Source organism: Halorubrum yunnanense (genome assembly GCF_026586675.1).
Classification (GTDB): Archaea; Halobacteriota; Halobacteria; order Halobacteriales; family Haloferacaceae; genus Halorubrum; species Halorubrum yunnanense.
The window spans coordinates 1-101,299 of sequence record NZ_JAODIX010000001.1; the positions used below are offsets into that span (position 1 = coordinate 1).

Consider the following 101,299-nt stretch of genomic DNA (forward strand, 5'->3'; position numbering starts at 1 on the left):
TTGATGAACCGAATATCTGGAACTATCTTTGTCCGTAATTACAGGTAAAAACTAACGCACGACCGTATCAAAGGGGCAGCCGCGAGGACCGCGCAGGCGACGTAAGCACTGCAGGGAGTGAGCGAAGCGAACGACCGAAGCGCGCAGCGAGCGTGCGCGGTCCTCGCGGCTGGGGCGTTGGAGGTGTTCACAGACGATCTGTCGGCAACCGTTTATAAGCGAGCGGCTGGGGCGTTGGAGGTGTTCACAGACGATCTGTCGGCAACCGTTTATAAGCGAGCGGCTGGGGCGTTGGAGGTGTTCACCGCCAATTCGACCTCATCTGTTTATAAATAAACGATTGAGACCGCAGGATCGCTCAAGAAACCGCCGAGAACTATTTATAAAAGATCCACGTCCCGAATCGATTCTTAAATCGTCAGGATCGCGTTCACCAGCGTCCGCGTCGCGATCGCCGTCGCCGCGCCGAGCCACGTCAGGAGGACGAAGTGGATGTAGCCGTTCGCGGGGTTCCCGCCGTCGATCCGGCGGATCATCTGCGAGGAGAGGGCGGCGTTGAACAGCACGACCGTCAACAGCAGGTACTCGATCAGCGGAATGTCGTACGCGCCGGGGTAGACGATCTGGCCGATGTCCATCTCCTCGAGCCCGAAGTCGGCCGTGAGATCGGCGAGGATCGCGACGATCTCCAGCCCGATGAAGAAGGCGAACGTCGCCGCCGCCGTGATCCCGTACAGCAGCCCGATGAACGTCATCGCGGCCTGGCGTCGCTGCTCACGGAGCTGGTTCACGGTGTTCATATTTTTCGAGATCAGCTCGCCGAGCATTTTCGGGTCCCCGCCCATCCGCCGGCCGACGAGGTACATCTCGGAGAACTTCTGGATGAGGTACGAACGGGTGTCGTAGGTGAACTGCTCCCACGCGCCCTCGGTGCTGATCCGCATGTTGAGCCGACGGTAGAGCCGATCGATGTCGGGCGAGAGGTCGCCGAAGTTCTTGTCGCGCAGCGTGGTCAACACGTCGGTCGTCGTCGACTGCTTGGCGCTCTCGGTGGCGCCGAGCGCCCTGACGAACGAGGGGAACTCGCCGTCGCGGGCCGTGATCATCTGTTCCTCCTGCCTGAGGACGACGCCGGTGATGAAAAGCGGCGAGATGGGGACTGCGAGGTACAACGGGAGCCGGACGTCGTCGACGAAGAAGAGGAGGCCGGGGAGGCCGGGGCCGTAGCCGAACATTCCGGCCGCGGTGATCCCGATGATGAGGAAGGAGAGCCCGCCGCCGACCCCGAGCGAGGCCCACAGCCGCAGGTCGCCCGGCGCCCGCTCGTCCGGGTGGAACCAGATCGGGTCGTACGGCGACGTCGCTCGGATCATCGCGTAGAAGCCGAGCTGGACGAAGACGAACAGCACGATGACGGCCGCCACCGTCGCAGTCGGGTCGTTCCCGGTCAAGATCGGGAGTACGATGGCGAACACCAGCGCGAACGTCATCGAGAGGATCATCGACATGTACAGGTCCTTCATCACCTCCAGGTTCGCCAGCGAGGACTCGTACACCGTCTCGTACTTCGCGAGAATCACGTCCTGCTCCGAGACGAGGAACTCCTCCAGCGACTGCCCGGCCCCCATCGTGTAGCCGAGGCGGTCGAAGAAGTCGGCCATCGCGTCCGAGGGGACCTCCTCGGCTCGTCGGCGACACGCGTCGTCGAGGCTCTGGTTCCACGTGTCGACGAGGTGGACGACGCGGCCGATTTCCTCGGCCGCGACCCCGTACTCCTCCTCTTTCGCCAGCGTCCGGAACACCTCCATGCGGTCGATGTTCGTCGTCGACAGCACGGTCATGTGCGTCATCACGAGGTGGAGCTGGTTGTCGATCTGGTTCTCCAGGCCGGAGAGGTAGATCTTCGGGTAGATCACCGCCGCGACGAGAACGAGCCCGCCGAACATCGGGACGGGGACCCGCGCCGCGAACGGCAGGGGCAGAGCGAACAGGCCGACGACGCTCGCGGCGAACACGAGGATCGCGGGGATCAACACGAGCCCGACGTACTTCCGCTTCGAGATGTCGAGCTTCTCGTACGACTCCATGACGGCCGACGTCAGCTCGGCCGCGGTCGCGAGCCCGTTGCCGACGTCTTTCACCGCCATCTCACTGCTCGCCCCCGTTCGCCGCCGCCGTTTCGCCGGACTCGCCCGTCACGGCGATCACCTGACGTTCCGGTGCATGTCGAAGGGAAGCCCCTCGACGCCGTCGCGCTGGAAGGAGTTGATGGCCTCGTTCACCTCGTGGTAGCCCAGGATTCCCTCCTGGATCATCCGCTCGATGAGCTCCGCGCGGAACTCCAAGTCGTCGTAGATGTCACGGGTGTCGGCGTACCCCAGAAGCGTCGCGATCTGCTCTTCGAGCACGTAGGAGTTGTTCATCCCCTGGAAGACGATCTCGTCTTCGACGGGGTCCCAGCTGAACGCCTCGCGGGTGACGACCCCTTCCATCTCCTTGGAGTACCCCTCGATCTCTTGCACGCTCGTCACCCGCCGGAGCACGTCGTCGCCCTGCTTCACCCGGTTCTGGAACAGCGCCACGTCGGCGTTGTCCATGAACGTCTCCGGGACGTTGATCGGCTCGGAAGTGAACCGCTGGATCATCGAGACGATGTCGGACGCGTGGAAGGTCAGCATGACGGGGTGCCCGGTCTGGGCCGCCTGGAACGCCATGCGCCCCTCGGCGCCGCGCACCTCGCCCACGATGATGTAGTCGGGGCGCGACCGCAGCGCGGCGGCGACGAGGTCGAACATGTCGACGTCGGAGCTCCCCTCGCCGCCCCCCTCGCGGGTCAACAGCTGCTGCCAGGTGCTGTGCGGCGGGATGACCTCGGCGGTGTCCTCCGCGGTGTAGATCTTCGAGTCGTCGGGGATGTACGAGAGGATGGCGTTCAGCGTCGTCGTCTTCCCGGACGCCGTCTCCCCGACCACGAACACCGTCTGCTCGTTCTCCAAGCAGAGCCAGAGGTACGCCGCCAGCTGCGGCGAGAGCGTCCCCCAGTTGGTGATCTGATTGATCGACAGCGGCACCTCCTCGCCCTGCCGGATCGTGAGCGAGGAGCCCTTGAGCGAGACGTCGTCGGAGTAGATGATGTTGATACGCGACCCGTCCGGCAGCGTGGAGTCGACGATGGGGTCGGAGTCGGAGAGGGGGTCGCCGATCCGCTCGCCCATGTTCCGCAGCCAGTTGTCGAACTCCTGCGGCGTGCCGAAGTCGACGGTCGTCTCCAGCATGCCGTAGGTGCCGTGGTCGACGTGACACTCCTTCGGCCCGATGACGTGGATGTCCTCGTTGGCCGTGTCGCGCATCACCGGTTCGAGCGGACCGAGCCCGACGATGTCGCGGTTGAGCCGGTACCGGATGTTCTCGTAGGTCTCCTCGGTGACGGAGAGCTTCCCGAAGTTCCGAATCTTCGAGAGGCCTCGGCGCCAGCCGGTGGACTCGTCGTCGACGTGAGTCACCTCCTCTAACAGCTCCTCGATGAGGTCGTCGTACTCCGCCTCCGAGTCGGGGGCGTTGTGCTGACCGCTCGCGGTGAGCAACCGGTTTTTGACCTGATTGAGGATCTCGGCCTGCGGGCCGGACACCTCCGGCTCGATGGCGTAGTACTTCGTGTCCTGCCCGAGGTCGCCGTAGATGTGGCTGTAGATCGGCCCGCCCACGGGGTAGATGACGTTCGGACGGTTCGACTCGTACTCGTCTTTCGGCTCCTCGATGAACTGCGGGAACTCCCCGGTGATCTGCTTGAACTCCCGGAGGTGTTCCCGGAGATGCGGACGCTGCATGGCGGCCTTCCGGAGCTCTTCCGACGGTTTCGCGGTTCCGTGTTCGGTCATGGTCTACCCCGCCCCTCCTGACGGATCGGTCGCGTCCCGACCGCCGGGACGGCTGTGCGGCGACTCGCTCATGCGTTCAGGCGACGCTCCGGCTCTCAATGACGATTCCGGTCCCCGACCGGACCGAGAAGCCGATCGTGTCCCCGACCTGTTCGCCCATCCCCGCGAAGCGCTTCACGTTGATCTGCCGGCGGATGTCGTTGCCGACCTCGATCATCTCCAGCTGGAGGAAGACGTCGGCGATCGACCGGAACGGGCCGATCGCGTCGTCGTCGACCGCTGAGGGGTCGACAGTGAGTACGACCACCTTCCCCTGCGAGATGATCTCGCGGAAGAAGGAGATGATCTCCAGGGCGGCCTGTCGCTCCTCGTTTTTCCGGACCAACGCCTCGAACGTCGGGTCGTTCCGGAAGATGGCGTCGAACGTGTCGAGGAACACCACGTCGGAGTTCCACATCGCCTCCGCGTTCATCAGCCGCTTGAGCAGCTCCTTCCGCTCGCCGTCGCCGTCGGAGAACGCCCCCCCGGAGTCGAAGTCGGCGTGGAGGAAGAGCATCTCCTCGTTCAACAGCGGCTTCACCATCTCGTACTCCAGCGAGTGCATCTGGTCGATGAACCCGCGGACGGTGAGCTCCGTCGACATCATCGTCACGGACGCGCCCTCCTCGACGAGCCCGTAGGCGAACCGCTGGGAGATGGCGCTTTTGCCGGCCCCGTAGTCGCCCTCGATGAGGACGATGCTGCCCCGCGGGATCCCCCCGCCGAGCTCCTTGTTCAGCCGGTCACGCTCGCCGAGGCCGATCGAGAGTAGGTTGTCGTGTGGCATGTGATCACTCCACTCGGAACTGGAACAGCTCCTCGTCGCCGTTTACCGTGAGGTACACCCGGTGGTCGGTCCCCGACTCGAGCCCGTTCTCCGTCCCCTCCAACTGAGTGACGTCGATCGTGAGCCGCAGGACGTCCCCGCGATCCCACGCCGCGCCATCGCCGGCCGAGACGAGCTGCCCCTCGATTGCGCCCGGGGGGACGTACGCGCCGTCGAAGACGATGTCGAGGTCCGAGCCGTCGGGGTGGAGGCGTTGTGTCCCGGTGTTTTTTATCAGCAGCGTCACGTTGTGGTTGCTCGTGTTGTACACCCCGGCGCTCGCGTCGGAGATGACCGTCACGTCCGTCCGGAGCTGCTCGGTGGCGTCGATTCCGGCGTCCTCCACGGCCGCGCTCACGCGGTCGACCCCCGTCGTGATCGTCCCGACGACGCCCGCGGCGATCACGAGGCTCGCGATGAACAGGATGAGGTGAGAGACCGGAACGCTGGCCATCTACGCGCTCACCTCCGCCGCGTCGCGGACCCCCGACTCGACGACGAGGACGACGCGGGTGGGGTCGTCCCCGGTCGTGATCGCGGTGTCGACGGTCGTCGTGTTCACGGTCACCGACAGCGTCTCGCCGCCGAGCCAGAGCTCGGTGTCTGCGTCGCCGTCGACGGTCGTCGTCGCGTTCGGTCCGCCCACGTCGACGTACTCGTTGCCGACGACGAGGGTCGCGTCGCTCGCGACCAGCCCGACCGAGCCGTCGTTGGTCGCGTTGACGACGAGTTCGTTCGCGCCGTCATCGTACGTCGCGTTCGTCACCGCGAAGTCGGTGTTCTGCCGCTCCAGCGAGCGCTCCTGGATCCCTTGTTGCGCGTCCGTGACCCGGTCGAAGCCGTTGGCCGCGACGGGGTAGAAGGCGGTGAACGCGAAGAACAGCCCCGCGACGATGATGGCCGTCGACGCCGAGACGCTAACGCCCATCTCCCCACCCTCCGTCGGCCGGGTCGGCGCGGTCGGAACGCGGGTTCGGGTCGTTCATGGGTCGCGGAGAGCCGCCGTTCCGATCGCGTCCCTCGGGTCGGTCGCCGCCGCGGTCCGCTCGCTCGTCGCCCCCCTCCGCCCGTTCGTCGGGACGCCCCCCGTCGCCGTGACCGTTCCTCCGGCGCCCCTCGGCGTCGTCCCGCCGACGCCCGTCCCGATCGCGCTCGTCGCGCCGGCGGCCGCCGCGGTCCCCGCGCCGGTCCGGCCCTCGACCGCGGCCGACTGGCGGCGGGCCGCCGCCGACCAGTGAGCCGCCGGCGAGGTCGTCCCATCGGTCGAGCAGCAGGAGGTGGCCGCTCGTCCCGTTGAGCTGCGTCACGTATCGGAGACTCCGGGTGTGGTGCTCCCGGACCAGCCGGTCGGTTCCCGGCCGGTCGACGAGGTTGCGGTCGATCGTGCCGAACCCGGAGAGGAAGTCGCGGAGCCGCGCCGCGGCGTCCGGGCCCACCCACTCGATGCGCTCGTAGTAGTTGATCGCGCGCACCGCGTCCGTGACGTCGCTCTCGGAGACGAGGAACTCCAGCCACTCCATCACGAGGAGGTCGCCGACGTAGTCGCCGGGGAGCTCCGTGAGGTACGGCTTCCCGCGGTTCCCGGAGAGATCGCCCTCCTGAACGTACTCGAAGCCGCCGCCGTTCGCCTCGGCGGGGTCGCCGCCGGGCCGCGGGCCGCGCGTGCGGTCCGCCGCCGGTTCGGGCTCGGGCTCGGGCTCCGGTTCTGGCTCTGGCTCTGGCTCCGGTTCGGGCTCGTGGCCGTTCGTCGCGGGCTCGGCGTCGTCCGCCGGCCCCTCGTCGAAGTCGCTCATCCCCTCGTCGAACGACTCGACGCCGTCGTCGAGGCCGTCGTCGAACGAATCGCCCCCGTCGTCGAACGGGTCCGTCTCGTCGCCGAGGTCGTCGTCGAACGAGTCGTCCCCGTCGTCGAACGGGTCCTCGTCCGTGGGGGCGCCGGCGTCGCCGTCGCCCCCCTCCTCTTCGGCCCAGTCGGCCTCCCCGGCGTCGTACTCCTCTTTCAGTTCGCTGAAGCTCTTTCCGTCGTCGTTCATGTCGTCTCCGTCGTCCGCCGCCGCGGTCTCGGACGAGGCGTCGGCGGGGTCGCCGTCGTCCGTGTGGTCGTCGTCCGGTTCCCCGTCCAGCTCGTCGAACTCGTCGCTCCCGTCGTCGAGGCCGTCGTCGAGCATTTCGTCGTCGAAGAACCCGTCGGCGTCCGCGTTCGCGACGTCCTCGTCGAGGTCCTCCTCGCCCGCATCCTCCTCCTCGTCGTCGAAGAGGCCGAACGACCCCTCGCCGCCGCCGCTGACGCTGTCGAAGCCGCTCGAATCGTCGACGAAGGGGTTGATCCCGCGGGTGACCATCTCGTAGATGTCGAGCAGGTTCCTGACGTCCTCCTCGATGTCGTCGACCGCGGCCGAGATTTCCTCGTTCTCCGACCGCACCGTGGACACCGTCGAAGAGAGCGACGCGACCTCGTTCTCCAGGTCGTCGAGTCGCTTCTCGAGCTCGTCGGTGTCGGCGCCGGCGCCGCCGGCAGCGCCGCCGTCGTCGAAGTCGTCCATCTCGTCGAAGTCGTCCATCCCGTCGAAGTCGTCGAAGCCGTCGCCGCCACCGCCGCCACCGCCCCCGCCGCCACCGCCGCCACCGCCGCCAACCCCTCCGCCGCCGAAGGGGTCGTCGTCGCCCATGCTTCCGGAGTCGTCGTCGTCGGAGCCGCTGTCGTCGAGGAAGCGGTCGAGGACGCTCGCACCGACGAGCCCCAGCGTGGCGACTATCCAGGTGACCGTTGGAGCTCCCCACACCGGTAGTTCGAGGCCCATTACCGAGTACCATCCGCAGAACACACTTCAATTCACCCCTCAAAATATCAACAGTGAGAAGGAACCGTACTCCCGGACGGTGGGCGCGCGCACCGGTCGCGGCGCGGCAGGGGAGCGCACGCCGCGGAGCGCCTCGCTCAGAGGGTGCGCTCGAACCCGTCCGCGGCCCGGACGACGAGTCCCCCGTCCGGCCTGAACCGAACCGTCCGTCCGACGTCCTTGCCGACGTCGCTAGCCACAATCGAGACCCCGGCCGAGGCGAGACACCGCTCGGCCCGCTCGACGTTCCGCGGGCCGACGGCGTCGGTGAGGTCGAGCATCTCGGCGCCGCCGGCGACGCGCGCCTCCAGCCGACCGGCCGCCGCGCCGGCGTCGGTGAGATCGCTGACGAGCGCGTCGATGCCGGCGTCGACGTACTTCCCCCGGCGGGCGGCGGCCGTCCGCCCCTCGTCGCCCGTCGGCAGCATCGCGTGGAGGAGCCCGCGAACGCCCGCCCGCCGGTCGACGAGCGCGACCGCGACGCAGGAGCCGAGCCCGCTCGTCGTCAGCGTCTCTCCGTCGGTCGCGACGGCCAGCTCGCCCACGCCGACCTTGATCCGACGCTCGGGGGCGACGCCGGAGCCGTCGGAGCCGCCGCTTCGCTCCCCGCCGTCGCCGCTGCCGCTCGCCTCGCGGTCTCGCGACCCGCGGCCGCGGGACGACGATGGGTAGCTCACGTCTCGGAGAGACGGTCGAGGGCCCGCGTCAGTTCGCGCTCGTCGGGGAGCGCGTACACGTCGCACCGCGCCTGGACGCCTTCCGTCTGGATCGCGGCGTCGATCACGAACCCGTAATCCTGCCGGCGGCTCAGCTTGGCGACCAGCGGGCTGATCGTCGCCGAGCCGATGTCGTGGACGAACTCCGGCGGCGAGTGGGTGATCGACGTGCCGAGCACGTTCGCCCAGCCGTCGATGAACCCGCTCGTCATCACGTTCCCGAGCTCGCAGAGCGCGTTCTCCGCCATCCCGCCGAGCGGTTCGTCCGGCTCGCTCGGGAGCATCGACTCCGCGATCGTCGCCGCGGACTCCTCCTCGAAGAGGATCGCGAGGTAGCCGCTCGGCTCTCCCTGGAGCTCGAAGACGGTGCCCGCGTGCGGCTCGACGCCGACTTCCGCGGGCACGTCCGCGAGGGGGACGAACCGCAGCCGACTCACGTCGACGGTCGTGTCGAGCCCGGTCATCATCGAGATGTTGTCGGCGGCGTTCGTCGAGCCGCGCTTCGCCAGCGACGCGAACGTCGACAGCGACTCGTACGGGACCGCGGTGCCGCCGCCCTCGCCGGCGACCCCCGCCGCCTCGGCGCCCGCGGTCGCGGCCGGCGCCGTCTTCCCGACGATGAGGTCGCGGAACGGGCCGGAGTCGGGGAGCATATATATAGAGAAGTCGAGATCGGTCGTCGTCGCGTCCAGCCGGCTCTCGAAGAGGAACACGCCGTCGCCGGCGAGCGCCCCGTCCGGGAGGACGGCGGCGCCGTCGGCCTCGAAGTACCGGGGCGGCGTCATGTCGATCGCCTTCCCGAGGTAGTTCGCCCAGCCGTCAAGGAAGCCGCCGAGCGCGATGTTGCCGACCTCGGTCACCGCGCTGCGCTCCACCGACGCGCCGCCGGGTAAAAGCGAGAGGAGGGCGTCGACGTTGGCGGCGTCGAACGCGAGCACCGCCTCACCCTCTAGGCCGCCGCGGAGCCCGACGCTCACGCCGATGGACTCGCGGCCCGCGAACGCCTCGGCGAGGTCCTCGCCCCTGGCGACGCTCGCGCCCGTGACCTCGACCGCCAAGTCAGTCCCCGTGAGGTCTGCGAGCCCCGCTGCGGCCCGCTCGGCCCCGCGCTCCGCCAGGCGGTTACACTCGCCGAGCGCCCGGACGTCGACCCGCATTATACCGCCGATCCGATCGCGTCGAGCACGTTCGGCTTCTGGAACGGCTTCGTGATGTATCCCTCGGCGCCGGCCTTAATGGCGGCCTTCATCTTCTCCTCCTGGCCGACGCTGGTACACATGATCACCGTCGCCCCCGGGTTCTCCTCTAAGATCTCCGTCGTCGCCTCGATCCCGTCGCGGATCGGCATTACGATGTCCATCATCACGAGGTCCGGGCCGTGTTCCTCGTACATGTTGACCGCCTCCACGCCGTTTTCGGCCTCGCCGACGATCTCGAACTCCCCCTCCAGAATCTCTCGGAGGAGGTTCCGCATGAACTCCGAGTCGTCCGCGATGAGCACGCGCGTTGCCATGGTTGTCTCGAAAGCGGGTCAGCGGTCACTTAACGACTCCCCCGCGGTTCTCAGCGCTGAGAACCGACGGTGGCGGCGCTCGTCGAGGAGCCGGAAGTTACACCCAGTGACCGAGGAGGTGGACGGCGCCGACGAGGGCGGTGCCGATGAGCGTTTCTCGCGTGCCGATCCCGAACGGGAGGAACGTCGTCGGCTCGTCCTCGCTGTCCCGACCGCCGGAGTCACCGGTCGGGTCCGACGAGTTTCCGTTAGGATTCGACGTGTTTCCGTCGGAGTTCGTGGCATCCGCGGAGTCAGTCGCAGTCGAGTTTCCGCCGGCGTCCGTGGAGTTTGCGTCGGTGGCCGTGGAGTTTGCGTCGTCATCGCCGCTGCTCGAGGAGTTCTCGGCGTCGTTCGTGTCGGCGCCGCCGTCATCGTCGTCGATCGTCGTCCTCGCCGGATTCTCCGCGACGACCAGCGTCCCGTTTCTCTGATCCCCGTCAAGCGTGGTGGTGAACGGATATTCACCGGGGTCGAGACGGACGGTCGCGGACGGGAAGCTGACGGTGCGCGACTCGTTCGACGACAGCGTCAGTTCGCGAGCGGTCGTCAGGTTCCCGTCGGCGACATCGAGCGCGAGCGTTCCCTCTCCCTCCAGTCCGCCGGCGTTTCGGACGTCGATCCCGAGCGCGGAGAGGTTCCCTCCCTCCGCGACGGTGGCGTTCTGGGGCACGCCGTCGATCGCGAGCCGATCCGGGTCGTCGGTGTCGTCGACGACGATCACCGTGCGGCTGTCGCGGAGCGTCGTCCCGTCGTACAGCTCGTAGTTCAGCCGAGTCCCCGGATCGGCGCCCCCGAGGTCGGCGCTGATAGAGAAGTTCCCCTCGGAGAGTTCCACCTGCGACTCCGACCGGAACGGCTCGTCGCGCTTGTCGTCGACGAAGGTCGCGGACATTTCGATCGGGGGTAGTATCGTGGTGGTCCCGGTCACCGCCCCGCCTGACGCCTCGACGAGGAGTTCGCCGTCTTCAGTGACATGGTCGTATTCGAAGTACCGCTCCTGGATCGAAAACGACGCCTCCGCGCTCACGGTCCCGTCGGCGGTCTCCCAGTACGGGAACTGTTCAGGGGCGTCCGATCTTGGCTCGAACGCTGCCGGCGGTTCGTCGGTGTCGGCGAAGGCGTACCGCTGCCCCTCGGTTCCCTCCAACGCGAACTCGACAGAGAACTCGTCGCCCGGTTCGGGATCCTCGGTGAACGGACCTCCGTCACTCGTGTCCAGAACGAGGTAGAGTCGGCCGGGCGTCGAGTCGCCGGTCTCCAGTTCCTCCGCGCCGGCGATGAAGAGGGAGACGTCTTCGGGATCGGCCTCGGAGAGATCGAGTTTCGATCGGGGCTCGTTCATCTCCGGGTTCGTCTGTCGGACGCGGAGGGAGACGCCCTCTTGTTTGTCGTCGATCAGCTTCGTCAGGACGGTGTGGTCGACCGCTTGGCCGGCCTGAAGCGACTCCTTGTCCGCAAAGTACGAGAGCGCCCCCCAGATGCCGGTCGACTCGAAGCCGAGGACGACGCGATCGCCCTTCGTCACCGCGGTGCGGTCGAGGCCGTTCTGTTCGAGAGTACTGAGCGATTTGTTGTCGGCCCCGCCTTCGATATCGTTCGAATCCGCGGTCGTGAACACCTCAATCTCGTCGTGAAACGTCGGCTTCGTCAACAGGAGGTCCGACTGCGCGGCCGTCTCGACCGGCGTCACGACGCCCGGCTCCTCAACGACGAACGTGCCGTTGGTGATCGCAAGCCGGTACCGCTCCGGCACGAGCGGCCGCGCGAGCCCGCCGGCACCGGTCGCGCCGGAGAGGTCAGAGAGATCCTCCACGTTGTCGTGTGGGTTTCCGTCCTCATCACGGAAGTCGAGATCACAGCCGCCCTCGCGACAGCTCTCGGCCGTGCTGTTGTCGGTTCCGAGGAGTCGCGTGTTGATCGTGACGTTGTTGCTGTCGGACTGTAGTACCACGACGTCGGTGTATCCGACCGACCCCCCGGTATCGGTGAGCCGATTCCCGCCGATCAGGAGATACCGCTTTTCGTCAATATCATTGTATCTGATCTCGACGGTATCGCCCGCAATCCCGGTGTAAGTCGGACGGACGAACGAGCCGTTGATCGCTGGACGGTCGCTCGGACCATCACCGGCCGTCGGCTCCGCGGTGACCGCGTTGGGCCCGAAGGGTTCGGTCGGCGACTCAGGGTCAGGAGCCGAGAGGTCCGCGGCAGCGGGAGCCGTTGCCACGACTACGATCACCGCGACGAGGACGACGAGCGCCGTCGTGCCGCATAGGGTCGTCGAGAGCCGGCGGAGGCAAGCCGGGAGCGTCACGTCGGTGCCTTTAGGTCCGGCCGTGTCGCACGGTTTCGCGGCTCTCGACCGCTCGGACCGGTCCGTCTCGTCATCGGGTGTGGCTGTCATCGTGGTGTGGAGGGATCGTCGGCTCCGCGGGAGCACGGAGCGTGTCTGTCGTCCGTCGGTCCGAGGGTCACCGACTAAAGCGTACCCTCCCGATTATCACGCCTGTGAACCGGCTCGGAACGCGAGCGACGTGAACTCGTCAATATCGACCGACTGCGCCGGGGTGAACCGTTCAGTCGTTCCCCGAAGAATTAACCCCGACCGGCGTCGCCTTTGACTACGATGGCATCGTGTCCCCGCTGTGAGGCGTCGATAGACGACGAGGCCCGGTTCTGCGCGGAGTGCGGCGCCCCGCAGACGGAGGACGCGGCCGAGGAGCTCGACGAGTACGTCCAGCGACAGGCCGAAGAAGTGGCGGGGGCCGGGAGCACCGACGGCGGGAACGCCGAGAGCAACGCGTTTCCGTCGAAGGAGGAACTGACCGACCGGCAGCAACTCTGGCGGCGCGGCTGTTACGTCGCCGGGTACGGAACCGTGGTCGTCGCGCTCACCCTCGTCCCGGCAGTCGGCGCCTTCCCGCTGATCCTCGCCGGGATCGCGATCCTCCCGCCGATCCGGCGGCTCACCGCCGAACCGCTCGGGAGTCCGCTGAAACGCGAAGTGATGGCCGGGCTGTACGCGATATTCGCGGTGATCGGCGCAGCGCTGCTGTTCCTGCTGTAGGGCTTCTCGTTCCTCACCTCACTCGATCCTGAACCCGCCCTCCTCTTCAGCGGCGCGCACCAGATCACCGATGCTGTCGCTCGCCGAGAGCCCCTGACTCGCCGCGAACCGCTTTATCATCACCGGCGGAACGTCCACCGTCGTCTCGGAGGCCGCGAGCAGCAGCCCGATCGCCTCCGGCGTCGGCGAGCTCGGGCCGGCGTTCGACGCGAACCAGGAGATCAGCGTGTCGAACGTCGCGGTCACGTCGTTCGACACCATCCGCTGTCGGGTGGTGTCGCCCTCCGCGTGGAGCGTCGCGTCGATGCCGTAGTCGAACCCATCGCCGTCGAAGGAGCTCGCCAGCCACCGGCTCACCGCCTGCCGGTCGACCGCGTCAGCGCCGGTCGGTGCCCGCTCTCCTCCCGAACTCGGCCCGGCACGGCCCTGGCCGTCGGCGCGACCCTGTCCGTTCGCGCGTCCCCGTCCGCCGGCGCCGCCTTGCTGGTCGGCCTGCCGCTGGCCGCGGTTTTCGACGCCGGGACCGGCGGCGCTCGCGCGCGGGTCGTCCCCCGCAGGTCGGCGCTCGTCCGCATTCGCGGGCTCCGCGGCGGTGAACCCGCCCGAGTCGTCGGGGGGGGCCGCGTCGTCCGGCGGCGGCCGGCGATCACCTCGCGACCGACCGACGTTGGGCCGGCCGTTCGTCCCGACGACGTACCGTCCCTCCTCGATCTCGACGACGTTCTCGTCGTCGGTGAAGTCGAGTTCGTCGGGGTCGGCCGGCGGCGCGTCCGGATCGGCCGCCGGCGCGTCGTGGTCACTCATGAGTCGTGGTAGCGCGCGCCGTAAAATAGGTGTTGCGGCGGGTTCCCGCCGCGGAGCCGGTCTCCGCGGGGAAACAGTTGGTTGTCTGTGCGTCCGCGCTTAGAGGCGGACCGCTTCGCCTTCCTCGCTGAAGAGGTCGGGCGCGGTCAGTTCGACCTGCGTCGTCGCGCCGGCCGGCGAGACGATGTCGAGCGTCGCATCGTCGCCCTCGCCGAACGCCACAGAACCGTCAGCGAACGCACCGGAAGACGGGTTCAGTAGGATCGTGTACTGGTTCTGGTCGTCGAGGACGGGGTCGGCGAGGAAGCCTCCGTCGGAGCCGACCGCAAACTCACCGGGATTGAGGTTGGAAACCTGACTGAAACCAAGAGAAGCATCAGCCTCGGTACTCACTGCGGAACCAACTGTGGTTCCAGGCAGTGTACTACCCTCATTAAGCTCGACTTTTATCTGATCACCATCAGCAAAGTCGACTCCAGTGAGATCAATAGTTTCGATCACATTGTCTTCACCTGAGTTAACAGATACCGAATCAATCAGAGTGGTGGTTCCACCGTCCGTGGACCCTTCATCGACGTACACGAGTAGGTTGGTTGCCGTAGTCGAACTCGTAGTTCCGTAAGCGACTTCGATGCTAGTGGTATCTGTGCGAATGGTTGGCTGAATCGCGACTTCATCGCTCGTAACACCAGTTGCAGTCACACCATCTAGTTTGGTGTCAACAACCGTCGCTCCGGTAGAAGAGGTACCAGAACCATCGAGTTGTGCCTCGATATTGTTCCCTACCGTAAGGTCTTCAGTGGGAATAGCAACTTCATTAATTTCGTTTTCATCGAGGCTCTCGATGTCTACTGTCGTGATACTAGTACCAGCTACCGTGTCCTGAATAGTCAGCTGAGTAATATCCTCTGAGTTGATTTCACCAAGCCGAATCTGGACACTTTCAGCATCGTCAGGGATCTGCTGTTGGATGGTCACACCGTCGGTGCTCGGATTTTCGGGAACATTGAACGCCCGATCAGTGAACACAAGATTCTCCTGTCCGCCAGGCCCAACAGCCTGAATCGTCGTATCGGTCAGATCGATGTCATCAGCACCGGGCGCACCGGTGGTCGTCACGCGGATCTCGCTCAGCGTCGAAGTGTCACCGCTGACGATCCCGACGGAACTCGTCACCTCGATCCGCTCGGACACGAGGTCCGTACTCTCTTCGCCGGTCGATTCCGCCTGCGACTGGAGGAACCCAGCCGTGTTGATCAGGACGCCCGCGGCGATGGCGGCGACAAGCACCATCGCGATGAACACGATGAGCGTGCCGATACCGACCTGACCGCGGTCGTCGTTGGTAATGAACTCGAACATTGTTACAGCCTCACCGAGTCGCCGTCATCGCCGACCAGCGTGGTCGGGACGCGGATCTCAGTCGTCGTCGATGCGCCGGAAGCAGTCGTGAACGTCACCGTCAGGGAGTCGCCCTCAGTGAGCGCGTAGCCGCTGGCGTCTTCGAACGTATCACTCGCCTCGAGGTTGACGACGACCTCGGCGCGGTCACTGTTGTCCGTCAGAACGGGGCTGTCGCCAGTTTTGGTGAAGATGTCGTTGGTCGCCGGCGGGTCCTCGTCGAGCTGGAACGTCTCCTGCCCGGAGGTCCCGACCAGTTCGACAGTCACTTCGTCGAGGTCGATGTTGTCCGCGCCGGGCGCCGACGCGACGACGAACTCGAGCGAGCCGATGCCGCGCTCGCTGGTGCCGGCGACGTTGTCGGCGATGTCACCGGACTGGCTCACGACTTGGAGCCGCTCGCTCACCTGCGCTGTACTTTCCTCGCCCGTTGCTTCAGCCTGCGTCTGGAGGAACCCGGCCGTGTTGATCAGGACGCCGGCGGCGATCGCCGCCACCAGCACCATCGCGATGAACACGATGAGGGTCCCGATCCCCACTTGACCGCGCTCTTCCTCGTCCAGTATGGTTTCGAACATTGTGTGTTGCGTCGGCCCCCGGCCTGCCCGGCGGGCGTTATCGGTAGCGATGGGGATTTCCTACTTAAGATCACGCACCCGGCTATTCGAACTGATAAACTACTCAAGTCGGGCGATTTTAGTATTGTTTTCAGTAGTATAATTAAAGAATTCATCAACGATATCGGCGAGGCGGTATCAAAACTGGATCTGCGACGGAGCGGGAGGTGAGTCCGCGACGCGTCCGATACCGCGAAACCGGAAGGGAGGAAACGGTCGCGCGATCGATCGATCGATACGTCGACGCCCGACGGGAACCGCGTTCAGTGAACGGTCGAAACGAGCGTGTAGCGCCGGAATGTCCGCTTCAGCGTTCGCGTTCGCGCGCCACCGAGTCGACCGACTCGGAGCGCGACGGGGACTCAGCGCGGTCCCCCTCGGGGTCGGCCGCCAGCAGTCGGTCGAGGCGGCGCTCGAACTCCGCGTCGGAGAGCTCGCCCTCGACGTAGCGGTGTTTGAGGCGCTCGATCGGGGTCGTCCGCTCCTCGCGGTCGGCTCCCGCCTCCGACGCGTCGCGCTCCGCGGCGATCCGGTCGGCGAGGTACCCGCCGAGCGCGCCGCTCCCGACGACGTACGCCGCGCCGAACAGCGTGAGCGCGAGGACGCCGACGGTCGCCGCCGGCGACACCGCGGCGGCAACCCAAACCGCGAGGAACGTCAGCGGCAGCGACAGCAGCGCGACCAGCGCGCCCGTCGCGGCGCCGATCCGCGGGCCGCGGGGCGTCTCCGACTCGTCAGTCCAGCTCGCCACGCCGGCGCCGACCGCGGGCGCGATCAGGCCGACGACCGGGAGGACGCTTACGAGGACCGTGACCCCCGCCCCGACGCCGGCGCGCGCGGCGAAGTCCGAGAGGCGCGCGACCGTCGAGCGACCGCCGCGAGCGTCGACGGCCGTCATCGTCGGCGCTCCGAAGGCCGGGACGGCTCGGCGGGTCGGCGTCGGCACAGGGAGGCCTGTGCGCTCGAACTCGCCCCCTCGTCTCGACAGCGATCTGTCATCGAGATCTCTACGGAGTGCGAAATCAAAAGGGCGTCGGGGGGCTCGGTTCACCGTTCGTCGGGGGCCTCCGGATCGACCCGGTGGCGGGTCGGGGAGGGGGCGACAGGCTGACTCCGTTTCTCAGCGGTCGCGCAGGCGCGACAGCTCCGATTCGGGGATCACGAACTCCCGCGTGCCGGGCTCGTAAACGGCGAGGCTCCCGGCGACGAGCGCCATCGACGCCGCCAGCAGCCCGGTGTTGATCAACAGCAGCGCCTCCGCGTTCGCGAACGACGTCCGAAAGCCGGCGACGGGCGTCACGACGGCGGCGGCGACGACCAGTCCGAAGCCGACGGCCAGGAACGCCATCGCGGTGCGGCCCGACGACCGATACGCGGCGACCGCGAACGCCGCCAGCGTCGCGCTCGCACCCGCTAACACGGTGGTCGTCACAAGATACAACCCCTCGATGAGCTCCATGGTCTCTCTCCTCGAAGTCGATACATAAACCCACGGTGGCGGCTATCACCGGCGATAACACGTCGCCTTCGGCCGTGCGGCCGGAGCCGTCGAGAAGACCCCGCTACCACGCTCCTTCCGGAGTCCGAGGTTCCTGCAATGACCGGTACCCTTTTAAGATGTAAAAATCAACATCGATAACGTGAATGGTGGGGGATGACCTAATCACGGTGCTCGGGAACAAGTACAACACGAACATCCTGACGGCGACCGGCGACGCGATGTCCGCGCAGGACCTGAGCGACGAGCTCGACGTCCCGATCGCGACGTGTTACCGCCGCATAAACGAGCTCGAGGAGGCCGACCTGCTCGAGCTTCACGACCGCCCGCTCTCGGACGAGCATCGCCGCGTGAAGGTGTACCGCCGGAAGGTCGACGGCGTCGAGGTCGACTTCCGCGACGGGCTCACGGTGGAGGTCGAGGAGCGCTCCGCCGTGAAGAACCGGCTCGACGACGTGTGGCGCGACCTCTCCTCGAACTAGTCCCGCTCGGCGACGCCCCCTCCCGCGCCGTCCGTGCGTCTCGATACCCGCCTCGGGTGCCGGCTTCCCCTCCCGATCCGGTCCGCGTCAGAACGACGGCTCCTCGGACCGCCCCATCATGGAGAACCCGCCGGCCCCCTCGTGGACGGTGATCCCGCCCTCCCCGATCTCCATCGGGAAGATGTCGGTGTCGATGTCCTGTTTCCGCATCTTCGCCACCCAGACGTAGCGGTTGACGCCAGAGTCCGTGGGCGTCTGGATGAAGTAGATGTTCCCGTCCGTGAGGAAGTTCTCCAGCCCGACTTCGGTGTCCGGGAAGACGGCGCCCTGCTCGTTGATGAGCAGCGACGTCAGCCCGTTCGCCTTGAGGATGTCGGAGAACTTCAGGAGGTACGTTCGCTTCTCCTGTTCGGCGTCGAAGAAGAGCTGGAACATCGACAGCGAGTCGAGCACGAGTCGGTCGAACTCCCCGTCCTCGACCGTGTCGAGCAGGCGGTCGACCGCCGTCGAGAAGTCGGTCTCGCGCAGCATCTCTCGCTTGTCCAAGATCACGATGTCGCCGCTGTCGACGAGGTCGCCGAACTCCTCGAGACCGATCGACTCCGCGGCGCCGCGGATGTCCGCCTCGTCCTCTTCGAACGAGACGTACACGCCGCGCTCGTCGTGTTCCGTGACGCCGTGGTAGAGGTACTGGATCCCGAAGATGCTCTTGCCGGTCCCCGGGTTCCCGGAGACGAGCACCGTCGACCGCTCCGTGATGCCGCCGGTGAGGATCGAGTCGAGCCCCTCGACCCCGGTGGAGACGAGTTCTGACATTCGTCTCACCGTTGGCGACGGGAGTATATAAAAGACGATCCGACGCGACCGGGCATACCGACGGCGACAGCTTTATTCCTCGACACGCCGCCCCTTCGTGTATGTCCGGTGAAGCGTCCCCCGTCGACCCCGGCGGTGATCGGCGGTGAGCGACCCCTCGGTCCTCGTCGTCGAAGACGAGCCCGACATCGCCGCGCTGTACTCTGGCTTCCTCGAGGAACGGTACCGCGTCGACCTCGCGGAGAGCGCCGCGGAGGCGATCGACCGGGTCGACGCCGCCGTCGATGTGGTGCTTCTCGACCGCCGACTCCCGGACGGAAGTGGCGACGACGTACTCGAACACATCCGCGAGGCCGGCTACGACTGCCGGGTCGCGATGGTCACGGCGGTCGAGCCCGACTTCGACATCATCGACATGGGGTTCGACCTCTACCTCACCAAACCCGTCAGCCGCTCGAAGCTGCTGACGGCAATCGAGACCCTCCTCACCCGCACCGAGTACGACGACCTCGTACAAGAGGCGGCGGCCCTCGCGAGCAAGCGCGCGGTGCTCAGCTCGCAGAAGCCCGCGGCCCAGCGCGAGAGCAACGAGGCCTACGCCGAGCTCGTCGAGCGGCTGGAGGAGCTTGACGACGACATCGACGACCTCGGCGAGTCGCTCTCCTCCGACGACTACCGCGCGATGTTCCGCGACCTCGGCGAGGCCTGACGCGGCTTCGCTCGCGTCCCCGTTCCGTCCTCGGCCGCGCCCCCGTCGCCTTCTCGATCCGCCTAACGACACCCTCCCGTCGACGGAGATTCAGCCCGAACCCAACCGACTGCGCCCGGATCCCGAACGAAGTTTGAACGGATGTCGGCCCGACTCTGCACCGATGTTGTCCGGTAGTTGAAAAATCTATATGCCCGCCATCGCCCTCGTTGAGATCATGACGAGACACGACACGTGGCGATGGTTCCTGACGACGAGCGGCGGACTCGTGACGCCGGCGCTCGCCGGTTGCCTCGGCGGGGGCGGAGCCGACGGCGACGTCACCGACGCCGTGTCGCTGTTCGACGCCGGGACGGAGCCGAACGCGGAGCCACCCGGTACCGGTCCCGACCGGACGCTCGCGCAGGACGCGCCCGACCAGGGCGCCGACGAGGGCGGTACCGTGCGCCGGCTGGGCCGCGTTGACGACGGTCACGACTACCCCGCCGTCGAGGACGTGGTTCAAGTGACTGTGACCCCGACGTAGATTATGATGGACGTTACCGAACGACGAGACCGGGTGCTCGCGGCGGTGGCGGCCGGGATCGCCGGGGTCGCCGGCTCGTACCTCGTCACGGGGTGGTCGCCGTCGTTCGTCATCAGACCCGTCGACCAGGCTATCGTCAACCTGACGCCGGGGCCGGTCGTGACGTTCGCCATCGAGACGCTCGGCGACGCGGGCCACCTGATCCACATCGCGATGGCGTTCGCGTTCGCGATCGGGCTGTTCGGTGCGGTCGCGTTCGCCGGGATCCGCCTCGCCGAACCCGCCGACCGGTCGCTGGTCGGCGCGGCGGCGACCGGCGCGGCGTCGTGGCTGCTCGCCGCCGGCCTGACCGGCGACCCGGCCCAGGCGCTGGGCGTGGCGCTCCCCGCGGCGGTCGTCGTCGTGGTCGCCGGGTCCGGCGCGTCGTCGGCCGGGCTCCAGTCGTCCGAGTCGGCGTCCGAGAGCGACTCTCCTGCGGTGGGGGCGTCGACGGCCGCCGTCGACGGGGTGCGTCGCCGGACGCTCGGGACCGTGGCGGGGGCGCTCGGGTTCGCCGCCGCGGCCGCCGTCGGTCGGCGATCGCTCGCGTCGGACGACGAGACCCTCGCCGACGCCCCGCGCTCCGAGGGCGCGACCGCGCGGCTTCGGGAGCTCGATTCGGCCTCGCTGGCGGTCGAGAGCGACGACCTTCACGGGATGGTGAGCCGGATCGGCGAGTTCTACAACGTCGACATCGCGGAGTTCGATCCGGAGGTCACCGCGACCGAGTGGTCGCTGACGTTCACCGGCGAGACCGGCTCCGAGCGGACGGTGAGCTTCGACGAGCTGATCGACCGCCCGGTCGAACACCGCGCGGTGACGCTGCGGTGCGTCGGCGAGGACCTGAACGGCCGCAAGCTGGACAACGCCGTCTGGACGGGGACGCCGATCCGGCCGCTGCTCGAGTCCGTCGACCCGGAGGGCGACTGCAACTGCGCGATGTTGCGCGGCGAGGACGGCTACTACGTCCAGTTCCCGGTCGACGTGCTCGCCGAGGGGTTCCTCGCGTGGGGGATGAACGGCAGAGAGCTCCCGACCGGTCACGGCCACCCGGTCCGGGTGCTGATCCCGGGCCACTGGGGGGAGACGAACGTGAAGTGGCTCTCGGAGATCGAGCTGCTGAACGTCGAGGAGGACGGGTACTGGGAGGAACGCGGTTGGGAGGGCACCGGCGAGGTGAAGACGGTCGCCAAGCTCTGGGACGAGGGGATCACCGAGCTCGACGACGGTCGGATCGAGCTCGCCGGCCACGCCTACGCCGGAACGCGCGGGATCGAGCGGGTCGAGGTCTCGACCGACGGCGGCGACTCCTGGACCGACGCGGCGCTCTCCGATCCGCTCCCCGACGGGGACGTCTGGCGGCAGTGGCGGCACGTCTTCGACCCCGGCGGCACGCACGAGGTCGTCGTCCGCGCGGTCGACGGCACGGGGGCCCGACAGCTCCGGGAGCCGTCGGACCCGTCGCCGACCGGCGCGTCCGGCTGGATCCGGCGGACGGTCGGCTGACGTGTCGCCTGCCGTCCCGCGATCGCTCCCTGGACCGTCCCGTCCGGGCCGAAACGACTTTCATCACCTACCCAACACACCAGTACGCCAGATGGAAAAGGCCCTGTGGTACCTGTTCGTCGCGAGCCGCGGTGGCGCCAACAGGGTCCGGATCGTCCGGGAACTCCGCGCCCGCCCCCGGAACGCGAACGAGCTTGCGGAGGCACTGGACGTCGACTACAACACGATCACCCACCACCTCGATATGTTGCGAGATCACGACGTCGTCGAGCCGAGCGACCACGACTACGGGAAGCTCTACTTCCTGACCGAGCGCTTCGAGCACCACGCGGAGACGTTCGAGGAGATCACGTCGGAGGTGGACGCCGAATGAATCCCGCCACGCCCACCGCGGTCGGCATCCTGATCACGGGCGTCAACAGCGCGCTGCTGGCGGTGTTGGCGGCGGTCTGGCTCGACAACTACCGCGAGTTCGGATCGACGCTCCTCTTGGGACTGTTGGGGTTCAGCGCCGTCCTGCTGGTCGAGAACTTGGTCTCCATCGCCTTCTTTTTCAGCAGCATGCGGACGCTGTACGCGATGGACCCGCTCGTCGGCCGAGTCGTGCTCGGGATGCGCGTGCTCGAACTGCTCGCGGTGTCGCTGCTGACGTACGCGACGCTGAAGTGACCGGGACCGGAGCCCGTCGCGTTTCCGCGGTCGCGACGGCGTCCGCCGCCTCACGAGAGCTGTTCGCCGACGATCCGGTCGGCCGCCGCGAGGAAGGCGCCGCGCTCGTCGATCGGGATCGTCGCGCCCGCGGCGACGTCGTGGCCGCCGCCGTCGCCCCCGACGGACTGACTCGCCTCCCGCATCACCGCCGAGAGGTCGAGTCCGCGTCGCACCAGGGCGTGTGAGCCCCGCGAGGACACCTTCAGCTCCTCGGCGCTCTCCTCCGCGAACGCGATCACGGGCTTCGACCCGTCGACCGCCGGCGAGCCGATCGCCATCCCGGCGACGATGCCGACGATCGTCTCGCGGATCCGCGAGCCGGCGTCGAACCACTGGAGGTGTTCCTCGTCGGTGACGCCCTCCGCCTTCACCCACTGGAGCCCCTCCGAGAGGTTCCGCCGATGGTTCCGGAGGAGCCGCCGCGCCTCGGCGAGCGCGTCGCCGCGGTCGCCGAGACACACCGCGAGGCCGACGTCGGCCCGCTCGTACCGGGCGGTGGCGTTGAGCAGGGTCGAGAACTCGCTGACGTCCCGCAGCTCCGTGCCCGGCTCCTCGTCCACCAGTGTGTAGGCGGTCCCGACGAGCGCCTCGATCCGGTCCGAAGGAACGCCGGAGGCGACCGCGCGGCGCATCAGCCCGGACGCCAGGACCTGTCGCTCCCCGGCGTCGAGGTCGACCCAGCGGCGCCACTCCCCGTCGCGTTTCACGTCGATATCGAGGTCGCTCAGGAAGGCGATCGCCCCTGCCTCGTCGTTCGAGATGCCGGGGATCTTCACGTCGGAGGCGTACTCCAGCAGCTTCGGGAGCGGGCGGGTCTGTCTCCCGTACAGGTCCAGGTCGGTCCGCGTCTCGATCACCCCCGCGTCGACGCCGTCGGTGACGACGGCCTCGTTGGCGCCGACGAGCCCGCCGTCCGAGTCCTGCATGTCGCCGACCGCGCCGACGACCGCGAGCGCGGCGAGGTCGCGGTTGTCGCCGTCCGGGCCCTCCAGCGCCCGGGCGAGCACGTAGCTGGCGCCGGCGCCCGACAGCTCGCTCGCGCCGTTGATGCCCTCCAGCAGGGGATTGAGGTGGAACGCCGTCTCCCGGTCGGCCGGCTGGTGGTGGTCGGCGATCACGGGGACGAAGTCGCCGCGCTCCTCGTGGTCGGCGATGACGTCGAGCTGGCCGGAGCCGAAGTCGGTGAACAGCACCACGTCGAACTCGCGGGCGGCGATCCCCGCGATCGACTCGGCGTCCAGCTGCTTCTCGAAGACGACCTCGTGGTCGATCCCGGCGCGCGCGAGCGCCGTCGAGGCGATCGCGCCGCTCGTCAGCCCGTCGGCGTCGATGTGGGACGCGAGCAGTACCCGGTCGGCGGCGCGGAGGCGGTCGGCGCAGGCGCTCGCGCGCTCGGAGAGGTCCGGCACGGGTGAGTCGGCGACTGCCATTACCTCCGTTGGCTCGCGATCGGACATAAACTCACGCTTCGGCGGGAGACGGCCGCTTACCGAACGGGTCGGCCCGTCGGCCTCGACACAGGCCGAGGCATCACTTGCCGTAACTGACGGTTATAGATACTTGAAGATATATACACTACACACATGAAACGTGGGTTCAACACCCGGAGTCTCCACGCCGGCGCCGAGGTCGATCCGGCGACCGGGTCGCGGGCGACCCCGATCCACCAGACGACCTCGTTCGCCTTCGACGACGCGGACACGGCGGCGGAGATGTACGCGCTCCGGGCGGAGGGCCATATCTACTCTCGGCTCTCCAACCCGACCGTGAGCGTCCTCGAGGACCGCATCGCCGACCTGTCGGGTGGGTCGGACGCGGTCGCGACCGGCTCGGGGATGGCCGCATTCGACGCGATCATGACCGTGCTCGCGAGCGCGGGCGACAACGTCGTCGCCAGCTCCGAAATGTACGGCGGCACGGCCGCGTACCTCACCAGCATCGCGAACCGCCGCGGGGTCGAGCCCCGGCTCGTCGACACGCTCGACTACGAGGCGTACGCGGACGTGATCGACGAGGACACCGCGTTCGTCCACGTGGAGACGGTCGCGAACCCCTCGCTCGTCACGCCGGACTTCGAGCGGCTCGCCGAGATCGCCCACGACAACGCGGTCCCGCTCGTCGTCGACAACACGTTCGCGACCCCCTACCTCTCCCGGCCGTTCGAACACGGCGCCGACATCACATGGGAGTCGACGACGAAGTGGATCACGGGCAACGGGACGACCGTCGGCGGCGTCGTCGTCGACGGCGGGCAGTTCCCGTGGGACCACCCGGACGCTGACTACGACGAGCTTGACGGCCAGTCGCCCGCCTACCCGATCGACTTCGTGGAGCAGTTCGGCGACGCCGCCTTCGCGAACGTCGCCCGCCAGCGCGGGGTACGCCCGACCGGCGGCCAGCAGTCCCCCTTCGACGCGTGGCAGACGATCCAGGGGCTCAACACGCTCCCGCTCCGGATGGAACGTCACTGCGAGAACGCCCGGGCCGTCGCCGAGTTCCTCCGCGACGACGACCGGGTCGACTGGGTGGCGTACCCGGGCTTCGAAGACCACCAGAGCCACGACAACGCCGACGAGTACCTCGACGGCTTCGGGGGAATGGTCACCTTCGGCGTCGACGGCGGCTACGAGGCCGCGAAGACGTTCTGCGAGTCGGTCGACCTGACGAGCTTCCTCGCGAACATCGGGGACGCGAAGACGCTCGTCATCCACCCCGCCTCGACGACCCACGCGCAGATGGACGAGACCCAGCAGCGCCTCGCCGGCGTCCACCCGGAGATGCTCCGGCTCTCCGTCGGGATCGAGGACGCCGCCGACGTGATCGACGACCTCGACCGCGGCCTGGCGGCGGGCGAGCGCGCCGCCGGGGGTGAGCGATGAGCGCCACGCCCTCCGAGGAGGGCTCCGTCTCCCTCGGCGAGTTCACGTTCGAGTGCGGCCAGTCGGTCCCCGACCTCGAGATGGCCTACGAGACGCACGGGGAGTTCGACGGCGACAACGTCGTGCTGATCTGTCACGCGCTCACCGGGAGCCAGAACGTCGCGCGCTCGCCGTCGCCGGACCGGGACGCCGGCCAAGCCGGCCAGGCCCGCGCCTGGTGGGACGACATCGTCGGGCCGGGGAAGGCGATCGACACGACGGAGTACTTCGTCGTCTGCGCGAACGTCCCCGGCTCCTGTTACGGCACCACGGGGCCGACGAGCGAGCGACCCGCCGACCTCGACCTCCCCGACGAGCCCGACCACGACCGGTGGGGGACCGCGTTCCCGCCGGTGCAGGTCGAGGACTGGGCGCGCGCGCAGCGGCGCCTGCTCGACGAACTCGGCGTGGGGCGGCTCCGCGCCGTCGTCGGCGGGAGCGTCGGCGGGATGAACGTCCTGGAGTGGGCGAAGCGGTACCCGGACGACGTCGACCGGATCGTCGCCATCGCGACCGCCGGGCGGCTCGACGCGCAGTGCCTCGCGCTCGACGCGGTCGCCCGCCGCGCGATCCGCGCGGACCGGAACTGGAGCGGCGGCGACTACTACGACGCGGACCGCCCCTCGCCAGACGAGGGGCTCGCTTTGGCCCGCCAGACCGGGCACATCATGTACCTCTCGAAGGCGTCGATGGAGCGGAAGTTCGGCCGCCGCTCCGCCGGCCGCGACTCGCTGACTCGCGAGGAGGGCGACCTCGGGCTGCCGCCGGAGCCGACGGCGGCGTTCTTCCCGTACCGCGAGGTGGAGTCGTACCTCGACTATCAGGCCGAGGGGTTCAGCGAGCGCTTCGACGCCAACAGCTACCTCTACCTCACGCGCGCGATGGACGAGTACGACCTCTCGGCCGGGCACGGTACCGACGCCGACGCGCTGGCCGCCTTCGAGGGCGAGGCGCTCCTGCTGAGCTTCACCGCCGACTGGCACTTCACCGTCGAGCAGTCCGCGTCGCTGGCGACCGCCTTCCGCGACCGCGACGTCCCCGTCGCGCACCACGTGATCGACTCCGACCACGGCCACGACGCGTTCCTCGTCGAGCCCGAGCACGTCGGGCCGCCGCTCCGCGATTTCCTCGCGGAGGGCGTCGACGGCCGAGCGGTCTCAGACGACGGCGGCGAGGACGAGGAGTCCGCGCGCCCCGAGTCCGACCACGCGCCGGTGCACGCGAGCCTCTTCAGAGGATAGCGGGCTCTTTTAAATGGTACCGTGCGGTCGGCGCGCGCCTCCGAGCGCCCTGACAAGGGCGCGAGGAGCGCGTGCGAGGGAGGCGGTGGGCCGGCGCGGCTCCGCCCGCGCCGGGCCGTCCGCCGAGGTTGGGGAGGCGTGAGGTGCGGTGCCGTGTGGGGGGCTCAAAGGGGCAGCTGCGAGGGCCGCGGAGGCGACGTAAGCACCGCAGGAAGCGAACGAAGTGAGCGACTGAGGAGCGCAGCGAGCGTGCGCGGCCCTCGCAGCTGGGGCTTTGAAGCTGTTCAGTATCAGTCCATCAGCAACCATTTATAAGCGAGCGGCTGGGGCCTTGAAGCTGTTCACTCTCACCCCATCGGCAACCGTTTATAAGCGAGCGGCTGGGGATTTGGAGGTGTTCACGACCGATCCTCTGTCAACGATGATAAACGAGCGGGTGAGGATTTGGGGGTGTCTACCGCGCTTCTCACGACCATTTATAAGCGATCGAGCGAGCCCTCGGACCGGCCCACCGTTGATCCGTCCTCGACGACGCACGACCGTTCGACGCGGTCCCTTCGCCGTTTTATTCTCACGATCAATCATGGCAATGTTCATGATTCTCGACTTCGTGGTGTGTGAGGTATGCCCGGTGGACACTCACAGACGCTCCGACCGTTCCTGTGGTGCGCCGAACGACTGTATCCCGACACGGAAATCGTTTCCCGCACGCACGAGGGGCGGACGCGGCACACGTACGCCGAGTACGCCGATCGAACCGCTCAGTTGGCGAACGCCTTAGACGAGCACGGGATCGAGCGCGGCGACAGGGTAGCGACGTTCTGCTGGAACCACACGCGTCACTTCGAGACGTACTTCGGCGTCCCGAGCACCGGCGCCCAGCTCCACACGATCAACCCCCTCCTGCCGGACGAGCACATTCAGTACATCGTCGACGACGCCGACGACGAGATCGTCTTCGTCGACCCGTCGCTCGCGGGGAAGCTCGCCGGCGCGGCCGAGGGCGCCGAGGAGTTCGCCGACGTCGACTTCGTCGTGATGGGGTCGACCGAAATCGACGAGCTCGACGCCACCCCCTACGAGGAGTTCATCGCCGACCAGTCGACCGAGTACGACTGGCCCGAGCTCGACGGCGACCAGCCCGCCGGCCTCTGTTACACCTCCGGGACGACGGGGAAGCCGAAGGGCGTCGAATACACGCAGTCGATGCTGTGGAGCCACACGATGGCCTCTCAGACGCCGCAGGGGATCCCGATGGAGGACGCCGACGTGGTCATGCCGGTCGTCCCCATGTTCCACGTCAACGCGTGGGGGATGCCGTTCACCGCGACCGCGGCGGGCGCGAAACACGTCTACCCCGGGCCGTCGCCGGACCCGGCCGACCTCGCCGCCCTCATCGAGGAGGAGGGCGTGACGATCTCCGCGGGCGTGCCGACGGTGTGGCTCGGGCTCCGGGAGCACATCGCGGAGGGGAATGACGTCGATCTCTCGACGCTCGACACCGTGATCGTCGGCGGCGCGGCCGCCCCGCAGTCGCTGATCGAGTGGTACGACGACCGGGGCGTCGAGGTGCTCCACGCGTGGGGGATGACGGAGCTGTCGCCGATCGGCACCGTCTCGCACCTCACGAGCGACCTGCGCGACGCCGACTACGAGACGCAGGTCGACAAGCGGGCGAAGCAGGGGCTCGTCGTCCCCGGGCTGGAGTTCGAGGTGATAGACGAGAACGGCGAGGAGATCCCGTGGGACGGCGAGGCGTTCGGCGAGCTCCGGATCCGCGGGCCGTGGGTCACCAAGGAGTACTTCGCCCGGCCAGACGCCAGCGAGGATGAGTTCGTCGACGGCTGGCTGAAGACCGGCGACGTGGTCACCGTCGACGGGGACGGCTACATCCAGCTCGTCGACCGGACGAAAGACGTGATCAAGTCGGGCGGCGAGTGGATCTCCAGCGTCGAGCTGGAGAACGCGATCATGGCGTACGACGGCGTGAGCGAGGCGACCGTGGTCGGCGTGCCTCACGAGCGCTGGCAGGAGCGGCCGGTCGCCTTCGTCGTCCCGGGCGACGGCGTCGACCGCGAGGCGCTCGTCGACGAGATCCAGGCCGGCCTCCACGACGACTACCCGAAGTGGTGGGTGCCGGACGCGGTGGAGTTCATCGACGAGGTCCCGAAGACCGCGACCGGGAAGTTCTCGAAGAAGGACCTCCGCGAGCGGTACGCCGACCAGTCGCTCGTCGAGGGGTCGGTGCCGGAGGAAGACGCGCCCGAGCAGGAGTAGCGCCGGACTGAGTGCGGTCGCGCTGTCGTTTTTCAGTCGTCGCGGTCGCCGACGACCCACTTGTGCGAGTAGCTCTCGCCGCACGCGCAGTGGGCGTACGCGTGGACCACGTCGCCCTCGGCGTAGAGCCCGCCGACCTCCTCGTTTTGCGCCTCCGCGAACGCGAAGACGAAGCTGACGTCGTGGTCGTCGTCGGGGCTCTCCTCGTCACCGTCGTCGTCCGCGAACGGACACTCTCCGCCGTCGAGCGCCCGCCCGATCGTCCCCTCGGCGCCCATCGCCGTCTTCGCGAACTCCATCGCGCCCATGCCCGTACCGGCCTCGAACGCCGACCGGCCGGTCTCGCTGTCAAGGATCAGCCGCACGCCGTCGTCCGTCTCGGCGCCGACGTTCCGGAGCCGGGAGTCGTCGTCGAGGTACGCGTCGCTGAGGTAGAAGACGACGTCGTCGAGTCGCTCGCCGGCGAGGAACTCGTCGAGTTTGCTCATGCCGACCGGACGCGCGTGAGCGGTAAAAGGCGTGCGAGTCGCGGTCGGCCGACCCGCCTCGCGCCGGCCTCGATCCCCGGTCGACCCCGGCCGCGGCCCCTGTCGGGCGCCGAATCGATGCTAAATCATGTAGAATCGGGGCAACTGTTAAGACGTATTACGGAGATCCGTCGCCTAATGAGCGCGCAAACACCATCCGGAGACCGGCTCGCCGAGTGGGCGGAGTTGGTCGACGAGGACGTGCCCGAGGAGCTCCGCGAGGAGCGCTCCCCCGACCGATAACTTCCACCCCGCTTCGCGAAGGCTTTAGGCCGAAGGCGGCGAAGCGTCGCCGATGGCGACCGAGGCCGCCGGCATCGACAGACCCCTGCTCGTCGACGATTTCCTCCAGCGACGCCGCTACCAGCTCCGGCTGGCGGACGCCGCCGCCGACGAACACACCCTCGTCTGTCTCCCGACCGGCCTCGGCAAGACGACGGTCAGCCTGCTCGTCACCGCCGAGCGCCTGAACGAGGTCGGTGGGAAGGCCCTCTTCTTGGCCCCCACCAAACCCCTCGTCCAGCAGCACGCCGACTTCTACCGCGAGGCGCTGGAGATTCCGGACGACGAGATCGTCGTGTTCACCGGCGACGTGAAGCCCGACGACCGCGCCGCGCTCTGGGACGACGCCCGGATCGTGATCGCGACCCCGCAGGTCGTCGAAAACGACCTGGTCGGCAACCGGATCTCGCTGCGCGACGTGACCCACTGCACCTTCGACGAGTGTCACCGCGCGACCGGCGACTACGCGTACGTCTACATCGCGGAGCGCTACCACGCCGACGCGGCCGACCCGCTCGTCACGGGGATGTCCGCCTCCCCCGGCGGCGACACCGAGGAGATCGAGACGGTCTGCGAGAACCTCGGGCTCGCGAACGTCGAGGTGATGACCGAGGCGGACGCCGACGTCGACGAGTACACCCACGACACCGACGTGCAGTGGGAGCAGGTCACGCTCCCCGACGAGGTCCTAGATATCCGCGACGCGCTCAACGAGGTGATCACCGACCGGCTGGAGAAGCTCAAGTCGCTCGGCGTGACGAACACGACGAACCCGGACCTCTCGCAGAAGGACCTCAACAAGATGCGCGGGAAGCTGAAGCAGATGATGGACAACGACCAGTCGGACGGGTACAAGGGGATGTCCACCCACGCGGAGGTGATGAAGCTCCGCCGCGCGACCGAGCTGGTCGAGACCCAGTCGGTCGAGTCCGTCCGACGCTACTTCGAACGCCAGCGCGAGGCGGCCAGGTCGTCGGGCGCCTCCAAGGCGAGCCAGCGGATGGTCGCGGACCCCAAAGTGAGGGAAGCGATGCGGAAGGCCGAGTCGTTCGACGGGCTCCACCCGAAGTTCTCGAAGGCACGGATCCTCTTGGCCGAAACCCTCGGGATCAACGGGGGCGAGCGCGCGATCTTATTCACCGAGTCCCGCGACACCGCCGAGGCGCTCGTGGAGTTCCTCTCCGCGAGCTTCGACGTCCGGAAGTTCGTCGGCCAGGGCGACAAGGAGGGCTCCGACGGGATGAGCCAGACACAGCAGCAGGAGACGCTCGACGAGTTCAAAGCCGGCGAGTTCGAGGTGCTCGTCTCCACCTCGGTCGCCGAGGAGGGCCTCGACGTCCCCGAGGTCGACCTCGTCTGCTTCTACGAGCCCGTCCCCACCGCGATCCGCTCGATCCAGCGCAAGGGCCGGACCGGCCGGCAGGCCGAGGGGAAGGTCGTCGTCCTGATGGCCGAGGACACCCGCGACGAGGCGTTCTTCTGGATCTCGCGGCGACGCGAGAAAAAGATGGCCAGCCAGCTCGCCGAGCTGAAGGAGGCCACCGACGACATCGAGGAGACCGTCGGCGACGACGGGCAGGCCGGGCTCGACGCGTTCGGCGGCGGGTCCGCGGACGACAGCGATGCGGGAGGTGACGCCGGCGGCGCGAAGCGCGACAGCGCGACCGAAAGCGTCGACAGCGACGACCCTGACGACGACGCCGGACTCACCGACTTCGCGGCGGAGGCGCGCGCGAGCGGAGACGAGGCAAACGACGAGGAGACGGAGGCCGCCGCCGAGGAGAACGCGGACGACGGCGACGCCGCCGATTCCGAGCCGGATGAGGGCGCGGACGACGACGTCGTCGTCGCCACCGCCGGCGTCGACGGGAGCGTGGAAGTCGTCGTCGACCAGCGCGAGCTCGACTCCGCCATCGCAAAGGACCTCTCGACGCGCGACGGGCTCGTCACCCGGCTGGAGACACTCGCTGTCGGCGACTACGTGCTCTCCGACCGGGTCGCGGTCGAGCGCAAGTCGGCGGCGGACTTCGTCGACTCGATGCTCGACGCCGACCGGTCGATGTTCGAGCAGGTCGGCGAGCTCTCGCGGGCGTACGCCCGCCCTGTGATGGTCGTCGAGGGGACGAACCTCTACGGCCAGCGCGACATCGACCCCAACGCGATTCGCGGCGCGCTCGCGTCGCTGGCGGTCGACTTCGACGTGAGCGTCCTCCGCACCGAGGGCGAGTCCGACACCACGGAACTGCTCGCGACTATCGCCAAGCGGGAGCAGGAGACGCGCGACCGCGAGGTGAGCGTCCACGGCGAGAAGACGACGAAGACCCGCGCGGAACAGCAGGAGTACGTCGTCTCCGCCATCGCTGACATCGGGCCGGTCACGGCGCGGACCCTGCTGGAACACTTCGGCACCGTCGAGGCCGTGATGACCGCGCCAGAGGACGACCTCTTGGAGGTCGACGGCGTCGGCCCGGTGACCGCCGAGCGCATCCGCGAGGTCGTCGGCAGCGAGTACGAGTAGGCGGACGGAACGTCAGGAACCGCCCGCGACGAAACGCGTACTCGACGCGTCCGATCGGCGAAACGGTATTGTATACGGGATAGTATACGAGCACGCATGAGTAAGAGTATCCGCGTCGAGGAGGACACGCACGCTGCGCTTGCGTCGCTGAAGGGAGACGACGAGACCTTCGACGACTTACTCACGCGGCTGCTCCGCGAGCGCCGCGAGGACATCCGGGCCGGGGCCGGTCTCTGGGCGGGGAGCGACGCGCCCGAGCGTGCACGGGAGAAACGCCGAGAGATGAAACGCGGGGTCGACTCGCAGTGACGGTGTACGACAGCAGCGTTCTCATCGATTATCTCGCCGGCCGAGATGCGGCCGTCGAGTACGTACACGAACGTGCCGACGAGCCGGCGAACGCACCGCCGCTCGTGCTGTTCGAGGTGTACCAAGGCGAGGTGTTTCGGTCGGGATCAACGGATTTCGACGCGGTCGACGACGCGCTCGACTGGGTACAGATAGCCGACACGTCGCCGACGGTCGCCCGCGAGGCGGCGGTGCTCCAAGACGCGCTCCGCGACCGAGGTGATCCGCTCGCGGCCCGTGAGGCATTCATCGCGGGGACCGCTGTCGCCCTAAACGAGCGACTCACCGTGTCCGACGCCGATTTCGACGTCGACGGGCTGCGTGACGTTCTCGACCTCGACCTCGTCTGAAGGACGTTCCTACAGCTCGTACGCCTCGCCGTCGACCGCGAGCGGCTCCTCGAACGCCTCGTCGGGGGGGTAGTAGTGCGCGAGGTGGACGAGCCGCGTTCGGTCGGCGTCCAACTCGTCGGCGAGCGCGAGCGCACCCTCCCGAGTCATGTGTTTCGAGCCGAACGTGCGCGGGACGCCGTCGGGTCCCTCGTGCCGTCCGCCCATCGGGTGGTAGTCGCAGAGGGAAGCGGGGACGATGGCGTCGGCCAGCAGGAGGTCGGGATCGGCGAGCGCCTCGCGGGAGCGCTCGGGGGCGTCGTAGCTCGTGTCGCCGGTGAGCGAGAGCTTCGCGCCTGTCTCCGGGTCCTCGATAACGACCCCGTAACACAGCAGCGGCGGGTGGTCGACGGGGACGAACCGGACCTCCAACCCGCACGTCTCGAAGGGCTCGAACGGCTCGCGGGCGTGGACCCCGATCCGGTCCTCGAGGTAGTCGTACTTGTCGCGAATCGTCTCGGCGACGCTCTCGTCGGTGGCGGGGTCGGTCTCCGACGGCGCGTGGACGGGCAGCCCGTCGACCAGCCGGTAGACGTTGCCGAGGCCGTCGAGGTGGTCGAAGTGGATGTGCGTCACGATGCCGGCGTCGGGGAGGGAGACGTCGTTGTCGAGGAACTGGCTCCGGAAGTCCGGACTGAAGTCGACGAGCAACGACTCGCCGGTGCGCTCGTTGGCGACGTGGACCGAGAACCGCGAGCGCGACACCCCCCGTTCGCGCGCCGCGGCGCAGGTGTCGCAGTCGCAGCCGACCGTCGGGGTGCCCGTCGTGTCGCCGGTGCCGAGGAGCGTGACCCGCATCTCGGATCGGTCTCGGAGACCCATCGACTTAGCGTCCCTGATCGGTCGGCCCGGTCGGCGGGCGCCGAGTGCCTGCGGGTCCGCCGGTCGACCCCCGGAGATATATGCCCCACACGACCGAGCTTGCGGTATGCACGACGCCAGCGAACTCGTCCTCGCCCGGCTCCCCTCGGGCGTCCCGGTCCGCACGACCGTCCACGTCTACGGCGAGGGGGCCCTCATCGACGGCGACGACGGCCCCGAGCTCGACGTCCCGGCCGACGGCGGCCCCGTGGTCTACGCCCAGGCGGCACAGCACGGTCGGGAGGTGAACGGGACCGCGGTCCTCCGGCGGCTCCACGAGCGGCTGACGGGCGGGGGCGCGACCAGCGCGGCCGCGAGCGACCTCGACGGCACTCTCGTGACGGTCCCCGTCGCCGACCCGCTCACGTTCGACCGGGTCTCGTACACGACGCCGGAGCCGCTCGACGCGACGCACTCGAATATGAACCGCTGCTGGCCCGGCGACGACGAGGGGACGCTCCACGAGCGGGCGGCGGCCCGGCTCTGGGTGTTCGCGAGCGCAGCGGGGGCGATTGTCGACCTCCACACCGGCTCGCCGGCGATGCTCACGCACGCCGTCTACATGCGCGGGGACGAGGACTGCCGGTCGCTCGCGGAGGCGTTCGGGACCGACCTCCTGCTCGCGGAGGCCGCGGGCGACGAGGCGGACGCGGAGTGGAGCGAGCGCGGCTTCGCGGGCAAGCTCCGCGTCGCCGCCACCCGAGAGGGGATCCCGACGATTACGCCGGAGCTCGCGCACAGCCGTGAGGTTGTTCCGGAAGCGGTCGAGATCGGTTTAAAAGGAACGCTCGGCGCTCTCCGTCACGAGGGGCTGCTCCCGGGCGAGCCCGACCCGTGGGACGGAACGGTCGCCCGGAACCACCTCGGACGCGTGAACGCCGCCGAGTCGGGACTGTTCACGCCGGAGCCCGACCTCGCCGTCGGCGACGAGACGGTCGAGGGGGAGCGGCTCGGCGTCGTTCACGACCCGACAACGTTCGAGCCGCTCCAGACCGCGACGGCCGACCGCGACGGGATCGTCTACTCGGTCGCCCGCGAGTCGACCGTCACCGCGGGCTCGACGCTGGTCGGCGTCGCGGAGCGGCTGGAGGAGTGAGCGTCGCGGAGCGCCCGAGCTTATAAACTGGAACCGCTCACGGCTGCCGCACCCGGATCTGGCCGTTCGCGTCGACGGTGACGAACAGGCGGCTGCGCACCTCGCGGCCGTGGACCGCGTCGCCGGCGCGGTCGCCGATCGTCTTCATCAGGTCCGGCGCGGTCTGGTTCACCTTCACGCCGGCCTCGTCGCAGGCGTCGTACACGTGTTTCGGGGCGTCGTACAGGTCCGTGCCCCCCTCGATCTCGACGCGGACTGGCGCCGAGAGCGCCTCGGCGAACGCAACCGTCTCGCGGGCCCGCTCGACGTTGTCGCGGGCGCTGGCCTCGACGCTGGAGACGTTCGCGCGCGACGTTCCGAGCCGGTCGGCGATGTCGGACTGGCGGAGCCCCCGCTCGCGAAGGGCGAGCACCTCGGCCTGTCGGTCGGTGAGGACGCTCTCGTCGGCGTCGAACCCGGCCCGTTCCAGCAGCGCGGCGGCCTCGACGTCGTCGGCCCCCTCGGCGTCACCGGCGTCGGCCGGACCGTCGTCTACGACCATACTGGTAGTGAGGAGACGCTCGCTCAAAAAACGGCGGTTTCGACGTCCCGCGCCGAGCGGGGACCGCGGTCGACCGCGCCGGGACGGGCGCGACGGCGACCGATCGGCGGCGTCCGGACTGTCCGTGGGCGGGGCCACCCCGGGACGCGCTCACTTGCCCCAGAAGTTCTCGCGGCTGCCGAGCCGTTCGCGGTCCGGGCGGTCGCGGCGCCGGTCGCCCTCCTCGTCTTCGTCCTCCTCGGCGTCGTCGCCCTCAACGTCCGCGTCGTCGCCGTCCTCTCCCTCCTCGTCTTCCTCCGGGAGGCGTTCGACGACGTCTTGGGCGGTCGCGTGGCTCGACTTCACGCGGTGGATCCGGACCTCCGCGCGCGCCGGCGGGAGGAGGCCGTCGACGAGGACGATGAAGCCGTCGTCGGTGCGGCCGACGCCCGCGCCGCTCTCGTGGATGTCGTCGACCTCGACGGCGACGTGTTCGCCGGGCTGGACCGGCTGCTGTTTCAGCTCGTAGATGGGCATGTCGTAGTGGTTACACCACTCCGCGCCACCCTTGTTGCCGTAGTGTTGACACCCCATCCCCTCGATTCGCTCGTCGAAACTGGGGCAATCGTCGGCGAGTGGACAGTCCGCCATATCGTAGGGGAGACCGGCCGCCGTTGTAAACGTTTTCGACTGGCCGGCCGAAAAAATCCGCCGTGTCGGCGTCTCATCCGGGTGAACCGGGGCTGCTCCGGCTCCCGCCCGCCGCTCACTCCCGGCTCACAGGAACTCGCGGACCTCCGAGTACCACATGTCGTGGTGGTCGACCGCGCCCACCGCGTCCGCCACGTCGACCGCGATCGCGTGCCAGCAGCGCTCGCTCGGGTCCTCGGCGTCGAGGTTGTACGTCGCGTCCGCGCAGGTGCACTCCCCGTCCTCGACGACGTACTCGTCGTCGTGGCCGACGACGACGGTGAAATCGCGGTAGCGCTTCACGCGCCCCTCGCCGACCGCCTCGATCGCGCGCTGCCCGCGGTCGCCGTGCTCGCCGACGATCCCGGCAGCGATCGGGCCGGTGAGCTCCCCGGCCTCCGCGATCGCCGCCCGCCAGTCGTCGACCGGCTCCATGGCGTCCCATTCTGGGGCGGTCGGTTAAACAGCGTCGGTGAACGAGGGTCGTCCCCGACGTGTGGCTTCAAGCCGATCGCCCGCCTCCCTCCGGCATGGCAGAGACGTGTCCGCACTTGGCGTACCGCGAGGAGGGAGACGGGGAGTCGTTCGAGACCGCCCGCGCCTTCTGTACCGTGACCGAGTCGTTCGTCCAGCCCATGCGCGCCGATGTCTGTAACGCCCGGTACGAGCTCGACCCGGCGGCGGACTGCGAGTTCTACGTCGCCGCCGAATCGCCGGACGACGAGAGCGAGAGCCCCGACGGCGACCGATGACCTACGGCGACTACCTCGACGGGAAGCCGACGGTCATCACCGCGGCGCTCACCGGTGGCGTCCACGGGAAGGAGGCGCACCCGGACCTCCCGGAGGCCCCCGAGGAGATCGCGTCGGCCGCGGCCGCCTGCGAGGCGGCGGGCGCCAGCGTGCTCCACCTCCACGCGCGCCGCGAGAACGGGGAGCGCGCCTTCTCGGCCGAACGCTTCCAAGAAATCGACGACGCGGTCCGCGACGCCACCGACGACGCCGTCCTCCAGCACTCGACCGGCGGGACCGCCGCCCCGGACGCCCTCAGACACGAGCCGCTCCGGACCGACCCCGCCCCGGAGATGGCGTCGCTCGACATGGGGCCGCTCAACCGCTACGACCGGCTCACCTCGGAGAACACCCGCGAGCTGGTCGCCTCGCTGCACGCGGCGATGAAAGAGCGAGACATCAAACCCGAGCTGGAGGTGTTCAACGACGGCCACCTCAACGAGTCGCTGGCGATCCTCGACGACCTCGACGAGCCGCAGTACCTCAACTTCCTGTTCGGTGGCGGGACCACGTCGCCCCCGCACCCCCGAAACCTGATCAACCGGGTCGAGGCGCTGCCGGAGGGCGTCGAGTTCAACGTGATCGGGTTCGGCCCGCACCAGCTCCCGATGACGACCCAGTCGCTGCTGCTCGGGGGCCACGTCCGGGTCGGCCTAGAGGACAACCGGTACTACGAGCGCGGGGAGCTGGCGACGAACGAGCAGCTTGTGGCCCGGACGGCGCGGATCGCGGAGGAGCTTGGGCGACCGGTGGCGACGCCCGAGGAGACGCGGGAGTTGCTGGGGTTGCGTGGGCGTTAGAGAGGGCGTGTTGCAGAGCCTGGTAGCAATGGACTATTTAAAATATACGCGTGGTATCGATGGCTATTTATAAATGAACGAGGCGGTGGCGCGTGCCGATGAGCGGCCGGCAGGCCGCGAGTCGCACGCGCGAGGGAGGAGCGAGCGAAGCGAGCGACGAGGCTGGGGAGGCGTGAGGTTGTGCGGTTGCGGTGCGGTCGGGGCGGGACTCAAAGGGGCAGCCGCGAGGGCGAAGACGCGCGACGCAAGGACCGCAAGGAGGGAGCGGCAGCGACCGACTGAGGACCGCAGCGAGCGCATCGAGTCCTCGCGGCTGGGGCTTTGGAGGCGTTCACCGTCGATCCACTGTCGGCCAATTATAAGCGAGCGGCTGGGGCTTTGGAGGCGTTCACCGCAGATTTGATACTAGCAGATATGAATACATCCAAAAATAACATTTTATAAATTTATTACAATTATCATGTCATACCAAACGTTATTCAATGCTGGCAAAATGTAACCGTACGATGGCGCTGTCATTATCCGGAAATCAGCATGTCATAGAACGAGTAGTGACGCAGATCATCATATTAGCCGCCGTCATCTCGCTGGTGGCGATTACAGCTTCTGGTGGCGCAGTGGCCCATGCGGATGGCAACGGACTGACCGTACATAATCAGACGGTCCCTCTAGACCAGCACGGCGAGATACATACAGTTACAATCGACAAGGCAAGCGCAGACACGGATTTTTACGTTGACCTTCACACCGAGAATGGGACAATTAATACTACGCAAACCTTTGAGGCCGGGACAACGCGGGAGGACTTCGAAGTAACACTTTCCCCGACTATCAAGTCGGACACTGAGGTAACTGTCGCGACCCATGCAGCAAACGGAACCGAACTCGCAAGTGAGACTATTGCGGTCGACACAATTGAGGCTCCCACAGTATCGTTCTCAGATCAAGTTCACCAACTTGATGTTCATGACGAAATCCATGATATAACTGTCGACACGGCTGCGGCCAATGAGGACTATTATGTCGACGTACACACGGCAGACAGGACTATCAATACCACGCAGACGTTCAACGGTGGCACGGCACAGACTGATCTTGAATTGACACTGAATCCGACGCTTACTGAAACCACAAACGTGACCGCCGCAGTCCACGCAGCCAACGGTACCGAACTCGCCGCTGAGACCGCGACGGTAGCCACCGCCGATGTGCAGTTCTCCGAGCAAAGTCACGAACTTGACGAACACGGTGAAATACATCAGATCGATGTCGAACAAGTGGCCGGTGACGTCCCTTACTACGTTGACGTACATACAGCCAACGGGACTATCAACACAACACGAACATTTGAGGCCGGCACGACTGTCGAAAATCTTGAACTGACCCTCTCCCCGACGATAACCTCGGACACCAACGTGACGGTCGCACTCCATACCGAAGACGGCGCCGAGATCGCCGCCAGCACTGCGACGGTTACCGTAATGTCGGATAATACGGCTACCGACGAGACGACGGATGAGAGTGGTTCCGACGAGACGACGGATGAGAGTGGTTCCGACGAGACGACAGATGAGAGTGGTTCCGACGAGACGACGGATGAGAGTGGTTCCGACGAAACGGCGACGAGTGAAAGTACCCCTGGCTTCGGAGTTATTATCGCTATCGTCGCATTACTCGGTGCCGCCCTCCTCGGGCGTCAAAGATAGTACCGTCAAATTATTTTACTGACACTAAAGCCACGCTCTGTACTCCATAACTAAAGGAGTCGAGACATCGGAGCTGCTCACCGCAGAGCCGTCGATTATTTATAAATAACCGCATCCGGAGAGCGCTCGATCTTACTCTAGGACGACCAGCGCGTCGCCCATGTCGACGCTGTCGCCCTCGCCGACGTGGACGCTCGCGACGGTGCCGCCGCGCTCGGCGGCCACGTCGTTCTCCATCTTCATCGCCTCGAGGACACAGACCACGTCGCCGGCGGCGACCTCGTCGCCCTCGCCGACGTCGACCGAGAGAATCGTCCCCTGCATCTCCGCCTCGATGGCCTCGCCGCCCTCGGCGACGTCGACGCCGTCGTCGTCGCCGTCGTCGCCTTTCGCCTGCGGCGGTCGCTCCTGACGCCCGCTCGCGCCGCCAGCGTCGCTCGGCGTCGGGATCGCGGGCGCGCCGCGCTCCTCGAGCTCGACGTCGAAACGCTTCCCGTTCACTTCGACGGTGAACTCGCGCTCGGTCACCGCCTCGTCGTCGTCGCCGCCGGACGTTGATTCGGTCCCCCACTTCGCCTGGGCCTCGGCGACCAGCTCCCGGTCGAGCTCCTCGTCGAGGTACTTCGTGGTGTGGGTGCCCGCGACGAACCGCTCGTCGTCGAGCATGAGGCGGTGGAACGGGACGATGGTGACGACGCCCTCCAGGTCGTACTCCGCGAGCGCCCGTTTCGACCGGGCGAGGCACTCCTCGCGGTCGCCGGCCCACACGATCAGCTTCGCGATCATCGAGTCGTAGTCGGTGACCAGCTCGTCGCCCTGCCGGAGCGCGTCGTCGACGCGCACCCCGATCCCGCCCGGCGGGTCGTACGTCTCCAACGACCCTTCGTTGGCGGGCTGGAACGCCTCCGCGGCGTTCTCGGCGTTGATCCGGAACTCGATCGCGTGGCCCTCCAGCGCCACGTCGTCCTGCGAGACGGAGAGCCCCTCCCCGCTGGCGACCCGGAGCTGCTCTTTGACGATGTCGATGCCCGTCAGCTCCTCGGTGACGGTGTGTTCGACCTGGATGCGCGTGTTGACCTCGAGGAAGTAGAAGGGCGTGTCCGGCCCGAGCGGCTCGACGGGGTCGCGGTCGGGGTCCTCCTCGACGAGGAACTCGACGGTGCCGGCGTTGGTGTAGTCGGCGGCGGCGACGCCGCGGCGGGCGGCCTCGCCGATCTTCTCGCGCAGTTCGTCCGAGAGCGCGGGGGACGGCCCCTCCTCGATCACCTTCTGGTGGCGGCGCTGGAGCGAGCAGTCGCGCTCGCCGAGGTGGACGACGTCCGACTCGTCGGCGGGCGTGTCCCCCTCCTCGCCGGCGTCCGCGACGATCTGGACCTCGACGTGGCGCGGGGTCTCGAGGTAGCGCTCGAGGTAGACGGAGTCGTTCGAGAAGTACGCCTCCCCCTCGCGCTTCGCCGATTCGAGCGCTTCTTGGGCCTCCTCGGCGCTCTCGACGACCTTCATCCCGCGGCCGCCGCCGCCGCCCTCGGCTTTGATCGCGACCGGGTAGCCGTGCTCGTCGCCGAACCCGGTGACCGCCTCGACCTCGGTGACGGGCTCGGTCGTCCCGGGGACGATGGGGACGTCCGCCTCCTCCATCACCCGGCGGGCGTGAGTCTTCTCGCCGAGCCGCTCCATCGCGTCGCTGGCGGGGCCCACCCACGTGATCCCGTCTGCGGCCTCGACGCGGGCCGCGAAGTCGGCGTTCTCGGCGAGGAAGCCGTATCCCGGGTGGATCGCGTCGGCGTCGGCGTTCCGCGCGGCGTCGACGACCGCCTCGCCGTCGAGGTACGAGTCAGCGGCGCGGGCCGGGCCGACGTTGTACGCCTCGTCCGCGTACCGCACGTGACCGCCGTGTTTGTCAGCGTCGCTGTAGACGGCGACGGTGTCGACACCCAGCTCCGCACAGGCGCGCATCACCCGAACCGCGATCTCTCCGCGGTTCGCGACGAGAACCTTGTCGAACATTCTTACGCCACCATTCCAGCATAACCCACCTCATTCTATCGGTCCGCGACGACGATCGGTGACGACGATCGTCGTACCCCGCCGGCGGTCGCCGAAGCCTTCCCGAGACGATTAAGAGCCTGCCGGCCGCCACGTCCGAACATGCTCTCGCCCGGAAACCCCTACGTGTTGCCGTCGACGCTGGTCGCGGCGGGCGCGTACCTCGCCGCGACGCTCCTCACTGACGCCTCGATCCTCGTCCGGATCGGGATCCTCGTCCTGCTCGTCGGCGTCGTCCCTCCCGTCCTCAACCGGCTCCTCGGCGGCGGCTCGATGGGCGGGCGGCGCGAGGAGCCGATCGAGACGACGGAGGACGGCGACGGCGACGAGTCGCGCGAGGCGTGACCCGTCGGCTATAGCTATTGGCCACAGATATATACTCGAACGGGCGCATTCTCCGACGCGCCCTCCGAGAGGTTGCGTGGCGGCCTGCTCACGGAGGGTATCGGCGCCTACCGAGGTCGGCCGCCGGGGGAATGCACGCGACCCGACTCAGAGCCGGTCGGCGCGACCGGCCGCGGTCCACGGATCGGTCGGCGCGTCGACCGGCACGCGGACCGACCGATTCTGCAGCCGATCGACTCGACCGGCGAACGACCAGCGCTCGCCCTCCCAGTCCGGCTCGTCGTCCGCCGCGGCCGCGACTGCCGCGGCGGCGCGTTCGCCGTCTCGGAGGTGCGCCGCGACCGCGGCGGCGATGGCGGCGGCCTCCGCGTCGTCCGCGTCGTCCGGGACCGTCAGGCCGTCGAGGACGGCGGCGACCGTCGGGCCGCTCGGATCGCTCTGCGAGGCGTCCGCGTTCGGGTCGGCGGAGCCGGCCTCCGGGTCGGGCGAACCGGTCGCCATCAGATCGGGATGTTGCCGTGTTTCTTCTCCGGCCGGTCCGAGCGCTTCCCCTTCAGCATCTGGAGGTCGTCGATCAGCCGCGCGCGCGTCTCTGCGGGCTCGATGACGTCGTCGATGAACCCGCGGTCGGCGGCGCTGTACGGGTTCGCGAACTCCTCGCGGTACTCGTCGATGAGCTCCTGTCTGCGCGCGTCGGGGTCGTCGGCCTCGGCCAGCTCCTCGCGGTAGAGGACGTTGACGGCGCCCTTCGGGCCCATCACCGCGATCTCCGCGGTCGGCCACGCGTAGTTGACGTCCCCGCCGATGTGCTTCGACGACATCACGCAGTAGGCGCCGCCGTACGCCTTCCGGGTGATCACGGTGAGGAGGGGGACGCTCGCCTCCGAGAAGGCGTACAGCAGCTTCGCGCCGTGCCGGATGATCCCGTTGTGCTCCTGGTCGGTGCCGGGCATGAAGCCGGGGACGTCCTCGAAGGTGAGGATGGGGATGTTGAAGGCGTCGCAGAAGCGCACGAACCGCGCCCCCTTCTGGCTCGACTCGATGTCGAGGGTGCCGGCGTTCACGCGGGGGTTGTTGGCGACGATCCCGATCGAGTGACCGTCGAGCCGGGCGAAGCCGACGACGACGTTCTTCGCGAAGTTCTCTTGGACCTCGAAGAAGGAACCCTCGTCGACGACGCCGCTGATGACCTCCTTCATGTCGTACGGCTTGCGGGGCGCGTTCGGGACGATGTCGCCCAGCTCCTCGTCGGCGCGCTCGGGGTCATCCCACGGCTCGACGCGGGGCGGGTCCTCGACGTTGTTGGCGGGGAGGTACGAGAGCAGGCGCGCGATGTCGTCTAAGGCGTCCTCCTCGCTCTCCTCGGCGAAGTGCGCGACGCCCGAGGTCGACGTGTGGGTGACCGCGCCGCCGAGCTCCTCGAAGCTCACCTCCTCGCCCGTCACCGTCTCGATGACGTCCGGGCCGGTGATGAACATGTGCGAGGTGTCTTTCACCATGAACGTGAAGTCCGTGATGGCCGGCGAGTACACCGCCCCGCCCGCACACGGGCCCATGATCGCCGAGATCTGCGGGATGACCCCCGACGCCTCCGTGTTGCGCCGGAAGATCTCCGCGAAGCCGCCGAGCGAGGCCACGCCCTCCTGAATGCGGGCGCCGGCGGAGTCGTTGAGCCCGACGACGGGCGCGCCGACGTCCATCGCCTTGTCCATCACCTTACACACCTTCTCGGCGAACACCTCGCCGAGCGAGCCGCCGAAGACGGTGAAGTCGTGCGCGAAGACGAACGTCTTCCGCCCGTTCACCTCACCGTAGCCGGTGACGACGCCGTCGCCCGGGATCTGCTGTTCCTCCATCCCGAACTTGTGGTTGCGGTGGGTGCGGAACCGGTCGAACTCGTGGAACGTCCCGTCGTCGAGGAAGTAGTCGATCCGCTCGCGCGCGGTCATCTTCCCCTTCTCGTGTTGGGAGTCGATCCGGTCTTCGCCGCCACCGAGCGCCGCCCGCTCGCGGCGCTCCCGGAGGTCCTCGATACGGTCGTCCATCGTCACGCCGGACCACCCTGAGTCATTACCTCGTGGGTCGGCGAGCGGCATCAAAAGGGTTCCCCTATCCGACGTTTTCGGCTTCGACGCGCGTCGAAGTCGAGGACCGCTCGGCCGTCGTCCGCTCACCCCCGGGAGTCGCCGTCGACCGCCCGCACGGGCCCTGTCGCCGGTTCGCACGGGGACGGGCGGTTCGACGCTTTTAAACCTCCGATGGACCACTCTCCGGTGAGACAGGCTTCGCCTGTTTCACTGACCCGTAGGAGCGACCTGCGTACTACGGAGGTGAAAATGGCAGACACAATACAAGAGGCCGTAACTCTCGCACTCGACGATGCGCCCGAGCGGAACTTCCGCGAGACCGTGGACATCGCGATCAACCTGCGAGACCTCGACCTCAACGATCCGTCGAACCGCATCGACGAGTCCGTCGTGCTGCCGGCTGGAACGGGGCAGGAGACACAGATCGTCGTCTTCGCGGAGGGCGAAACCGCCGTCCGCGCTCAGGAAGTCGCTGACGAAGTGCTTGACAGCGACGACCTCGAGGACCTCGGAGACGACGACGACCGCGCAAAGGACCTGGCCGACGAGACCGACTTCTTCGTCGCGGAGGCCAGCCTGATGCAGGACATCGGTCGGTACCTCGGTACCGTCCTCGGTCCGCGCGGGAAGATGCCTACCCCACTACAGCCGGACGACGACGTCGTCGAGACCGTCAACCGGATGAAGAACACGGTGCAGCTCCGGTCGCGCGACCGGCGCACGTTCCACACCCGCGTCGGCGCCGAAGACATGGGCCCCGACGCCATCTCGGACAACATCGACGTCATCATCCGGCGGCTCGAAGCAAGCCTCGAGAAGGGGCCGCTCAACATCGACGGGATCTTCGTGAAGACCACGATGGGTCCCGCCAGGGAGGTGCCCGTATGAGCTCGGCCCGCAAGACCGAGACGATCCCGCAGTGGAAGCGCGAGGAGGTCGACGAGCTCGTCGAGTTCATCGACTCGTTCAACTCCGTTGGGATCGTCGGCGTCGCCGGCATCCCGAGCCGGCAGCTCCAAGCCATGCGCCGCGAGCTGCACGGCTCGGCCGACGTCCGCGTGAGCCGGAACACGCTCACCACCCGCGCCCTCGAGGAGGTCGGCGACGGCGTCGAGGAGCTGACCGCGTACGTCTCGGGACAAGTCGCGCTCATCGGCACGAACGACAACCCGTTCGGCCTCTTCAAGCAGCTGGAAGCCTCGAAGACCCCCGCCCCGATCAACGCGGGCGAGGTGGCCCCCAACGACGTCGTCATCCCCGAGGGTGACACGGGCGTCGACCCGGGACCGTTCGTCGGCGAGCTCCAGACGGTCGGCGCGGCCGCGCGCATCCAGGACGGCTCGATCAAGGTCACCGAGGACTCCACGGTCCTCGAGGAGGGCGAGGTCGTCGACGACGACCTCGCGAACGTCTTGGTTGAGCTCGGCATCGAGCCGAAGGAGGTCGGGCTCGACCTCAAGGGCGTCTACTCCGAGGGCGTCCTGTTCGAGCCGGACGAGCTCGCGATCGACGTCGACGAGTACGAAGCGGACATTCGCTCGGCGGCCGCCGCCGCGCGCAACCTCTCGATCAACGCCGAGTACCCGACGGCCGCCACGGTCGGCAGCCTTCTCGCGAAGGCGTCCGGCGAGGCCAAGTCCGTCGGGCTGTTCGCGGAGATCGAGAGCCCGGATGTCGTGCCCGACCTCATCGGGAAGGCCGACGCCCAGCTCCGCGCGCTCGCGGCCCAGATCGACGACGAGGAGGCGCTCCCCGAGGAGCTGCAGGGGGTCGAGGCGGCCCCCGACCCGGCCCCGGAGGCGGGCGACGCCGACGAGGAGGAACAGGCGGAGGAAGAAGACGACTCGGACGACGCTGAGGCGACCGACGACGACGCCGACGACGATGACGACGGCGGCGACGGCGGCGACGGTCTCGGCGCGATGTTCGGATAACACTACGAGGACACACCAATGGAATACGTTTACGCTGCGCTCATCCTGAACGAGACTGGCGAAGAGATCAACGAAGAGAACGTCACCGGCGTGCTGGAAGCCGCCGGCGTCGACGTCGAGGAATCCCGCGTCAAGGCGCTCGTCGCCGCGCTGGAGGACGTCGACATCGAAGAGGCCGTCGAAACGGCCGCCGCGGCCCCCGCCGCCGGCGCCGCGTCCGGCGGCTCCGCGGACGCCGCGGACGACGACGAAGACGACGAGGCCGACGACGAGGCCGACGAGGCCGACGAGGCCGACGACGAGGACGACGACGAGGACGACGACGAGGACGGTGGCGAGGGCCTCGGCGAGCTGTTCGGTTAACCCCGGACGCCCACCGCGACCGACCGTCGCTCCGACCGCGCCGATATTTTATGAACCCCGCTATCCGAAGTGATAACGCCGGGCGCGCATTTTTATACCGATCGACGGAACCGGCGACCGTTCGATGAAGATCGTCGACGGCGACAAAGCCGAGTGCGACCGCTGCGAGTCGGTGCTCCCAATCGGGGACGTCTCGCTGCTCGAGAAAGAGACGAACCGCGACTACGAGCGGGTGCTCTGCGAGGACTGTCTCGGCGCCGTCGGCATCCCGCAGGGGTACACGCTGCGGCGCGACATCAGTCACCTCGCCGGGTGAGTCGCGGACGGACGAGCCGCGAGGCGGGGAAGGCGTCCCGATCGCAGTCGGCGACGCCCCGGGCGGACCGCGTCTGCGTACACGGCCTCAACGACGGGTTCGTGGGCGCCGTACGCGGCGTTCGTGGCGTACTCGCCGACCGCCCGGTCCTCCTCGGTCCAGTAGGCGTCGGCCCGTTCGGTCGTGACGCGGACGACGACGACGCGCTCGCCCGTCTCCCGGTCGCGGACGACGTCGCCCGGCTCGAAGCCGTGACACGAACAGAGGTGCGACCCGCGGTCGTCCAGCGGGACGAACGTCTCTCGCCCGCAGATCGCGCAGGCGCCGACGCGCTCGTCCGGGGCCGGGGTTCGACCCCGCGGTTACCTCCATCGCGACGCGTCGGAGGCGTTTACCCGGAGCCCGCGGGTCGCGTGGTCGGGGCAGGTACAGGTGCCGCCGCCGAGCGCGACGACGTAGGTCCCGCCGTCCGTCTCGACGACGTATCGCCGGTCGCGGAGGGGCCGTATCGTCATCTCTTCCGCCGCGGCGCGCGCCGATCGGTCGTCAGTCTCCGGAGCGGTGTCGCCCCCGTCGTCGCCTGCGGTCGAGCGGCGTCCGGTCCGACGGCGCGGATCGGGCGGCGTTCGAGTCGGTGGCCGTCGGCGCGGGCGGCGTCTCGGGGTGAGTCATAGGTGATCGCGAGGACGCCCCTCGCTTCGGGTCGAAATCGGTCCCGTGAACGGTTAAATTCGCCGCCGAAAGGGTCAAGCGCCACAGTTTCGAGATTCGGCCGCCCCGGTCGCCGGAATCCCGCCGCCCTCATCGAAGTCCTTTTTTAGCGGCGACGGAAACTCGCGGGCATGGAAATCGACGCGGAGCTCCGTCGGCAGATCACGGTCTCGTTGCTGGCGGCCGCGGTCTTCATCGCCGGGCTGGTCGGGATCGGGGTCACCTTCGGCGGGTCGTCCGAGCTTCCGGAGTCCGGGGCGATCGCGCTCGTCGGACTGCTGGCCGGGTTCGTCCTGCTGATGGCGCTCGTCGGCGCGTACCTCATCCGCGCGAACGACGGGGAGTAGTCGGCGGCCCGTTCACTCCGCTTCGTCCGGAGTCGCGGTTTCGCCCGGATCCCCGCTTTCGTCGTCTTCTCGCCCGCCTTCGTCGCCCTCTCCTCCCCCTTCGTCGCCCTCTCCTCCCCCTTCGTCGCCCTCGCGGTCCCGCCAGTCGGCGATCTCGTCGGCGGCCGCGACCCGCTTCTCGTAGTACGCGAGGGGGTCGGCGGCGACCTGCATGTGGTCCGCCTCGTTGTGGCAGATCCCGTAGTTCGCCAGCGTCTCGCAGGTGGGCGGTGGATACTGCGTCCCGCGGTCGTCTTTTAAATACTCCGTCTGGTAGCGGATCCCCTCCGCGTCGAGGCTGGTGTCGGCGCAGAACGCAACCACCTCGTCCGGGGTCATCCCGATCCCGACGAGGAACGCCATCAGCGCGAACGACTCGGGCGGCGAGAGGTCGGTGTCGCGCTCGGCCTTCTCGATCAGGTTCGTCATGCAGGGCGGGAACAGCTCGGGGGCGACGACGTCGATCGGGCCGGCGTAGCTCCGCTCGGAGAGCAGGCGCTTGAGGTCGGCGACGCCCTCCTCCAGCTCCGCGGCGATCCCCTCGCCGGCGGCGAGCTCGAACGGGAGCCCCTCGCGCACGCGCTCCTCGACCGCGGCCTCCAGCGCGTCCAGCAGCTCCTCGCGGGAGACGCGCACCGCGCCGTCGGCGAGCGCGCGGTTGACGAGCCGCCACGAGGCCCCCCACGACGGCGACGTGAGCCGGAGATACGGGCCCACGTCGACCCAGTAGTGGGCAGGGTCGCGGCCGGATCCCGCCCCCGAAGCCCGTCGAGGGGAGTCCGGGCGCACCGCGTCGGCGAGGTCGAACTCGGCGAGCACGTCGTCGAGAGCGACCGTCGGCGTCGACACCGACCGCAGCTCGTCGTCGGCCGCGAGGTCGTCGCGGACCCGGTCGACTGCGGTCGCGGCCTCCGCGGCAGCGTACTTCTCGATGGCGGGCTCGGAGTCCAGAAGCGAGACGAGGATCCGCGCGATGGGGTACGAGAGCAGCTCGGCCTGCACGTCGTACTCGGAGTCGGCGGGGAACGTCCCGCTCTCGGACTCCACGGTCCCGTCCATCAGGGCGCGCTCGACCCGCTCGCGGCCCCGTTCGACCGCGGGCGCGTCGGCCGCGACGAGCTTCGGGAGCGACACCGCGGCGTCGGCGACGGCCTCGCGGGCGGCAGCGAAGAACGGGTACTTCGCGTCGAGCGCGTCCATGTCCGACACGAGGTAGCGACGGGCGTCGAATAAGCGGTGCGGTCCGCGGTCGCGCTACAGCCGGCCGCGGAGGTAGTGCCCGAGGTAGCCGCCGATCACGCCCGAGCCGAGGGTGTAGGCGGCACCGACCCCGATCACGAGGAAGGCGAGTATCCCGAATTCGGCCGGCGCTCCGGCGAACCCGAACAGAAAGAGGGCGAAGGCGACCATCGCGACGAACGGCAGCGTCATCACGAGGCCCGCGACCGCGCCCGTCTTGAGCCCGTCCGCGGGCGTGCCGCCGCAGAGGTAGCCGGCGGCCGCGCCGCCGAGGACGGTGGCGAAGGGGACGAACGACAGCACCGAGCCGACGACCCCGCCCAGCACGCCGTAGAGGAGGAGGTCGGCGGCCTCCGCGGGGGCATCGTCACCGGGTGAGAGGAGCCCGTCCGAGCCCGCGTTTGGACCGTCCCGGTCGTCGGCGGTGTCGTCGTCCGTACCGCGTCGGTTTCGCGCGTCGTTGGCGGCGTCGCTCCCCGCGTCGCCGCCGGAGGAGGTGTCGTCGGGGACCATCGCCGAGTTACGCCTCGTCGACCTCGGTCGCTTCGTCGCCGTCGAGCTCCTCGACGGGCGCGCCCGGCGCGTTCGATTTCACGCTGTTGAGCCCCTGTTTCGCCTTCTGCTTTGAGGCGTACCCCTGCCCGCCGTCGGCGATGATGTTGCTGTTGTCGTGGCGGAGCCGCCAGCGGTACTTCTCGGCGTTGTCCCTGAACAGCTCGAAGGTGGCGTCGCTCCCGCCCGCCGCCGGCGGCTCCTCGTCGCGGTCGACGTCGATCACGTACGCGCCCGGCGCGTTCCGCTGGACGCTCTCGATCCCCGACTTCGCGTCCCGCTTGTCCGCGTACCCCTCGCTGCCGTCGGCGACGATGTTCCCGTTGTCGTGGACGAGCCGCCAGCGCCACTGGTCGGCGCTGTCGGCGTACAGCTCGAAGGTCGCCTTGCTCGCGGCGGCGTCGGTGTCGACCGCGGCCTCCGCCTCGTCGAACTCCACCTCTACCTCGAAGTGGACGGTGCCGTCTTCGCGTTCGAGCTCGATCTCGACCTCGGACTCGGCGGCGGGGTCGACCGTCACCGTCCCGGCGTCGTCGACCGGGACCGGCTCGCCGCGGCCGAGGGCCTCCGCGATGCGGCGGAAGTAGGTGGCCAACGCCTGTCGGCTTCGCGACTGCTTCGACTCGTGGATCGGTTCGTTGGGCATACGCGTCTCATCTCACGGGCGGCGCACAAAACGCTATGCCCGACGGATCGCCCGGCTCTCGTCGTCGGTCGCCGCGGCGCGTTCCACCGAGACGACTCGACTACCGCCGACGCGACGGTTATCAGTGCCGGCCCGCTCGATCGCGTATGAACGGCAACGCGACGACCGGCGGCGACGGACCGATCCCGGGCGAGGCGGTTCGCCACGGCACCGGCGTGCACTCGACCCGCGCGTTCCCGACCGAGGGGCACCCGGCGAACCTCGACCCGTTCGTCCTCTTCGAGCGGTTCTACATCGACCCGGACGAGGGGTTCCCGATGCACCCGCACAAGGGGTTCGAGATCGTCTCGTACATGCTCGAGGGGGGGATGGAGCACGCCGACTCGCTCGGCGTCGAGCACACCGCCCGCGAGGGCGAGGCGATGCGGATCACGACCGGGGGCGGCATCCGCCACTCCGAGTTCCCCGCCGACGGCGAGGCCTGCAACGGGCTCCAGCTGTGGGTGAACCTCCCGCGCGAGGCGAAGGAGGCCGACCCGGACTACGTCGACGCGAGCGCGGAAGCGCTCCCCACGCGGGAGACGGACGGCGCGACCGTCACGACCGTCGTCGGCGAGGGGTCGCCGATCGAGCTCCGCACCCCGACGGAGTACCTCGACGTCCGCGTCGACGGCGAGTGGACGTGGACGGTGCCGGACGGGTGGGCCGGCTTCCTCTACGCGGTCGCGGGGAACGGTTCCGTCGGCGGGGACGCGTTCGGCGAGGGCGACGTCTTCACGACCCGAGCGGGCGGCGAGTTCGGGGTCGCGGCCGACGCCGACCTCCGGCTCGTCGCCGTCGCGGGCCGGCCGCACGACGAGCCGATCCGGCAGCAGGGGCCGTTCGTTTTATAAGTGGGTATAAAAACCCGCCGTCCGAGGCGCTGTCCCCGCCCGCTCACTCGCGCTCGGCGATGATCGTCTCGCCCGCGCGGACGGCGTCGCCCTCGCGCACGAGGAGGTCGTCCTCGTCGACGTCGGCCGGGAGGATCACGTCGGCGCGGGAGCCGAACGAGACGTGGCCGACGCGCTGGCCGCGGTCGACCGTGTCGCCGGGCTCCACGGCGGGGTGGATCCGACGGGCGAACCAGCCGGCGATGACGAGCAGCTCGTACTTGCCGCAGTCGATCGCGACCTGCTCGTTGCGGTCGGACTCCTTGCTGAAGGCGGGCCGGTTCGCGCCCGGTCGGTGCCGCACCTCCCGGACATCGCCGGCGATCGGCGCGCGGTTCACGTGGACGTCGGTGACGTTCATGAACACGCCCACCCGCAGACGGCTCCCCTCCTCGCGCACGACCGAGACGGTGCCGTCGGCGGGCGCGACGACGATCCCCTCGGCGCCCGGCGTCTCCCGGTCGGGGTCGCGGTGGAACCAGAGGGTCCCGAGCGCGAGCGCGAGCAGGGCGACGCCGACCGGCGGGAGGAAGGGGAGCGTCGCGGCCCCGACGAGCGCGGGAGCGAGCGCGAGCCGCCACGCCTCGTCGACGACGGGGAACGGGAGGACGCTCGCGAGCGGCGGGTCTCGGGCCATCGTTAGGCCCCCACCGGCTCGCGGAGGTCGGGTTGAAGCTCGGTGCGGCCGGCCGCCCACGCGGCGAGCAGGTGCGTGAGGTGGGTCCGGTCGTCGAGCCCGTCGGTCAGGTCGAGGTCGGCCTCGCCCGCGAGCACGTGGAGCCGCGCGAGCTCGTCGCCGCCGTACTCGGAGCCGGCGCGGGCGACCCGGAGGACCTCCCGGAGGAGCTCCCCGCCGTCGTACCCGCCCTCGTCGAGCAGGTCGTCGAGGGCCGACCGCGCGTCCTTCAGGTCGCCGGCGCGGGCGTCGGCGAGCGCCTCGCGGATCTCGTCGTCGTCGCCGACCTCGCCGAGCGTCTCGTAGGCGGCCGACATGGTCACCTCGCCGCCCTCGACCGCGGTCGCCTGCGCGGAGAGGACCGCCTTTCGGAGGTCGCCGCCGGCCGCGCTGGCGACGAACTCCAGCCCGTCGCCGTCGTACGCCACGCCCTCGCGCTCGCAGATCGTCTCGAGGACGTCGATCGTCTCGTCGGTCGTCGGCGCGCGCACCCGTACCGGGAAGCACCGCGAGCGGATCGGCGCGATGAGCTTCGACGGCTGTCGCGTGGCGATCACGAACTGCGTGGTGCGGTGGTGCTGTTCCATCACGCGCCGGAGCGCCTGCTGGAAGTCCTCGCGGATCGACTCGGCGTTATCGAGGAGGACCGTCTTGTACTCGCCGGACATCGGCGCGTACGACGCCGACTCCTTCAGCACGCGGTTTATCATGTCGCGTTTCGCCATCCGGCTCCGCCCCTGCAGGAACCCCTCGAAGCGGGGGTCGGTCCGGATCTCCTTTTTCGTCCGCCCGAAGAAGTCGGCGACGTTGATCTCGATCAGGTCGCTCTCGGGGTTCTCGTGGGCGGTCCGGGTCAGCGCCCGGGTCGCCGCCGTCTTCCCGACTCCCGCCGGCCCCTGCACGACGAGGTTCATCGGCTCGTCGACCGCGCGCTCCAGCCGCTCGCGGGCCTCGTCCTGCCGGATCTCGTCGAGCGCGGGAGCGTGCGCGTCGATCCACAGCGGTCCGTCCATACCGTGTGGGTCCGGGCCGGGCGCTCAAGAATCGGTCGGTCGGTGCCCACACCGGCGACCGCGCCTCGGCGGTCGCCCCCCGCGTCCGCGACGCCCGGGTACAATTTGTTACGATAACCCCCCGGGTAAAACGTTCAGAAACACGGTTCCGCTTTTCAACCCGTATCACGGCTTTCCGCCTGAGAGGTCGTCTACACCGCGTTCATCCAGCTTCTGTTTTTTAATAGACTTTCGAGTAAATAAACATCAATCGTTAAGTATGGGGATGTTGAATCTGTGGGCACATGTCACGTGACAACAGCGCTAGTTCAGAAGATCGACTCACACGCCGCCACTACGTGGCCGGCGCAGGTACCCTCGCGACCGTGGGGATCGCCGGCTGTTCCGGTGGTGGCGACGGCGGCGACGGCAGCGACGGCAGCGATGGCAGCGACGGCAGCGACGGCAGCTCCGGTGAACCGGTCGAAGCCCTCCACGGCTGGACCGGCGGCGACGGCGCCGCGGCGGCCGAGGCGCTGGAGGAGGCCTTCAACGAGGCCCACCCCGACGTCGACCTCCAGATGAGCCCCATCGGCGGCGGCGGTAACCAGAACCTCGACGCCGTGGTCGCGAACCGGCTCCAGAGCGACGATCCGCCGGGATCGTTCGCCGGCTGGCCCGGCCCGAACCTCCTCCGTTACCAGGGCGTCCTTGGCAGCGTCGACGACGTTTGGGACGAGAACGGCTTCGAGGACGCGATGGTTCAGGAGGCGGTCGACCTCCACAAGCAGAACGGCAGCTACCGCGCCGTGCCGCTCGGCTCGCACCGACTCAACTGCCTGTTCTACAACGTCTCCGTCGTCGAGGACGCGGGGATCGACGTCGACTCGCTCAACAGCCCCTCGGCGCTCATCGACGCCTTCGAGACGGTCGGCAGCGAGACCGACGCGATCCCGATGACCCACGGGATGTCCGGCACCTGGACGACGACCCAGCTGTGGGGCGCCGTGATGCTCGGCGAGAACGGCTACCAGCCGTACATGGACTTCCTCGCGGGCGACGGCGACGAGGAGGCCGTCCGCGCCGCGTTCGAGCGGACCGCGGAGATGCTGGAGAACCACATCAGCGACGACGCCTCGTCGATCGGGCTGACCGAGTCGAACCAGAACATCATCAACGGCGACGCCGCGTTCATCCACCAGGGCAACTGGGCGGCGGGGGCGTTCCGGAACGCCGAGGACTTCGAGTACGAGGACGACTGGGGCTTCAAGACGTTCCCCGGCGCGGAGGGGATGTACACGCTCCACTTCGACTCGTTCCTCTACCCGTCGGACAACCCGACGCCCGAGGCCTCGAAGACCTGGGAGGCCTTCGTCGGCAGCCCGGAGGCTCAGGTCGCGTTCAACCAGTACAAGGGGTCGATCCCGACCCGCACCGACGTGAGCATGGAGGAGTTCGGTCCGTACCTCCAGGAGACGGCAGAGGACTTCGCCGAAGCGGAGTACCGGCCGCCGAACCTCCAGCACGGGCTCGGCGTCCCCTCCGAGACGATGACGACGCTCAACGACGTCATCTCCTCGGAGTTCACCGGCCCGTACAACGTCGACGCGGCGACGACGGGCTTCCTGGACGCGGTGTCGAACTAAGCACCACCTGATGCTCGATTTTTATCGTCGATTGCACCGGACAATCAGGTCCTCCTCGGGGGACGACGACGAGGTCCGCGCCGACGGCGGGGTCGTGAGCGACGGCTCCGCGGCCGACCCCCCGGCGGAACCGGACCGGGACTTGACGGCCCGTCTCAAGGCGAGCCTGGACCGGCGCTTCGGGAGCGACTTCATGGAGTCGTCCGTCTTCTGGCTCCCGCCGTTCCTGCTGATGGGACTGTTCGTCTACGGTGCGGTCATCTGGAACCTCCTCATCTCGCTGACCGACTACCAGCGCTTCGAGAACGCGCCGGACTACTCGAACCTCGACTTCGAGATGTACACCCGGGCGCTCGCGGACTCCGGGTTCATCGACGCCGCGGTCAACACGCTCGTCCTGCTCATCGCGTTCACGGCGGGGACGCTCGCGGTCGGCCTCGTGCTGGCCATCCTGATCGACAGGGGGATCCGGTTCGAGAACTCGTTCCGGACGATCTACCTCCTGCCGATGAGCCTCTCGTTCGTCGTCACGGCCCAGTTCTGGCTGTGGATCTACAACTACAACAACGGGATCGCAAACAACCTCATCGGGACGTTCGGACTCGGTCCGGTGAGCTGGCTCGGCAACCAGGACATCGTCCTCTACGCGGTCATCTTCGCGTTGATGTGGCAGTTCTCGGGGTACGCGATGGTCGTGTACCTCGCCGGCCTCCGCGCGATCCCGACCGAGCACTACGAAGCGGCCCAAGTCGACGGCGCGTCGGCCCTGAAAATGTACTGGCGCGTGATCATTCCCCAGCTGAAGGGCGCGACGATCAGCGCCGCCGTGGTGCTGATGGTGTTCGGCATGAAGGCCTTCGACTTCCTCTACTCGCTGTCGGGGGGGTACCGGCCGCCGAACGGCGCCGACATCCTCGCGACGAAGATGGTGCGTGAGGCGTACGCGAACCTCAACTGGGCGTACGGGTCGGCGATCGCCATCGTCCTGTTCGGGATGGCGCTCAGCGTCATCGGCCCCTACCTCGTGTACGAATACCGGAGGGACAACCTATGAGCGACACGGAACCCCGAACCGACGGCGGCACGACGACGAGGACGACGCGGCTGCGCCGGACCCTCGACCGGATGACGGTCGAGGACGTCGGCCTGTACGTCGTGTTGGCCCTCGCGGCGGCGTTCTACCTCGTTCCCATCGAATCCGGGCTGGTGACGTCGTTCAAGACCGGCACCGCGATCATCGAGACGGCGCCGTTCGCCCCGCCCGGGCCGTCCGGGCTCACGTTCGAGAAGTGGCGGACGGCGATCGACGTCCTGCTGCGCGGGATGGGGAACAGCCTGCTGTACGCCGTTCCCGCGACGGTGATCTCCGCGTTCGTCGGGAGCATCACCGCCTACGGGCTCACGATTCCGACGTGGAACAAGTCGTACAAGGCGCTGGTGCTCATGCTCATCATTGCCGGGATCTTCATCCCGTACCAGGCCGTGCTGGTCCCGCTGACCCAGTTCTGGTCGCAGTGGGCCCAGCTCGACCAGGTGCTGTCGTTCGTCTGGGCGCTCGGGATCGACGAAGACTACGTCGGTATCATCGAGCTGGTGATCACCCACGTCGCCTACGGGATTCCCATCTGTACGCTCCTGTTCCGGACGTACTACAAGACGATGAGCGACGAGATGATCGAGTCGGCCCGCCTCGACGGGGCGACGCTCCGCCGGGTGTACCGGCGGATCGTCCTCCCGCTCTCGGGACCGATGTTCGCCGTCGTCCTGATCTATCAGTTCACCCAGATCTGGAACGACCTCCTCTTCACGCTGGTCATCGTCTCGACGGAATCGAGCCCCGCGGCGCCCGTCGTGTTAATCTTAGCGGGCCTCGGGAGCTCGCTGGAGGGGCAGGACTTCGCGCTCCGGATGGCCGGGGCGTTCTTCGCGGCGCTGCCGACGCTGGCGGTGTACATCTTCTTCGGCGAGGAGTTCGCCGAGGGGGTGGCGGCGTGACCCGTACGCCCGCCGCGTCCGGCGCCGGGGACCGACCGAGAGACGACGCGGCGCGGCGCACGAACGACCACTCGACACCGACCACAACTCACAGATATGGCAACGCTTGAACTCGACTCGATAACGAAGACGTTCCAGGACGGCGACGAGGAGATCGTCGCGGTCGACGATGTGTCGCTGTCGATCGACGACGGCGAGTTCCTCGTCGTCGTCGGTCCGTCCGGCTGCGGGAAGTCCACGACGCTCCGGATGGTCGCGGGCCTGGAGACGATCACCGCCGGCACGCTCAGTATCGACGACCGCGTCGTGAACCACGTGAAATCGCAGAACCGGGACATCGCGATGGTGTTCCAGTCGTACGCGCTCTACCCGCACATGAGCGTCCGGCAGAACATGTCGTTCGGGCTCGAGGAGTCGACCGACCTCCCCGACGACGAGATCAACCGGATGGTGGGCGAGACCGGCGAGATGCTCGGCATCTCGCCCCTGCTCGACCGGAAGCCGAGCGACCTCTCGGGCGGCCAACAGCAGCGCGTCGCCCTCGGTCGCGCCATCGTCCGCGACCCCGAGGTGTTCCTGATGGACGAGCCGCTCAGCAACCTCGACGCGAAGCTCCGCGCCGAGATGCGCACCGAGCTCCAGCGGCTCCAGAACGACCTGGGCGTGACGACGGTGTACGTCACCCACGACCAGACGGAGGCGATGACGATGGGCGACCGGATCGCCATCCTCGACGGCGGCGAGCTCCAGCAGGTCGCGACGCCGCTGGAGTGTTACCACGAGCCGTCGAACCGGTTCGTCGCGAGCTTCCTCGGCGAGCCGTCGATGAACTTCTTCGACGTGACGCTCGAGGGCGACCGGCTCGTCGGCGACGTCTTCGAGTACCCGATCGACGAGGGAATTCGGTCGGACCTCGGCGACGCGACCGACCTCGTCCTCGGGATCCGCCCCGAGGCCGTCCAGCTCGTCGACGCCGCGGGCGACCACGAGTTCGAGACGACCGTCGACGTCGTCGAGCCGATGGGCGACGAGAACACGGTGTACCTCCACTTCGACCCCGACGTCGAGCCCGAGAACGCGTCGACGCTCGTCGCGACGATCGACGGGTTCAATCGGGTCAGCGAGGACGACACGGTGATCGCGCGGATCCCGCCGGACGCGATCCACCTCTTCGACCGGAGTACGGGCGAGGCGCTCCACAACCGGTCGATGGAGAACGCGGCCGACCAGATCGACCTGTAGAATCGACGCGCGTCGCCGCCGTCCCTTTTCGCAGCGTCTCGCTCGCTCCGCCGCTCACCAGTACTTCGTCCGGTCGACGCCGTCCGCGACCAGCGCCGCGGCGGCGACGTGGGCGTAGGCGGCCCACGCGAGCGCGAGGAGCGCGGCGACGCTCCGCGCCGCCGTCGCCGCGAGCGCGGTCCACGCGACGACGACGAGGACGGTCGCGCCGACCCACGCGAGGAAGTACGAGCTCGAGGCGGTCCCGCGGACCGCGTCCCGCTCGAGGCCGGCGCGGAGCCCGTCCCGCACGCTCACGACGGCCGCTGACGGGAAGAGATACCCGCAGACGACCGTGACGAGCAGCGCGACGGTCGCGAGCGTCGCGAGCCCCACGCCGCTCAGCGCACTCGGCATCGTGCCGACCGCGACGACGTAGCTGACGGCGGCGACGGTGACGACCGCCGGGGAGAGGTAGACGGCGCCGACACCAAGCAGTCGCCCGGCGAGCCGCGCCGTTGCCCTCGTCGCGACGCGCGGGAACCCCTCGCCGGCGAGCACACCGCCGACGAGTCCGAGGAACGCGACAAGCGGGCCGACGGCGAGGGAAAGCGGGGCCAACAGCGCCCAATCCGGCCAGAGCCCCGCCGCCGTCCGGAGCAGCGCGCCGCCGAGCAGCAGCGCCGCGAGACACGCCGCGGTGCCGTCCAGCCGCGTCCGGTCCGCGAACGGGTATCGGAGGGCCTCGAGGAACATCACTCGCCCCTCGGTCGCTCGGCGGCGACGCGTCTCGACCGGCCGACAGCGGTGCGACCCGGCCGGCCGTCGGTCGGTCTCGACACGTTCGACCGGGTCGCCGTCGGCTGGAAAAACGGTGTCGGTCGCACCCGCGGCGGGAGGCGTCCGTCGGTCACTCTCGGATCCGCTCGACCTCGCGCCGGACCCCATCGCGGAGCCGGTCGGCGACGTCGTCGCCCGACCGGTCGACGGTCTCGGCGTCCTCGGTCTCCAGCAGGCGATCGAGCCGCCGCTCGAACTCCCGCTCGTCGATCTCGCCGCTCGCGTAGCGCTCCCGGAGGGCGTCGAGCGCGGGGTCGGCGTCGCGTTCCTGGTCCCCGTCGCTCCGGTCGGGGAGGGGTCGCGTCAGCGTGTGAAGCACGGGGAGAGCGACGAACAGCCCGAAGAACCAGACCAGCGGGAGGGTCCACCAGAGCCCGGTGACGAGCGGGGCGGCGACGCCGCCGCCGAGGACGAGGAGCGCGAACACCCGCCGCCAGCGGTGGCGGAGGTTCCACGCGATCCGTGCGGGGAGCCCGGTCATGCTCGGGCCGACGCCTGCGAGGGGGAAATCGGTTTCGTCGCGGGTCCGCGGCGGAGGTTCCCTCCTCACTCCCGGTCGACGACGATCCGGTCGCCCGGCTCGACGCCGTGGCGCTCGCTCCACCCGCGCGGCACTTCTAGGACGTACCGTCCGGTCCCGCGGTACCGGGTGAAGGGCCGCGACTCCGGCGCCGCCTCGTGGACCGTCGTCACCGTCCCGTTCGGGGCGACGAAGACGATGTCGAGCGCGAACGCCATCTCCCGCATCACGTAGGCGCGCTCGTCCGCTCCGTCGTGGACGAACAGCATTCCCTCGCCCTCGTCGAGTTCGTCGGTTGCGGAGAGCCCGACGTATTGTTTTATCACCCCGTCGGCGACCCGGGCCTCGACGGTCGCGAGCGGTTCGCCGGTCTCGCCGTCGACGGCCTCGACGGTCGTCGTCTCGTAGCCGGCGATCAGGACGGCGGGGTTCGTCGCGGCGACGCCGAGCGCGACGACGACGATCAGCGTGAGGGCGGCGGCACCCCCGACTAAACGGCGGTTCACGGGCGATCGATGCGCCGGAGAAAGAAACCGTTTTCCGCTCCGGGCGGGTTCAAGCGGGTGAGGGCTCGTGGTCTAGCTGGTTATGACGCGGCCTTTACAAGGCTGAGATCGGCGGTTCGAACCCGCCCGAGCCCACTGTTGCTGTCGCGAGCAGCCCGTGAGCGACAGCAACGTGCGTGTTTGAGGGCGGTTCGAGACAGGGAACGAAGCGAGCGAAGCGAGCGGAGTGAGTGAGGTTCGAATCCGCCCGAGCCCACTGCTCGCTCTCTGACCGTCTCCGAGAGCGGTTCAGACTCCCAGCGCGTCCGCCAGCTCGTGGATCGACTCGGCCGTGCGGTCCGGCTCGCCGCCGAACGGCTCCCAAGGGGTCCCTTTCCGGTCGAGCCGGACCGCCTGCATCCCCGCGTGGGCGGCGCCCATCACGTCGAACCAACCGGCGGTGACGTGGACGATCTCGTCGATCGGCGTCCCGGTTCGGGCGGCGCCGTGGCGGTACAGCGCCGCGGCCGGCTTAAACGTCTCCACCTCGTCGGCGCTTATCGCGTCCTCGACGAGGTCGCCGATATCGGCGTGTTCGACCATCGAGTCGAGCATCTCGGGATTCCCGTTCGAGAGTACGTACGTGTCGTACCCGCCCTCGCGCAGGCGCTCGATCCCGGAGCGAACGTCGTCGAACACCTCCAGCTCGTGGTACACCGCGAGGATCTCGTCGCGCTCGGCCGGCGGGAGGTCGACGCCGTGGGTTTTCAACGCGTACGTCAGCGCGTCGCGGTTCATCTCGTAGAACGGCTGGTAGGCGTCGATCGCGTTCGCGACGAACGTGTACGCCAGCGACCGCGACCGCCAGAGCCGCGACACCGGCTCGGGATCGGGGACGCGGTCCGCCAGCGCGGCTTCGGCCGCCTCGACGTCGACGAGGGTGCTGTACGAGTCGAACGTCACCGTCCGGACGCGATCGGGATCGAACGACATTCGCGTCGTTCTTCGGCCTCCCGCGTCATTACTCCCGGTGGTCGGGTCGCGCACGACGCACATCCGTCCGCGGCCGGACCGTGGCGAACCGTCACGAATCTTTATGAATGGTGGGGCTCTCGGTCCCCTAACGCGTCCTGCTTATGAAGCCCTCGAGCGACTCCATCCGCGTCCTGCTCGCCGCGGCCCCCGCCGACGGCACGGCCCCGTCGACGCCCGCGGCGCGGTCGCTCGAACGGCGGGACGAGCGGTTCGTCGTCGAGACCGCTCGCGACCCGGACGACGCGGCGGCGCTGCGCTCGACCGACCGGTTCGACTGCGTCGTCGCCGAGGGGGGCTTCGCCGACGGCGACGGGCTCGATTTGCTCGTCGACGCCGACGAGAGCCGGGAGGCGATCCCGCGAATCCTCGCGATCGACGCGACCCGCGTCGGAGACCCGTCGGCGCTCGTCACCGAGGCGCTCGCGGCGGGCGTCACCGACGTCGTCCGGTGTCCCGAGGGCGACCCGACGGTCCGGCTGCTCGCACACCGGGTCGCCAACGCGGTCGAGTCGCACCGCGCCGCGGCCGAGGCGGACCGCCAGCGCGAGCGTCTCGACCGGTTCGTGAGCGGGGTGTCACACGACCTCCGGAGCCCGCTCAACGTCGCGCAGGGGCGGTTGGAGATGGCCCAGGACGAGCCGGCGGGCGACCATCTCGATACCGCGGCCACCGCGGTCGACCGCACCCTGGAGCTGATCGCGGACCTGCTTGCCCTCGCCAGGCAGGGGGAGACCCCGCGCGAGCTGGAGCCGGTCGGGCTCCGCGAGACCGTCGAGGGGTGCTGGGCGACTGTCGCCACCGGCGACGCGACGCTCACCGTCGCGAGCGACGCTCGGGTGTTCGCCGACCCGAGCCGGCTGAAACAGCTCTTCGAGAACCTCCTCGGCAACGCGGTCGCGCACGGCGGCGACGGCGTCGCCGTCACGGTGGGGCCGATCAGGCCGATGTACACCTCGACGCGGGCGGAGCCGCTTCCGGCCGGGTTCTACGTGGCCGACGACGGGGCGGGGATCCCTGAGGGGGAGCGCGACCGCGTCTTCGACGTGGGGTACACGACCGCCGCCGAGGGCACCGGCTTCGGGCTCAACATCGTCCGCGAGGTCGCCGCCGCCCACGGCTGGGACGTCGGCGTCACCGAGAGCGCGGACGGCGGCGCCCGGTTCGAGGTCACCGGCGTCGACGTCGAGGAGTGACCGGAGGGCGGCGAGCGCGCTTCGACCTGCCTTCGGTCGGGCGAAAAATGTCGGCGCTCTGGATGCGGGCCGCCGTCACGGCGCCCGCGTTCCGATCGCGATCGGCGCCGCGTCCGGTCCCTCGGTCGCCTTCTCCGGCGGGACCCGGGTGCGGGTGCCGATCGGCGCTTCCTCGGTCGTCGTGCGATCGTCGTTCGGCATCGCGTGTGGCGTCGGCTCACACACAGGTATGAACGTTCCGTGCTAACAGTGCTAATCCGTTTTCAGACGGAGTAGTGTATTAGGGGATTGATTACGGAGACGGTCCGTCTGTCCGTCTCTCCGCCTATCGGTCGCCGCCCTCTCCCTCCGCGTCCGCTCACTCGCCTTCGAACACTCCCTCGACGATCGTCTCGATGAGCGCGTCTTCGACCTCCTCGTAGGCGGCGTCCGTGCCGGGACCGATCGGAGCGTTCCGCGACCGCGCGGTGAAGACGAGCGAAACGAACAGCTGGTCGATCAGCTCGGGGTCGTCGTACCGGAACGCGTCGAGCTTCGCCCAGCGCTCGGCGAACGGAAGCTCCGAGTCATGGGGCTCGATCGCGATCGAGTGCCCGTCGGACTCGGCGTCGGCGATGCGGTCCTGGAGCGCGCGCAGCTCCCCGTCGACGATCAGCGAGGAGATGAGTGGGTTCGCCCGCACCTCGCTGAGCGTCGTCTTCAACAGCACCCGCACCTCCTCTCGCGGGGTGTCCACCTCGGCGACAGCGGCGGCGATCTTCCCCTCTAACGACTCGCGCTCCGCGAGGAGCACGTCCACGTACAGCGCCTCCTTGGAGTCGAAGAACTGGTAGAACGTGCTCGTGCCGATCCCGACCTCGGCCGTGAGATCGCTGATCCGCGTGCGTTCGAACCCGAACTGCGTGAACAGCTCTCTGCCGGCCTCGACCAGCTGAGACCGGATCCGCTCCCGATCCCGATCGGTGAATCGGCTCATTGGCGTGACGTTCGGCGGTTATCCGTCGATCGGGAATGCTCCATCGATCGCACCTATGAATCCAAAAACAAAGTGCTTATTGATTCGTGGCCGTGTACTTCGGTATGGAGCAGACACCGGCGGGAGCGCACGTCGCGCTTCCCGATCGCCAGTACCGAGACGCGACACGGACGCCGACGGTGGGCCGATGAGGCGTGACCGCGTCGACGCGCCCGACCGCCGCTCCGGGAGGGGGTCGGCGTGAGACGGACGACCGTCCTCGCCGTGTTCGCCGCCGCGCTAATGCTGACGAGCGGGACCGTCGGCGCGGCCGCCGGCGTGGCGCCCGCGAGTTCGACGGCCGTCGAGTCGTCGCCGACGGATCTCACCGGGACGGCGGCGCCGGACCCGGCCGCGCAGTCGCAGGTGTCCGGCGTCGTGGAAGGCTCGCCCGACCTGTCAGTCGTCACCGCCCGGCCGGAAGTGACGCCCGGACGGACGAACGAGGTGACGCTACAGGTCGTCAACGATGGTGACGTCAATCTCGGGACGCCGCAGACGCGCGACATCGTCACCACCGCACGCAACGTCCGTCTGACGGCCGACGCGGACGATTCCCCGCTCACGGTCGAGACCGGAACGCTGGCGCTCGGCGCCGTGACCGAAACTGCCCCCCGCGAGGTGCCGATCGCGGTGACCGTGCCGAACGGCACCGATCCGGGCAACTACGAACTCGAGGTCGAACTGGAGTACTCGTACACCCACCGACAGTCGGGCGGCGTCACCATCGATCGGTCGGAGACAGTCACCGCCGAGGTCGACGTTGAGGTCACCGAGGACGCCCGTTTCCGAATCGTCGACGTGACGACCGACGCGCAGATCGGCGACCAGGGCACCCTCGAGGCGACGGTCAGGAACGTCGGCGCGACGGCCGCGTACGACGCGACGGTCGCGCTGGAGTCGTCGAGCGCCGGACTGGGACTCGGACAGGGGACGTCGGACGCGGCCCGGATCGACTCGATCGCTCCCGGCGAGAGCGTCACGCTCCCCTACGACGCCGCGTTCACGTCGACGGCACCTGCCCGACAGTACGCCCTCACCGGCAACGTCGCCTTCGAGACGCCGGACGGTATCCCCCATGTCGACGAGGGGCTCTCCGCCGGCGTGGCGCCGCTCGGGGAGCAGACGTTCGCGGTGAGCGACGTCGAGTCCACGCTGCGCGTCGGCGCGGACGGCGAGCTCACGGGCACCGTGACGAACGACGGGCCGGCCCCGGCGGACAACGTCGTCGTTCAGTACGCGGGCGACTCCCCGAACGTCATCCCGATCGAGCGGTCGACCGCCGTCGGGCCGCTCGAGTCGGGCGAATCGACGTCGTTCGCCCTTCCCATCTCGATCGGGGGCGAGGCCGAGACCGGGCTCCAGTCCATCGATCTCGCGGTCCAGTACCGCAACGACGACGGCGAGGCTCGCCGCTACGACGAGTTGGCCGTCGGCGCCGACGTCGCGCCGGAGCGCGACCGATTCGGCGTCGCCGTCGAGAACCGCAGCATCGAGGCGGGCGGCACGCGGACCGTCGAGGTCGCCGTCACGAATAACCTCGACGAGCCCGCCAGAGACGTCGAGGCGCGGCTGTTCGCCGACGACCCGCTCGACACGGGCGCCACCGATACAGGGTACGTCCAGTCGCTCGGGCCGGGCGAGACGACGACGCTGAGATTCGAGCTGACGACGACCGGATCCGCGACGGCCGGGAGCACGTACCCGGTCTCGCTCGACTTCCGGTACGACGACGCGGACGGCGACAGCCAGCTATCGGACACCTATCGGGTCCCGATCGAGGTGACCGCGAGCGAGGGGGGCGGGCTTCCCGTTCCCGTCATCGTCGTCGCGCTGCTCGTCCTCGGCACGGGCGCGCTCGTCGTCTATCGGAGGCGGCAGTAGCTGATGTCGGTCGGCGAGCGGATCGAGGCGGGGACGCGCCGGCTCAACGACGCCGTCGTCGACCGGCCGCGACAGGTCGTCGTCGCGTTCCTCCTGATCACGTTGGTGTTTTCCGGCGGGATCGGGCTCGTCAGCACCGACACCGGCGCCACCGACGCCTTCACCGAAGGCCTCGACGAGCAGGAAGCGCTCGACGCGGTGAACCAGCAGTTCGACGATCCGTTCGAACCAGAGAGCGAATCCACCCAGCTTATTCACACCGGCGGAAACGTCCTGACCCAGGAGGCGCTCCTCCGCGAGCTCCGGCTGCTCGAGGAGATCACGCGCCGCGATGACCTCCGAGTGTCGTCAGCGAACGGGCCCGCGACGGTGGTCGCCCGAGCGATCGACCCCTCGGCGACGACGATTCCGGAGCAGCGGCGCGCGCTGGAGGGCGCCAGTCCGACACAGATCCGTCGCACGGTCCGCGCCCTTCAGGACGATCCCCGATTCAACCGGGCGGTGTCGACCGATTTCAACCCGACGAGCGCCAGCGCGTCGGCCTCGATCACGGTCGTGTCCCACGAGGTCCCCGCCGGCTTCACCGACGCGGACCTACAAGACGTCCAGACGACGATCCAAGCGATCACCGCCGACTCCCCCGGCGACATCCGGGCGTTCGGCACCGGGATCACGAACGCCGAGACGGCCAACGTCATCGTCGACTCGCTCACGATCGTGATGCCGGTCGTCGTCCTCCTGCTGCTCCTGTTCCTGGTCGTCGCCTACCGCGACCCGATCGACTTGGCGTTGGGGCTGTTGGCGCTGCTGATGACGGTCGTCTGGACGTTCGGCTTCCTGGGCTTCTCCGGGATCCCCTTCAGCCAACCGATGATCTCGGTCCCCGTGCTGTTGCTCGCCGTGGGGGTCGACTTCGGGATTCACATCATCAACCGCTACCGCGAGGAGGCGGTCAAGGGGTACGAGCCCCTTGAGGCGATGCGCGAGGCGAACAACCAGCTGATGATCGCCTTCGTCATCGTGACGGTGACGACGGTGTTCGGCTTCGGCGCGAACGTGATCTCGGATCTCGGCCCGATTCGCGACTTGGGTATCGCCTCGGCGACCGGGATCACCTTCACGTTCCTGATCTTCGGGCTGTTCCTCCCGGCGGCGAAACTGGAGGTCGACAGGCTCCGCGAGGCGTACGGCGTCCCCGAGTTCAACTCGGCGCCGATCTCCTCGAGCGACTCGGCGCTCGGCCGGCTGCTGACGCTCCCGACGCAAGTCAGTCGGTACGCGCCGATCGCCTTCGTACTCGTACTGCTCGTCACCGGCGGGATGGCGGGGGCGTACGGCAGCGGCGTCGACACCTCCTTCGAGACGGAGGACTTCCTGCCGCCCGAGGAGCTGCCCGAGTACGTGACCGGCCTGCCGGAGCCGTTCGCGCCCAGCGAGTACACCGTCACGGAGACGATCACGCTCTTGGAGGACCGCTTCTCGACGAACCAGGACCAGTCGGTGACGATATACGTCGAAGGGAACTTCCAAGAGGACCACGCGTTGGAGGCGCTCGCAGCGCCGAACGACGACCCGCCGGGCGCGCTCGCGGTCGGGGAGGGCGGGAGCGCGCGCCCGACCAGCATCGTCACCGTGATCCAAGCGCAGGCAGACCGCGACCCCGAGTTCGCCCGCCTGGTCGCTCGCAGCGACGCCGACGGGAACGGGATTCCCGACCGCAACCTCGAACTGATATACGACGAGCTGTTCGCCTCGCCAGCCGGCGACCGCGCCGCGCAGTACCTCACGCCGGACCGCCGGTACGCGCAGGTCGACTACGCGATCGACGCCGGCGCCTCCCAGGGCGAAGCCTCCGCCGACGCCCGGGAGTTCTCCGGGGAGTTCCGATTTGCGGCGACGGCGACGGGCCAGCTCGTCGTGTTCGACGCCGTGACGGACGTCATTTTCAACTCCGCGATCGAGGGGCTGATCCTCGCGATGGCGCTGACTGGAGTCTTCCTCGTCGTCGCCTACGGGGTGTTAGAGGGGAAGCCACTGCTCGGAGTCGTGAACCTCTTCCCCATCCTCATCGCCATCGCGTTCCTGCTCGGGACCATGCGGTTCCTCGGGCTCTCGCTGAACGCGCTGACCGCGACGATCCTCTCGATCTCGATCGGGCTGGGTATCGCCTACTCGGTCCACGCCACACACCGGTTCGTCGACGAGTTCAACCGGAACGCGGACGCCTACGAGTCGATGATCGTCACCTTCTCCGGGACGGGCGGCGCCCTCCTCGGGAGCATGCTGACCACGTCGCTCGGGACCGGGGCGCTCGCGCTCGCGATTACGCCCGTGTTGGGTGACTTTGGGCTACTGACCGCGCTGAGCGTCCTGTACTCGTTCGTGTTCACGATCGTGGCGCTCCCCCCGGCGGTGCTGTTGTGGGAGCGGTATCACGGCGCCTGGTCGGACCTCGAACTGCCCGTCGGAACCGGTTATAACTGATCGACGGCTCCGCGCCGACCGCTCCCGAACCTCTGCCCGCTCGCTTATAACTGATCGGCCGCGGACCTCCGGTGAACGCATCCAACCCCGGTCACCGTCTCGGTCCCTTATAAACGATCCTCGCCGTCGCTCACCCCCTACTCGACTACCGCCTCGCCACCACCGGCCCCCGTCACCCGCTCCGGCCGCCGATCGAACCGGGTCGCGGCGATCGCTCGCCGAATCCGCTCAGTCCCGCCCGTTCGACATCGCTTCGGCCCGCTCCGGGAGTGCGGGCAAGCCGACGACCGCGACAACCGCGACGGTCGTCGCGGCCAGCGTGACGCCCGTCGAGCCGGCGAGCGCGTACGCGCCGACCCAGAGCGCGCCGGTGACGGCGAGCGCCGGGACAGCGATCCGGACCGGGACCGCGGGCTCGTCGCCGTCGACGAGCCGCCAGCCGAGCGCGCCGCCGGCGCCGGTGGCGATGCCGATCCCCGCCTCGACCACCTCACCGGTGTGGCCGCCGGCGAGCGCGACGCCGGCCGCCGCCAGCGAGACGCCCGCGGCCAGCAGGAACGCCGGCGTGGGATCGAGCCCGGCGGTCGGCTCGCGGCGGTCTCCCCGCGAGGCGTTCCGCCCGCGGAACCGCGGATCCCCCGCGAGCCACAGCGCGACGACGACGACGCCCCCGCCCAGGACGATCCCGGCGAGCACGTCGACGAGGTAGTGGACCTCGATGACGACCCGCGAGGCCGCGACCGCGACGGCGACGAGAGCGGCCGCGAGAAGGCGCTTCCGCGCGGTCCACGCCCGGTCGTACAACAGCGCCAGCGCGAGGTACGCCGCCGCGCCCCCGGTGGCGTGCCCGCTCGGGAAGCCGAAGCCGTCGGAGAGCACCTGCGCCTCGTACCACCTCGAGAGCAGGCCGGGGAGCCACGTCGGGACGTCGGCGGGTCCCACCGCGCCCGGCGGTCGGGGGGCGGCGAACCACGCTTTGCTCAGCGCGACGGCGGCGTACGCGCACGTGACGACTGCGACCGCGGTCGCGCCCGCGCGGCGCGGCGAGGCCGCGAGCCGGTCGCCCGCGAACCAGTAGGCGACCGCCAGCAGCCCGAAGAGGAACCATGGGTCGGCGAGGTGGGTGACGGCCGCGAAGAGGACGACGACGACCTCGGGAAGCGCGTCGGCGAGAGCCGTCTCGCCGATCCCGCGCTCGGCGGTGACGAGTCCGATCACGAGCCGGTCACTCGTTCAGTCGTCGCCCCGGTCGCGGGCGTAGTCGAGCGCCTTCCCAGGGGTTTCGAGCAGGTTGAAGCCGATGCCGACGATGATAAACAGCGCGTACAGCCCCAGCGTCGACAGGCCGAGGATGAGCATCGCCGCGATGGCGTAGAGCCCGTCGAGAAAGGAGAACGCGCCCAAGATCAGCACCGTCCCGTACAGAAGCACGAGGTACGGCCCCCAGCCTCGGGCGTGCCCGCGCCGCATCCGGGACCGGACGTAGCGTTTCAGCTCCGACTCCACCGCGGGCTTGTCGACGGTTCGCCGCTCGACGTCGTCCTCGAACTCGTCGAACTCCGCCCGTAGCCGCCCCACCTCCTCCTGGAGCGCCGCGACGTCCGGCGCCCCCTGGGGTCGCTCCTCGTCGCCGGCGTCGCCCCCGCCGTCCGACTCGCCGTTCATACCCGTCCGTCGGCCGCGGCCGTGTTGTAACTGCCGGTCCGTGACGTCCTCTGTCGCGGCCGGCCCGCCTCGGAGGCCGGCGCCGCTCGCGAGAGGCGCGCCATCGCGGCCGGCCAGCACGACGTTGACGACCCCGCCGACCACGACGACGACGGCGGCGAGGTAGAGCCACGTGACGAGCAGTAGGACGCCGCCGATGACGCCGTACACCTGAAACTCCCCGGCGCTCGCCGCGTACACCTGGAATCCGGCCTGCAGCAGCGTCCAGCCGATGGCGGCGACGCCCGCGCCGGGCAGGGCCTCTCGAATCCCGATGTCGGGCTCGGGGAGCAGGTAGTACACCGGGAGGAAGACGACCGCGAGGAACGCCGGTAGCGCGAGGATGCTCGCCGTCTCGACGAGCGGGACCGCGTCCGCGGCCGCGACGAACGCGCCGACGGCGACCATCACGCCGACGCCGACGCCGACCGCGAGGACGACCGCGCCGGCGTCAGCGAGCTGCTTCACGAAGTCCGGCGGATCCTTGACGCCGTACAGCTCGCCGAACGCCGTGTCGAGCCCGCGGAACACCCTCAGGGTCGACCACAACAGCACGGCGACGCCCAGCACGCTCGCGCCGGCCCGACCGCTCGCGGAGGAGACCGCGTCGGCGACGGCGCCCTGGCCGGCGGGCGTGAGGAAGTCCCCCGCCGCCACAACCAGCTCGCCCGCGATGGCCTCGCCGAAGACGGCGGTGGCGACGACGACGAGCAGCAGAAGCGCGGGGACGAGCGAGACGAACGCGTAGTAGGCGATCGCGGCGGCAAGAAACGTCACCTGCCGGTCGAGCGCGACGTCGACGACGCGCCGCCCCGTGCCGATTGCGCTGGTCGAGTGTCGGGACACGCCCCGCTGTTCGGGCGATGGCGACAAAAGCGGGCCGGTGCGGTCGGGACGCGCCCGATCGGGACTCGGGAGGGCGAGATCGGGACGCGCGAGAGAGGAGTCGATCCAGGTCGGGTCGAGTCAGTCTGTGGCGTCGGCGTCCCCGTCCGCGCCGTCCGTCCCGTGCGCCCCGCCCAGAACCGCCGCCCGCATCTCCGGGATCGAAGCGCTGGTCTTGACCGCGGTCCCGCGGTAGTGGGCGCGGCTGGCCTCGTACCCGGCGCCTCGCAGGCGTTCGACGAACTCCTCCATGCCGATGGCGGGCTCGCCCCACGCCTTGTACAGGCGGTGCTGGTCGTAATGCGTGGGGGTATCGAGCTCGCGGGCGACGGTCCCGAGCAGCTTCCGGGCGCGCTTCGCCTCGCCCATGTCGTCGGTGACGCGCTCGCGCACCGCGCGGGCGAAGTCGGTGTCGGCGACCGGTCCCAGCCACAGCGGCCCGGCCGTGAGCACGCGGTCGCCGCCGCAGACGGGACAGCTCTCGACGGGGTCGGCGATCAGCCCGCGGGTCGGCTCGCGCCAGAGGCAGTCCTCGCAGTTGTCGACGTACCCGAGCTCGTCGATGCAGGCGTCGGCCGCCTGCGCGCCCGACTCTAACTCGAGGTAGGTCCGCGCGTAGTGGCGCGAGACGTGCGAGGCGATCGGCCGGGCCGCCTTGTCGTAGCGCGCCGCGGTGCGCACCAGCGCGGAGATCAGCGTGCGGAGCCCCATCTCGGGGTGGTAGTCGGTGTTGCGCGGGACCGCCCCGTACTTCCGGATCCCGCTGTTGAGGTGCGCGCCGCAGAGTGGAGCGGTGTCGGTCGCCGTGACGCAGACGAGGTTGCGCGCGTTCGCGAACGCGGCGTCCGCGAAGGGGATCGGCGTCCCGTACGGGTCGAGGTCGACGACGTCGAACGGCCCGTCGTCGTACAGGAGCGCGTTGACGTCGCGGTGGACCGCCTCCCCGTCCAGGTCGTTGGCGGCGAGGTTCTCGGCCGCGAGGTCGACGGCGTCCGGGTCGACGTCGGCGCAGGTGACGTCGTACCCCTCGGCGGCGGCGCGGACCCCGCGGATCCCGGAGGCCGCCATCGCGTCGAGGTACGAGGCCGCCCGCGGCTCGCGGTCGCGGTACGCGCGCAGGACCGCGACGGTGACGTCGCGGTTCAGCTCCTGGGTCGGGTTGAAAAAGACCCCGCCGCCGGTGCCCTCGCTGGCCCCGTCGCGGGCCTCGGGAACGGAGACGGTGAGACCGCCCTCCTCGATGTCCATGCCTCGGATTCGACCATCCGGCACAAAAGGACCGCGCTCCGCGCGCCGCGCGCCGCGCAGATCGCCTGCGTGACCGTCGCGGCCGCGAAGCGAGAGATTTAGCCCGTCAGCGGGGAAAGGGGAGATACGAATGAGTACTACGTGGAGCCGACGGGCGGACGCCGGGGGCGGAGCGAGTCGCGGAGGCGACGGGGTCTCGGAGGCGGATCGCGGATGGTGAGTCCGGCCCGCGTCGACGCGCTCACCGACCTCGCGTACGGCGCGCTGATCATTCTGTCGATCGTCCTCATCGCGACGCTGAACGGGACCGACGTCGGCGTCGCGTTCGGGATCGGTGTGTTCGCCTCCTACGTGGTCCACGTCGTCTGGAAGATGGCTCGGTTCGACCCCGACTGGATGACGCGGGAGGTCGCCGACCAGGTCGGCAAGGAAGTGGAGAAGAGCGTCGGCGAGACCGTTAACAAGGAAGTGGAACGGACGGTGGGCGACACCGTCAACAAGGAAGTGGAGAAGAGCGTCGGCGAAACGGTCAGCAAGGAAGTGGAGAAGAGCGTCGAGGAGACCGTGGGCGAGAAGGTCGAAGAGACCGTGGGCGAGACCGTCGAAGAGACCGTGGGCGAGACCGTCGAAGCGACCGTCAGCGAAGAGGTGACGGGAAGGGTCGAGGAGACGGTCGGCGACACCGTCGAGAAGACGGTCGAGGAGACGGTCGAGAAAACGGTCGGCGAGGCGGTCGAAGAGAAGATCGAGGAGACGGTCGAGCAGACGGTTGACGAAAAAGTCGGTGAGACGGTTGACGAAAAGGTCGAGCAGACGGTTGACGAAAAAGTCGGTGAGACGGTTGACGAAAAGGTCGAGGAGAAGACCGGTGAGACGGAGGCAGAGGACGACGACGCCGACGTCGACTATCGACGCGGCGACTCGTAACTGCCGATCGGCGGTAGTGCTTCTGAATGCGTAATTTGGCGTCTCTCATTTTGAGCATTCCGAAGGTAATAAACCGAAACGCCCGCTATAACCATGTAAACGCATGGGCCAGCACGATTTGAATCGGAGCCTCGGGTTGTACCCGACGATGATGATAAGCATGGGTGCGATGATCGGCAGCGGGATCTTCGTGCTGCCGGCGCTGGGATACAAGAAAGCCGGACCCGCGGTGATCCTCGCGTACGTGCTGGCCGCGCTCGTCGTGTTGCCGGCCGCGCTGTCGAAGGCCGAGATGGCGACGGCGATGCCGGAGTCCGGGGGCACGTACCTCTACATCGACCGGGCGCTCGGGCCGCTGTTCGGCACGATCGCCGGGATCGGGGCGTGGTTCTCACTGGTTTTTAAAAGCTCGTTCGCGCTCGTCGGGCTCGGCGCGTACCTGCTGCTGTTCGCGCCGCTCTCGCAGGGCGCGGTGGTGTACGTCGCGCTGACCCTCGCGGTCCTCGTCGTCGCCCTGAACGTCTCGGGAACGAAGATGAGCGGCGGGATACAGGCGGTCATCGTCACGCTCGTCGTCGCCGGGCTGCTCGCGTACGTCGTCAACTCCGGGCTGGTCATCGACACCGCCCGATACACGCCGTTCACGACCCACGGAAGCGAGGGGATCGTCACGGCGGCCGCCTTCGTCTTCGTCTCCTACGCGGGCGTCACGAAGATCGCGAGCGTCGCCGAGGAGGTGAAAGACCCCAGCCGGAACCTCCCGCGCGCCATGCTCGGGTCGATGGGGATCATGACCGTCCTGTACGTGGCGGTGGTCGGCGCGATCATCGGCCTGAGCGACCCCGAGGTGTTGAAGACGGGCGGCCCCGGCGGGACCGCGTCCCTCACACCGATGGCGGACGGAGCGAGCGCGCTCCTCGGCGGCGCCGGGGTGGCGTTCATCTCCGTGATCGCCGTCGTCGCGCTCACCAGTATGGCGAACGCCGGCGTCCTGTCCTCCTCGCGGTTCCCCCTCGCGATGAGCCGCGACGACCTCTTGCCGCCCGCGCTCCGGACCATCGACGAGCGGTTCAAAACCCCTCGGAACTCGGTCCTGCTCACCGGGATCGTGCTGCTGCTGCTCATCGCGTTCGTCCCCGTGATCGAGCTGGCGAAGCTGGCGAGCGCGTTCCAGATCCTCGTCTTCTCCATCATCAACGTCTCGCTGATCGCGTTCCGAGAGGCCGACGTGCCGTCGTACCAGCCCGAGTTCACGGCGCCCGGATATCCGTTCGTCCAGATATTCGGCTTCGTCGCCGGCATCGCCCTGCTCACGCAGATGGGAACGGTTCCTATCCTCGGAGCCGGGGCGATCATCGTCGGAAGCGCGCTTGTGTACCTCGCGTACGGGCGGCCCAGAACCGATAGAACGGGAGCGCTCGGAACTATCCTCCATGGCCGCCGCGACGAGGAAGACGACGGGATCGCCTCCACGGAGCCGGAGTAATCGGATTGAGGGGAGCCCGGTTCCGGAGGCGATCGCTCAGTAGTCCCGGTTGACGAGGACCACCGGGTCGCCGGTCTCGTCGGCGATCCGGTCCGCCAGCGTCCCGAAGACGTGATCGCTAAGGCTGGACTCCGGCTCGTACATCACGACCGCGTCGTACTCCGCTGCGACGCGGAGAATTTCCTCGTCGTGTTCGTCGCCCTCGACGATCCGAGTGTCGACGGAGTCGGAATCGAACCCGTCTTCTATCAGGCGCTCCCGGGTCTCCCTGACCGCGGCTTCGCCCTGCTCGCGGCGCTCCTCGCCCTCAACGACGTGGAACAGCGTGATCTCCTTGGTGGAGTCCTCGCTCAGGATCCGGATGAACGTCGGGAGCCGATCGAACTCGGCGACGTCCGGGAGCGGCACGAGGATCCGCTCGACGCCCTCCGTCGGGGCGGGATCGAGCTCGGCCGCGGCGCCCTCCTCGGCCGCGACCTGCTGGATCGCTGCCGCGCGGTCCTTCCCGAACACCAGTCGCGTCCGAACGGACGCACCGACGTCGCCGAACGCGTCGGCGATCTCGTCCAGCGTCGCCTGCGCGGCGTCGCCGAACTGTTCGCGCGCGTCACGGGCCGGCGTCTGCTCCGGCAGGCCGTAGTGGCCGAGTATCACCACGTCGAGCGACGAGAGGTCGTCGACGAGTACCGGTGACAGCGGTTCCGGATCCGGGAGCTCGAGCGGAACGAGGATCGTGTCTGTCATGGGCGACGCTTGGCCGCCCGGAACAATAAACGGCGAGATTCACGACGTCGCCGGCGGGGCCTCGTCCTCGTCGGCGAGGAACGCCCCGAGGATGTCGTCCTCGGACGACTCCTTCGGGAGCACGGTCACCACGTCGTTCGGTCGGATCGCCGTGTTGTCAACGGGGTGGATGATCGACCCGTCGCGCTCGATCGACGTCACGACGACGTCGTCCGACAGGACCCCCTCGTCGCGGGCCTTCGTCGGCGAGTGCCCGACGATCGGCGCGTCGTCGGTGACGCACACCTCGATCACGGCGGTGCCGTCCGCGAGCGTGACGGTGTCGGAAACCACGGACTGCCGGGTGTCGTCGGAGAGGAACCGCGAGTAAGGGGTGTGAAGCTCCGTCTGGAGCAGCTCCTCATCCTCGATGCGGATGTCGAGCCCGGAGAGCGTGCGCGCGATCTCGCGGAGGTCGCTCGTCTCCTCGCCGACCGCGACCACCTGCAGGTCGCGGCGCCCCGCCATCAGCACGCGGACGTTGATCACGCCCGGGATCGACCGAGCCGCCAGCGCCAGTCGCTCCCGCTCGTCCGCGGGAACAGTACACATGAACACCGAGGTGAGCCGTCCGCCGGCCTGTTCGAAGTCGACGATGGCCGTGTAGCCGCGGATCACGCCTGCGTCCTCCAAGCGCTCGATCCGGTTCCGGACCGTCCCCGCGGAGACGTTCATCCCCTCCGCGATCATCGGCGCGGAGGTGTTTCGCGCGTCCGACATCAACGCGTGGATGATCTGCCGGTCGATGTCGTCAAGGTGGTGGCTCACGGTCGACCGCCTCCCGGTCCGGTCGAGAGCGGACCGCGTCGTCGAAGGGTCGTCATGTCGAACCGTAGCCCCCAAACCGTAATATGGCTTACTCACGGGGAGATCGGGAACCGTCCTCCTGGCCTCGCGGGCGCGCACCGTCGGAAACGCGAGGGGACCGATACACGAGGCCGCCGTCTCGAAGGGGTCGGTCGACATCGGTGCGGTCGCCGTCACCGACGCGTACGAACTGGACGCCGGTACGTGATCTACGCCGCGGCGATGCCCACTACGGCGACGGTCGCGCGACGCCCGAGAGCGTCGGCGAGGCGACGCGGAACGCGCTGGCGGCCGCCGAGGAGCGCGGCTGCGAGTCGCTCGTGGTCCCGGTGCTCGGCACCGGCGCCGCCGCCCTCGAGTTCGAGACTGGCGCCCGCCGGGTCTGTGAGGCGATCGACGCACAGGAGCCGACGACGCTACGCGACGTCCGGGTCATCGCGTACTCGACCGAGGAGCTCCGGACGGTCGAAGCCGTCGCGAAGCGAGTCCACTCGAGGAGGTGGTAGCCGCGAATGCGCCGATAAAAACCGTGAGAAGCGCGACGCTGGCTACTCGTTGCCGAACATCTGGCGCATCATCGGGTGCATCTCCATCAACTGCTCCTCTGCGATCTCCTCGTACAGCTTGTACGTGATCGAGACCGCGAGCAGCAGTCCGGTTCCGGAGACCTGTCCGATGGTTCCGAGCAGGTTCGCCATCACGGCGAGGAACCCGACGAGGGCGCCCCCGATGACGGTCACCTGCGGGATGTACCGCTCCATCACCTTCTCGACGACCTGCGGGTTCCGGCGGAAGCCGGGGATCTGCATCCCGGAGTTCTGGATCTGCTTTGCCGTCGCCTCCGGCCCCATCCCGGTCGTCTCGACCCAGAAGATGGCGAAGATCGCCCCGCCGACGATCATGAAGGTGAGGTCGATCGTCAGCCGGAGCGCGATCATCCACGGTTCGCCGGTTGCGGTGCCGCGGAACCACATCCACTGCTCCGGCTGCTGGATGGGGTTCAGGTAGTAGAACAGCCCGGACGTGGGCTGCCCCTGATCGCTGTACATCCCGAGCCACGCCGGCATCCCCGCCCACTGCGAGGAGAGGAGCTGCCCGACGAACTGGATGTTCGCCTGCAGCGCGCGGACGAGGATCATCGGCAGGACGGACGCGTAGATCAGCTTCACCGGGAAGCGACCGCGCGCGCCCTTCACCCGGGCGTGCGAGAGCGGGATCTCGACGCGGACCGACTCCGCGTACACGACGATCCCGAAGATGAACACCGTCGTGAACAGCGCGAGGATGTTCCCCGGCGCGAACAGCAGCGACTCGAGCCCGGCCGACGTGAACGGCGACCCCAACTGGGTGCCGCCCGTCGCGATGGAGAACCAGTTCGCGAAGAAGCCGCGCGCGCCGAGCGCTGAGAAGCTGAAAAAGCCGCCGACGATCTGCTGGCTCACCGCCGCGATGATGAACAGGCCGACGCCGGAGCCGACGCCCCACTTGCTCACGATCTCGTCCATGAACAGAAGGAGGACGCCGCCGACGAAGATCTGTAGGAATATCAGCCCCTTGACGCCGAGCGTTCCGATGCCGAGCGCCTGCCCGACGGCCGGATCCGCGGGTAGGAACTGCCCGGTGAACACCATCGGCGCCGCGGTCAGCGCCGTCACGATGATCACCAGCAGCTTCTGGAGACCCTGGTACAGGACTTGGTCGCGCGGGTCGTCGGTGTCGAGTCCCAGTAGGTTCGCCCCACCCAACAGCTGGAGGACGATGGACGCCGTGACGATCGGGCCGATACCGACCTGCAACAGCGAGCCGGACGAGCCGGCGAGCACCGACCGGAACTGCCCGAAGAAGTCAGACCCCTGACCGACGGCCAACCCGAACGGGTTGATGTTGGTCAGGAAGAAGTAGACGATCAGGATGCCGGCCGTCCACGTGAGCTTCCGTCTGAACGGGACGTGACCCGCCGGTCGCTCCACGACGGGCATCCGCGAGAGTACCGGTTCGGCGGCCTCCTTCCAACTCATGATTACGCCTCGTCAGTCTCGTCGTCTGAAGTGGTTTCTGATTCGGCGGCAGCTTCCTCGGCGCGCTCGGAGAGCGTCGCCTCGCCGCCGGCCTCCTCGATCAGTTCCACCGCGCCGGCGGTGAACGCGTCGGCTGTGACGCGGAGCTCGCGGCGGACCTGCCCGCCGCCGAGCACCTTCACGACGTCGGCGTCGCGACCGTCGTCGACGACGTCGCGCGCGTCGACGACGTACGCGTCACCGTCTTCCTCGGCGAGGCCCTCCGCGGCGTACAGCGCCGCGTCCTCGTCGAGCTTCTGGACCTTGACCTCGAGGACCTCCGTCTTCGCGTCCTCGGGGCGCTTGAAGCCGTACTTGCCCAGCGGGCCGTAGTTGTGGAACTCGTGTTTCGCGCGGCCGGCCTTGCCGCGGCCGCCGCGGTGACCGGCGCCGCGCCGGTTCTTGTGCGTTCCGCCGCCGTGGGTTCGAGACCCGCGCTGTCGACGTTTCTTGCTCGTCATCGCATCGCCTCCAGGAGAGCGTCGATCTCCTCGGTCGTGTGTTTGCCGAGCTCGCCGCCCTCGATCACGGGGTGTTTGATGCCCTCGTGACCGCCGCGGGGGGCGTGGAGCCGCAGCGTCGGCGAGAGGCCCTGCTCGCGCAGGGTCGTCTCCTCGTCGACGAGCGCCTCTGCCAGCGCCTCCAAGTCGGCGTAGTCGGTGTTGTCGTCGATCCACTCGTCGTCGACGTCGGCCGAGCCCTTGAGGGGATCGCCGCGGCGCCCGACGGTGGCCGCGACCGCGTCGACGCTCGGTTCCCCGAACGCGACGACGTCGTTCACCTTGGTGACCATGCCGCGGTACGAGTCCGTCTCGGGGACGAACGTCGCGTGGTTGACGCGCCCGACGTTCAGCATGTCGAGCGTGTCTTCGACGCCGTACTCGAGGTTGACGTCACCGCGGAGCTGCACGATCGCCTGCATCACTCGCTCACCTCGTCGTAGTGGACCTCGCGGGCGTGCTGGGGCGTGCGGGACTGCGCCGCGTTCTCCAGCGCGTTGAACGTCGCCTTCGCGAGGTTCACCGTCGTGCGCGTGTTGCCGTCGGAGTTCGTCCAGGCGTCCTCGACGCCGGCGAGCTCTAAGATGTTGCGGACCGTCTCCGCGGCCGCGAGGCCCAGCCCCTGCGGGGCGGGCTTGATCTCGACCGTGACGGAGCCGGCCTTGCCCGTCGCCGTCCGAGTCAGGGAGTTCGTGCCACCGGGCTGGTCCTCCCAGGACCCGGAGCCGCGGTCCACCCTGATGATGTTCAGCTTCGCGACGTCGATCGCCTTCTGGATGGCGCCGCCGACCTGGTCGTCCCGGGCCTGCGCGTAGCCGAGGTAGCCGTCGCGATTGCCCACGGCGACCACGCAGCGGAACTTCACGCGGCGGCCGGAGTCGGTCATGCGCTGGACCATGTTGATGTCCAGCACCTCGTCTTCCAGCCCCGGGAGGAGCTGGTCGACGATCTCGGCCTCCTTCAGCGGGAGGCCGGAGTCGAGCGCCTGTTCCATCGACGAGATCTCCCCGTCCTGTACCTTGCGGCCGAGTCGCGTCCGCGGTTCCCAGCCGTCGTTGTGTCTACTCATGGTCCTCCTGGATTGTCGCGAGCACGTCGTCGAAGTGCTCGGGTACGTCGGCCGCGTCGAACTCGCCGCCGTACAGCGGCTCGTCGAGCTGCTCGTCGTACGCGGCGATGTGCTCGCCTCGCGTACGCGACCAGTCGGCCAGCACGTCGTCGTTGTGCGGGATCTCGAGGCTGGCGTCGATCGCTCCTTCCTGTACTGCGAACGTCTTGTTGCCAGGCGTCGCCGTGTTGAGACCGATGTCGAGGACGGCCTCGTCGAGGCCGGCGTCGACGGCGCGGGCGCCCGCGAGGTACCCGGTGAGGTACGCGCTGGGGAGATTGCCCGTGGGGGCGTCCCAGCCGTACTCGCCGAGCTCCTCGCTGGAGGCGGCCGCGTGAGTCTCATCGCCGTCGGATCCGGGAGTCACCAGCTGCGCCCTGACGTGAGCGTTGCTCACCCGGGCGACCAGGCGAGGCTTGCCCGATTTCAGCAGGCGCAACCTCTGATGGTAATCCGTCCGGACCTCGCGGCGGCGCCGCATCGGCACCTTGTATCGTGGTCCTGTTGCCATTACTCGGTCACCTCGTAACCGTACTGCGTCTGAATGAACGCTTCCAGTCGCGCGACGTCCTCGAACTCGCCACCGCTCGACTTGTTGTAGAGCGTGCGGTATTCGCTGGCGTCAAGCACGTCTTCCTCGTCGCGGAGCTCCTTCAGGCGGGCGCGCTGCGCGCGGATCCGCGCCTTCCAGTCGTCTTTCGTGTTCTGTCGCGCGCCGGCCTTCCCCTTCCGGGTACCGGCGCCGGACTTGTGTCCGTACGAGCGCTTCTCCGCTCGCTCGCGGGCCTTCCCGCGGGAGTTCGACTTCGCCTCTTTCGCGCGGATGGTGCCTTGTTCGATGAGCTCGCGGACGTCCTCTCGCGTGATGGCGTCCTCGATCTCCTCCTGTGCCTCGGGGTCGAGCCAGACGCGGCCCTTGCCGACGTCCATCTCGTCCGCTGCGAGCCGCTTCTGTGCTTTCAGGTCACTCATCGTCGTCGACCTCCACTTCGACGTAGGTCGGGTTCAGCACGCGGATCTCGCGCTCCTCCGCCTCGTCTTCGATCAGTTCGCGCTTGCGACCGCCGACCTTCGAGGCGATCCGCACCGCCTGCGTGTCGCCGTCGACGCCCTCGAGGTCGTCCGTGTTGTGCACGCGAACCTCCTCGAAGCCGCTCGGGTGCAGGTCGCGGGACGCCTTCGGAGAGCGGAAGCCCGCCTCGACGACGGGACCCTTCGCTTTCATCCGACGGCGCTGCTTGGAGAGCCCGCCGCGCGGCTTGCGCCACGACGTCGGGATCCGCTTTTTCTTGTGGTAGTCCTGCCGGTTGAACTGCGGTTTCCCCTCGCGGTGCTTCTGTGCGAGCGCGCGAGCGGTCTCGTCGTCCAGGTCCGGGGTCTTGTCGGCGTGACCGCGGGGGCGAAGCTCCGTCTCGACGTCCTCGTCGGCGTCGGCCTCGTCGGCCGCCGCCTCCTCGTCCGTCTCGTCTTCGATCTCCGCGTCCGCCTCCTCGTCGACCTCCAGTCCGCCGACGTCGGCCTTGATACGCGCTGCGAGCGCGTTGCCGACGCCGTCGACCTCGGAGAGCTCCGACTGGGAGGCGGCCTTCACGTCCTCGACCGTCTCGTAGCCGGCCTCGCGAAGGGCGTCCGCCTTCGAGGGACCGACACCGCTGATCTCTTCCAGTTCTTCGGCCATTGGTTAGGCACCTCCGGTGGGCTTCTCGACGATGTACACGCCGTCCTGGAAGACGCGCGTGTCCTTGTCGGTCACCTTCGTCAGCTGTTCGATGTCGGCGGCGGTCTGCCCGACGGCCTCCTTGTCGGAGCCCGTGAGCCGTACCGTCTCGCCGTCGACCTGTACGTCCGTGTCCCCGCGGATCGGGGTGCGTCGCTGTGCTCGCTCGCCGAGGAAGTTCTCGATGACGACCTCGTCGCCCTCCACGGTCACCTGCATCGGGAAGTGGGCGTAGTACACTTCCATCGTGTACTCCCATCCGTCGGTGACGCCGTGGACCATGTTGGCGACGTGGCTCTCGAAGGTGCCGACCGTGGCGTTCGTCTTCGCGTCCTCGTTTTCGGCGGCGATCGCGACGACACCGTCCTCGACCGTGACCTCGACGTCGGGGTACCAGAGGCGTCGCGTGACGCTCCCGTTGGGACCCTCGACGGTGAGTTCGAGGTGGTCGGTCTCGGCGGAGACGTCGTCCGGAATCTCGATTTCGACTCTGTTCATTGTTAGTAGACGTATGCGATCACTTGGCCACCGATGCCCGCTTCGCGGGCCTCGTAGTGGCTCATGACGCCGTGGCTCGTCGTGACGATGAGCGTCCCGTAGTCACGGGCGGGGAGGTATCGCTTCTCCCACTTCTCGAACTCGTCCGCGCCCGCGGAGTAGCGGGGCTTGACGGCGCCACACTCGTTGATCGCGCCTTTCAGTTCGACCTCGAACTTCCCGGCTTTCCCGTCGTCGACGTACTCGAAGCCGTCGACGTACCCGCGGTCGTAGAGGACCTCGAGGACGGAGCCGATGATGTTGGAGGCGGGCTCAACCGTGTACGACAGGTGGCCAACGCTCTCGGCGTTGTCCATGCCGGCGAGCGCGTTGGTGAATGGATCGTTTCCTGTCATGATTAGCTGTACTTCTCGAATCCCATGTCTCGGGCGACCTCGCGGAAGCACTGTCTGCAGAGGTTGATGTCGTACTTGCCGACAAGTCCCTGCTCGCGGTCGCACCGCCGGCAGGTGTGCCGGGAGTCGGTGCGTTTCGCCGCGTGCTCGCCCGTGTCGTTGTTCGCTTCGCTCATTCCGTTACCTCTACGTCGAAGTTGGTCTCGAGGAACGCGGCCGCGTCCTCGACGGTCATCCGGTGTTTCACGGGGATAGACGACGTCGCCTTGTCCCGCTTTGACACGCGGTAGCCGGGCCGGACGATCGTCGTCGTCACGTCGAGCCCGTAGATGCCGATGTTGGGGTTGTACTCCTGGCTCGGGAAGTCGGTGTGGTCCTCGACACCGAAGCTCAGGTTGCCGGTGTCGTCGAACTGGCTGCGGGAGATCTCGGTGACGTCGAGCGCGGTCGCGAGGAACTCGTGTGCGTCCTCGCCCCGCAGGGTCACCTTGACGCCGATCGGGTCGCCCTTGCGGATCCCGAACTCGGCGATGGTGCGCTTCGAGGTGGTCCGGACCGACTGCTGGTCCGTAATCTCCTCGATGATCGCCTCGGCGTCGGCGAGGGGTTCACCGCCCTGTCCGACGCCCATGTGGACGACGACCTTCTCGAGATACGGCTCCCGCATCTCGTGGGGGGCGCTCTCGGCTTCACTCATCCGAATCACCCGCCTCCTCGGCGTCGTCGCCGGTGAAGTTCTCGTCGATGACGACGAGGTACTCCTCGACCGTCTCGTAGCCGTCCTCGTCGTCGCCGACGAAGACCGTGTTCGAGCCCGAGCCGAGCGTGACGTCGATGTCGTCGACCTCGCCGATCCGGCCGGCGTGCTGGCCGGCGACGGCGGTGACGAGGGCGCCCTCTTTGTACTCGAAGTGGGCGACGACCTCCTTGGTCTCGTTGTCGACGACGATCGAGTCTTTGGTGTCGTACGGTGTGTCCGCCTCGACGCGGACGTTCGCCCCGTCGTGGAGCGTCAGCTGGACGGCTCCGCCGGGGACGACCGACTTGTTCGTTATCTTCCCGAGCCGGCTGCCCGCGGCCTCCTCGTCGACGGAGGTCAGCGCGAGCCGACCGCCCTCGTCGGGGAAGACGCGGAAGAACTCCCCGCGCTCGGGGAACGCCAGGATGTCGAACATCCCGATCGGACGCTGCTCGTCCGAGACCGCGTCCCCGTTGACGAGGACCGAGTCGTTGTTCAGCGCGTAGCGCGCCTCCTTCGTCGAGTCGACGTAACCGAGCACGTCCCGCAGCAGGACGACGAGCGGAACGCCCGCCTCACCGTGCGGGCCGGCGCCGGCCTTGACGGTGAACGTGTCGGTCTTGCGCTCGACGGGCCAGGAGTTCGGTACTGACAGTCGCTTCTGGTGTCGCGTCATTCGTTATCCTCCTGGAGCCGCGCCTCCCGGCGCTCGTCTTCCAGGTCCAGCTCGATCACCCGGACGTTACTCGCCGGGATGGGACGGGGAACCTCCTCCCCGTCAGCCTTCTCGACGGTGACGTCCTCGACGGTGATCCGCTCCGCGGACAGGTCGACGGCGACGACTTCCGCCTCCGTCCCGGCCGCGTCGCCGCGGAGCACCTCGACGGTGTCTCCGGCGTTGACGCGGACGTTCCGCTGTCCGTACTCCTCGCGGAGGTCGTCCGTGAGGGTGGCTCGGACCTGGTTCTGCCGCTCGTGGAGCGGCGCGGTCTCCGACCGTTTTCGCTGTTTGCGTGGCTGTTTCGTCATGATCAGACGATCATCGTCGCGGTCGAGGCGATGCTCCCGAATCGTTCGGCGACCTCGCGGGCGACGGGGCCTTTGATCTCCGTGCCCCGCGGCTCCTCGAGGTCGTCGATGATGACGGCCGCGTTGTCCTCGAACTTCACGCGGGTCCCGCTCGGACGGCGGATCGGCTTGCGCTGGCGGACGACGACCGCCTCCAGCACCTGCCGCCGCATCTCCGGGGTCCCCTTGGTGACCGAGACGGTCACCTTGTCGCCGATACCTGCCTTCGGGTGGCGGTTCTTGGTGCCGGAGTAGCCGGCCACCGAGATAACCTTCAGCTCACGCGCGCCGGTGTTGTCGGCGCACGTGATGAGCGAGCCCTTCGAGAGCCCCTGCGTGACGTCGGCCTTGAGCGCCTCCATCACTGATCACCCGACAGGTTCTCGACGACGACGTGGGACTTCGTCTTCGAGAGCGGTCGCGTTTCCGCGATTGTCACTTCGTCACCGACCTCGAGCGAGTCGAGCACGCCCGGCACGTGGGCCGGGATGCGCGAGCGACGCTTCATGTACCGGTCGTATTTCGGTACGAACACGTCGTATTCTCGCTCGACGATGACGGTCTTTGCCATGTCCGTCGACACGACCGTTCCCTCGCGGGTCTGGCCGCGGACGGAGAGCTGCCCGTAGAACGGGCACTTCTCGTAGTCGTAATCCTCCGGGTTGTCTGGCTCCGGAGGCGTGGGTACGTCGATTCCTATCGCCATTGTGTGACACCTCGTTCGGTGCGTTCGGCGGGTCGATGCCGCAACCGATCGCCATCCACCGTTACGTAGACCGCGTCTTTGCACTCGCCGCGGTGGCTCGCCGGACCCGCGTCGTCACCGGTGACGACGCTTTCGGACCCGGACGGGCCAGACTGACGGGGGCGGACCCCCGTAGTATCCGACCCGAGTTGGGGCGCGGACCCCGACGACTCGGCGTCGTCGGCGGCTTCATCTGTGCGGACGCTCGGGACATCGACGACCCCGAACTCCAGCGTCGCGCCCGACTTGGGCACGCGCTTGTCCCCCGACGGCGTTCGGACCACGAGGGTGCCGAACGTCTCGGACAGCACGCGGCCGGCGATGCCCGTGTGGGCGTCGCTGGCGGCGTCGACCACCCGAACCGGGAGGCCGACGAGTTCGTGCCGAACGAGTGTGTCGGGGGTAATCATCGTTATTCGTCGTCGAAGTCGCCTTCTTCCGCCTGGATCGTCTTGATCCGCGCGATGGTCTTCTTCAGCTCCTTCACGCGGCCCGGACTTTCCGGCATGCCGCCGGCGGCGCGCTGCGCCTTCGAGTTGAGCAGCTCGGTCTCGAGCTCCTCGAGCTCGACCTGACGCTCGGCCGCCGTCATGTCGCGGATCTCGTCTGTGTAGAGGATCGCCATTTACTCGTCCTCCTCTTCGTCGTCCGCGGCTTCCATCTCCGCGACGAGGTCGGCCGCCTCCGACTCGATCTCCTCGTCGAGCTCGTCGATATCGTCCGCCTCGGCGCCGCCGACCGGCTCCTCTTCGGCGACGTCCGTCGCCTCCGTGGCCGTATCCTGCGTCTCCTCGACGACCTCTTCGACGACCTCTTCGTCGATGAGTTCGCTGGGGTCCTCGTCGGGCACCTCGACGTCCTCGTCGTCGCCGACATCCGGCACCTCCTCCGGCTCCTCCTCGAGGAGCGCCTCCACGCTCTCGTCGTCGCCCGCGGCGGCCTGCTCGACCTCCGGGACCTCGGCGTCCTCGCGGACCTCGAAGTCGTCCGGGAGCTGCGCGCCCGGCGGGATGATCTTCACGTTGACGCCGATCGTCCCGAGCTTCATCACCGCGACGCCCTGGCCGTGGTCGACGACTTCCTGTGCGGGCTCGCCGTTGTGCTTGATGTAGCCGCGGTTGAACTTCTCGACGCGCGAACGCGCGCCGGTGACCTTTCCGGAGAGGACGATCTCGGCGCCCAGCGCGCCCGCGTCAATGATCCGGTCGATGGTCGTGTGACCGGCCTTCCGGAAGTACCAGCCGCGCTCGAGGGCGTTCGCGAGACGGTCCGCGACGATCTGGGCGTTCAGGTCGGGCTCGTCGACCTCCTGAACGTCGATCTGCGGGTCGTCCATGTCGAAGCGGTCCTCGAGCTCGGTGGTGATCTTGCGGATGTTCTTCCCGCCCTTCCCGATCACCATACCGGGCTTTTCGGCCTTCAGGACGATCTGCGTGCCCATCGGCGTCTTGGCGACGTCCATGCCGCCGTAGCCGGCTCGGCCGAGCTCGTCCGCGAAGAACTCGTTGATCTGTGAACGGCGCAGGCCGTCCTCGATGAATTGGTGTTCGTCAGCCATTATTCGGCAGCCTCCGGGTCTTCGATGATGAGCTCGACGTCGGCGAGGGTGGTGTTCCACTGGGTGGCACCCGCCGCTCGCGGGTTCCGCCCGGGTCGCTCACCGACCTTGTGGGGGGCGACGTGTTTGATGACCATCTCGTCCCCGTCGAACCCCTGCTCGGTCGCGTTGTTCTTGACGTTCTCCAGAAGCTTGAGGAAATCCTTGGCGGCCTTCTCGGGATACCGTCCCGCGTCCCAGCCGTCGATGTCGGAGCGGTGGCCCGCGCCGGCGTTGTGCTGGCGCATCGGCACCGGGGTCTCCTCGTCGATGACTTCCTGCAGGAACTCCTCGGCGTCGGCGACGGTCTCGCCTTTGATCTCCCGGGAGATCTCCTTGCTATCCTTCACGCTGATGGGCCGGTCGCGGAGCATCCCCTTGGCGGTGGTCTCCGGGTCGGCCTCGACGCTGTAGTTGATTCCCATGGGTTACTTGAGGGGCACGAACTTCGAGGACCGGGTCGCGCCGATGCCGGCCTGACCGTGTTCGACGGTGCTTCGCGTGAGGTGGAACTCGCCCAGGTAGTGTCCGATCATCTGGGGTTCGACCTGCACGCGTTCGAAGCTGTGTCCGTTGTACACGGAGAAGGTGACGCCGACGAACTCCGGAAGGACCGGCATGTCGCGCAGGTGCGTCCGGATCGGGTCGTCCGCCGTCGTCTCCTTGTCGCGGGTCCGGGCCGTCTCGAGAAGCTTCTCCTTCTCGACGCTCAGCCCTCGCGTGATGCTTCGCCGCTGGCGTGCGGGGAGCAGTTCCGCGACCTCGTCTACGTCCATCTCCTGCAGCTCGTCGAGCGAGTGACCGCGGTAGGCGAACTCCTTGCCATCGCGGCCGGTTCGGTAGTTGGAACTCATTTGTTGCCACCTCGTCCGGTGCTCTTGGATGCGATGTCACCGACCTTGCGTCCCGGCGGGGCGTCCCGCGAGACGGACTTCGGCTGGCCGGGGTGTTGGCGACCGCCCCCGCCGAAGGGGTGGTCGACGGCGTTCATCGCGACGCCGCGGACGCGCGGGTATTTGGTCCCGCGCGCCTTCATCTTGTGGTACTTGTTGCCGGCTTTGACGAACGGCTTCTCCGTCCGACCGCCGCCCGCGACCACGCCGATCGTGGCGCGGCACTGCGGGTCGAGCCGCTTCACCTGCCCGCTGGGGAGCTGGACGACCGCGACGTCGCGGTCGTGGGTGAGAAGCGTCGCGGACACGCCGGAGGCGCGCGCGAACTTCCCGCCGTCCCCGCGGTTGCTCTCGACGTTACAGACCGGCACGCCCTCGGGGATCTCCGCCAGCGGGAGCGTGTTCCCGGGCTTGATCTCCGCGCTCACGCCGACCTGAATCGTCTCGCCCACGCGCACGCCTTCCGGCGCGAGCACGAGCCGACGGTCGTCGTCCTCGAACTCGATCTCCGCGAGCGGAGCCGAGCGGGCGGGGTCGTGTTCGATCCCGACGATCTCGCCGGTGACCGTGTCCACGTCCTCGAGCTTCTTGTGCGACAGTTCGGCCTTGTAGCGGTGGGACGGGGCCCGGAACGTCGGGCCGCCGCGTCCACGCCGCTGTCCTTGAATTCGTCGTCCCATATCAGAACACCCCGATGCGCGAGGCGATTTCGGTCGCGTCGTCGTCCTCGGAGAGCGTGACCGTCGCCTTCTTCTTGCCCTTCGAAGTCACCTGCGTGTTCACGTCGGTGACGGTGACGTCGTAGCGGTCCTGCACTTCGTCGCGGACCTCGGGCTTCGACGCGTCGACGTCGACGAGGAACAGCAGCTTGTTCTTGAAGTCCATCTCGTTCATCGCCTGCTCGGTGACGAGCGGGTGCTCGATGACCGAGTTCATCGCTCGGCAACCTCCTCGACGGCGCTCTCGGTCCACAGCGTGAGTCGCCCCGGGTGTCCGCCCGGCGCGAGGTCCTCCGCGTTGACCTCGCCCGCGGTCGCGACGTCGACGCCCGAGAGGTTCCGGGCGGCGCGGGACGGCTCCTCGCTGGTGACGACGAGGACGGACTTCGGCTGGCTGTACTTGCGACCGCGGGTCTTCCCACGGCCGGACCGAACGGAGCGACCCTCCTCAGCGCGCTCGATGTCGGCGTCCGCGCCGACGGCCTCCAGCACGCCCAGTGCCGCTTGGGTCTTCTCGAGGTCCTCGAACTCGTCGGAGACGACGAGCGGGAGGTCGAGGTCGTCGTCGAACGCGTGACCGCGCTCGGCGACGAGTTCGGCGTCCGCGGTGGCCGCGACGGCCGACCGGATGCCGAGCTGGCGCTCCTTGTCGTTCAGTTTCTTCGTCTGGTCCTTCTCGGCCTTCGGGGGGTGCGCGGCGCGGCCCGAGACGGCGCTCGGGACGCGGCGGGCGACGTTCTCGGAGCGCGGGATGTGCGCGAGCCCGCGCCCGGAGCCGAACGACTCCGCGGGGGTTCGCAGCCCGGCGAACTCGTCGGCACCGTAGGCCTGCTTCCGGTTAGCCTGTGCGGCGGAGACCGCCCGACCGATGATGTCCGGTCGGAACGCGGTCTCGAAGATCGCCGGCAGCTCGACGCTGCCCGCGTCCCCGCCGTCCAGGTCGTGTACTGTTGCGTTCATGTATTATCCCTGGTTGGATGCGGTGGATACGTACCGGACCTCGGGGTCGAGGCGCGGCTGGTCGTTCGGCCGGATGGCCGGGCGGAATCGCAGCAGGCGCTGGTCCGGTCCCGGCAGCGAGCCCTTGATGAGCGCGTACTCGCCGTCGACCTCGCCGTAGTTGACGAAGCCGCCGTCGACGGAGGCGTCGTCGCCCTCGCCGAAGTCGATGAGGCGCTTGTTGAGCTCGGTGCGCTGGTGGTAGCCGGTCTGCCCCTGCTGGGGCACGGTGGAGCGAACGCGGGAGGGGTTCCACGGACCGAGGTTGCCGATCCGGCGCCGCCATCCCTGGCGGGCGTGTTTGCCCTTCCGCTTCTGCACGCCCCAGCGCTTGACTGGACCCTGGGTCCCCTTCCCCTTCGTGATGCCCGAGACGTCGGTGTACTGACCGGCGCGGAAGACGTCGCCGAACTCGTGGGCGCCGCCCTCCCCGACGAGGTCGAGGCCGAACTCGACGCGCTCCTCGAGGGAGCCGCCGCCGACTCGGGTCTCCATGATGTCGGGCTTCTTCTTGGGAACGTTCGCGAGCTCCGAGGGGGCGGTGTGCGTGATGACGCGGACGTCGTCGACGACGTCGTCGTTGAGCAACGCGCGCAGCTCCTCCGCGTCCTCCTCGAAGGTGTCCTCCGCCGGGAGGTCGAGGGCGCGGTCGAGCTCCTCGTGGAACTCGGTCGCCCAGACCTCTTCGACCGGCTTCTTTCCGTACGCCGTCTGTTCGTAGGCGCGCAGGGCCACCGCGTACATCGGCGGCGTCTCGACGACCGTGACGGGAACGGACTCCTCCATCCCCTCACGCGGCGAGTTGGCCTCGTCGTTGACCATCACGACGTGTGTCATTCCGGCCTTGTAGCCGGCGAACCCCTGCAGCGCGGGGGCTCCGTCGTCGTCGGGCCACGAGCGAATGCGCGGGACCTCTCGGTCTGCGCGGGTGCGCGGGCCGTATCCCAGCGAGCCTTTTCGTGGTCGGCTTGGTTGTGGCATGTGTTTACTCCGTGAGTGTGAGCGAGCCGAGAGTCACGAACAGAGCCTCCTCCGTTCGGACGACCTCGCTGCTCTGTGCCGGGATCGTGTTCAGCCAGAGGTCGAACCCCGGATCGGGTTCGACCGGGCGGCCGTCGGCAACGGCCGCCCGAATGCTGTCGGGCGAGAGCCCGAGCATCTCCGGAAGCCCTCGCTCGGGCGAGCCGAAGGCGACGGTGTAGCCGCCGGCCTCCCGCGCGTCCGAGACGATGCCGCCGAGCCGCGAGACGGAGAGTTCCTCCCCGTGTCGCGACGTCGCGACGGCCAGTCCGTCGCCGGCGAGCGCTTCCGACAGGTCCGCGTCCACGACCTGGAAGCCCGCCTCGGGCTTCCCGGTGATGCGGGCGCGGACCGGTTCTCTCGAAGAGACCCTGATGGTGACGCGCTCCCCCTGCTCGATCTCCATTCCGGAGGGAACGAGCAGGGAGATCGGGTGTTCCCGCAGCGGGGAATTGACCCGGACGCGGCCTTCAGGTCCGACCTCGGTCACGAGTCCCTGTGTTTTCGACTCTTCCCCGCTAGGGGTCGAGCCGGTCCGCCACGGCACGCGGAGCGGCGGGAGCACGCCGGCGTACCGGAGTTCGTCGCGCTCCCCCCAGAGGTCCTTCCGGAGCTCCGGAGGGGTCGCGGCGTACCCCAGCACGGTCCGAACGTACTCGCCGCCCCGTCGCCGCTCGCCGTTCCCGTCGGGGAAGACGACCAGTCGATCCGCCCGGAACACCGCCGCCGCACGGGCGACGTAGCCGAGTTTGCGAGTCGCCTCGCGATCGTCCTCGGCCTCCCGGACGACCGAAGACGGGACACAGATCGTGAGTCCGTCTTCGGTACGCATCGTGGCGAGACTGTACTCCTCGATTTCGGACGGCACCGTAAAAGCATAGCGGTCCCGTTTTCGGGCTGTGGCGCGTTCACACGGGGTCTGGCGGGCGTTTCGGCCTCGAGCATCGAGTGACTCCGTGACACGATCCGAGGGCGGCCGGCGGCGTCAGGCCGGGACGATCCGCGCGACCGGCGCGTCGCCCGCGTCGACGGCGAGGTAGAGGTGACCGGTAGAGGGCTCGACCGCGAGCGCCCGGACGCGCCAGCCGCGGTCGGCGAGCAGGGGGTCGCGCTCGGTGACGTCGGCGTCCGTGCCCGCGCCGTCGACCGTGAAGCGACCGAGGTACTCGGCTGCGAGCGTGCCGGCGAACAGGTCGCCCCGCCACGCGGGGAACGCGTCGCCCTGGTAAAAGACCGCCCCGCTCGGCGGGAACCCGCCGGAGCCGCACGGCCAGTAGTGGACCGGGGCGACGACGCCGCCGCGCTCCTCGTGGCTCGGAGCCACGGGGTCGTCGGTGCCGTATCGACACGCCTCGCTCGCGATCGGCCACCCGTAGTTGCCGCCGCGCCCGACGACGTTGATCTCGTCGCCGTCCTCCTCGCCGTGCTCGCACTGCCAGATCGCCCCGGTGTCGGGACGCACGGCCATCGCCTGCGGGTTCCGATGGCCGTAGCTGTATATCGCGTCAGCCGCGTCCGGCTCGTCGACGAACGGGTTGTCGGGGTGAGCGTCGCCGTCGGGCGTCAGCCGAAGGGTCGACCCGAGCTCGTTCGAGCGGTCCTGCGAGGCGTGGTCCGAACTAAAATCCGTGTCGCGCCGGTCCCCGACCGTGACGAACAGCGCGCCGTCGGGGCCGAACGTCGCCCGCGAGCCGAAGTGCTGGTCGGAGTCGACGGTCGGCCGGGCGACGCGGATCGGGTCGAAGCCGTCGAGCGCGAGGGAGTCGCTGGCGTCGAGCGAGAGCCGGCCCGCCCCGACGTGAGTCGCCGACTCGCCGGCGTCGTTCGCCGCCGCGTAGGTGAGGTAGACGCGCGGATCGTCGGGGTAGTCGGGATGGATCGCGACGTCGAGGAGCCCGCCCTGTCCGGCTGCGTGGACGTCCGGCAGGCCCTCGACGACCGAGCGGGAGCCGTCCTCGGGGTCGACGAGCGAGAGCCGACCGGGGCGCTCCGTCACGAGGAGGCGGCCGTCCTCCGGGACGAACGCGAGCCCCCACGGGTTCTCGAACCCCTCCGCGACGCGTTCGACCGCGTACTCGACGTCGTCGCCGTCGTCGGAGGGGACGTCGGGGTCGCCGTCTGCACCGCCGGCCGTCCCGCCGTCACCGAGACACCCGGCCAGCGGCAGGGCGGCGAGGCCGCCGGCGGCTCGGAGGACGCTGCGTCTGTCGACGGGAGGGTCAGTCGGTCGGCGTGTCATGGAGGTCGTCTCTGTGTGCGTGTTGGTCGCGAGGCCGATGACGTTTCCGGCCGTCGAGTTCGGTCGGGGATTCCGCTCGGCCGACCGTCGTTCGGAACTCTTATATCTCCGACTCGGGCTATACGCAAACGCGAAGCACGCACCGGTAGTGTAGTGGTATCACGCAACCTTGCCATGGTTGCAACCCGAGTTCAAATCTCGGCCGGTGCATTTTCTAACTGACTCCGTCAGTCAGCGTTCGCTTCACTTCGTTCAGCGAACTCCCGAACGAAGTGAGCACAATCACCGAGAGAGATCTTAACTCAGAAAGGCTCGGTCGCTCGTATATAAACGGCTGACTCCAGATCGGTGGTGGACACTGCCAAAGCCCCAGCCGCGAGGACTCGGTGCGGTCGCTGCGGTCCTCAGTCGCTCGCGTTGTCGCCGGCGCTTCGCGCCGGCTGCTGGAGGGACTTCCGGTCCCTCTCTGCTCGCTCTTTGCGGTCCTTGCTTCCCGCGCCTTCGTCCTCGCGGCAGCGAGGCGCTTCGCGCCTCTGGCAGCCGGCGGCAAAGCCGCCGGCGACTGCCCCTTTGAGTCCCACCCCATCCTGCTCCGCAGAGCACCTCACGCCTCCCCAGCCTCGTCACCGGCGCGTAGCGCCGGTTGCAAGCGAGAGCTCCGCTCTCGCCCTGTCGGCCGGCCTCCGCATTGCTCCGGCCGCCCGACTCCAGCGAGGGACCGGAGGTCCCTCTGGCAGTCGGGCTTCGCCCGACGACCTCGCACGCGCTCCTCGCGCCCGGTGGGCGCTCGAAGGCGCGCGCCACTGCGTTCATTTATAAATGATCGTCGCCGTCGCTCGTGTCCTTTAAATGCTACTTCGCTGCCGACGACTGTGACACACGCTCCCGCTATCGAACGCCGCTGTGTCCGTACTGACCTGGCAGTATCAGGATAGATCACTCCCTGAGGGTTCCAACGGCTCCGATGTTCCCCGACCGGTAGTTTCAATCGGCGATCCGCCGAACCCTGCGACGTGACCGTACCAACGAAGACGCTCCCGAGCGGCGCGGAGCTGCCGGGGCTCGGCCTGGGCACGTACGACCTCGACGACGACGAGACGGGCGACAGCGTCCGCGCGGCGCTCGACGCCGGCTACGCGCACGTCGACACGGCCGAGGGGTATCACAACGAGGACGTCATCGGCGACGCCCTCGCGGCGAGCGACGTCGACCGCGACGACGTGTTCCTCACCTCGAAGGTGCTCGCGAAGAACCTCAACTACGAGTCGGTGATCGAGTCGTGCGAGGCGTCGCTCGACCGGCTCGGTACCGACTACCTCGACCTGTATCTCGTCCACTGGCCGAACCCGGCCATCTCGCTGCGCGAGACCCTCAGAGCGATGGCGGAGCTCCGCGAGCGGGGGCTCGTCCGCGACGTCGGCGTCTGCAACTTCAGCGCCTATCAGCTGAGCTGCGCGCACCACGTCTCGGACGTCCCGATCGCGGTCAACCAGATCGAGTTCCACCCGTGGTTCCAGCGCCCCGACCTCGTCGACTACTGTCGCGAGTCGGAGACCGTGATCGAGGCGGCGGCGCCGCTCGCGCGGACGGGCGTGTTCGGCGACGAAGTCGTCGCCGAGCTCGCCGAGACGTACGGGAAGAGCCCCGCGCAGGTCGTCCTCCGGTGGGCGGTCGACAGTGGCGTCGTCCCGCTACCGCGGTCGTCGACCCCGGACCACGTCCGGGCCAACGCCGACCTCGACTGGGAGCTCGACGCGGCCGACCGTCGGCGGCTGGACGAGCGCGACCGCGACGAGCCGGTGTACGACACCCCGGCCCGCGACTGGACGAGCGACGTGTACGGGATCGAGCAGTGACTGTCTCCCGGCCTCAGGCCGCGTCGTCGCTGAGATCCACCGGGCGCCCGGTCTCGGCCGATTTATAAATTCCGTCCAGAGCGCGCGCGTCCGTGAGCGCGTGCTCGCCGTCCGGGTGGAACGGCTCGTCCGCGAGCAGCTGGTGGCCGAAGTACGCGAACTCCTCTTCGATCTGGTGGACCTGATCGAAGTCGACGTCGACCCGGGTCCCGTCGCGGACGACGGCGAACCCGCGGTCCTCCCGCTCGTAGAACGCCGGGTCCAAGATCAGCCTGGCGTCCGTCCCGGTGACCTCCAGCCGGCTCGCGTGCTGCGCGTTCTGGCTCACCGTGCAGAGCGCGTCGACGTCCCCCGGGAACTCCAGCCGGAACGTGGCGTGCTCGTCGACGTCGGCGAACGCCTCGTGCTCCGAGCGGGTCCGCCCCGACACCCGCTCCGGGTCGGCGCCGAGTACGAACCGGATCGTGTTGAGCGGGTAGACGCCCAGGTCCATGAGCGCGGACCCCCCCGACAGCTCGGGGTCGAGCCGCCACTGGTCGGTGTCGCCGCCGAGCTCGCCGAGCATCGTCTGCGACATCGTCGCGTGGACGTGGACCACGTCGCCGGCGACGCCGGCGTCGAGGAGCTCGCGGAGCCGCCGGACGGCGGGATCGGTCTGCATCCGGTAGCCGACCATCAGCGGGACGCCGGCGTCGCGACACGCCTCTACGAGCCGGCGGGCGCGGTCCAGCGTCGCCTCGAGCGGCTTCTCACAGAGGACCGCCTTCCCCTGCTCCGCGGCGGCCCGAACGTACTCCAAGTGGGTCGCGTTCGGCGTCGCGACGTACACCGCGTCGTACGCGTCCGCGGCGGCGCCCGATCGGAATTCCTCTGGGGTGACGCCGGTCACGTCGCGCTCGGCGGCGACCGCCTCGACGGCGCTCCCGTCGACGTCGGTGACGACGGTCGCCTCGGTGTACGGCGACCGCGCGATCCCCGGCAGCGCCCAGTCGCGGGCGAACCAGCCGAGGCCGACGACGGCGACCCGAACGGGGTCCGTGACGGCCCCCGGGTCGAGCGTCTCCCAGTCTCGGCGCGTGAACTCGTCGAGGTACTCCGCCAAGTCGCTTTCCATACCGAGAAGTCGGCGTGGGGGCGTGAAATAACCCCGGCGACGCGAAGGACGAAAATTATCGTGAACCGGTCACCACGGCCCGTCGTAGTTCACCCGCGGCCGGTCGACGTCGACCCCGAGGTCCCGGAGCGCTGCGGTCGCATTCTGGACGGGCGAGGGGGCCGGCCGGTCGAGCGCGTCCGTCGTCGCCTCGGCGAACCGGACGGTCCAGTCCCCGCCGATCACGACCGTCGCGCGACGCGGAATCCGAGAGTGGCCCTCCCACGACTCCGCGACCAGGTCGTACGAGTCGGCGATACCGCCGTGGAAGTCGGAGACGACGGGGAAGGGGAGGTCGAACTGGTCGGCGTACGCGAACCCCGAGTACAGCGAGTCGCCGGTGAGCGCGACGACGGCGAGGTCGCCGCGGTCGTGCCAGCCGGCGTCCCGCACCGCGGCGAACGCGGCCGTACACGTGGGCACGAAGTTCGCGGGGGCGAAACAGAGCGCGACCGCCTCGTGGCCGTCGACGAGGCGGAACAGCTCCAGCTCCGCGGCCGTCCCGCCGGTGACGGCGGGGGCGACGAAATCGGGGGCCTTGACGCCGACGTCTATCACGGACGACAGTTGCGGACGCGACTGATAAACGCTCGCCCCCGACCCTCCGGTTCGACCGGCCGTGCGTGAGACCGAAAAATAAACCGGTCAGATCGTGCTATGACATCTGAGAACACCGCTCACGGTGTAAGAGCTATAGGTGTGGCGCACCGAGCGGAGCCGTGTTCAGCGCCCACGCCGCGACCGCGCTCGCCCTCGTCGACAGCTACGGGGCCGTCGCGGTCTTCGCCGTGTTCGCGCTCGAGGGCGCCCTGGTCGGGAAGGTGCTCCCGGCGCGGACGCTGTTCGTCGCGGCGGTCGTCGCCGCCGGCGTCGAGGCGCTCGCGGTCCTGCCGGTGTTCGCCGCGGCGGTGATCGGCGCGACCGTCGGCCAGTCGGTCGTCTTCGTCGCCGTCCGCCGGTTCGACGTGGATCCGACGTCACTCCCTCTCGTTCCGGTCGGCGACGGCGTTATCGACGGCGTGAGCCGCTGGTTCGACCGGTGGGGCCTCCCCGCGGTGGCGGCCTCGAACGCGGTCCCCGGCACGCGCGGCTGGCTCGCCGTCCCGACTGCGAACGCCTCTGCCGTCTCCGCCCCGCGGTTCGCCGCCGCGTCGCTGGTCGGGTCCGCCGCGTACGTCGGCGCGCTGCTGGCGGTCGGGGTCGCGGTGGCGCTCGGCTTCGGGAGCGCGGCCGAGTTCCTCGGCGCCGAGTGGGTCGCCGCGTTATAAAACGACCGCCTACCCGGCCGTCTGTTTTTAAATAACCGTTCCGTGCTTTCTGTCCGGCAGGTCCTTCTCCACGTCCTCGTAGAACGCGAAGCGGGCCGCGAGCTCATCGCGGAGCGTCGACGGCGGGACGATCTCGTCGATGACGACCTCGCTGGCCATCCGGTGGATGTCGATGTCCTCGCGGTACTCCTCGCGCAGGCGCGCCTCCGTTTCGGCGCGCTCCTCGGGGTCGTCGATCGCGGCGAGCTTCCGGGCGTAGACGGCGTTGATCGCGGCCTCGGGACCCATGATTCCGATCTCGCCGGAGGGGAGCCCGATCACGCTCTCGGGGTCGTAGGCGGGCCCGCCCATCGCGTAGATCCCCGCGCCGTACGCCTTCCGGACGACGACGGTCTGCTTCGGCACCGTCGCGGAGGAGGTGGCGTAGATCATCTTCTTCCCCTTCTCCAAGATGGCGTCCTTCTCGACCCCCGAGCCGGCCATGAACCCCGGCGTGTCGCAGAGATACAGCAGGGGGACTTCGTAGGCGTCGCAGGTCCAGATGAACTCGGCGGCCTTCTCGGCCGCGTCCGGGAAGATGGCGCCCGACCGCTCTGTCGGCTGGTTGGCGACGACGCCGACGGGGCGCCCGTCGATCCGGCAGAACGCCGTGACGATCTCCGGGCCGTACCCCTCCTTCAGCTCGAAGACGGACTCCGCGTCGGCGATCCGGTCGAGCAGGTCGCGGGCGTCGTACGGGCGGTTCGGCGACTCCGGGATCAGCTCGTCGATCCCCTCGGGCGAGTATTTGGGCGGCTTCGTCTCCCGTTTCGGCGGCTTCTCGCCGGCCTTATCGGGGAGGTACCCGATCAGGTCGGCGACGAGCTCGCGGGCGTGCTCCTCGTCGCGGGCGACGAGGTCGGCGGAGCCGGACTCCTCGGCGTGGACGCGGGGTCCGCCCAGCTCCCCCATCTCGATCTCCTCGCCGGTGACCATCTTCACCATCCGGGGCGAGGCGATCGCCATCGCCGACATGTCCTCGACCATCACGGTGAAGTCGGCGAAGACGGGCGTGTAGGCCGCGCCGGCGATACAGGGGCCGTAGAGGACGCAGATCTGCGGCACCGCGCCCGACAGCATCGAGTGGTTGTAGTAGTACTTCCCGATCCCCTCGCGGTTGGCGAAGAAGCCGCTCTGCTGGTCGATCCGTCCCCCCGAGGAGTCCATCAGGTAGAGCACGGGCTTGCCCGTCTTCAGCGCGCGCTGCTGCATCCGGAGGAACTTCTCGACGCCCTTCGCCGCCATCGACCCTGCCTTCACGGTGAAGTCGTTGGCCATGAAGTGGACGTCGCGCCCCTCGAACTCGGCCGCGCCGGTGAGGAGGCCGTCCCCGGGGAGGCGGTCGCTGCCGGCCTCGTCGCCCTCGCCGTTCGCGCCTTCGCCTCCCTTGCCGCCCTCACTGCCCCGACCCGCTCGGCCGGGCGCGTTCGGGTGCCAGTCGTCGAATGCGGCGAACTTCCCGTCCTCGAAGTGAATCCCCGCGGGGGCGCCGTCGCTCGCGCTCGCGTCGCCGGCGCCTCCGGTCCCGCCCTCGCCGCCGAACCAGAGGTCGAGGCGGTCGCGGACGAACAGCTTCCCCTGCTCGGGGAGCCGCTCGCGGTACTTCTCCGGGCCGCCTTCGAGGATGTCGTCGATCTCGGCCCGGAGGTCGCGCTCGCGGTCGGTCGGCCCGAGGTCGTCGTCGAGGGGGTACGCCGTCTCGGGTGACTCGGCGCTCGCGGCGGGCTCCGCGCGCTCCCCGACGTGGACGTCGACGTCGACGCCGAGATGTTCGGCGAGCGATCGCGCGATCGCCTCGGCCTCCTCCGCCGTCGCCGCCGCGCCGACGTGGACTCTCATGGGCGCAAGACTTGCGGTAGATCCTAAACAGTTTTCCATGGGAGTCCGGCGTCGGCCGACGGACTTCCTTATAAAAGGTCGCGAGGCGCCCGCTCAGTCCAGCGCCGCTTTCAGCCGCTCGACCGGCCCCTCGTTGCCGACGTACAGCGGGACCCGGTCGTGAACGCCCTCGGGCTCGACGTCGAGGATGTCGATCTCGCCGTCGGTCGCGGCCCCGCCCGCGCGTTCGACGATGTACGCGATCGGGTTCGCCTCGAAGGAGAGCCGGAGCTTCCCGTCCGGCGCGTCGACGAGGGCCGGGTACGCAAAGACCCCGCCGTAGGTGAGCACCTGGTTCACGTCGCCGACCATGGCGCCGCCGTACCGGAGCTTCAGCTCGTCTTCGATCTCGCGGGCGTAGGCGGTGAACTCGTCGGGCCAGTCGGGGACGCGCCCGCCGAACCCGTAGACGAGGGGGTCCTCTGGGAGCCGCAGGTCGTCCTCGACGACCGAGCGGGAGACGCCGCCGTCGTCCTCCTCGATCACCTCCTCGTGGACGCCGTCCTCGTCGGCGACGACCATCGTCGTGATCGGGCCGTACAGCACGTAGCCGGCGGCGACGAGGTCGCGCCCGGTGGCTGGCAGCGGGGCGTCGTAGACGCCGATCACGGTGCCCATCGCGTTGTTCGACCGGAGGTTCGAGGAGCCGTCGAGGGGGTCGATCGCGACCGCGTAGGCGCCCTCGCCGACCGCCCCGCCGGCGTCGACGGCGGTCTCCCGCTCCTCGCTGACGAACGAGCCGACGCCGTCGACCGCGGTGAGCGCGTCGCCGAGGAGCTCGTCGGCGTACAGGTCACCGGCCATGACGCTCTCCCCGGAGGCGTTCTCCGTGCCGCTCTCGACGCGTCGGCCGGGGAGCGCGGCGCGAATCTCGGGGGCGGTGGCCGCGACCGCGTCGAAGACGGCCTCGACGACCGAGTCCGCGTCGGCGGGGTCGCCGACGTCGGCGTCGGGATCGGTCATCAGTCGTCGCTCGCGGCGACGGTCAGGGCCTCGGCCGGGTCGGCCTCCTGGAATATCACGGCCTCGAGCGCGTCGAGGATGCGCTCGGGGTCGTCGCGCTGGAAGACGTTCCGGCCGACGGCGATGCCGGTCGCGCCCGCGTCGACGGCGTTCGAGACGTTCCGGAGGAAGTCCCGGTCGTCGCGCATCGTCCCGCCGGACATCACGACGTCAGCGGGGCCGGCCATCTTCACGGCGTCGCCCATCGCCTCGGCCGACCCGGGGTACTTCACCTTCACCACGTCGGCGCCGAGCTCCAGGCCGAGGCGCGCGCCGTACGAGATGACCTCCGGGCTCCCGTCGTTGCGAAGCCCCTGCCCGCGGGGGTACGACCACATGACGACGCCCATATCGTGTTCGCGGGCCCCCTCCTGCGCCTCGCGGAACTCCTCCGCCATCTCGATCTCGTTGTTCGAGCCGCCGTACACCGTGAACCCGACCGCGTCGGCGCCGAGTTCGGCCGCGTACTCGGCCGTGCAGTTGACCGCGCTGTCCGGCTCGCCCATCCAGAGGTTCGAGGTCCCGTTGAGCTTCAACAGGAGGTTGACCTCGTCCTCGTAGTCGGAGTAGTACGCCTCGGCGAGGCCCTTCTGGACGGCCAGCGCGGTGACCGCCTCGTGGGTGGCGAGCTCGAAGATCCGCCCGGGGTTCGCCGTGTCGGGGTTCGGTTCGAAGTCGACGGGACCGTGCTCGATCCCGTGATCGTACGCCAGTATCAGTGACTTACCGTCCCGCGAGATGTCGTCGGTGGCGTGAGGAAGCATCAGTTCATACTCCCGTTACATCAATAAAAAACGCTATGGTGGTTTTGGCGGATGTAAAGAAACGAATCCGACAGGCTCGGCCCGCTTCGCTCGCGTTTGAGGCGTATTCTCAGTGTTCGTAATTACTACTCAAATAATTAATTATCTGACGGCCGAAACGAATGTCGCCCCGACGTGACCCGATCGGCCGCGGAGCCGCAACGCCTGCGGGGCCGTGACGGTCGCGGAGTCGCAATACTTACCAGCCGCGGCGCGACAGCGACCCCCATGCGAGAGCTATCCGACGTCGACGTCGTCGGCGTGGTGGGAGCCGGCACGATGGGCAACGGGATCGCGCAGGTCGCCGCGACCGCGGGCTACGAGGTCGTGATGCGCGACATCGAGGACGAGTACGTCGAGCGCGGGCTCGACAGCGTCGACGACAGCCTCGGCCGGCTGGCGTCGAAGGGCGCGCTCGACGAGGAGCCGGCGGCGATCCGCGACCGGATCGCGGGCACCACCGACCTCAACGACCTCGCCGACGCCGACGTCGTCGTCGAGGCCGCGGCCGAGGAGATGGACGTGAAACGGGACGTCTTCGCCGACCTCGACGAGGTGACCGACGGCGACGTCGCGCTCGCGACGAACACCTCGACGCTCTCTATCACGACGATCGCGAGCGCCACGGACCGCGCGGGCGACGTGATCGGGCTCCACTTCATGAACCCGGTCCCGATCATGGACGGCGTGGAAGTCGTCGTCGGGGAGCGCACCGCGGACGCGGTCACCGAGTTCGCGCACGCCTTCGCCGCGGACCTCGGCAAGGAGACGTGGGAGTCGGACGACAAGCCCGGCTTCGTCACGAACCGAATCCTGATGCCGTGGATCAACGAGGGCGTCCGCGCCTTCGACGAGGGCGTCGCGGACAAGGCCGACATCGACCGCGGGATGAAGCTCGGGACGAACGTCCCGATGGGGCCCCTGGAGCTCGCCGACCACATCGGGCTCGACGTGGTCCTCGACGCCAGCGAGACGCTCCACGACGAGCTCGGCGACCGCTACAAGCCGGCCTATCTGGTCAAACGCAAGGTGGAGGCCGGCGACCTCGGGAAGAAGACGGGGCGCGGGTTCTACGAGTACGGCGACGAGTAAAGCGGGCGGAGTGCGGGCGGCTACGCGCTCTCCGCGTCCCGGTCGTCGTTCGCGGTCCACCGCCGCGCCCCGGGCAGGAAGCCGACGATCCCGGTCACGTAGCCGAACCGGAACAGCCCGAGCTGCGAGAGCGCGCCGAGGGCGAAGACGGCCAGGAAGGCCGGCGCCGCGACGTCGAACAGGAGCGGCTCGACCGACGTCCGCGCGGCGGCCGCGTCCAGCGTCGCGGGGGTGATCGAGCGCGACGCGAACGCCGCGCCGATGAACGCGGTCGAGACGACGAGCGTCGTCCGGCTCAGGACGAACCCGAACAGCGCGCCGACCGCGACGCCGGCGAGCGTCGCGCCGACCAGGAGGAGGGTCCCCTCGATTCCGGCCGCGTCGGCCGCGTACAGCGGCCCGACCGCGAACCGGCCGGCGAAGCCGCCGACCAGTCCGCCGATGGCGACGACGGCGAAGGAGAGCCCGGCGTACGCGAGGAAGCCGCCGACCGCGGCACCGAGGGCGACGCCCGCGGCCGTCAGGACGAGGCCGTCGACCGCGACGAGTCCGGCGAGGCTCGGCGCGGCGAGGTAGCCCGCGCCGCCCCCGACGAGCAGCCCGGTCAGCGTGACGGCGTAGACGGAGACCGCGGCGCCGACGAACGCGAGGAGCAGGCCGGCGAGGACGAGTCCGGCGTTGACTGGGGTGAGCATGCGGTCGTCTTTTTTCGGGTAACAGTTAAAAAGGCCCGTTCCGGGCGGCGACCGCGTCGCCTCGGTAGTTCGGCGTCACCGCGCTGGCGGCGTCAGCGCACTTCGGCGTCACCGCGCTGGCGGCGTCAGTGCCCTCTCGCCTCATCGCGCTGGCGGCGTCAGTGCCCTCTCGCCTCATCGCGCTGGCGGCGTCAGTGCCCTCTCGCCTCATCGCGCCCGCCGCCCCGCCTGCCGGTCGACGTGACGGGTGTACCCACCGACGCCGAGGCCGAAGCCGACGACGAGCAGCAGGAAGCCGAGCAGCCGGCTCGTCCCGATCGTCAACATCGCGAGGAGCAGGCCGAAGGCGAACGCGAAGACGCCGGCGACGACCACCGCGACGTCGACGAGCGGCGACGGCTGGACCGCCTCACAGTGCGGGCAGACCCGAGCGTCGCTCGGGATCGGTTCGTGGCAGTCGACGCAGCGGACGCGGTCGTTCGACACGCGAGGGGGTTGGCGAGTCACGGACTTATAAGCGATCGACTGACACTCCGGTGAGATTCTCCGAGCTTACTGTTGATCTCATATAAGTAATTCCCGTCTGATCGACGACGAACACTGCCAAAGCCCCAGCCGCGAGGACTCGGTGCGGTCGCTGCGGTCCTCAGTCGCTCGCGCTGTCGCCGGCGCTTCCCGCCGGCTGCTAAAGGGACCTCCGGTCCCTCCCTGCTCGCTCCCTGCGGTCCTTGCTTCCCGCGCCTTCGTCCTCGCGACTGCCCCTTTGAGTCTCACCCACCCACTCGCACCGCAACCGCAGCCTCACGCCTCCCCAACCTCGGCGGGGGGGGGGGGGGGGGGGG

General features: G+C 68.7%; 109 protein-coding genes, 2 tRNA genes and 3 pseudogenes. 39 read left to right on the forward strand and 75 right to left on the reverse strand.

What is annotated here, in order from left to right; translation table 11 throughout:
* Nucleotides 1–410: 410 nt before the first annotated feature.
* From flaJ to N5096_RS00050, 10 genes are all read right to left on the reverse strand, one after another.
* Nucleotides 411–2,147, reverse strand: a complete 1,737-nt coding sequence (gene flaJ, locus N5096_RS00005) for an archaellar assembly protein FlaJ (protein WP_267662300.1) — start codon at nucleotides 2,145–2,147, stop codon at nucleotides 411–413.
* A gap of 57 nt (nucleotides 2,148–2,204) precedes the next feature.
* Nucleotides 2,205–3,878, reverse strand: coding sequence for a type II/IV secretion system ATPase subunit (locus N5096_RS00010; RefSeq protein ID WP_267662301.1), 1,674 nt, complete (start codon nucleotides 3,876–3,878; stop codon nucleotides 2,205–2,207).
* A 76-nt stretch (nucleotides 3,879–3,954) separates the two neighbouring features.
* The gene (arlH, locus tag N5096_RS00015; RefSeq protein WP_267662302.1) at nucleotides 3,955–4,704 is read right to left on the reverse strand and encodes an archaellum protein ArlH; all 750 of its coding nucleotides are present in this window, start codon (nucleotides 4,702–4,704) and stop codon (nucleotides 3,955–3,957) included.
* Nucleotides 4,705–4,708: 4 nt separating this feature from the next.
* Nucleotides 4,709–5,197 carry an archaellum stator protein ArlG gene (gene arlG / locus N5096_RS00020; protein ID WP_267662303.1) on the reverse strand — a complete coding sequence of 163 codons (489 nt, stop codon included), beginning with the start codon at nucleotides 5,195–5,197 and terminating at the stop codon, nucleotides 4,709–4,711.
* Nucleotides 5,198–5,671 carry an archaellum stator protein ArlF gene (gene arlF, locus N5096_RS00025; protein ID WP_267662304.1) on the reverse strand — a complete coding sequence of 158 codons (474 nt, stop codon included), beginning with the start codon at nucleotides 5,669–5,671 and terminating at the stop codon, nucleotides 5,198–5,200.
* Nucleotides 5,661–7,544, reverse strand: coding sequence for a FlaD/FlaE family flagellar protein (locus N5096_RS00030; protein ID WP_267662305.1), 1,884 nt, complete (start codon nucleotides 7,542–7,544; stop codon nucleotides 5,661–5,663). The genes arlF and N5096_RS00030 overlap by 11 nt, the downstream gene beginning before the upstream one ends.
* Nucleotides 7,545–7,681: 137 nt before the next feature.
* Nucleotides 7,682–8,140 carry a chemotaxis protein CheD gene (locus N5096_RS00035; RefSeq protein WP_267662476.1) on the reverse strand — a complete coding sequence of 153 codons (459 nt, stop codon included), beginning with the start codon at nucleotides 8,138–8,140 and terminating at the stop codon, nucleotides 7,682–7,684.
* Between the two features lie 116 nt (nucleotides 8,141–8,256).
* Nucleotides 8,257–9,456 carry a chemotaxis protein CheC gene (locus N5096_RS00040; protein WP_267662306.1) on the reverse strand — a complete coding sequence of 400 codons (1,200 nt, stop codon included), beginning with the start codon at nucleotides 9,454–9,456 and terminating at the stop codon, nucleotides 8,257–8,259.
* Nucleotides 9,456–9,812 (reverse strand): chemotaxis protein CheY, encoded by a 357-nt coding sequence (gene cheY, locus N5096_RS00045; RefSeq protein WP_092566902.1) that lies wholly within the window; start codon nucleotides 9,810–9,812, stop codon nucleotides 9,456–9,458. The genes N5096_RS00040 and cheY overlap by 1 nt, the downstream gene beginning before the upstream one ends.
* Nucleotides 9,813–9,909: 97 nt before the next feature.
* Complete coding sequence (locus N5096_RS00050; protein WP_267662307.1) at nucleotides 9,910–12,258, reverse strand: BGTF surface domain-containing protein; 2,349 nt, start codon at nucleotides 12,256–12,258, stop codon at nucleotides 9,910–9,912.
* 222 nt (nucleotides 12,259–12,480) lie between these two features.
* Between N5096_RS00050 and N5096_RS00055 the strand changes: the two genes are divergently transcribed.
* The gene (locus N5096_RS00055) at nucleotides 12,481–12,921 is read left to right on the forward strand and encodes a zinc ribbon domain-containing protein (RefSeq protein WP_267662308.1); all 441 of its coding nucleotides are present in this window, start codon (nucleotides 12,481–12,483) and stop codon (nucleotides 12,919–12,921) included.
* Between the two features lie 18 nt (nucleotides 12,922–12,939).
* On the opposite strand, the gene N5096_RS00060 is transcribed toward N5096_RS00055, so the two are convergent.
* From N5096_RS00060 to N5096_RS00085, 5 genes and pseudogenes are all read right to left on the reverse strand, one after another.
* Nucleotides 12,940–13,725 carry a DUF7500 family protein gene (locus N5096_RS00060; protein WP_267662309.1) on the reverse strand — a complete coding sequence of 262 codons (786 nt, stop codon included), beginning with the start codon at nucleotides 13,723–13,725 and terminating at the stop codon, nucleotides 12,940–12,942.
* 918 nt (nucleotides 13,726–14,643) lie between these two features.
* A pseudogene (locus tag N5096_RS16455) lies at nucleotides 14,644–15,087 on the reverse strand (archaellin/type IV pilin N-terminal domain-containing protein); the annotation flags it as partial.
* Between the two features lie 2 nt (nucleotides 15,088–15,089).
* On the reverse strand, nucleotides 15,090–15,704 hold the full coding sequence (locus N5096_RS00075) for an archaellin/type IV pilin N-terminal domain-containing protein (protein ID WP_267662310.1): 615 nt from the start codon (nucleotides 15,702–15,704) through the stop codon (nucleotides 15,090–15,092).
* A gap of 346 nt (nucleotides 15,705–16,050) precedes the next feature.
* Entirely contained in the window at nucleotides 16,051–16,641 is a 591-nt protein-coding gene (locus N5096_RS00080) for an SHOCT domain-containing protein (RefSeq protein ID WP_267662311.1), read from the reverse strand.
* A gap of 222 nt (nucleotides 16,642–16,863) precedes the next feature.
* Nucleotides 16,864–17,202 carry a hypothetical protein gene (locus N5096_RS00085; RefSeq protein ID WP_267662312.1) on the reverse strand — a complete coding sequence of 113 codons (339 nt, stop codon included), beginning with the start codon at nucleotides 17,200–17,202 and terminating at the stop codon, nucleotides 16,864–16,866.
* 185 nt (nucleotides 17,203–17,387) lie between these two features.
* On the opposite strand from N5096_RS00085, the gene N5096_RS00090 reads away from it, so the two are divergent.
* A complete protein-coding gene (locus N5096_RS00090; protein WP_267662313.1) occupies nucleotides 17,388–17,723 on the forward strand; it encodes a helix-turn-helix domain-containing protein in 336 nt (111 codons plus the stop codon).
* Nucleotides 17,724–17,810: 87 nt separating this feature from the next.
* On the opposite strand, the gene N5096_RS00095 is transcribed toward N5096_RS00090, so the two are convergent.
* A complete protein-coding gene (locus tag N5096_RS00095) occupies nucleotides 17,811–18,539 on the reverse strand; it encodes an RAD55 family ATPase (protein WP_267662314.1) in 729 nt (242 codons plus the stop codon).
* 145 nt (nucleotides 18,540–18,684) lie between these two features.
* Here N5096_RS00095 and N5096_RS00100 point away from each other — a divergent pair, with 145 nt between their 5' ends.
* From N5096_RS00100 to N5096_RS00120, 5 genes and pseudogenes are all read left to right on the forward strand, one after another.
* Nucleotides 18,685–19,248, forward strand: a complete 564-nt coding sequence (locus N5096_RS00100) for a HalX domain-containing protein (RefSeq protein WP_267662315.1) — start codon at nucleotides 18,685–18,687, stop codon at nucleotides 19,246–19,248.
* 298 nt (nucleotides 19,249–19,546) lie between these two features.
* Nucleotides 19,547–19,774 (forward strand): annotated as a pseudogene (locus N5096_RS00105) (spondin domain-containing protein); the annotation flags it as partial.
* A gap of 3 nt (nucleotides 19,775–19,777) precedes the next feature.
* On the forward strand, nucleotides 19,778–21,319 hold the full coding sequence (locus N5096_RS00110) for a molybdopterin-dependent oxidoreductase (protein WP_267662317.1): 1,542 nt from the start codon (nucleotides 19,778–19,780) through the stop codon (nucleotides 21,317–21,319).
* Nucleotides 21,320–21,410: 91 nt separating this feature from the next.
* Nucleotides 21,411–21,692 (forward strand): winged helix-turn-helix domain-containing protein, encoded by a 282-nt coding sequence (locus tag N5096_RS00115; RefSeq protein WP_267662318.1) that lies wholly within the window; start codon nucleotides 21,411–21,413, stop codon nucleotides 21,690–21,692.
* Complete coding sequence (locus N5096_RS00120; RefSeq protein ID WP_267662319.1) at nucleotides 21,689–21,988, forward strand: DUF8036 family membrane protein; 300 nt, start codon at nucleotides 21,689–21,691, stop codon at nucleotides 21,986–21,988. Before N5096_RS00115 ends, N5096_RS00120 begins: the two co-directional genes overlap by 4 nt.
* Nucleotides 21,989–22,038: 50 nt before the next feature.
* On the opposite strand, the gene recJ is transcribed toward N5096_RS00120, so the two are convergent.
* Nucleotides 22,039–23,460 (reverse strand): RecJ family nuclease, encoded by a 1,422-nt coding sequence (gene recJ / locus N5096_RS00125; RefSeq protein WP_267662320.1) that lies wholly within the window; start codon nucleotides 23,458–23,460, stop codon nucleotides 22,039–22,041.
* A 153-nt stretch (nucleotides 23,461–23,613) separates the two neighbouring features.
* Between recJ and N5096_RS00130 the strand changes: the two genes are divergently transcribed.
* From N5096_RS00130 to N5096_RS00140, 3 genes are all read left to right on the forward strand, one after another.
* Nucleotides 23,614–24,909, forward strand: coding sequence for an O-acetylhomoserine aminocarboxypropyltransferase/cysteine synthase family protein (locus N5096_RS00130; RefSeq protein ID WP_267662321.1), 1,296 nt, complete (start codon nucleotides 23,614–23,616; stop codon nucleotides 24,907–24,909).
* Nucleotides 24,906–26,189: a homoserine O-acetyltransferase MetX gene (metX, locus tag N5096_RS00135; RefSeq protein WP_267662322.1), complete on the forward strand. Its 1,284-nt coding sequence runs from the start codon at nucleotides 24,906–24,908 to the stop codon at nucleotides 26,187–26,189. The genes N5096_RS00130 and metX overlap by 4 nt, the downstream gene beginning before the upstream one ends.
* 624 nt (nucleotides 26,190–26,813) lie before the next feature.
* Nucleotides 26,814–28,466: a long-chain fatty acid--CoA ligase gene (locus tag N5096_RS00140; RefSeq protein WP_267662323.1), complete on the forward strand. Its 1,653-nt coding sequence runs from the start codon at nucleotides 26,814–26,816 to the stop codon at nucleotides 28,464–28,466.
* A 32-nt stretch (nucleotides 28,467–28,498) separates the two neighbouring features.
* Here N5096_RS00140 and N5096_RS00145 read toward each other — a convergent pair whose 3' ends face one another.
* Nucleotides 28,499–28,954 carry a DUF5807 family protein gene (locus N5096_RS00145; protein WP_267662324.1) on the reverse strand — a complete coding sequence of 152 codons (456 nt, stop codon included), beginning with the start codon at nucleotides 28,952–28,954 and terminating at the stop codon, nucleotides 28,499–28,501.
* Nucleotides 28,955–29,288: 334 nt separating this feature from the next.
* Between N5096_RS00145 and N5096_RS00150 the strand changes: the two genes are divergently transcribed.
* The 3 genes from N5096_RS00150 (at nucleotide 29,289) to N5096_RS00160 (ending at nucleotide 32,491) form a co-directional block, all read left to right on the forward strand.
* Nucleotides 29,289–31,793 (forward strand): DEAD/DEAH box helicase, encoded by a 2,505-nt coding sequence (locus tag N5096_RS00150; RefSeq protein WP_267662325.1) that lies wholly within the window; start codon nucleotides 29,289–29,291, stop codon nucleotides 31,791–31,793.
* Nucleotides 31,794–31,889: 96 nt separating this feature from the next.
* On the forward strand, nucleotides 31,890–32,102 hold the full coding sequence (locus N5096_RS00155) for an antitoxin VapB family protein (RefSeq protein WP_267662326.1): 213 nt from the start codon (nucleotides 31,890–31,892) through the stop codon (nucleotides 32,100–32,102).
* Nucleotides 32,099–32,491, forward strand: a complete 393-nt coding sequence (locus tag N5096_RS00160) for a PIN domain-containing protein (RefSeq protein ID WP_267662327.1) — start codon at nucleotides 32,099–32,101, stop codon at nucleotides 32,489–32,491. Before N5096_RS00155 ends, N5096_RS00160 begins: the two co-directional genes overlap by 4 nt.
* Nucleotides 32,492–32,500: 9 nt before the next feature.
* Here the strand turns inward: N5096_RS00160 and N5096_RS00165 are convergent, their stop codons facing one another.
* The gene (locus N5096_RS00165; protein ID WP_267662478.1) at nucleotides 32,501–33,328 is read right to left on the reverse strand and encodes an MBL fold metallo-hydrolase; all 828 of its coding nucleotides are present in this window, start codon (nucleotides 33,326–33,328) and stop codon (nucleotides 32,501–32,503) included.
* Between the two features lie 130 nt (nucleotides 33,329–33,458).
* On the opposite strand from N5096_RS00165, the gene N5096_RS00170 reads away from it, so the two are divergent.
* Nucleotides 33,459–34,487, forward strand: a complete 1,029-nt coding sequence (locus tag N5096_RS00170; protein WP_267662328.1) for a succinylglutamate desuccinylase/aspartoacylase family protein — start codon at nucleotides 33,459–33,461, stop codon at nucleotides 34,485–34,487.
* Nucleotides 34,488–34,524: 37 nt separating this feature from the next.
* Here N5096_RS00170 and N5096_RS00175 read toward each other — a convergent pair whose 3' ends face one another.
* From N5096_RS00175 to N5096_RS00185, 3 genes are all read right to left on the reverse strand, one after another.
* Nucleotides 34,525–35,028: a Tfx family DNA-binding protein gene (locus N5096_RS00175; protein ID WP_267662329.1), complete on the reverse strand. Its 504-nt coding sequence runs from the start codon at nucleotides 35,026–35,028 to the stop codon at nucleotides 34,525–34,527.
* Nucleotides 35,029–35,178: 150 nt separating this feature from the next.
* Nucleotides 35,179–35,658 (reverse strand): TRAM domain-containing protein, encoded by a 480-nt coding sequence (locus N5096_RS00180; protein ID WP_267662330.1) that lies wholly within the window; start codon nucleotides 35,656–35,658, stop codon nucleotides 35,179–35,181.
* A gap of 126 nt (nucleotides 35,659–35,784) precedes the next feature.
* Nucleotides 35,785–36,132 (reverse strand): hypothetical protein, encoded by a 348-nt coding sequence (locus tag N5096_RS00185; RefSeq protein WP_094528034.1) that lies wholly within the window; start codon nucleotides 36,130–36,132, stop codon nucleotides 35,785–35,787.
* A gap of 95 nt (nucleotides 36,133–36,227) precedes the next feature.
* Between N5096_RS00185 and N5096_RS00190 the strand changes: the two genes are divergently transcribed.
* The 3 genes from N5096_RS00190 to N5096_RS00200 all read left to right on the forward strand — a co-directional run bounded on the left by N5096_RS00190 (nucleotide 36,228) and on the right by N5096_RS00200 (nucleotide 38,994).
* A complete protein-coding gene (locus N5096_RS00190; RefSeq protein ID WP_267662331.1) occupies nucleotides 36,228–36,449 on the forward strand; it encodes a hypothetical protein in 222 nt (73 codons plus the stop codon).
* On the forward strand, nucleotides 36,446–37,288 hold the full coding sequence (locus tag N5096_RS00195) for a beta-keto acid cleavage family enzyme (RefSeq protein ID WP_267662332.1): 843 nt from the start codon (nucleotides 36,446–36,448) through the stop codon (nucleotides 37,286–37,288). The genes N5096_RS00190 and N5096_RS00195 overlap by 4 nt, the downstream gene beginning before the upstream one ends.
* Before the next feature lie 506 nt (nucleotides 37,289–37,794).
* Nucleotides 37,795–38,994 carry a PGF-CTERM sorting domain-containing protein gene (locus N5096_RS00200; protein WP_267662333.1) on the forward strand — a complete coding sequence of 400 codons (1,200 nt, stop codon included), beginning with the start codon at nucleotides 37,795–37,797 and terminating at the stop codon, nucleotides 38,992–38,994.
* 132 nt (nucleotides 38,995–39,126) lie between these two features.
* On the opposite strand, the gene N5096_RS00205 is transcribed toward N5096_RS00200, so the two are convergent.
* A complete protein-coding gene (locus tag N5096_RS00205; RefSeq protein ID WP_267662334.1) occupies nucleotides 39,127–41,001 on the reverse strand; it encodes an ATP-binding protein in 1,875 nt (624 codons plus the stop codon).
* Nucleotides 41,002–41,142: 141 nt separating this feature from the next.
* Here N5096_RS00205 and N5096_RS00210 point away from each other — a divergent pair, with 141 nt between their 5' ends.
* A complete protein-coding gene (locus tag N5096_RS00210) occupies nucleotides 41,143–41,385 on the forward strand; it encodes a DUF7987 family protein (RefSeq protein ID WP_267662335.1) in 243 nt (80 codons plus the stop codon).
* A gap of 147 nt (nucleotides 41,386–41,532) precedes the next feature.
* Here N5096_RS00210 and N5096_RS00215 read toward each other — a convergent pair whose 3' ends face one another.
* A complete protein-coding gene (locus N5096_RS00215) occupies nucleotides 41,533–41,886 on the reverse strand; it encodes a DUF8022 family protein (RefSeq protein WP_267662336.1) in 354 nt (117 codons plus the stop codon).
* The gene (locus tag N5096_RS00220) at nucleotides 41,886–43,430 is read right to left on the reverse strand and encodes an acyl-CoA carboxylase subunit beta (RefSeq protein WP_267662337.1); all 1,545 of its coding nucleotides are present in this window, start codon (nucleotides 43,428–43,430) and stop codon (nucleotides 41,886–41,888) included. The genes N5096_RS00215 and N5096_RS00220 overlap by 1 nt, the downstream gene beginning before the upstream one ends.
* 291 nt (nucleotides 43,431–43,721) lie before the next feature.
* On the opposite strand from N5096_RS00220, the gene N5096_RS00225 reads away from it, so the two are divergent.
* The 4 genes from N5096_RS00225 (at nucleotide 43,722) to N5096_RS00240 (ending at nucleotide 46,085) form a co-directional block, all read left to right on the forward strand.
* Nucleotides 43,722–44,360 carry a 50S ribosomal protein L1 gene (locus N5096_RS00225; protein ID WP_267662338.1) on the forward strand — a complete coding sequence of 213 codons (639 nt, stop codon included), beginning with the start codon at nucleotides 43,722–43,724 and terminating at the stop codon, nucleotides 44,358–44,360.
* On the forward strand, nucleotides 44,357–45,406 hold the full coding sequence (locus tag N5096_RS00230) for a 50S ribosomal protein L10 (RefSeq protein WP_267662339.1): 1,050 nt from the start codon (nucleotides 44,357–44,359) through the stop codon (nucleotides 45,404–45,406). The genes N5096_RS00225 and N5096_RS00230 overlap by 4 nt, the downstream gene beginning before the upstream one ends.
* 18 nt (nucleotides 45,407–45,424) lie before the next feature.
* Nucleotides 45,425–45,769 carry a 50S ribosomal protein P1 gene (rpl12p, locus tag N5096_RS00235; protein ID WP_267662340.1) on the forward strand — a complete coding sequence of 115 codons (345 nt, stop codon included), beginning with the start codon at nucleotides 45,425–45,427 and terminating at the stop codon, nucleotides 45,767–45,769.
* Between the two features lie 124 nt (nucleotides 45,770–45,893).
* A complete protein-coding gene (locus tag N5096_RS00240; RefSeq protein WP_267662341.1) occupies nucleotides 45,894–46,085 on the forward strand; it encodes a hypothetical protein in 192 nt (63 codons plus the stop codon).
* A gap of 362 nt (nucleotides 46,086–46,447) precedes the next feature.
* Here the strand turns inward: N5096_RS00240 and N5096_RS00245 are convergent, their stop codons facing one another.
* Nucleotides 46,448–46,600, reverse strand: coding sequence for a hypothetical protein (locus tag N5096_RS00245; protein WP_267662342.1), 153 nt, complete (start codon nucleotides 46,598–46,600; stop codon nucleotides 46,448–46,450).
* 327 nt (nucleotides 46,601–46,927) lie between these two features.
* Here N5096_RS00245 and N5096_RS00250 point away from each other — a divergent pair, with 327 nt between their 5' ends.
* On the forward strand, nucleotides 46,928–47,143 hold the full coding sequence (locus N5096_RS00250; protein ID WP_267662343.1) for a DUF7472 family protein: 216 nt from the start codon (nucleotides 46,928–46,930) through the stop codon (nucleotides 47,141–47,143).
* Between the two features lie 12 nt (nucleotides 47,144–47,155).
* Here the strand turns inward: N5096_RS00250 and N5096_RS00255 are convergent, their stop codons facing one another.
* The 3 genes from N5096_RS00255 to N5096_RS00265 are packed head-to-tail and all read right to left on the reverse strand — an operon-like array spanning nucleotide 47,156 to nucleotide 49,619.
* A complete protein-coding gene (locus N5096_RS00255; RefSeq protein ID WP_267662344.1) occupies nucleotides 47,156–48,382 on the reverse strand; it encodes a DNA primase in 1,227 nt (408 codons plus the stop codon).
* 54 nt (nucleotides 48,383–48,436) lie between these two features.
* Nucleotides 48,437–48,934: a DUF5518 domain-containing protein gene (locus N5096_RS00260; RefSeq protein WP_267662345.1), complete on the reverse strand. Its 498-nt coding sequence runs from the start codon at nucleotides 48,932–48,934 to the stop codon at nucleotides 48,437–48,439.
* Between the two features lie 7 nt (nucleotides 48,935–48,941).
* Complete coding sequence (locus N5096_RS00265; protein WP_267662346.1) at nucleotides 48,942–49,619, reverse strand: HVO_2922 family protein; 678 nt, start codon at nucleotides 49,617–49,619, stop codon at nucleotides 48,942–48,944.
* A gap of 146 nt (nucleotides 49,620–49,765) precedes the next feature.
* Here N5096_RS00265 and N5096_RS00270 point away from each other — a divergent pair, with 146 nt between their 5' ends.
* Nucleotides 49,766–50,512: a pirin family protein gene (locus tag N5096_RS00270; RefSeq protein WP_267662347.1), complete on the forward strand. Its 747-nt coding sequence runs from the start codon at nucleotides 49,766–49,768 to the stop codon at nucleotides 50,510–50,512.
* A 43-nt stretch (nucleotides 50,513–50,555) separates the two neighbouring features.
* On the opposite strand, the gene N5096_RS00275 is transcribed toward N5096_RS00270, so the two are convergent.
* Nucleotides 50,556–51,188, reverse strand: coding sequence for a protein sorting system archaetidylserine decarboxylase (locus N5096_RS00275; protein ID WP_267662348.1), 633 nt, complete (start codon nucleotides 51,186–51,188; stop codon nucleotides 50,556–50,558).
* Between the two features lie 2 nt (nucleotides 51,189–51,190).
* Nucleotides 51,191–52,240 carry an AAA family ATPase gene (locus N5096_RS00280; RefSeq protein WP_267662349.1) on the reverse strand — a complete coding sequence of 350 codons (1,050 nt, stop codon included), beginning with the start codon at nucleotides 52,238–52,240 and terminating at the stop codon, nucleotides 51,191–51,193.
* Between the two features lie 284 nt (nucleotides 52,241–52,524).
* On the opposite strand from N5096_RS00280, the gene N5096_RS00285 reads away from it, so the two are divergent.
* The 4 genes from N5096_RS00285 to N5096_RS00300 all read left to right on the forward strand — a co-directional run bounded on the left by N5096_RS00285 (nucleotide 52,525) and on the right by N5096_RS00300 (nucleotide 57,102).
* Entirely contained in the window at nucleotides 52,525–53,865 is a 1,341-nt protein-coding gene (locus tag N5096_RS00285; protein WP_267662350.1) for an ABC transporter substrate-binding protein, read from the forward strand.
* Nucleotides 53,866–53,875: 10 nt separating this feature from the next.
* Entirely contained in the window at nucleotides 53,876–54,919 is a 1,044-nt protein-coding gene (locus N5096_RS00290; RefSeq protein ID WP_267662351.1) for a carbohydrate ABC transporter permease, read from the forward strand.
* Nucleotides 54,916–55,860 (forward strand): carbohydrate ABC transporter permease, encoded by a 945-nt coding sequence (locus N5096_RS00295; RefSeq protein ID WP_267662352.1) that lies wholly within the window; start codon nucleotides 54,916–54,918, stop codon nucleotides 55,858–55,860. Before N5096_RS00290 ends, N5096_RS00295 begins: the two co-directional genes overlap by 4 nt.
* Nucleotides 55,861–55,956: 96 nt before the next feature.
* Entirely contained in the window at nucleotides 55,957–57,102 is a 1,146-nt protein-coding gene (locus N5096_RS00300; RefSeq protein WP_267662353.1) for an ABC transporter ATP-binding protein, read from the forward strand.
* Between the two features lie 54 nt (nucleotides 57,103–57,156).
* Here N5096_RS00300 and N5096_RS00305 read toward each other — a convergent pair whose 3' ends face one another.
* The 3 genes from N5096_RS00305 to N5096_RS00315 all read right to left on the reverse strand — a co-directional run bounded on the left by N5096_RS00305 (nucleotide 57,157) and on the right by N5096_RS00315 (nucleotide 58,947).
* Nucleotides 57,157–57,837, reverse strand: coding sequence for a DUF4013 domain-containing protein (locus tag N5096_RS00305; protein ID WP_267662354.1), 681 nt, complete (start codon nucleotides 57,835–57,837; stop codon nucleotides 57,157–57,159).
* Between the two features lie 154 nt (nucleotides 57,838–57,991).
* Nucleotides 57,992–58,402: an SHOCT domain-containing protein gene (locus N5096_RS00310; protein ID WP_267662355.1), complete on the reverse strand. Its 411-nt coding sequence runs from the start codon at nucleotides 58,400–58,402 to the stop codon at nucleotides 57,992–57,994.
* A gap of 65 nt (nucleotides 58,403–58,467) precedes the next feature.
* Nucleotides 58,468–58,947: a DUF192 domain-containing protein gene (locus N5096_RS00315; protein WP_267662356.1), complete on the reverse strand. Its 480-nt coding sequence runs from the start codon at nucleotides 58,945–58,947 to the stop codon at nucleotides 58,468–58,470.
* A gap of 61 nt (nucleotides 58,948–59,008) precedes the next feature.
* Here N5096_RS00315 and N5096_RS00320 point away from each other — a divergent pair.
* A tRNA-Val gene (locus N5096_RS00320) sits at nucleotides 59,009–59,082 on the forward strand.
* 153 nt (nucleotides 59,083–59,235) lie between these two features.
* Here N5096_RS00320 and N5096_RS00325 read toward each other — a convergent pair.
* Nucleotides 59,236–59,919, reverse strand: a complete 684-nt coding sequence (locus N5096_RS00325) for a haloacid dehalogenase type II (protein WP_267662357.1) — start codon at nucleotides 59,917–59,919, stop codon at nucleotides 59,236–59,238.
* Between the two features lie 143 nt (nucleotides 59,920–60,062).
* Here N5096_RS00325 and N5096_RS00330 point away from each other — a divergent pair, with 143 nt between their 5' ends.
* Nucleotides 60,063–61,154: a sensor histidine kinase gene (locus N5096_RS00330; RefSeq protein ID WP_267662358.1), complete on the forward strand. Its 1,092-nt coding sequence runs from the start codon at nucleotides 60,063–60,065 to the stop codon at nucleotides 61,152–61,154.
* Nucleotides 61,155–61,229: 75 nt separating this feature from the next.
* Here N5096_RS00330 and N5096_RS00335 read toward each other — a convergent pair whose 3' ends face one another.
* Nucleotides 61,230–61,355: a hypothetical protein gene (locus tag N5096_RS00335; RefSeq protein ID WP_267662359.1), complete on the reverse strand. Its 126-nt coding sequence runs from the start codon at nucleotides 61,353–61,355 to the stop codon at nucleotides 61,230–61,232.
* Nucleotides 61,356–61,512: 157 nt separating this feature from the next.
* Complete coding sequence (locus N5096_RS00340; RefSeq protein ID WP_267662360.1) at nucleotides 61,513–62,130, reverse strand: TetR/AcrR family transcriptional regulator; 618 nt, start codon at nucleotides 62,128–62,130, stop codon at nucleotides 61,513–61,515.
* Between the two features lie 240 nt (nucleotides 62,131–62,370).
* Between N5096_RS00340 and N5096_RS00345 the strand changes: the two genes are divergently transcribed.
* Together N5096_RS00345 and N5096_RS00350 are read left to right on the forward strand one after the other, a co-directional pair.
* Nucleotides 62,371–64,053, forward strand: a complete 1,683-nt coding sequence (locus tag N5096_RS00345) for a COG1361 S-layer family protein (RefSeq protein WP_267662361.1) — start codon at nucleotides 62,371–62,373, stop codon at nucleotides 64,051–64,053.
* Between the two features lie 3 nt (nucleotides 64,054–64,056).
* The gene (locus N5096_RS00350) at nucleotides 64,057–66,537 is read left to right on the forward strand and encodes an efflux RND transporter permease subunit (protein WP_267662362.1); all 2,481 of its coding nucleotides are present in this window, start codon (nucleotides 64,057–64,059) and stop codon (nucleotides 66,535–66,537) included.
* 228 nt (nucleotides 66,538–66,765) lie between these two features.
* Here the strand turns inward: N5096_RS00350 and N5096_RS00355 are convergent, their stop codons facing one another.
* From N5096_RS00355 to N5096_RS00365, 3 genes are all read right to left on the reverse strand, one after another.
* Nucleotides 66,766–67,755, reverse strand: a complete 990-nt coding sequence (locus N5096_RS00355; RefSeq protein ID WP_267662363.1) for a phosphatase PAP2 family protein — start codon at nucleotides 67,753–67,755, stop codon at nucleotides 66,766–66,768.
* Nucleotides 67,756–67,770: 15 nt separating this feature from the next.
* Complete coding sequence (locus N5096_RS00360; RefSeq protein ID WP_267662364.1) at nucleotides 67,771–69,087, reverse strand: YihY/virulence factor BrkB family protein; 1,317 nt, start codon at nucleotides 69,085–69,087, stop codon at nucleotides 67,771–67,773.
* A 120-nt stretch (nucleotides 69,088–69,207) separates the two neighbouring features.
* The gene (locus N5096_RS00365) at nucleotides 69,208–70,374 is read right to left on the reverse strand and encodes a tRNA (guanine(26)-N(2))-dimethyltransferase (RefSeq protein ID WP_267662365.1); all 1,167 of its coding nucleotides are present in this window, start codon (nucleotides 70,372–70,374) and stop codon (nucleotides 69,208–69,210) included.
* 213 nt (nucleotides 70,375–70,587) lie between these two features.
* On the opposite strand from N5096_RS00365, the gene N5096_RS00370 reads away from it, so the two are divergent.
* Both N5096_RS00370 and N5096_RS00375 read left to right on the forward strand, forming a co-directional pair.
* Complete coding sequence (locus N5096_RS00370; RefSeq protein ID WP_267662366.1) at nucleotides 70,588–71,301, forward strand: hypothetical protein; 714 nt, start codon at nucleotides 70,588–70,590, stop codon at nucleotides 71,299–71,301.
* Nucleotides 71,302–71,404: 103 nt separating this feature from the next.
* Nucleotides 71,405–72,787 (forward strand): APC family permease, encoded by a 1,383-nt coding sequence (locus N5096_RS00375; protein ID WP_267662367.1) that lies wholly within the window; start codon nucleotides 71,405–71,407, stop codon nucleotides 72,785–72,787.
* Nucleotides 72,788–72,823: 36 nt separating this feature from the next.
* Here the strand turns inward: N5096_RS00375 and N5096_RS00380 are convergent, their stop codons facing one another.
* A complete protein-coding gene (locus tag N5096_RS00380) occupies nucleotides 72,824–73,531 on the reverse strand; it encodes a universal stress protein (RefSeq protein WP_267662368.1) in 708 nt (235 codons plus the stop codon).
* A 39-nt stretch (nucleotides 73,532–73,570) separates the two neighbouring features.
* Nucleotides 73,571–74,338, reverse strand: a complete 768-nt coding sequence (locus N5096_RS00385) for an Lrp/AsnC family transcriptional regulator (RefSeq protein ID WP_267662369.1) — start codon at nucleotides 74,336–74,338, stop codon at nucleotides 73,571–73,573.
* 120 nt (nucleotides 74,339–74,458) lie between these two features.
* Here N5096_RS00385 and N5096_RS00390 point away from each other — a divergent pair.
* A pseudogene (locus N5096_RS00390) lies at nucleotides 74,459–74,883 on the forward strand (macro domain-containing protein); the annotation flags it as partial.
* A 42-nt stretch (nucleotides 74,884–74,925) separates the two neighbouring features.
* Here N5096_RS00390 and secY read toward each other — a convergent pair.
* The 26 genes from secY to N5096_RS00520 all read right to left on the reverse strand — a co-directional run bounded on the left by secY (nucleotide 74,926) and on the right by N5096_RS00520 (nucleotide 90,671).
* Nucleotides 74,926–76,395 (reverse strand): preprotein translocase subunit SecY, encoded by a 1,470-nt coding sequence (secY, locus tag N5096_RS00395; protein WP_267662370.1) that lies wholly within the window; start codon nucleotides 76,393–76,395, stop codon nucleotides 74,926–74,928.
* 2 nt (nucleotides 76,396–76,397) lie between these two features.
* Nucleotides 76,398–76,895, reverse strand: a complete 498-nt coding sequence (locus N5096_RS00400; RefSeq protein WP_267662371.1) for an uL15m family ribosomal protein — start codon at nucleotides 76,893–76,895, stop codon at nucleotides 76,398–76,400.
* Complete coding sequence (locus tag N5096_RS00405; protein ID WP_267662372.1) at nucleotides 76,892–77,356, reverse strand: 50S ribosomal protein L30; 465 nt, start codon at nucleotides 77,354–77,356, stop codon at nucleotides 76,892–76,894. The genes N5096_RS00400 and N5096_RS00405 overlap by 4 nt, the downstream gene beginning before the upstream one ends.
* Entirely contained in the window at nucleotides 77,356–78,003 is a 648-nt protein-coding gene (locus N5096_RS00410; protein WP_267662373.1) for a 30S ribosomal protein S5, read from the reverse strand. Before N5096_RS00410 ends, N5096_RS00405 begins: the two co-directional genes overlap by 1 nt.
* On the reverse strand, nucleotides 77,996–78,553 hold the full coding sequence (locus N5096_RS00415; RefSeq protein WP_267662374.1) for a 50S ribosomal protein L18: 558 nt from the start codon (nucleotides 78,551–78,553) through the stop codon (nucleotides 77,996–77,998). The genes N5096_RS00410 and N5096_RS00415 overlap by 8 nt, the downstream gene beginning before the upstream one ends.
* Entirely contained in the window at nucleotides 78,553–79,014 is a 462-nt protein-coding gene (locus N5096_RS00420) for a 50S ribosomal protein L19e (RefSeq protein WP_267662375.1), read from the reverse strand. The genes N5096_RS00415 and N5096_RS00420 overlap by 1 nt, the downstream gene beginning before the upstream one ends.
* Nucleotides 79,007–79,720, reverse strand: a complete 714-nt coding sequence (locus tag N5096_RS00425) for a 50S ribosomal protein L32e (protein ID WP_267662376.1) — start codon at nucleotides 79,718–79,720, stop codon at nucleotides 79,007–79,009. The genes N5096_RS00420 and N5096_RS00425 overlap by 8 nt, the downstream gene beginning before the upstream one ends.
* A gap of 3 nt (nucleotides 79,721–79,723) precedes the next feature.
* Nucleotides 79,724–80,257: a 50S ribosomal protein L6 gene (locus tag N5096_RS00430; RefSeq protein ID WP_267662377.1), complete on the reverse strand. Its 534-nt coding sequence runs from the start codon at nucleotides 80,255–80,257 to the stop codon at nucleotides 79,724–79,726.
* Nucleotides 80,258–80,259: 2 nt separating this feature from the next.
* The gene (locus tag N5096_RS00435) at nucleotides 80,260–80,652 is read right to left on the reverse strand and encodes a 30S ribosomal protein S8 (RefSeq protein WP_004597419.1); all 393 of its coding nucleotides are present in this window, start codon (nucleotides 80,650–80,652) and stop codon (nucleotides 80,260–80,262) included.
* Between the two features lie 2 nt (nucleotides 80,653–80,654).
* Entirely contained in the window at nucleotides 80,655–80,828 is a 174-nt protein-coding gene (locus N5096_RS00440) for a 30S ribosomal protein S14 (RefSeq protein WP_004597423.1), read from the reverse strand.
* Nucleotides 80,825–81,349 carry a 50S ribosomal protein L5 gene (locus tag N5096_RS00445; RefSeq protein ID WP_267662379.1) on the reverse strand — a complete coding sequence of 175 codons (525 nt, stop codon included), beginning with the start codon at nucleotides 81,347–81,349 and terminating at the stop codon, nucleotides 80,825–80,827. Before N5096_RS00445 ends, N5096_RS00440 begins: the two co-directional genes overlap by 4 nt.
* Nucleotides 81,342–82,067, reverse strand: coding sequence for a 30S ribosomal protein S4e (locus tag N5096_RS00450; RefSeq protein ID WP_267662380.1), 726 nt, complete (start codon nucleotides 82,065–82,067; stop codon nucleotides 81,342–81,344). Before N5096_RS00450 ends, N5096_RS00445 begins: the two co-directional genes overlap by 8 nt.
* The gene (gene rplX / locus N5096_RS00455) at nucleotides 82,064–82,420 is read right to left on the reverse strand and encodes a 50S ribosomal protein L24 (RefSeq protein WP_123113266.1); all 357 of its coding nucleotides are present in this window, start codon (nucleotides 82,418–82,420) and stop codon (nucleotides 82,064–82,066) included. The genes N5096_RS00450 and rplX overlap by 4 nt, the downstream gene beginning before the upstream one ends.
* A gap of 2 nt (nucleotides 82,421–82,422) precedes the next feature.
* Nucleotides 82,423–82,821 carry a 50S ribosomal protein L14 gene (locus N5096_RS00460; protein ID WP_094521931.1) on the reverse strand — a complete coding sequence of 133 codons (399 nt, stop codon included), beginning with the start codon at nucleotides 82,819–82,821 and terminating at the stop codon, nucleotides 82,423–82,425.
* Nucleotides 82,821–83,165, reverse strand: coding sequence for a 30S ribosomal protein S17 (locus N5096_RS00465; RefSeq protein WP_267662381.1), 345 nt, complete (start codon nucleotides 83,163–83,165; stop codon nucleotides 82,821–82,823). Before N5096_RS00465 ends, N5096_RS00460 begins: the two co-directional genes overlap by 1 nt.
* Entirely contained in the window at nucleotides 83,156–83,614 is a 459-nt protein-coding gene (locus tag N5096_RS00470) for a ribonuclease P protein component 1 (RefSeq protein WP_267662382.1), read from the reverse strand. Before N5096_RS00470 ends, N5096_RS00465 begins: the two co-directional genes overlap by 10 nt.
* A 2-nt stretch (nucleotides 83,615–83,616) precedes the next feature.
* Nucleotides 83,617–83,829 carry a 50S ribosomal protein L29 gene (gene rpmC / locus N5096_RS00475; RefSeq protein ID WP_008847473.1) on the reverse strand — a complete coding sequence of 71 codons (213 nt, stop codon included), beginning with the start codon at nucleotides 83,827–83,829 and terminating at the stop codon, nucleotides 83,617–83,619.
* A complete protein-coding gene (locus N5096_RS00480; protein ID WP_267662383.1) occupies nucleotides 83,830–84,762 on the reverse strand; it encodes a 30S ribosomal protein S3 in 933 nt (310 codons plus the stop codon).
* The gene (locus tag N5096_RS00485) at nucleotides 84,762–85,226 is read right to left on the reverse strand and encodes a 50S ribosomal protein L22 (protein ID WP_267662384.1); all 465 of its coding nucleotides are present in this window, start codon (nucleotides 85,224–85,226) and stop codon (nucleotides 84,762–84,764) included. Before N5096_RS00485 ends, N5096_RS00480 begins: the two co-directional genes overlap by 1 nt.
* A 3-nt stretch (nucleotides 85,227–85,229) precedes the next feature.
* Nucleotides 85,230–85,655 carry a 30S ribosomal protein S19 gene (locus tag N5096_RS00490; protein ID WP_267662385.1) on the reverse strand — a complete coding sequence of 142 codons (426 nt, stop codon included), beginning with the start codon at nucleotides 85,653–85,655 and terminating at the stop codon, nucleotides 85,230–85,232.
* The gene (locus N5096_RS00495; RefSeq protein ID WP_267662386.1) at nucleotides 85,652–86,374 is read right to left on the reverse strand and encodes a 50S ribosomal protein L2; all 723 of its coding nucleotides are present in this window, start codon (nucleotides 86,372–86,374) and stop codon (nucleotides 85,652–85,654) included. Before N5096_RS00495 ends, N5096_RS00490 begins: the two co-directional genes overlap by 4 nt.
* 1 nt (nucleotide 86,375) lies before the next feature.
* Entirely contained in the window at nucleotides 86,376–86,630 is a 255-nt protein-coding gene (locus N5096_RS00500; RefSeq protein ID WP_267662387.1) for a 50S ribosomal protein L23, read from the reverse strand.
* Nucleotides 86,627–87,373, reverse strand: coding sequence for a 50S ribosomal protein L4 (gene rpl4p / locus N5096_RS00505; protein WP_267662388.1), 747 nt, complete (start codon nucleotides 87,371–87,373; stop codon nucleotides 86,627–86,629). Before rpl4p ends, N5096_RS00500 begins: the two co-directional genes overlap by 4 nt.
* A 3-nt stretch (nucleotides 87,374–87,376) precedes the next feature.
* The gene (locus tag N5096_RS00510; RefSeq protein WP_267662389.1) at nucleotides 87,377–88,393 is read right to left on the reverse strand and encodes a 50S ribosomal protein L3; all 1,017 of its coding nucleotides are present in this window, start codon (nucleotides 88,391–88,393) and stop codon (nucleotides 87,377–87,379) included.
* 4 nt (nucleotides 88,394–88,397) lie between these two features.
* Nucleotides 88,398–89,264: a putative RNA uridine N3 methyltransferase gene (locus tag N5096_RS00515; RefSeq protein ID WP_267662390.1), complete on the reverse strand. Its 867-nt coding sequence runs from the start codon at nucleotides 89,262–89,264 to the stop codon at nucleotides 88,398–88,400.
* 153 nt (nucleotides 89,265–89,417) lie between these two features.
* Nucleotides 89,418–90,671, reverse strand: a complete 1,254-nt coding sequence (locus N5096_RS00520; protein WP_267662391.1) for a PQQ-dependent sugar dehydrogenase — start codon at nucleotides 90,669–90,671, stop codon at nucleotides 89,418–89,420.
* Nucleotides 90,672–90,810: 139 nt separating this feature from the next.
* On the opposite strand from N5096_RS00520, the gene N5096_RS00525 reads away from it, so the two are divergent.
* Together N5096_RS00525 and N5096_RS00530 are read left to right on the forward strand one after the other, a co-directional pair.
* Nucleotides 90,811–90,881 (forward strand) — tRNA-Gly (locus N5096_RS00525).
* Nucleotides 90,882–91,684: 803 nt separating this feature from the next.
* Nucleotides 91,685–92,527, forward strand: coding sequence for an aldo/keto reductase (locus N5096_RS00530; protein ID WP_267662392.1), 843 nt, complete (start codon nucleotides 91,685–91,687; stop codon nucleotides 92,525–92,527).
* 13 nt (nucleotides 92,528–92,540) lie between these two features.
* Here the strand turns inward: N5096_RS00530 and gfo6 are convergent, their stop codons facing one another.
* Together gfo6 and N5096_RS00540 are read right to left on the reverse strand one after the other, a co-directional pair.
* Nucleotides 92,541–93,641 (reverse strand): D-xylose 1-dehydrogenase Gfo6, encoded by a 1,101-nt coding sequence (gene gfo6, locus N5096_RS00535; protein ID WP_267662393.1) that lies wholly within the window; start codon nucleotides 93,639–93,641, stop codon nucleotides 92,541–92,543.
* A 69-nt stretch (nucleotides 93,642–93,710) separates the two neighbouring features.
* The gene (locus tag N5096_RS00540; protein WP_267662394.1) at nucleotides 93,711–94,238 is read right to left on the reverse strand and encodes a redoxin domain-containing protein; all 528 of its coding nucleotides are present in this window, start codon (nucleotides 94,236–94,238) and stop codon (nucleotides 93,711–93,713) included.
* Between the two features lie 161 nt (nucleotides 94,239–94,399).
* On the opposite strand from N5096_RS00540, the gene N5096_RS00545 reads away from it, so the two are divergent.
* Nucleotides 94,400–94,948: a DedA family protein gene (locus N5096_RS00545; protein WP_267662395.1), complete on the forward strand. Its 549-nt coding sequence runs from the start codon at nucleotides 94,400–94,402 to the stop codon at nucleotides 94,946–94,948.
* A 27-nt stretch (nucleotides 94,949–94,975) separates the two neighbouring features.
* Here N5096_RS00545 and N5096_RS00550 read toward each other — a convergent pair whose 3' ends face one another.
* The 3 genes from N5096_RS00550 to N5096_RS00560 form a co-directional block, all read right to left on the reverse strand.
* A complete protein-coding gene (locus tag N5096_RS00550) occupies nucleotides 94,976–96,826 on the reverse strand; it encodes an acyl-CoA carboxylase subunit beta (protein WP_267662396.1) in 1,851 nt (616 codons plus the stop codon).
* 93 nt (nucleotides 96,827–96,919) lie between these two features.
* Nucleotides 96,920–97,828, reverse strand: a complete 909-nt coding sequence (locus N5096_RS00555) for a class 1 fructose-bisphosphatase (RefSeq protein WP_267662397.1) — start codon at nucleotides 97,826–97,828, stop codon at nucleotides 96,920–96,922.
* On the reverse strand, nucleotides 97,828–98,631 hold the full coding sequence (locus tag N5096_RS00560; RefSeq protein ID WP_267662398.1) for a class I fructose-bisphosphate aldolase: 804 nt from the start codon (nucleotides 98,629–98,631) through the stop codon (nucleotides 97,828–97,830). Before N5096_RS00560 ends, N5096_RS00555 begins: the two co-directional genes overlap by 1 nt.
* 267 nt (nucleotides 98,632–98,898) lie before the next feature.
* On the opposite strand from N5096_RS00560, the gene N5096_RS00565 reads away from it, so the two are divergent.
* Nucleotides 98,899–99,762: a 3-hydroxyacyl-CoA dehydrogenase family protein gene (locus N5096_RS00565; protein WP_267662399.1), complete on the forward strand. Its 864-nt coding sequence runs from the start codon at nucleotides 98,899–98,901 to the stop codon at nucleotides 99,760–99,762.
* A 20-nt stretch (nucleotides 99,763–99,782) separates the two neighbouring features.
* On the opposite strand, the gene N5096_RS00570 is transcribed toward N5096_RS00565, so the two are convergent.
* Nucleotides 99,783–100,457, reverse strand: coding sequence for a phosphate ABC transporter permease (locus tag N5096_RS00570; protein ID WP_267662400.1), 675 nt, complete (start codon nucleotides 100,455–100,457; stop codon nucleotides 99,783–99,785).
* 207 nt (nucleotides 100,458–100,664) lie between these two features.
* Nucleotides 100,665–100,943 carry a zinc ribbon domain-containing protein gene (locus tag N5096_RS00575; RefSeq protein ID WP_267662401.1) on the reverse strand — a complete coding sequence of 93 codons (279 nt, stop codon included), beginning with the start codon at nucleotides 100,941–100,943 and terminating at the stop codon, nucleotides 100,665–100,667.
* Nucleotides 100,944–101,299 lie beyond the last annotated feature (356 nt).

Bases quoted from the DNA above. Each gene is read 5' to 3' on its own strand.
- flaJ (WP_267662300.1), bottom strand. From the start codon at position 2,147: ATGGCGGTGAAAGACGTCGGCAACGGGCTCGCGACCGCGGCCGAGCTG.
- N5096_RS00010 (WP_267662301.1), bottom strand. From the start codon at position 3,878: ATGACCGAACACGGAACCGCGAAACCGTCGGAAGAGCTCCGGAAGGCC.
- arlH (WP_267662302.1), bottom strand. From the start codon at position 4,704: ATGCCACACGACAACCTACTCTCGATCGGCCTCGGCGAGCGTGACCGG.
- arlG (WP_267662303.1), bottom strand. From the start codon at position 5,197: ATGGCCAGCGTTCCGGTCTCTCACCTCATCCTGTTCATCGCGAGCCTC.
- arlF (WP_267662304.1), bottom strand. From the start codon at position 5,671: ATGGGCGTTAGCGTCTCGGCGTCGACGGCCATCATCGTCGCGGGGCTG.
- N5096_RS00030 (WP_267662305.1), bottom strand. From the start codon at position 7,544: ATGGGCCTCGAACTACCGGTGTGGGGAGCTCCAACGGTCACCTGGATA.
- N5096_RS00040 (WP_267662306.1), bottom strand. From the start codon at position 9,456: ATGCGGGTCGACGTCCGGGCGCTCGGCGAGTGTAACCGCCTGGCGGAG.
- cheY (WP_092566902.1), bottom strand. From the start codon at position 9,812: ATGGCAACGCGCGTGCTCATCGCGGACGACTCGGAGTTCATGCGGAAC.
- N5096_RS00050 (WP_267662307.1), bottom strand. From the start codon at position 12,258: ATGACAGCCACACCCGATGACGAGACGGACCGGTCCGAGCGGTCGAGA.
- N5096_RS00055 (WP_267662308.1), top strand. From the start codon at position 12,481: ATGGCATCGTGTCCCCGCTGTGAGGCGTCGATAGACGACGAGGCCCGG.
- N5096_RS00060 (WP_267662309.1), bottom strand. From the start codon at position 13,725: ATGAGTGACCACGACGCGCCGGCGGCCGATCCGGACGCGCCGCCGGCC.
- N5096_RS00075 (WP_267662310.1), bottom strand. From the start codon at position 15,704: ATGTTCGAAACCATACTGGACGAGGAAGAGCGCGGTCAAGTGGGGATC.
- N5096_RS00080 (WP_267662311.1), bottom strand. From the start codon at position 16,641: ATGACGGCCGTCGACGCTCGCGGCGGTCGCTCGACGGTCGCGCGCCTC.
- N5096_RS00085 (WP_267662312.1), bottom strand. From the start codon at position 17,202: ATGGAGCTCATCGAGGGGTTGTATCTTGTGACGACCACCGTGTTAGCG.
- N5096_RS00090 (WP_267662313.1), top strand. From the start codon at position 17,388: ATGGTGGGGGATGACCTAATCACGGTGCTCGGGAACAAGTACAACACG.
- N5096_RS00095 (WP_267662314.1), bottom strand. From the start codon at position 18,539: ATGTCAGAACTCGTCTCCACCGGGGTCGAGGGGCTCGACTCGATCCTC.
- N5096_RS00110 (WP_267662317.1), top strand. From the start codon at position 19,778: ATGATGGACGTTACCGAACGACGAGACCGGGTGCTCGCGGCGGTGGCG.
- N5096_RS00115 (WP_267662318.1), top strand. From the start codon at position 21,411: ATGGAAAAGGCCCTGTGGTACCTGTTCGTCGCGAGCCGCGGTGGCGCC.
- N5096_RS00120 (WP_267662319.1), top strand. From the start codon at position 21,689: ATGAATCCCGCCACGCCCACCGCGGTCGGCATCCTGATCACGGGCGTC.
- recJ (WP_267662320.1), bottom strand. From the start codon at position 23,460: ATGGCAGTCGCCGACTCACCCGTGCCGGACCTCTCCGAGCGCGCGAGC.
- N5096_RS00130 (WP_267662321.1), top strand. From the start codon at position 23,614: ATGAAACGTGGGTTCAACACCCGGAGTCTCCACGCCGGCGCCGAGGTC.
- metX (WP_267662322.1), top strand. From the start codon at position 24,906: ATGAGCGCCACGCCCTCCGAGGAGGGCTCCGTCTCCCTCGGCGAGTTC.
- N5096_RS00140 (WP_267662323.1), top strand. From the start codon at position 26,814: ATGCCCGGTGGACACTCACAGACGCTCCGACCGTTCCTGTGGTGCGCC.
- N5096_RS00145 (WP_267662324.1), bottom strand. From the start codon at position 28,954: ATGAGCAAACTCGACGAGTTCCTCGCCGGCGAGCGACTCGACGACGTC.
- N5096_RS00150 (WP_267662325.1), top strand. From the start codon at position 29,289: ATGGCGACCGAGGCCGCCGGCATCGACAGACCCCTGCTCGTCGACGAT.
- N5096_RS00155 (WP_267662326.1), top strand. From the start codon at position 31,890: ATGAGTAAGAGTATCCGCGTCGAGGAGGACACGCACGCTGCGCTTGCG.
- N5096_RS00165 (WP_267662478.1), bottom strand. From the start codon at position 33,328: ATGCGGGTCACGCTCCTCGGCACCGGCGACACGACGGGCACCCCGACG.
- N5096_RS00170 (WP_267662328.1), top strand. From the start codon at position 33,459: ATGCACGACGCCAGCGAACTCGTCCTCGCCCGGCTCCCCTCGGGCGTC.
- N5096_RS00175 (WP_267662329.1), bottom strand. From the start codon at position 35,028: ATGGTCGTAGACGACGGTCCGGCCGACGCCGGTGACGCCGAGGGGGCC.
- N5096_RS00180 (WP_267662330.1), bottom strand. From the start codon at position 35,658: ATGGCGGACTGTCCACTCGCCGACGATTGCCCCAGTTTCGACGAGCGA.
- N5096_RS00185 (WP_094528034.1), bottom strand. From the start codon at position 36,132: ATGGAGCCGGTCGACGACTGGCGGGCGGCGATCGCGGAGGCCGGGGAG.
- N5096_RS00190 (WP_267662331.1), top strand. From the start codon at position 36,228: ATGGCAGAGACGTGTCCGCACTTGGCGTACCGCGAGGAGGGAGACGGG.
- N5096_RS00195 (WP_267662332.1), top strand. From the start codon at position 36,446: ATGACCTACGGCGACTACCTCGACGGGAAGCCGACGGTCATCACCGCG.
- N5096_RS00200 (WP_267662333.1), top strand. From the start codon at position 37,795: ATGGCGCTGTCATTATCCGGAAATCAGCATGTCATAGAACGAGTAGTG.
- N5096_RS00205 (WP_267662334.1), bottom strand. From the start codon at position 41,001: ATGTTCGACAAGGTTCTCGTCGCGAACCGCGGAGAGATCGCGGTTCGG.
- N5096_RS00210 (WP_267662335.1), top strand. From the start codon at position 41,143: ATGCTCTCGCCCGGAAACCCCTACGTGTTGCCGTCGACGCTGGTCGCG.
- N5096_RS00215 (WP_267662336.1), bottom strand. From the start codon at position 41,886: ATGGCGACCGGTTCGCCCGACCCGGAGGCCGGCTCCGCCGACCCGAAC.
- N5096_RS00220 (WP_267662337.1), bottom strand. From the start codon at position 43,430: ATGGACGACCGTATCGAGGACCTCCGGGAGCGCCGCGAGCGGGCGGCG.
- N5096_RS00225 (WP_267662338.1), top strand. From the start codon at position 43,722: ATGGCAGACACAATACAAGAGGCCGTAACTCTCGCACTCGACGATGCG.
- N5096_RS00230 (WP_267662339.1), top strand. From the start codon at position 44,357: ATGAGCTCGGCCCGCAAGACCGAGACGATCCCGCAGTGGAAGCGCGAG.
- rpl12p (WP_267662340.1), top strand. From the start codon at position 45,425: ATGGAATACGTTTACGCTGCGCTCATCCTGAACGAGACTGGCGAAGAG.
- N5096_RS00240 (WP_267662341.1), top strand. From the start codon at position 45,894: ATGAAGATCGTCGACGGCGACAAAGCCGAGTGCGACCGCTGCGAGTCG.
- N5096_RS00245 (WP_267662342.1), bottom strand. From the start codon at position 46,600: ATGACGATACGGCCCCTCCGCGACCGGCGATACGTCGTCGAGACGGAC.
- N5096_RS00250 (WP_267662343.1), top strand. From the start codon at position 46,928: ATGGAAATCGACGCGGAGCTCCGTCGGCAGATCACGGTCTCGTTGCTG.
- N5096_RS00255 (WP_267662344.1), bottom strand. From the start codon at position 48,382: ATGGACGCGCTCGACGCGAAGTACCCGTTCTTCGCTGCCGCCCGCGAG.
- N5096_RS00260 (WP_267662345.1), bottom strand. From the start codon at position 48,934: ATGGTCCCCGACGACACCTCCTCCGGCGGCGACGCGGGGAGCGACGCC.
- N5096_RS00265 (WP_267662346.1), bottom strand. From the start codon at position 49,619: ATGCCCAACGAACCGATCCACGAGTCGAAGCAGTCGCGAAGCCGACAG.
- N5096_RS00270 (WP_267662347.1), top strand. From the start codon at position 49,766: ATGAACGGCAACGCGACGACCGGCGGCGACGGACCGATCCCGGGCGAG.
- N5096_RS00275 (WP_267662348.1), bottom strand. From the start codon at position 51,188: ATGGCCCGAGACCCGCCGCTCGCGAGCGTCCTCCCGTTCCCCGTCGTC.
- N5096_RS00280 (WP_267662349.1), bottom strand. From the start codon at position 52,240: ATGGACGGACCGCTGTGGATCGACGCGCACGCTCCCGCGCTCGACGAG.
- N5096_RS00285 (WP_267662350.1), top strand. From the start codon at position 52,525: ATGTCACGTGACAACAGCGCTAGTTCAGAAGATCGACTCACACGCCGC.
- N5096_RS00290 (WP_267662351.1), top strand. From the start codon at position 53,876: ATGCTCGATTTTTATCGTCGATTGCACCGGACAATCAGGTCCTCCTCG.
- N5096_RS00295 (WP_267662352.1), top strand. From the start codon at position 54,916: ATGAGCGACACGGAACCCCGAACCGACGGCGGCACGACGACGAGGACG.
- N5096_RS00300 (WP_267662353.1), top strand. From the start codon at position 55,957: ATGGCAACGCTTGAACTCGACTCGATAACGAAGACGTTCCAGGACGGC.
- N5096_RS00305 (WP_267662354.1), bottom strand. From the start codon at position 57,837: ATGTTCCTCGAGGCCCTCCGATACCCGTTCGCGGACCGGACGCGGCTG.
- N5096_RS00310 (WP_267662355.1), bottom strand. From the start codon at position 58,402: ATGACCGGGCTCCCCGCACGGATCGCGTGGAACCTCCGCCACCGCTGG.
- N5096_RS00325 (WP_267662357.1), bottom strand. From the start codon at position 59,919: ATGTCGTTCGATCCCGATCGCGTCCGGACGGTGACGTTCGACTCGTAC.
- N5096_RS00330 (WP_267662358.1), top strand. From the start codon at position 60,063: ATGAAGCCCTCGAGCGACTCCATCCGCGTCCTGCTCGCCGCGGCCCCC.
- N5096_RS00335 (WP_267662359.1), bottom strand. From the start codon at position 61,355: ATGCCGAACGACGATCGCACGACGACCGAGGAAGCGCCGATCGGCACC.
- N5096_RS00340 (WP_267662360.1), bottom strand. From the start codon at position 62,130: ATGAGCCGATTCACCGATCGGGATCGGGAGCGGATCCGGTCTCAGCTG.
- N5096_RS00350 (WP_267662362.1), top strand. From the start codon at position 64,057: ATGTCGGTCGGCGAGCGGATCGAGGCGGGGACGCGCCGGCTCAACGAC.
- N5096_RS00365 (WP_267662365.1), bottom strand. From the start codon at position 70,374: ATGGACATCGAGGAGGGCGGTCTCACCGTCTCCGTTCCCGAGGCCCGC.
- N5096_RS00370 (WP_267662366.1), top strand. From the start codon at position 70,588: ATGGTGAGTCCGGCCCGCGTCGACGCGCTCACCGACCTCGCGTACGGC.
- N5096_RS00375 (WP_267662367.1), top strand. From the start codon at position 71,405: ATGGGCCAGCACGATTTGAATCGGAGCCTCGGGTTGTACCCGACGATG.
- N5096_RS00380 (WP_267662368.1), bottom strand. From the start codon at position 73,531: ATGACAGACACGATCCTCGTTCCGCTCGAGCTCCCGGATCCGGAACCG.
- secY (WP_267662370.1), bottom strand. From the start codon at position 76,395: ATGAGTTGGAAGGAGGCCGCCGAACCGGTACTCTCGCGGATGCCCGTC.
- N5096_RS00400 (WP_267662371.1), bottom strand. From the start codon at position 76,895: ATGACGAGCAAGAAACGTCGACAGCGCGGGTCTCGAACCCACGGCGGC.
- N5096_RS00405 (WP_267662372.1), bottom strand. From the start codon at position 77,356: ATGCAGGCGATCGTGCAGCTCCGCGGTGACGTCAACCTCGAGTACGGC.
- N5096_RS00410 (WP_267662373.1), bottom strand. From the start codon at position 78,003: ATGAGTAGACACAACGACGGCTGGGAACCGCGGACGCGACTCGGCCGC.
- N5096_RS00415 (WP_267662374.1), bottom strand. From the start codon at position 78,553: ATGGCAACAGGACCACGATACAAGGTGCCGATGCGGCGCCGCCGCGAG.
- N5096_RS00420 (WP_267662375.1), bottom strand. From the start codon at position 79,014: ATGAGTGACCTGAAAGCACAGAAGCGGCTCGCAGCGGACGAGATGGAC.
- N5096_RS00425 (WP_267662376.1), bottom strand. From the start codon at position 79,720: ATGGCCGAAGAACTGGAAGAGATCAGCGGTGTCGGTCCCTCGAAGGCG.
- N5096_RS00430 (WP_267662377.1), bottom strand. From the start codon at position 80,257: ATGAACAGAGTCGAAATCGAGATTCCGGACGACGTCTCCGCCGAGACC.
- N5096_RS00435 (WP_004597419.1), bottom strand. From the start codon at position 80,652: ATGACAGGAAACGATCCATTCACCAACGCGCTCGCCGGCATGGACAAC.
- N5096_RS00440 (WP_004597423.1), bottom strand. From the start codon at position 80,828: ATGAGCGAAGCGAACAACGACACGGGCGAGCACGCGGCGAAACGCACC.
- N5096_RS00445 (WP_267662379.1), bottom strand. From the start codon at position 81,349: ATGAGTGAAGCCGAGAGCGCCCCCCACGAGATGCGGGAGCCGTATCTC.
- N5096_RS00450 (WP_267662380.1), bottom strand. From the start codon at position 82,067: ATGACGCGACACCAGAAGCGACTGTCAGTACCGAACTCCTGGCCCGTC.
- rplX (WP_123113266.1), bottom strand. From the start codon at position 82,420: ATGACGAAACAGCCACGCAAACAGCGAAAACGGTCGGAGACCGCGCCG.
- N5096_RS00460 (WP_094521931.1), bottom strand. From the start codon at position 82,821: ATGGAGGCGCTCAAGGCCGACGTCACGCAGGGGCTCTCGAAGGGCTCG.
- N5096_RS00465 (WP_267662381.1), bottom strand. From the start codon at position 83,165: ATGGCGATAGGAATCGACGTACCCACGCCTCCGGAGCCAGACAACCCG.
- N5096_RS00470 (WP_267662382.1), bottom strand. From the start codon at position 83,614: ATGATTACCCCCGACACACTCGTTCGGCACGAACTCGTCGGCCTCCCG.
- rpmC (WP_008847473.1), bottom strand. From the start codon at position 83,829: ATGGCGATCCTCTACACAGACGAGATCCGCGACATGACGGCGGCCGAG.
- N5096_RS00480 (WP_267662383.1), bottom strand. From the start codon at position 84,762: ATGGCTGACGAACACCAATTCATCGAGGACGGCCTGCGCCGTTCACAG.
- N5096_RS00485 (WP_267662384.1), bottom strand. From the start codon at position 85,226: ATGGGAATCAACTACAGCGTCGAGGCCGACCCGGAGACCACCGCCAAG.
- N5096_RS00490 (WP_267662385.1), bottom strand. From the start codon at position 85,655: ATGAGTTCCAACTACCGAACCGGCCGCGATGGCAAGGAGTTCGCCTAC.
- N5096_RS00495 (WP_267662386.1), bottom strand. From the start codon at position 86,374: ATGGGACGACGAATTCAAGGACAGCGGCGTGGACGCGGCGGCCCGACG.
- N5096_RS00500 (WP_267662387.1), bottom strand. From the start codon at position 86,630: ATGAACTCGGTCATCGAGCACCCGCTCGTCACCGAGCAGGCGATGAAC.
- rpl4p (WP_267662388.1), bottom strand. From the start codon at position 87,373: ATGAACGCAACAGTACACGACCTGGACGGCGGGGACGCGGGCAGCGTC.
- N5096_RS00510 (WP_267662389.1), bottom strand. From the start codon at position 88,393: ATGCCACAACCAAGCCGACCACGAAAAGGCTCGCTGGGATACGGCCCG.
- N5096_RS00515 (WP_267662390.1), bottom strand. From the start codon at position 89,264: ATGCGTACCGAAGACGGACTCACGATCTGTGTCCCGTCTTCGGTCGTC.
- N5096_RS00520 (WP_267662391.1), bottom strand. From the start codon at position 90,671: ATGACACGCCGACCGACTGACCCTCCCGTCGACAGACGCAGCGTCCTC.
- gfo6 (WP_267662393.1), bottom strand. From the start codon at position 93,641: ATGGAAAGCGACTTGGCGGAGTACCTCGACGAGTTCACGCGCCGAGAC.
- N5096_RS00550 (WP_267662396.1), bottom strand. From the start codon at position 96,826: ATGAGAGTCCACGTCGGCGCGGCGGCGACGGCGGAGGAGGCCGAGGCG.
- N5096_RS00555 (WP_267662397.1), bottom strand. From the start codon at position 97,828: ATGACCGATCCCGACGCCGACGTCGGCGACCCCGCCGACGCGGACTCG.
- N5096_RS00560 (WP_267662398.1), bottom strand. From the start codon at position 98,631: ATGCTTCCTCACGCCACCGACGACATCTCGCGGGACGGTAAGTCACTG.
- N5096_RS00565 (WP_267662399.1), top strand. From the start codon at position 98,899: ATGCGAGAGCTATCCGACGTCGACGTCGTCGGCGTGGTGGGAGCCGGC.
- N5096_RS00570 (WP_267662400.1), bottom strand. From the start codon at position 100,457: ATGCTCACCCCAGTCAACGCCGGACTCGTCCTCGCCGGCCTGCTCCTC.